This window comes from Pseudomonas sp. YNh (genome assembly GCF_037993085.1).
GTDB lineage: Bacteria > Pseudomonadota > Gammaproteobacteria > Pseudomonadales > Pseudomonadaceae > Aquipseudomonas > Aquipseudomonas putida.
Map to the genome: position 1 here is coordinate 1 of NZ_JBBMRJ010000019.1, position 109,148 is coordinate 109,148.

Sequence of the window (109,148 nt, forward strand, 5' to 3'; positions counted from 1 at the left end):
GAATGACCAGCCCGAACAGCGGGCTTGCCGCGTCGAGCATCAGGTTTGCGAAGCCGCCACGCAACTGGAACTCCGGGTCGGCGGGGTAACCTTCAAAATCCGGTCCTGCTCGCTGCCCCTGGTCAGCCGGATAGGGTGAATCGCTGCCCTCCGGCACTTCGAGCATCGCGTAGACGCTGCGTTCTGAAGCGTCATGGGCATCGACAGCGCCGTCGGGTTTTACCGGAGGCAGATCGGATGGGCCGGGCATGAAGTGGTCCTTGTCTTCGAGAAAACTGAAGACATGAACACTATCGGGGAATCAATTCTCCAAGGAGTCTGGGGCTTCCCAAATGCTTGTAGGATCCTTCTCTGAATCAAGTTTCCAAACGTTTCCCTGGCAACATCCTGCTAGAGAATAGCGCCCTGAAGGAGCGGGTTTTCCGCTCCTGCAGGGATCGCACAACCCTTCCACAAGCGCCTCGCGCTCAGCCAAAGAGCTTGGCCAGGCAGGCCAGTTTCTTCTTGTATGATCGCCGCGCCTCCAGCGCCTGCTCCAGGCTCACCGCCAGGAACCTTGCCTGCTGGTTGGGCTGCATCTGGCCGATCAGGTCGAGGTCGGCGCTGATCACCGTGCCGATCATGGCGTAGCCGCCACCCGACACCGCATCACGGTGCAGGACGATCGGTTCCAGCCCCGCTGGCACCTGGATCGAACCGATCGGATAGCAGCTATCGACGATGTTCGACGGGTCCGAGCCGGCACCGAACGGTTGCTCCCGCGGCTGGAAGCTCAAGGCGCTGCCGCCTTTGTAGCGATAGCCGATACGGTCCGCTTCGGAGCCGACTGTCCAGGCCTGGGTGAAGAAGCTTTGCGCTGCGGCCTCGGTCAGGCGATGGAAGTACAGCCCGGGCACCACCCGCACCACCACCTCGCCGCCCAGGGCCTGGCGCAGGGCCATGGGCAGGCTCGCACCGGCGCGCGTCTTGCCGCTGGGCACACCGACCGGCAGCACGTCGCCTGCCATCAGCTTGCGCCCCTGGAACCCGCCCAACGCCCCCAGCGCGTAGGTAGAACGGCTGCCGAGCACCTCAGGTACATCAATGCCACCGGCAACGGCCAGGTAGGCACGGGCGCCCGCCGTGGGGAAGCCGAAGCGCAAAACCTGCCCTGCGCGCACGGTAAATGCCGTGTCGGGGCGCTGCTCGCGGCCATCCAGCAAAGCGGGCATCTGTGCACCGCAGACCGCTACCAGCGCATCCTGCTGGAACTCCAGCTCCGGCCCCACCAGCGCACACTCAAGGGCTGCTGCGCCGGCCGGGTTGCCCACCAGGTGGTTGGCCGCGCGCAGGGCGTACTGGTCGAGTGCACCGGACGGCGGAATGCCCAGGTGGTAGTAGCCTTCACGGCCCAGGTCCTGCACCGAGGTGGCCAGGCCGGGTTTGAGTACCTTGATCATGCCAATACCTCCTGCAGCGACTTGGGGTAACCGACCGGGTCGGCAAGGAAGGCATCCAGGGAGAATTCGACCGGGCGAATACGCAAGTCGAAACGGCCCTCTTCCACATCTGCCACTGCCTGGTCGTAGGCCCGGCGATCAATGGGCTTGAACTGCACGATGTCACCCGGGCGGAAAAACACCATGTGCGCCTTCAGGTAGTTCAGTGTTTGCCGAGGGTCGTAGATCGGTGCCGGGGTGACGCCGAACATCTGGTAGCCCCCCGCACCGCGCACCGAGTAGATGCAACCGAAGCAACCGCCATGGCCCAGGGTGAGTTTGGGCGTGTCGGTACGCGGGCGAAGGTATTTAGGCACCTGCAACTGCCGCTCGCGCTCGACCATCTGGAACATGAACGGCAGGCCGGCCACGAAACCGACCATCGACACGAACCAGGGCGCACCACTGTGGGCGGCAATGAAGGCGTCGACATCGGCCAGCCCATTGATGCGCGCCGCGTATTCCAGGTCGGTGCTGGCCGGGTCCTGGTGGCGGTCTCGGAAACGCATCAGGGTTTCATGGGTCCAGGGGTCGTTGTACAGCACCGGGATCTCGATGATCCGCGTCTGCAACGAGCGCTCGGCCACAGCCTCGGCCTCGGCACCTTGCACCGCTTCAAGCAGCGCCTGCGGCGCAATGCGGTCGGGGTCGAAGCGGATCTGGAACGAGGCATTTGCCAGGCACACGTCCAGCACGCCATCCAGAGCCAGCCGTTCAACGGCGCGGGTGACGGCCATGCCCTTGAAAAACGCTTCCAGCGACATGCTGTCGCTGACTTCGGCAAACAGGTGCTCGTCTGCGCCGAAGCTGTAGCGGATCGGGGTTGTAGCAAGCGGTTCGGCCATGACTGTTCCTTTTCTTGGAATCTTTATAGAAAGGCAGGCGAAAAAAATACACGGGCTCCGGCTTGTGCCAGACGGATGCCTCACGGGCTCAGCGTGGCGCGCGCACCACAATACCCGCCGCGTCCAGCGCCCTGCGCGTGGCCTCGACCAGGTCGAGCGCGCCGGGGGTATCACTGTGCAGGCAGATTGAGTCGAATTCGATGGCCAGGTCAGGCCCCTCGACCGTGCGCACCAGGCCCTGCTGGCATGCCCGCAATACGCGCTCGGCAACCGCGTTGGGCTCATGGCCGCGCACATTGCGGGTGAACACGATCGAGCCGCTCAGGTCGTACTCACGGTCGGCGTAGAACTCGCGAACCACTGGCTGGCCAAGTTCCTGGGCAATACGGCAGATCACCGAACCCGGCATGCAGTACAGCAGCAGCTCCGGCTCGATCACCCGCAGGTTTTCCACCAACAGGCGGGCAGCTTCTTCGTCACGCGCCAGGTGCATGTACAGCGCACCGTGCGGCTTGATGTGCTGCAGGCGCACCCCTTGGGCACGGGCAATTTCGCGCAGTGCACCCAGCTGGTAGAGCATGTCGTCGACCAGTTCCTGGGCTGGCGCGTTGATGTGCCGGCGACCGAAGCCGACAAGGTCACGAAAGCCCGGGTGCGCACCCACCGCCACGCCCAGGGCCTTGGCCCGCTCGACGGTGCGGCGCATGGTGCCGGGGTCGCCGGCATGAAAACCCGTGGCGATGTTGGCCGTGCTTATGTAGCCCATCAGCTCATTGTCGACGCCGTCGCCAATGGTCCACGGACCAAATCCCTCACCCATGTCCGAGTTGAAATCCACCACCTGCATGACTGTCTCTCCTGGTGCTTGTGACTGCATGCAAGCCACGTTAGATTCTCCCTACCCCCTTGGGAAGATCTATAAACAGATAGGGTGTCTTCGGAAAATCAGATACCTCAGGAGCCAACCGTGTCACTGACCCTGCGCCAGGTCCGCTACTTCGTTGCCACCGCCGAGATCGGCCAGATTTCCCAGGCAGCCATCCACCTGAACATCTCCCAGTCGGCGGTGACCACGGCAATCAAGGAACTGGAAGCCATGCTTGGCGTGCTGCTGTTCCAGCGCTCGGCCCAAGGCATGAGCTTGACCGAGGCTGGCCGGCACTTCCTGAACCGCGCCTACGTGATTCTGCGCAGTGTTGACGACGCACTGAACAGCCCGCTGCCGAACGTGCGCGCCAGCGGCCTGCTGCGCCTGGCGGCAAGCTACACAGTGATCGGCTACTTCCTGCCACACCACCTGCAGCGCCTGGAACACTGGCACCCGGATGTGACCCTGGAGCTGTACGAACAGGAGCGCAGCGCCATCGAGCAAGGTTTGCTGGAGGGGCGTTTCGACATGGCGGTTGTGCTCACGGCCAACCTCACCCACCCCGACATCGTCTCCGAAACCCTGTTCAACTCCGAGCGCCGGCTATGGCTGCCCGGCCACCACCCGCTGTGCGAGCGTTCGGCTGTAAGCCTGGCCGATGTCGCCTGCGAACCGTTCATCCTGCTGACCGTAGACGAGGCCGAGCAAAGCGCCATGCGTTATTGGGAACTGGGCGGGCAGCGCCCGAGCGTACGGGTGCGGACCAGTTCGGTGGAAGCCGTGCGCAGCATGGTTGCCAATGGCAGTGGTGTGGCGATCTTGTCAGATCTGGTGCATAGACCTTGGTCGCTGGAGGGCAAGCGCATCGAGACGGTGACCATCAGCGACCCGGTCACACCCATGAGTGTAGGGCTGGCCTGGCACCGTGAGCGGGCATTCAGCCCGGCGATGCAGGCCGTGCGTAATTACTTCCATGATGCGTTCCTGGCGCCCCAGCAGTTGTCCGCCCGGCGCTGAGGGTGTACTGGCAGGGCCAGCCTCTTCGCGGGTTTACCCGCGAAGAGGCCATCACAGGTTTCAGCCGAACGATCAGGCCACACTGCCGTCATAACCTGAGCCGGTGCCGACACGCAAAGAGGACGCGAAATGACCCAGCCCGACCCGTCATACGTCAAATGGCTCGAAGACCGCGCCATGCTCAAGGCTTCCCAAGAGCGGGCCAGCCTGTATTCAGGGCAGTCACGCCTGTGGCAACAGCCCTACGCCGAAGCCCAGCCCCGCCGCGCCACTGAAATCGCCTCGGTCTGGTTGACCGTCTACCCCGACGCCATCATCGCCCCGCAAGACTGCTCCGTGCTCGGCGCGCTGGCCCACGAAGCGCTGTGGAAGCGCCTGTCGGAGATCGGCGTTCAAGGCCTGCACACTGGCCCGATCAAGTTGTCCGGCGGCATCCGTGGCCGCGAACTCACCCCCAGCGTGGACGGTAACTTCGACCGCATCAGCTTCGATATCGACCCGCTGTACGGCAGCGAGCAGGAACTGGTGCAGATGAGCCGCATGGCCGCCGCGCACAATGCCGTGACCATCGACGACCTGATCCCCTCGCACACCGGCAAAGGTGCCGACTTCCGCCTGGCCGAGATGGCCCACGGGCCTTACCCGGGGCTGTACCACATGGTCGAAATCCGCGAAGAAGACTGGCCACTACTGCCAGAGGTGCCCAACGGCCGCGATTCGGTCAACCTGCTGCCGGCCCAGTGCGACGAGCTCAAGGCCCGCCATTACATCGTCGGCCAGTTGCAACGGGTGATCTTCTTCGAGCCCGGAGTGAAAGAAACCGACTGGAGCGTCACGCCGCCCATCACCGGTGTCGATGGCAAAACCCGTCGTTGGGTCTACCTGCACTACTTCAAGGACGGCCAACCCTCGCTGAACTGGCTGGACCCGACCTTCGCGGCCCAGCAGATGATCATTGGTGATGCCCTGCACGCCCTGGACTGCCTGGGCGCGCGCGGCCTGCGCCTGGACGCCAACGGTTTTCTGGGCGTGGAAACGCGGGCCAGCGGCACCGCCTGGTCGGAAAGCCACCCCCTGTCGATCGTCGGCAACCAGTTGATCGGCGGCATGATCCGCAAGGCGGGCGGCTTCAGCTTCCAGGAACTGAACCTGACCCTGGACGACATCGCGCAGATGTCCAAGGGCGGGGCCGACCTGTCCTACGACTTCATCACCCGCCCGGCCTATCAGCATGCGCTGCTGACCGGTGACACTGAGTTCCTGCGCCTGATGCTCAAGGAAATGCACGCCTTCGGCATCGACCCGGCCTCGCTGATCCATGCCCTTCAGAACCACGACGAGCTGACCGTGGAACTGGTGCATTTCTGGACCCTGCACGCCCACGACATGTACCTGTACAAGGGCCAGACCTTGCCCGGCAGCATCCTGCGTGAGCATGTCCGCGAAGAGATCTACGAACGCCTCTCGGGCGAGCACGCCCCCTACAACCTGCGCTTCGTGACCAATGGCATCGCCTGCACCACGGCCAGCCTGATCGCCGCAGCACTGGGCATCCGCGACCTTGAGCAAATCGGTGCAGCCGAAATCGAGCTGATCCAGAAAGTGCACCTGCTGCTGGTCATGTACAACGCCATGCAGCCCGGGGTGGTCGCGCTGTCCGGCTGGGACTTGGTCGGCGCCCTGCCCTTGCCCGCCGAGGCGGTCGCGCAACGAATGCTGGATGGCGATACCCGCTGGATTCACCGAGGGGGTTACGATCTGGCCGGGCTCGCCCCACAGGCCGAGGAATCAGTGCGCGGAATGCCGCGGGCCCGCGCATTGTATGGCAGCCTCGACAGCCAGCTGGACCGTGGTGATTCGTTTGCCTGCAAGGTGAAAAAACTGCTGGCAGTGCGACAGGCCTACGGCATCGCCACCAGCCGCCAGGTGCTGGTACCTGAAGTCAGCAGCCCAGGGTTGCTGGTGATGGTGCATGAACTGCCAGCCGGGCGCGGTATCCAGATCAGTGCACTGAATTTTGGCCAGGAAGTAATTGCCGAGCAATTGCAGTTGACCGGGTTCACGCCGGGGCCGGTAGTGGACATGATCAACGAAACGGTCGAAGGGGACCTGACCGAGGACGGGCGACTGCTGGTGAACCTGGACCCGTACGAGGCACTGTGCCTGCGAATCGTCAACAGCAGTGGACATGTGTAAATAACGCCGGGCTAAGGCGGTGCAGCAGCAGAGGGGCAGGTCGGTCTTGCATTTACAACGCTACGGGCATAGCGTTCGGGGGATTTCTTTTCCGTGCCCAGGAGCAACTCCATGTACACCGGCATCGTCCAGGCCGTTCGCCCTCTGCTTGATGTGACCACCTACCCGGGCCACAACCAGTTCACCATCGACCTCACACCGGAGCTGCTCGACGAGCTGAAGATCGGCGCCAGCGTCAGTGTCGAAGGCACCTGCCTGTCGGTCACCGAAATCGCCGGTACCCAAGTCAGGTTCGACGCCATGACCGCCACGCTCGAACGCACCAACCTACGCTTCTTCAAGGCGGGCCAGGGGGTCAACATTGAACGTTCGGCGAAAATGAACGCCGAAGTCGGTGGCCACCTGATGGCCGGCCATATCGCCACCACCGCCGAAATCGTCGAACTGTCGATCAAGGAAACCGGCGCCTTCATCAAGTTCCGCATGCCCCCGGAATGGGGCAAGTACGTGTTCCCACGCGGTTTCATCGGGGTCAATGGTTGCAGCCTGACCGTCGCCGATGTCGACGACAACGTCATCACCATCAACCTGATCCCGGAAACCCTGCGCCAGACCACTTTTGCCAGCTACAAGGCCGGCGATCAGCTCAATATCGAGGTCGATCACCAGACCATGGTGCTGGTAGATGTGGTGGAGCGCACCATCAAAGGCACCCTGGCCCGCGAAAAACTGCTGCGCTGAGGCCTGCCCATGCTGCCTAACGCCCTCCCCGCGCGCACGGCCAGGCGGCTTCGCCTGCAAGTGTTGCGTGGCCGTGTCGGCCTTGGCCTGGTCGCTGGTTTGTCGGTGCTGGCCGGCATGACCGATGCCATCGGCCTGCTGGCGCTGGGGGACTTCGTGTCGTTCATGAGTGGCAATACAACACGCCTGGCAGTGGCCATCAGTGAGGCAGACCTTGCCTTGGTGCTGCGCCTGAGTGGCGCGATACTGGGTTTTGTCGCTGGCAATGCGCTGGGCGTGATGCTGGCGCGTGGTTTGCGCCGCCGGGCCTGGCCCGTGTTGCTGATGGTTGCGGTACTGCTGGCGTTCGCAGCGGCGTGGCCGTTGGCGGCCACCTTCCCGGCATTGTTGGCCGCCACACTGGCCATGGGCATGATCAATGCCGTGGTTGAACAGGTGAACGGCCTGCCCATCGGCCTGACTTACGTCACCGGCGCCCTGTCCCGCTTCGGCCGTGGCCTGGGGCGTTGGCTGATGGGCGAGCGGCGCAACGGCTGGCGGGTGCAGCTAGTGCCCTGGGCCGGCATGCTGCTAGGCGCCGCGTTGGGCGCCTGGCTGCAACAGCGCCTGGGCCTGCAGGCACTGGCTGGCAGCTGCGCGCTGGCCTGTGTGCTGGCCCTGGTGTCGCGGTTCATCCCGCGCGGCTGGCAGCGTGGCTACATGCCGCGCTGATCAATCAATGCGCGGGTGCTGCTGTGCCAGCGTCTCGCGCTTGGCTTCCAGCTCGGCAATCTGCGCATCGATGTCCTCGATCTTCTGCTCGATGTTGTCGTGGTGCTCCTGCAACAGCTCACGCGCTTCTTCGATGTCCGACGCCGCCGGTGCCGCGCCGCGCAGCGGCTTGTTGGCAGTTTCCTTCATGGTCAGCCCGGTCAGCAGGCCAATAGCGGCGATCACCATCAGGTAGTAGGCCGGCATGTACAGGTCGCCCGTGCTCTCCACCAGCCAGGCAGTGAGGGTCGGGGTAAGCCCGGCGATCAACACCGAAATGTTGAAAGCGGCTGCCAAGGCGCTGTAGCGGATGTGCGTAGGGAACATCGCCGGCAGCGTCGAGGCCATCACACCGATGAAGAAGTTCAGCAGCACGGCAATGATCAGCAGCCCGGCAAAAATCACCCCCAGCACGCCGCTGTTGATCAGCATGAACGCTGGAATGGCCAGGGCGAACAGGCCGACACTCCCGAGGATGATGAACGGCCGGCGGCCGAACTTGTCGCTGAGCAGGCCGATCACCGGCTGCACGAACAGCATGCCGACCATGATCGCAATGATGATCAGCACGCCATGGTCTTCGCTGTAATGCAGGTTGTGCGACAGGTAGCTGGGCATGTAGGTGAGCAGCATGTAGTAGGTGACGTTGGTGGCAATCACCACGCCGATGCAGGTCACCAGGCTGCGCCAGTGCTGTGTGGCCACTTCCTTGAACGACACCTTGGGCCCGGAGGCCAGGCCTTCGCGGTCGCCCTGCTCCAGCTTGTCGACATGCTGCTGGAACGCAGGTGTTTCTTCCAGCGCATGGCGCAGGTAAAGGCCGATGATGCCCAACGGCAGGGCCAGGAAGAACGGCAGGCGCCAACCCCATTCAAGGAACTTTTCTTCGCCCAGAATGGTTGAAATCAGCACCACCACGCCCGCGCCCAGGACAAAGCCGGCAATCGAGCCGAAGTCCAGCCAGCTACCGAGAAAACCGCGTTTGCGGTCGGGGGCGTATTCGGCCACAAAGATCGACGCGCCGGTGTACTCGCCGCCCACCGAAAAGCCCTGGGCCATCTTGGCCAGCAACAACAGGATCGGTGCCCAGATGCCGATGCTGGCATAGGACGGAATCAGGCCGATGGCGAAGGTGCTGAGCGACATGATGACGATGGTCGCCGCGAGGATTTTCTGCCGCCCGAACTTGTCGCCCAAGGCGCCGAAGAACAAACCGCCCAATGGCCGGATCAGGAACGGCACCGAGAACGTGGCCAGCGCCGCAATCATCTGCACGCTGGGGTCGGCGTTGGGGAAAAACACCTTCCCCAGGGCATAAGCCACGAAGCCGTAGACGCCAAAGTCGAACCACTCCATGGCATTGCCCAGAGCGGCGGCGGTGATCGCCTTTTTCATCTTGGCGTCGTCGACAATGGTGATGTCCTTCAGGCCGATTGGCTGGACTTTTTTCTTGCGAGGTTTCATACCCGTATCCCTGTCGATGAATGCTCTAAGGGATCAGATACAACGGGACACTAAATAATTCAGCGCTTACTGATTTTTTGTGCGTTTGCGCCGCTTCACCAACAGCGCACAAAGAAAAGCCGCTGCAACTGCAGCGGCTTTTCGTACCCAAGGCCTGGCTTCAGATACCTTCGCGCGCCAGGTCCATGGCGAAGTAGGTCAGGATCAGGTCGGCGCCGGCACGCTTGATTGCGCCGATGCTTTCACGCACCACCCGGCCTTCATCGATGGCGCCTGCGAGGCCGCCGAACTTGATCATCGCGTACTCGCCACTCACCTGGTACGCCGCCAACGGCAGGCGCGAGGCAGCGCGGATGTCGGCGATCACGTCAAGGTAGGCGCCCGCTGGCTTGACCATCAGCACATCCGCCCCCTCCTGCTCGTCCAGCAGCGATTCGCGCACGGCTTCGCGGCGGTTCATCGGGTTCATCTGGTAGCTCTTGCGGTCGCCCTTCAGCGTGGTACCGCCGGCTTCACGGAACGGACCATACAGCGACGAGGCGAACTTGGTGGAGTAGGCCATGATCGCGGTGTCGTGGAAACCGGCCCCATCCAGCGCACTACGGATGGCCTGTACCTGGCCGTCCATTGCCGCCGACGGGGCGATGAAGTCGGCACCGGCAGCGGCGGCAATGACCGCCTGCCTGCCCAGGTTGGCCAGGGTGGCGTCGTTGTCCACGCCATGGTCATGCAGCACGCCGCAGTGGCCGTGGCTGGTGTATTCGCAGAAGCAGGTGTCGGACATCACCACCATTTCCGGCACGGTGTCCTTGCAAATGCGCGACATGCGCGCAACCAGGCCGTTTTCGTTCCAGGTGTCGCTGCCGGTGGCGTCCAGGTTGTGCGACACGCCAAAGGTCATTACCGACTTGATACCGGCACGGGCATAACGCTCGATTTCCTGGGCCAGCAGCTTCTCGGGGATGCGGTTGACCCCAGGCATGCTGGAGATCGGCACGAAGTCATCGATGCCCTCTTCGACGAAGATCGGCAGGATCAGGTCTTCCAGGCGGAATTCGGTTTCCTGGAAGATCGTGCGCAGGGATTCGTTCTGGCGCAGGCGGCGTGGACGAACGGACGGGAATTGGTTGGACATGACAGCTCCAGGGCATTTTGAACGGCGTATACCTTATGCCTGTCGCGCGCCAGTGAAAAGGCTAAATGACGAGATTGTGTCTTGCGTCAATGGCAATGGCCAGGTTTTGCCTGTGCCGGCCCCTTCGCGGGTGAACCCGCTCCCACAGAGACAGCACAGCTTCAGGAAAGGCCCCACAACGATGTGAGGCGTCTGCAACGGCTTATTGCAACCAGGGTGGCGTGGGTTCCTCAGCCTTGACCGCTCCATGCTCAGCCTCGTCACGCGCCGCACGGCGGCGTGCGTCATCCAGACGGGCCGCGTCGATCTCGCGCATCACCCCGGACACGTCAGCTTCATGTTCGTCATCTGCGAACACCCCAGTCAACGGGCTGTCGGGCAGCAAGTCACCGGCCTCGAACAGCGCCCACATCTCCTGCGCATACCGGGTGCTTTTCAGCTCCGGGGCAAAGCGCCCGAAATAATGGGCCATGTTGTCCACGTCGCGCTGCAGCATGCTGAAGGCGTGGTTGTTGGCGGCTGCATCCACGGCCTGCGGCAAGTCGATGATCACAGGGCCGTCCGGGCCGAGCAGCACGTTGAACTCGGACAGGTCGCCATGCACCAGCCCCGCACAAAGCATCAGGACGATCTGGCGAATGACAAAGGCATGGAACGTGCGGGCATCCTCGGCTTCCAGGTGCACGTCGTTCAGGCGTGGGGCGGCGTCGCCATCGGCATCGGTCACCAACTCCATCAACAGCACGCCGTCCTGGAAGTCGTAGGGCTTCGGTACCCTCACACCCGCACTGGCCAGGCGGAATAATGCCGCAACTTCGGCGTTCTGCCAGGCATCTTCGGCTTCTTTACGGCCGAACTTGCTGCCCTTGGCCATGGCCCGGGCCTGTCGGCTATTGCGCACCTTGCGGCCTTCCTGGTATTCGGCGGCCTGGCGGAAACTGCGCTTGTTGGCTTCTTTATAGACCTTGGCGCAGCGCACCTGGTTGCCGCAGCGCACCACGTACACGGCGGCCTCCTTGCCACTCATCAGCGGCCGCAGTACTTCGTCGACCAGGCCGTCTTCGATCAGGGGTTCGATTCTTTTGGGTGTCTTCATCAGGCTGTGTTCGGGGTCCTGGCTGTGATGGTCGACATCCTCTCACAGCCGGGGACGACTTGCTCGTCTGTCTTCAGCCCAGGCTGATCAGGCGCCCTGCCCTAAGCTGTTGATCGGCACCCCGCGCGCCCGCCGGCGCGTGACCAGCAAGCCGGAACACACCACCAAAACAGCCAGCACCATGGTCGACACCACTTCCAGGCGATGATCTGGACGCAGCAGCATCACGACCAGCACGCTGCAGATGAATACGATCACGCCCCAGGTGAGCCACGGGAACAGCCACATGCGGTACCCCAGGGTCTTGCCCTGTGCGGTCAGGCGCTGGCGCAGGCGCAGCTGGGAAATCGCGATAACCAGGTAGACCAGCAAGGCAATGGCCCCCGAGCTGGCCATGAGGAAGCCGAACACCTTGGCCGGCACCAGGTAATTGGCGATCACGGCCAAAAATGCCGCGCCAGTGGATAGCAGTACCGCTACCACCGGCGTGCCACTGCGGCTGGTCACCTGGGCGCAAGCCGGTGCATCACCGCGGCGGCTCAGCGAGTAGACCATGCGCGAAGCGGTATACAGCGACGAGTTAAGGCAGCTGGTCACCGAAGTCAACACCACAAAATCGATGATGGCCTTGGCATTCGCCACGCCCAGGGTATCCAGCACCGTGACATAGGAACCTTCGGTCGCCAGGCGCGGGTCAGTCCAGGGCACCAGCGCGATGACGATGAATATCGACAGGATATAGAACAAGGTGATCCGCCAGATCACCGAATTGGTGGCCTTGGAAATATGCTTGCCCGCATCAGAGGATTCGGCTGCGGCAATGGTCACCACCTCGGCGCCGAGGAACGAGAACATGGTGATCAGCATGGCGCTCAGCACCGCACCGAAACCATTAGGCATGAATCCGCCGGTATCCCACAGGCGCGAAACACCACTGACGCCAGTACCGGGCAGCAAGCCAAATATGGCGCACACACCCAGTGCAATGAACGCGACGATCGCCACCACTTTTACCAGTGCCAGCCAGAATTCGAACTCACCGTAGTTCTTCACGCTGAACAGGTTGGTGGCGGTCAGCAACAGGGTAATCACCAACGACAATACCCAGATCTCCATCTGCGGGACCCAGGAATTGATGATGGTGGCGGCAATATTGGCTTCGATGGGAATGATCAGTACCCAGAACCACCAGTACAGCCAACCGATGGTATAACCCGCCCACTTGCCGATGGCGAGGTCGGCATAGGTGGAAAACGAACCGGTATCCGGCGAAGCAACCGCCATTTCGGCCAGCATGCGCATCACCAGCACCACCAGGCCGCCGGCCAGGATGTAGGCCAGGATGGTGGCCGGCCCTGCTTCAGCAATGGCACGACCAGAGCCGACGAACAGGCCGGCGCCGATCACACCGGCAATTGACAGCATGGTGACATGCCGTGATTTCAATCCATGACTCAAATTGTTCTTGTGGGTTTGCATGGCACTACCTTGTTGTTTTTGTCATGCCCACGCTGGGGCCGCCGGCTGCACGGTCGCCGACGCAGGCGCGAAAAAGCCCGCCCTGCCCTGAATGGTTAGCAGGGCAGTTCGGGTTGAGTAAAAGGAAACCGCAGAACCTGTTACCGCGTTGTCAGCTGGCCGCCCGCCGGCTGGCCGCCAGGTCCGCCTTGGGGACGCTGCCACCCGCCAGGGTGACCTGCTCACACACCTTGTCGACGATGTAGGCGCCGATCGGGATGGCCGAGGTGGCCGCCGGCGACGGTGCGTTGCACACGTTGACGCTGCGCGCGGTGTTGACGAACAGGAAGTCGTCGATCAGCTTGCCGTCGCGCGATACCGCCTGGGCGCGCACACCAGCCGGGTAAGGCGTGAGGTCGGCCTTGGTAATGCTCGGGCAGTACTTCTGCACCTGCTTGAGATAGCCGCCCTTGAACAGCGAGTTTTTCATCTCGATCAGTCCCGGGCGGAAGTTCTTCGCCAGCACCTTGAGAATGCCGGGGGTGGTCAGGGTCTGGAACAGGTCGCCGGGGCTGACGTCGGTCTTGCGATAGCCCTCGCGCTTCATCGCCAGTACGGCGTTGGGGCCAACCGTGACGGTGCCGTCGATCATGCGGGTCAGGTGCACGCCCAAAAACGGCATCGACGGGTCGGGGATCGGGTAGATCAGATGGTTGACGATCTGGTTGTGCTGCTTGGGCAGCAAGTAGTACTCGCCCCGGAACGGGCAGATGACAAACTCGGTGCGCAGGCCCAGCATGCTGACCACGCGGTCGGCCATCAGGCCCGAACAGGTCACCAGGAAACGGCTACGGAACTCGTCGCGCCGTGTGCGCACGATCACTTCGCTGGCCTGCTCCTGCAGGCCGACCACCTCTGCCCCATAGCGGATTTCGCCGCCGGCACGCTGGAATTCAGCGCCCATCGCAGCAGTCACTTTGGCGTAGTTGACGATGCCGCTGGACGGCACGAAGATGCCACCCATCCCCACGATATTGGGCTCGCGCTCGCGCAGTTCGTCGGCCGACAGCCAGTGGCGCTCCAGGCCGTTGGCCGCGGTACGCTCCCACAGCGCCTTCATGCGCTGCATTTCCAGCTCGTTGGTGGCCACCAGCAGCTTGCCGCACTCATCGAAGGGGATGCCGTGCTGGGTGCAGAAGGCCTTTGTGGCCTTGTTGCCTTCCAGGCAGAAGCGCGCCTTGAGGCTGCCGGGGGTGTAGTACACGCCAGCGTGGATCACGCCGCTGTTGTGACCGGTCTGGTGGCGGGCCGGGCCGGACTCCTTCTCCAGCAGAAGAATCTTCGCGTCCGGGTAGACCTTGATCAGGTGCATGGCCGTGGACATGCCCACAATGCCACCGCCAATAATGATGAAATCGTACACAGCCTTACCTCACACGCAGGCATTGCCTGGCTCGCTCACCAAGGCCCGCTCGGGCCCTGGTGGCATCATGTTGTGCAACGACGCATGGGCGGGCGCCCGCCCTGCGCCCTGTCATTATTGCCCGCGCTGGTATAGCGGTTTGGGGAAGGCGACGTAACCACGCTGGCGCATCAGTTCACGGCGCAGGCCCTCGTGCGGGGTGAAGCGGTCGCGACCATGCAGCCAGAACAGGTTGTTGATCAGCAGGAAGCTGCCCACACCCACCGGTACCGACACCTTCTTCCCGCTGCCTTCCAGCGAATCGGACAGGGCGTTCAGCCAGATGCCTTCCTCGTAGTTTTCCGGCTGCACGAACTGGTCAATGTAGCGCATGGTCGGGCGGCCTTCGCCATCGGTGTCGAAAACGGAGTGGAACACATCTTCGGCGACCTTCTTGCTCGGCGGTGCGGTCCAGCGCATTTCGCGGCGGGCCATCGGGTGGCGGAAGAACTCCTCGCACTGCTCCCAGTCATCAAGGTGCAGCAGCAGCGAGTTGCCGCCTTCCATGTTCTTTTCGTCGATCTTCAGCATCAGCACGTAATCGGTGATCTGGTTCACGAAAGTGCCGTCGTTGTGCAGTTCCATCACCCGATGCGGCTGGCGCAGGTAGCTGTCTGAGTTGTCGGAGTTGACCACCACGAAGCGCGCATAGAATTGCCCGCTCATGGCGTCGTAGTTGGAACGGCCGATCAGGTGTGCGCAGGCGGTAGTGAACTTGACCATGTCTTCGGCCTGGCTCACGTCATCCAGGCCCAGCGGGGTAATCAGCATGCCGCCGGTGGCGCGATCGAGGATGGTGTTGAGCAGCACAGGGCGCAGCGTGCCCTGGCACAGCTGGTCAAGGATTTCACCCAGCCGGAAACGCAGGAACGATTTGTACTCCAACGCCTGCACCGGCCACTCGGCAACAGCCTGGACGAACGCTTCGACGGTTTCAGGCGCGAAGGTCAGTTCAAGCAGGCGCGGCGACTGTTTCGAAGGGGCAATGGTGTAACCACGCGGCTCGAGGGGCAGTGGCATCACAAGTTCTTCGATCTGCGTAAAAGCGTTCATGGCAGTGTCCTGGCAGAAAAAGTGGAGAGCGCCGTCCGGTCATGACCTGGATCAGTGCTGGCGAGGTAAAAATATCGCCACTAAGTAAAAATGTCTACATTTTTGTATTTGAGCGACAGTTTAGTTTTTTATCCATTGTTTTTCGTCAGCAGGCGGTTTCGGTATGATCGGCAAAACGTTTTGAGGAACAGGATCTTGGAAGCGCTCGCCCCCCGACAAAACTCAGCTTTCAGCGGGTATGAGAGGCTCAAGAAGGACATCATCCGGGGCGTGTTCAAACCCGGTGAAAAACTGTTGATGAGCGCCCTGAAGGAACGCTACGACCTGGGCGTGGGTCCGCTGCGCGAAGCACTGTCGCAACTGGTGGCCGAGCACCTGGTCAACGCGATCAGCCAGAAAGGCTACCGGGTGGCGCCCATGTCGCTGGACGAGATGAACGACATCTACGATGCCCGCGCCAACCTGGAGGCGATGATCATCGCCCTGGCCATCGAGCGCGGCGACGACGCCTGGGAGGCGTCAGTGCTGGCCCACTCGCATACCCTGGCCAAGGTGGTGGAAGTGAAAACCCGCGAGCAGCGCCTGGATGTGTGGGACGAGCGGCACAAGGCGTTTCATACCGCCATTGCCTCGGGCTGCGGTTCCAAGCACCTGCTTCAGGCGCGCACCTACCTGTTCGACCAGGCCGAGCGCTACCGCCACCTGTGGCTGACGCAGACGGTGTTCTCCGAACAGGCCCTTGAGCTCAAGCGCCAGGAGCATGCGGCGCTGGTCGAGGTGATCCTCGCCCGTGACGCCGAACGCGCCAGCGCCATGATGCGCTCGCACCTGATGACCCCGGTGCCGATCATTGCGCAGATCATGCATGCCGAGGGTATCGGCGCCCGATGAGCCCTCAATCCAGAACTGCACGATACTCTGTGGGAGCAGGCATGCCCGCTCCCACAATGACCGCGCAAGCTTCTGAATTCAGGCAAGACAGCGGATCGCTCCAGAGCAGCCAGATGACTAGATGAATTTTTCTTAAATCGCCGGTTGTCTATTCTTTGGCACAATCAAATCTCTATTAGATGCCCAGGAACCAGCATGCCTCGCGTACTGACCATCGAAGACGACGCCGTCACCGGCCAGGAAATCGTCGCCGAACTTACCAGCCACGGCCTGGAGGTCGAATGGGCCGACAACGGCCGTGAAGGCCTGGCCAAGGCCATTGCCGGTGGCTACGACCTGATCACCCTGGACCGCATGCTGCCCGAGGTCGATGGCCTGACCATCGTCACCACCCTGCGCAGCCTCAAGATCGCCACGCCGATCCTGATGATCAGCGCCCTCTCCGACGTCGACGAACGGGTACGCGGCCTGCGGGCCGGCGGTGACGACTACCTGACCAAGCCGTTTGCCTCCGACGAAATGGCCGCACGGGTCGAGGTATTGCTGCGCCGCAACAGTGTGCCCATGACCCAGACCCGCCTGCAGGTCGCCGACCTGCAACTGGACCTGATCAGCCACGAGGCGCGCCGCGGTGACAATACGCTCAACCTGCTGCCCACCGAATACAAACTGCTGGAGTACCTGATGCGCCACAGCGGCCAGGTGATCACACGGATGATGATTTTCGAAGAAGTCTGGGGCTACCATTTCGACCCCGGCACAAACCTGATCGACGTGCACATCGGTCGCCTGCGCAAGAAAATCGACTCCCCCGGCCAGTCGCCGCTGATCCGTACGGTACGGGGCTCCGGCTATGCCATTGCTGAACCCGTCTAAAGGCTGGAGCTCCTCGACAAGCCGCCTGCTGGCGCTGTACAGCTTTCTGTTCGTGGCCTGGAGCAGCATCCTCATGGGGGTGCTGTACTTCGAGGTGTCCAGCTACCTGAACAAGCTCACCCGCCATTCCATGTTGCAGCGCCAACACCTGTTCGCGCACATGAGCGGCAAGCAGCTGGACGACGCCCTGATCGCCAGCCAGGCCTTCGAGGAGCGCAGCTTTGACGCCTATGGCCTGTTCGACACCCAGCTCAACCCGATTGGCGGCAGTGTGCGCGCCCTGCCCCCGGAGCTCAGGCTGGACGGCAAGATCCATGAGTTGAAACGCTGCCTGGATGCCGACGACCCACACCTGCCCCGCGACAGCTGCGATGCGGTGGCGATCAAAGTGCAAGATGGCCGCTGGCTGGTACTGTTCCGCGATAACGGCTCACTGTTCGTGGTTACCCGGATCATCCTCGATGCCCTGCTCTGGGGTATCTCCTTGACGTTGATCCCAGGCTTTGCCGGCTGGTACCTGCTACGGCGCAGGCCGCTCAAGCGTATCCGCGCAATCCAGGCCCAGGCCGAGCTGATCGTTGCCGGCGACCTGACCCACCGCCTGCCGTTGTCGGCCCGGCGCGATGAGCTGGACATGCTGGCAGCCATCGTCAACGCCATGCTGGACCGCATCGAGCGGCTGATGCATGAGGTCAAGGGGGTGTGCGACAACATTGCCCATGACCTGCGCACCCCGCTCACCCGCCTGCGCGCCCAGCTGTACCGGATTCGCCAGCAGAGCGACGTCGACTCCGCGCAAGCCGAGGCGCTGGACCAGGCCATCGGCGAAACCGACACGCTGATGGCGCGTTTTCGCGGGTTGCTACGCATCAGCGAACTGGAAGACCGCCAGCGCCGGGCCGGCTTCGTCCAGCTTGACCCGCATGAACTGCTGGTCGAACTGCACGACTTCTATTTGCCTTTGGCCGAGGATGGCGGCATCCACCTGGAACTGCACCAGCCCGCGCAGCTGCCGGCACTGCACGGTGACCGCGAACTGCTGTTCGAGGCACTGGCCAACCTGATGGGCAACGGTATCAAGTTCACGCCCGAAGGTGGGCAAGTGCGAATTAGCGCGACACACGACGACACCGGCGTGCACCTGGCTATCGAGGACAGCGGGCCGGGCATTCCCGAAGAAGAGCGTACTGCGGTGCTGAAGCGGTTCTATCGCAGCGATGAAGGCCATCGCCATGCCGGGTTTGGGCTGGGATTGTCGATCGTTGCGGCGATCGTGGACCTGCATGGGTTCAGGCTGGAAATTGGGGAGTGCGAGTTGGGTGGGGCGAAGTTGGTATTGCACTGCCCGCTTGCCGGGCTGGCCAAATAAAAGCAGGGGCCGCTTTGCGGCCCTTCGCGGGCACGCCCGCTCCCACAGGGATAGCGCACACCGGACATGTCGCGCCAACCTGTGGGAGCGGGCGTGCCCGCGAAGGGCTGCAAAGCAGCCCCAGTACGCCGATCAGTCAGCCAAACGCCAGGTAGTCGTGCCCTTGCTGTCTTCCAGCACCACACCCATCGCGGTGAGCTGGTCGCGGATACGGTCCGACTCGGCCCAGTTCTTGTCCGCACGCGCCTGCAGCCGCGCCTGAATCAGGCCTTCCACCTCGGCAGCATCGACCTTGCCTTCGGCACCTGCACGCAGGAAGTCATCGGCCTCCAGCTGCAGCACACCCAGCACCTCACCCAGCTCGCGCAGGCGGCCAGCCAGGCCGGCAGCAGCCTCCGGGTCGCTGTCGCGCAGGCGGTTGATCTCGCGTACCAGGTCGAACAGCACGGCGCAGGCTTCGGGGGTGCCGAAGTCGTCGTTCATCGCCACGCTGAAACGCTCGACAAACGCTTCGCCGCCCTTGGCCGCTACCCGTGGCAAGCCGCGCAGGGCGTGGTAGAAGCGCTCAAGCGCGCCCTTGGCGTCGCGCAGGCTGTCTTCGGAGTAGTTGATCGCGCTGCGATAGTGGCTGGCCACCAGCAGGTAACGCACCACTTCAGGGTGGTACTTCTCGAGCACATCGCGGATGGTGAAGAAGTTGTTCAACGACTTCGACATCTTCTCGCCGTTGATCCGGATCATGCCGCAGTGCATCCAGGCGTTGGCGTACTGCTTGCCTGTGGCCGCCTCGCTCTGGGCAATCTCGTTCTCGTGGTGCGGGAACTCCAGGTCGCTGCCACCGCCGTGAATGTCGAAGCTCTCACCCAGGCAGCAGGTGGACATCACCGAGCACTCGATGTGCCAGCCCGGACGGCCCGGGCCCCATGGCGATTCCCAGCTCGGTTCACCGGGCTTGACGCCCTTCCACAGCACGAAGTCCAGCGGGTCTTGCTTGGCTTCGTCGACCTCGATGCGTGCGCCGATGCGCAGGTCTTCGATCTTCTTGCGCGACAGCTTGCCGTAGCCGACGAACTTGCCGACGCGGTAGTACACGTCGCCATTGCCTGGGGCATAGGCATAACCCTTGTCGATCAGGGTCTGGATCATCGCGTGCATGCCGGCGATATGGTCGGTGGCACGTGGCTCCTGGTCTGGCGGCAGGATGTTCAGGCGGCGCTCGTCTTCGTGCATCGCGTCAATCATGCGGGCGGTCAACGCGTCGAAGCTTTCGCCGTTCTCGTTGGCCCGGTTGATGATCTTGTCATCGATGTCGGTGATGTTGCGCACATACGTCAGCTCGTAGCCGCTCTTGCGCAGCCAGCGGGTGACCAGGTCGAAGGCCACCATGCTGCGGCCATGGCCCAGGTGGCAGTAGTCGTACACGGTCATGCCGCACACGTACATGCGCACCTTGTTGCCATCCAGCGGCTTGAAGGTTTCCTTCGCTTTGCTCAGGGTGTTGTAAATGGTAAGCACGGCGTTTCCTCAGCTGCCCCAGGAGTCACGCAGGGTGACAGTGCGGTTGAACACCGGGCGGCCCGGCTGGCTGTCTTTCAGGTCGGCGCAGAAGTAGCCTTCGCGCTCGAACTGGAAGCGGTCCTCGGGTTGCGCCTGGGCCAGCGACGGCTCGGCACGGCAACCGCTGAGCACTTGCAGCGAGTCCGGGTTGATGTTGTCCAGGAAGCTGCCGCCGTCCTCGGTCTTTTCCGGGTTCGGCGAGCGGAACAGGCGGTCGTACAGGCGCACTTCGCACTCGACGCTGCCCTCGACCGGCACCCAGTGGATCACGCCCTTGACCTTGCGGCCTTCAGGGTTCTTGCCCAAGGTGTCCGGGTCGTACGAGCAACGCAGCTCGACGATATTGCCATCGGCGTCCTTGATGGCTTCATCGGCGCGAATCACGTAGCTGCCACGCAGGCGCACTTCACCGGCCGGTTCCAGGCGCTTGTAGCCCTTCGGCGGCTCTTCCATGAAGTCATCGCGGTCGATGTACAGCTCGCGCGCGAACGGCAGCACACGCACGCCCATGTCTTCTTTCGGGTGGCGTGGCAGCTCAAGCTGTTCCACCTGGCCTTCCGGGTAGTTGGTGATGACCACTTTCAGTGGGCGCAGCACGCACATGGCGCGCGGTGCGGTGCGGTCCAGGTCGTCACGGATGCTGAACTCGAGCATCGACATGTCAACCACGCCGTCGGAACGGTTGGTGCCGATCATTTCGCAGAAGTTGCGAATCGAAGCCGGGGTGTAGCCGCGGCGACGGAAGCCGGACAGGGTCGACATGCGCGGGTCGTCCCAGGCGTCGACGTGCTTTTCGTCAACCAGCTGCTTGAGCTTGCGCTTGGACGTGATGGTGTAGTTCAGGTTCAGGCGGCTGAACTCGTACTGGCGCGGGTGCGCCGGCACCGGCAGGTTGTCGAGGAACCACTCGTACAACGGGCGATGCCCTTCGAACTCCAGGGTGCAGATCGAGTGGGTGATGCCCTCGATAGCGTCCGACTGGCCGTGGGTAAAGTCGTAGTTGGGGTAGATGCACCATTTGTCACCGGTCTGGTGATGGTGGGCATGACGAATGCGGTACAGGATCGGGTCGCGCAGGTTCATGTTCGGCGAGGCCATGTCGATCTTGGCCCGCAGCACGCACTCACCGTCCTTGAACTCGCCGGCCTTCATGCGGGCGAACAGCTCGAGGTTTTCTTCCACGCTACGCTCGCGGAACGGGCTGTTCTTGCCCGGCTCCTTGAGGTTGCCGCGGTATTCTTTCGCTTGATCAGGGGTCAGGTCGCAGACATAGGCCTTGCCACGCTTGATCAGCTCGACCGCCCAGTCGTGCAACTGGTCGAAGTAGCTGGACGCATAACGCACGTCGCCGGCCCAGTCGAAGCCCAGCCATTTGACGTCGCTTTGAATGGCGTCGATGTATTCCTGGTCTTCCTTGGCCGGGTTGGTGTCATCGAAACGCAGGTGGCAGACGCCCCCGAATTCCTTGGCCAGACCGAAGTTGACGCAGATCGACTTGGCGTGGCCGATGTGCAGGTAGCCGTTAGGCTCCGGCGGGAAGCGAGTGACGATGCTGCTGTGCTTGCCCGAGTCCAGGTCGGCCTGGATGATCGGCCGCAGGAAGTTCGCAGGGACAGCGGGGGCGCCTTTGGCAGCGGCGTTGGGCGCGTTGTCGGCAGTGGGCTTGCTCATAGGATCCTTGAATGCACGTGTCCGGCCTGGGTAGGCCGATTGAATCAAAGGGCCTATCATAGCCGAAGCAGTCAAGCTGCTGACAGTCGGGCCCGGACAAACTGGCGTGATTTATCACGGCTTTTTGCCCAAGCCTGGCAAAATGGCCAGTGCGCGCCATGTGTCGTGATCGCCTGAACATGCGTCAGGTGATAATCGGCGCCCTGCGCACCCTAATTCCCGATTGCCTTGAAAAAGCGAGTTTCAGCATGTCCAAAGTCAAACTGACCACCAACCACGGCGACATCGTCATTGAACTGAACGCTGAAAAAGCCCCGATTACCGTGGCCAACTTCATCGAATACGTCAACGCAGGCCACTACACCAACACCGTGTTCCACCGGGTGATCAAAGGCTTCATGATTCAGGGCGGCGGTTTCGAGCCAGGCATGAACGAAAAGCGTGACAAGCGTGCCAGCATCCAGAACGAAGCCGACAACGGCCTGAAAAACGCCAAGTACACCATCGCCATGGCCCGCACCATGGAGCCGCACTCTGCTTCGGCGCAGTTCTTCATCAACGCCTCCGACAACGACTTCCTCAACCACAGCGGCAAGAACGTACAGGGCTGGGGCTACGCGGTGTTCGGCGAAGTGATCGAAGGCCGTGAAGTGGTTGATGCCATTGAGAAGGTCGCCACCGGTTCCAAGTCCGGCCACCAGGACGTACCAAAAGAAGACGTGATCATCGAGAAAGCCGAGATCATTGGGTGATACTGCTGATCTCCGATCTGCATTTGCAAGAAGAGCGCCCGGACATTTCCCGGGCGTTTCTTGATATGCTCGACGGCCGTGCCCGCCACGCCAAGGCGTTGTACATCCTGGGCGACTTTTTCGAAGCCTGGATCGGCGACGATGCCATGACCGCCTTCCAGCAGTCGATCTGCCAGGCCATGCGCCGGCTGAGCGACAGCGGCACGGCCATCTTCCTGATGCATGGCAACCGTGACTTCCTGATTGGCCAGGCTTTCTGCGACGCTGCGGGCTGCACGTTGTTGAGCGACCCCAGTGTGATCGAGCTGGGCGGTGAACAGGTACTGCTGATGCATGGCGACACCTTGTGCACCCGCGACCTGGGTTACATGAAGATGCGCCGCTTGCTGCGCAACCCGCTGAGCCTGTGGATCTTGCGCCACCTGCCACTGTCAGCCCGCTACAAGCTGGCGCGCAAACTGCGCAGCGAAAGCAGCACGCAAGTGCGGATGAAGTCCACCGAAATTGTCGACGTCACACCGGAGGAAGTGCCCAAGGTGATGGCGGCGCATGGCGTGCGTACGCTGGTGCATGGCCATACCCACCGGCCGGCGATACACAAGCTGGTGGTTGATGGGGAGCCGGCACGGCGCATCGTGCTGGGGGACTGGGACCGCCGCGGTTGGGCCTTGCAGGTTGACGAGCAGGGCTTTCAGTTGGCGCCGTTCGAGTTTTCCTGACCCGGCGGGTCGCCCTCTTCGCGGGTAAACCCGCTCCCACAGACTCCGTATCAACGCTGCAAGCGGAGCGATTCCTGTGAGAGCGGGTTTACCCGCGAATGGGCCGGCGCACGCTGACGCTTCAGGGCTGGCTGACTACCACCCCCTTGTCCCGCTCACTGATCACCACTTCCCGATACACCGGGTCTGCCTTGATCTGAGCCTCGGTAAACGGAATCACCGCCAGTTGCTTGGCCGCAAATGCTTTGGTCTGGTCACTGGCATGCGCCGAAGCCTTCTCACTCGACTGGGAAAAGGCAAGCAGGCCACGGGCTTCTGGCCCCTTGTCGGTAAAGCTGACCAATTGCAGGTAGCTGGTGCCACTCACCACCAGCCGCTTGCCCTGCCCGTGCGGGACACTGTACATCGCGTTGTACACGCCCAGCGCCTGCGGGCCACCCGGTACCGGCGTGCCATCAAGCGCCTGCTGCACCTGCCCCCAACGCGCCTCCCCCGCTACACCGCTGTCGCTCACCTGCTTGAGCGAAGCCAGTGCCGCCTCGTGTACCAGCTTGCGCACGGCCGCCTGCTCCACCGCCAAACCACGCGGCGTGTGCTGCGGGTCGGCCGGGTCAAAGGCTACGCGCCAGCTTTCCGGGTGTTCGGCCAGGGCGTTGAACAGGTTCTGGAAATGCACCAGGCCAATGCCGCTGTCGAGGTCGGCCTTGCCATTCCAGGCCGCCAGGCTACTGCACACGGCCTGTACATCCGCGCTTGCGCCCTTGCACCATTGCAGCAGGTCTGGCAGCACCAGGCTGGCCAGGTAGACCTCGTCGTCGGTCACCATGCGCTGCAGGTCATCCACGCCCAGCCTTGCCGTGCCCTGCAGGCGCTGCAGGGCAAAGCGGCTGCGCATGCCCAGCGGCTGGTCACTGCGGCTGACCAAGGGTGAATAGCCGGTCAGCGGCTGCGCCGGGTTGGCCATCCATGCCGGGTCGTTGGAGTTCTGCACGAAATCCTGGCGTTCAAGGCTCGGCAACAGTCGCGCCGGGAAGATTCCCGGTTGCGCAGCCTGCGCATCGACCTTCCACTGACAGGCGCTGCGCGAACCATCCAGCACCACCATGCGCCCTTGCCCTTGTGGGTTGCTGCAGGCACCCAGCAGTTGCTGGTCGACATACGGCACCACCGACTGGTTCAGGTACAACGCCCCACCGCCCTGGTCCACGGCCAAGGTGTTGACCCAAGGAATACCCTGCAACTGCTCGACCGAGCCTTTCAGCGCCGCAAGGCTGTCGGCACGGTTGATCTGGTACCACTGCTGCAACACTCGGGTGTTGTCCAGGTTGGCGTCACGCAAGCTGTAGGCCGCGTGCGCATCCCAGTCCAGGCGCCCGGGCCATTGCACCACCGGGCCAAATTGCGAGCTGTAGACCTGCCGCTCTACCTGGCTCACGCTGCCATCTTCTGCCTTGACCGCAACGCTGATGGTTTGCCTGGCCAGTGGCAGCGACTTGCCATCAAGCAGGTAACGGGTCGGGTCCTTGGGGTCGAGCTGCAGCCGATACAGGGTGAAGTGGCTGGAGGTGTCGACGGTGTGCGTCCAGGCCAGGTGCCTGTTGAAACCGATATTGACCACCGGCAGGCCCGGCAATGCCGCGCCCATCACATCGAGCTGGCCAGGGATGGTCAGCTGCATCTGGTAGAAGCGCATGCCGCCCATCCACGGGAAGTGCGGGTTGGCCAACAACAGGCCGCGGCCATTGGCCGAACGCTGCGCGCCCACGGCCACCGCATTGCTGCCGCGCTCCGTGGCAAAGCGTTCTTGCCGCGCCAGCGCTTTGGCGAAACCTGCCGACGCCTGCTGGCTGCCCGCCGCAGGTGGGTGCGCGCCTGCCAGTGCCTCGACGAACTGCCCTATACCCCCCTCGGCCAATAGCCTGCGGGTCAGCTTGACCAGGTCCTGGCTGGTGATCGACCGCAGCCACTCACCGCTGCCACATTCGGCGGGCAAGCCTTCGCGGCGGCGCTCGGCGAGCGCCCGGTTGTAGCCGCTGGCATAGCCCGCCAGCAGTGCCTGCACCTGCGTCGGTTGCGCTTGCAGGAACGCGTCGACCGCCGTCGGGCTGTTGAGCCAGGTGAAAAACAGGTCGCTGGTCAGGTTGTCACGCTGCTCCAGGGTCTTGCCCTTGGCACCAAAATGGCGTGAGCGCTCACCGCTCACGGTCAGCACCTCGTTGGCCAGCAGGCACAGGTTGTCCTGGGCATAGGCATAGCCAACGCCGTAGCCCAGGCCGCGCTCATCCTTGGCCACGATATGCGGCACCCCGTAACTGGTTCGACGGATCTGCGCGCTGGCATCAGTAGCGGGCTGCGCCTGCACCGCAACGCTGAAGGCCACCAGTGCAGCGGCCAGGCCTGCGCACGTCATGGGACGGGAAAGTGGAAACACGGGCACTCCTCGGATTCGGGGTCTATCCCGATCAGACGAACGGCCAGGTGAAAATTTTACGTGTTACAAGGCGATGGAACGTCTTGAAGAGGAACAGCCATTTTTTTTACGAGTGGGTTGCAGTTTTTGCGTTCTCATTCGTCCTAGTAAGTGAGGCAACCACATTTCGGGTTCGTCCACGAAAAGGAGCATTCACATGTACAACCCGCAACCCTCGACTCACGCCGGGCGCGTCCCAGGCAAAGCGCCCAACGGACAGGACGTTTTTTCTGAGGAACGCATCGGCAACGAACAGATCCGCGAGCTGCTGCGCACTTTCGGCCTGCGAACCAGCCTGATCCGGCTCAAGGTGATCGATGCCTTGCACGCCGCTGACCGCAATGGCCGCAGCATTGGCGTACGCGGCGTGCACGCACAACTGGAACAGCTGGATATTCCGCTGTCGTTCCTCAGCGTGCGTGAGGTGCTCAAGCGGCTGTGCACCGAAGGTGTCATCGAACTGGGCAACGACAAGTGCTACAGCCTCAACCCCCAGGCGCGCGCCGTACTGGAGCAGACACACACGCGCTGAGCGCATGGCCGGCCACACCTGGCCGGCCCGCACGGATCAGGGCTTGACCTTGCGCCGCAGAATGCCGTTGATCACCACGACCACAACGGCGATGGCGATGGCCGCCATCTGGAAGGTCTGCTCACTGATCGTGCCCTGCTTCTGCAGGTGGGACAGGCCCAGCATCAGGCCCAGTACCACCAGGATGATCAGAAGGGAATATTTGAGGCGCTGCACGTGTGTCATCGAAAGTTCCTTGCAACATCAAAGGCAAATGGCTCGCAACGAGCCGTGGCAATGATACAACGCCCATAGGGCCCGGCGCTGCATTTCCTGCTGGGTAGGGTGGCGACTGCCTGAAAGCATGGGTCTCCAAGCACCCATGCCGGAGGCACCATGTACAAACCCCTGCTGTTCGCGTCCCTGATTCTGACCCCGCTTACCCTTCACGCGCTGGACACCCGCGAGGTAACGGCAGCGCAACTGCTTGAGCTTGGTCGCGACCTGGAGCGCCATGCTGGCGCCAGCCAGTGGCAACAACTGTGGCAGCGGGTGCGTCAGGCTGGCTACCTGCAGGCACCCGGCGCCCCACTGCATTTCAGCGCCCCCATGGCCCAGTTGCCCGATTTGGTCCGGCAGACCTTGGCCCAAGCCGATCAGGTGCAGGCGCTGCACCAGACCCAGGCGTTGTACCGCCGCAGCTTTTCCGGCACGGTTATCGGTCAGCGCGGCGGGCAGCCATTGCATGCCTTGTGCCTGCTGGTCGACTGGCGGGCGCTGCCACAAAGCATGCTCGATGCGCCTCAGGCCTACCTGCGCAGCGCCAGTCTGGTGACCAGCTACCCCTGTAACTGAGGGGTGCCCCGCCCCATCACTCGACGTGCACAGCGCCCTGATGGGAAATCAACCGCCACAGCCACATCTTGAAGACATGTCCTACAACGCAGGATATCGCTGCCTGCAACTGCTGTTCACCGAGGCTACAAATTGCAACCCATATGCCGCCTAGCGACGCGCCGTGGCTGTCACACAGAATTTGCTCACACCGTCGACATAACGCCGCTGGTGATCGGGTCGCACACCCCCATCCCGAAGGAGCGCCATATGGAATTACCAGACTTGAGCCTCATCGATATCAGCCAACTGCCCCACTCGCTGCAGGCCCTGGTCGACTGTATCGGCATCGACAATGCCTACCAGTTGACCTGCGCCTACGGCGGCAGGCCCAAATACATCCCCAAGTACCGCGAGCGTACCAAGCTCGCCGACGTACTGCCGGCCGAAGCGCTGGACGCACTGATCAAGCGCTTTGCCGGGGTAGCCCTGGAGATCCCCAAGGCTGACCACTTCCTACGCCAGCTGCGCAATCAGCAGATCCAGAAAGAAAGCGCCAATGGCCTTTCACGCAGCCTGCTGGCCAACAAGTACGGCCTGAGCCTGCGCCAGATCGGCAACATCCGTCGCCAGGAACCTTGCGCTCGCTGACGACCAGCACCGAGGCCGCCAGAGGTGGCCACCCTTCCCCTCCATAAAAAGAGCAACAAAACATGTCGATAGATAACAGCCTCATCGGATCCGTGATCAACGCCTTGCCCATGGACCGCATGATCGCAGGCCCCCTGCAGGCCATGGTCCAGGCCCAGGTTACCGCCAGCAAGTCGTACGCCGACTTCCTGATGCAGGTATGTGTGCAGGACGGCAAGGCCGTGGCTATCCAGTTCGATTACGACGAGACCATCGTCGACGAACAGGGTGAATACAAGGGCGTGGTCAGCAAGACCATGAAGGTGCCTTTGCTGGCGGCCATCACACACCCGAACATCTCCATCGATGAAGGTAATGTCGAATTCGAGCTGATCATCAATCAGATGTCGGAAGACACCTCCAGCACGGAAATGGGTGCGGACGTGACCGGCTCACTGGGGTGGGGGCCCTTCAAGCTGAACGTAAAGGGCAGCGTCAGCCACAAGTCCGCCCAGACACGCAAGACCGACACCCGCGCCCGCTACGCCTTCAATACGACGATGAAGCGCCAGGAGCCACCTGAAGCAATGATGAGGGTGATCGAGTTCCTCACCGACGCGGCAACCAAGCCAACCGTGGTCAGAACTGCCGAACTGCAGAGCCCGGACGAAATTTCCCAGGCCGACACCTTGAAAGACCCTGCTGCCGATGCAGGCAACAACACCCCTTGAGACGCTCCACGAGCCGCAAACAGCCCCCTGGCCAGCACCGGGGGGGCACCACCTGGCCTGAGGAGTCGAGCCCATGAACAAGCCCCCTGCCCCGATGACCTCCATTGACCTGCGTGAGATCACACGTGGCCTGCAGGAAGCCGCAAGCGCCACCAACAGCCTGATTGCACAGCAGTACATCAACCTGTTCGACCAGTTCTTCGAGTGCGACAGCGACGCCTTGGGCGCCCCCATGAAAGCCAAGATGGTCGAAGTGGCCATGGATGGGCAGCACATCATGCGCGTCCCCCTGTTTGCACTGGTGTCGCCCAAGGGCCTGGCCCTGGAGCGCATGCAGGTGGACCTGTCGGTCCGGGTCAAAGGGACCGAAGCACAACAGGCACTGCTGACCGCGAGCGAGAACAAGGCTGCCAGCTTCAAGGTCACCATCGGTGGCCAAGGCCGTCAGGGCGAAGGCCGTGACCCTGACGAAGTGCAGATCCGCATGCAGTTCCAGGCCAGCGAGCCGCCGGAAGCCCTGAACCGGCTCATCGAGGAGTACACCAGCCTGATCACCCCGGTACGCGCCCCCGGCCCACTGCCCTCGCCCGACACCAACGAATTCATCGAGGCGGCCACTGTCCGTTGACGGCCGCCCCGACACCGCTTCAGAAATCGCGCTTGTAGAAGATGTCCAGTGAGCTGGCCAGCCCACTGGCGGCTTCCAGGTACACCTTCTTGCTCAGCTTGTAACGCAACGCGATGGTGTTGGCAGGCTCGAACACACCCACACCGTAACGCAGGCTCAGCTTCTCGGTGATGTTGCCGCTGGCGACCACGCTGGTGCTGTTGCCCGAGCCTTCGGTGTCCAGCTGGAAGTCATCGATCCCCAAGCTCGATGCCAGGCTGCCGGTGATGCCGGCACTGCCTGCCAGCCCCAGGCCCAACGCTGCCTCGGCAAGCATGTTGTTGTCCTCGCCAGAGTTGCCCAGAGGCCGCCCCAGCACGAGGTACGACAGCGCCTGCTCCTGGCTCATGGCCGGTTCCGAAAACACCTTGGTTGTGGGTTGCTCGGCACTGCCGCTCAGGCGGATACCGGCAATCACATCATCGACCGTGCGGATGGCTTCGATGTCCAGGTACGGCTGGTCGATCGGGCCGGCGAACAGCAAGCGCGCACGGCGGATGGTCAGCCGCTGGCCGTAGGCACGGTAACGACCGTCAGCCAGGCTCAACTCGCCACGGGTGTCGAGGTTGTCGCCGATATGCACGTGGCCAAGCAGGTTGGCGGTCAGGCCAAAGCCACTGAACGACAACTTGTCGCGGCCCACCTCGACATCGATGTCCATGGCCATCGCCATGGGCGGTTTGCCCTCTTCGGTCTGGTGACCGACGATTACCGTGTCATCCGATACCTTCACGGTCGACGGTGGCAGTTCGCGCACGGTGATCTTGCCTTTGGGTACTTGCACCTTGCCGGTAACCGCCAGTTTGTCGTCGATCAGGCGCAAGGTCAGGTCCGGGGCGACCTCCAGCGTTGCATAAGGCTCGACCGTGACCGGCAGTTGCTGGCCTTGCAGGCGCAAGTCCATGCCCAATGCCTGCCCCCACGTGAGGTTGCCGCTCAACTGGCCGCGCCCTGCATCGCCGCTGCGCCAGTTGCCATTGAGTTGCACCTGATCGCCGGCGATCAGCGCCTGCAATGTCAGGTCCTCAAGGCTGGCCGGCAACTCGGCGCCACTCACTTCGCCACCGCTGAGCATCAGGTTGCCGTTGACCTGTGGTGCCAGCAAGGTGCCTGAAAGCCGCCCACTGCCGTTGAGCTGCCCGGCCAGGCGTTCGACCATCGGCACGAACGGACGCGCCACCGACAGGTCCAGCCCGGCCAGGCGGAAATCACCTGACAGAGGCTTGTTCTTGCCCAACGGGTCGAGGCGCGTATTGACGTTCAGCTCGCCCAGGCGCTCTCCACGGAACACCAGGCGGGTATCGATACGCCGTGGCGCCAACGTGCTGTCGACACGCAGGGCCTGATAGGGGAAATCGACCCAACGGCCCTTGTCGCGCACACGCAGCGTGCCGCCACTGGCATCAATGACAATGTTGCCTTTGGGGCCGCTGGCCGGGATGTCCAGATTGATATCCGCATTGAGCAGGCCCTGCCAGGCGAAGTCTTTTGGCAGCCACTGGGCAAGGCTGTCGAGCGGGAACTGCTTGAGGTGGTAGCGCAAGCGCGGCTCGGGCGCCAGGCGTTGGTCGTCACCACACAGGCTGGCCTGGCCAGATCGCCAGCAATGGGCACCGAAGTCCAGCTGGCCGCTGGCCAGACGCTGCAGGCGTGCCGGCGATTGCAGCTGCCAATCCTGGCCACCGGCCTGGATACGCCCACTCGCGAGGCGGCCACGCCAGTCACCCTTGCTCAACTGGCCATCCAGGCCCAGGTCAAGCTTGAGTTGCGGGCCATCCAGCGCCAAGGTCAAGGCTTGCAGGCGAATGTCGCCTTTGCCGTTGGCCTGCAGCGTGCCCAATGCCGTGTCGCCCAGGTGAATGCCAGTGGCCTTTAGCTCGATCACACCGCGCTGGGCGTTGTCCAGGCGGGCATCCAGGTCCAGCTGTTGCAGCCGGTTTTCGGCCTGGGCCAAGCGCTGGCCCTGCAAGGTCAGCGTGCCTTGAGGAGCCTGCAAGGTGCCGGCAACATCCAGCCGGCCCTTGACCTGGCCTTGCAGCCTTGGCCACAGCTGGCCCAGGCGCGGGAGGTCAAGGTCGATTCGCCCGGCCAGGCGCTGCTGCAAGCTGCCACTGCCGTTGATACGGTTGTCCCCCAGCTGGATCGCCAGGGCGCCGAGTGTCCAGTTCTGCCCCGCCCCCTGGGCCTCAGCCTTGAACACTGCCGGCTGGCCGCGCAGGCGGCCCTTGAGATCAAGCTGGGCATCAAGGGTGAGCACCTCGCCCTTCATCTCGCCCTTGCTGCGCAGCGGACCCGCCAAGGTGCCCGGCAGCTCCGCCAGCCAATAGGCCGGGTCGAGCGCCGAAAGCTGCAAGTCGACATCCCAGGCCAAGGTGTCGGCAAAACGCACGGCCACACTGCCGGCGGCCTTGCCTTGCCCGGCGGTCAGCGCCAGTTGCGGCAGTTTCACCTGGGTCAGGTCACCTTCGAACGGGCTGACCAGGCTGAACGCCCCTGCCGGCCCGTCCAGGTCGCCTTTGAAGGTGCCCTGATAATTGCCATCGCGATAATGCACCTGGGTATTGAAACGCTTGAGGGTAACCTCGGGCGGTGTCTCCAGTGGGTACAGGCGCAACCACGGGAAGTCCTGCCAGTCCAGCTGCGCATCGGCGGTCAGGCCTTGCTGCCAGTCGGCCGTGGCCTGCAGTTTCACGCGCTGGGTGTCGCTGGCGGTCAGGTCAAGGGCATCGAGCCTGGCGCCTTTGCTGTCGACCAACCCGGACAGCGCCAACGCGATTGGCGACTGTTCAGCCGGCAGGCTGGCCGTTCCCGACAGTTGATAACCCTTGAGCAGGTCGCCCTTGGCATCAAGCTTGAGCTGATTCAACTGCAAGGTATCGGGCAGCGAGCCCGCCGGCTTGAAGGCCTCTGAACGAATCTGCAGGGTCGCCGGCAGATGCTCGGCCAACGCCTGCAACTGCCCGTTCAGCGTGGCGTCGAGGTAACCGCTGCTGGTGCCCGCAAGCTTCAGGGTCTTTTGCAATTCGCCGGTGGCGGTCAGTGCCAACTGCCAGGGTTTGCCGTCCACGGCTGGCAGTTGCAGCTGCGCCTGGAGTTGCACTGGCCAGTCACCTTCGGGCTGCAGGTCGCCCTGCAGGTTCAATTGCAGGTCATCGCGCTGCAGGTGCAGGCTGTCGATGCGCATCCCGGTGCCGGTCCAGTGCGCCGCCAGTTGCAAGTCACCCAGCAGGTCGCTCCCATCCAGCCGCAGTTGGCCGACCTTGACCTCGCCCAGTTCGATGGCCAGCGGCAAGCGCAGCGCCGGCAGCTGCAGCGGGCCGCTTTCGGCCGGCTCGACACTTGGCGCAAAGGCCATGTCGATGCGTTGTGCCTGCAACCGGTCGATGCACAGGGTGGCGCGCAGCAGGCAGGCAGGCGACCAGGCCAGTAGCGGTGCCTGCAACTCTACCGTGCTGCCACCGTCGGCCCAGCGCAGCATGCTGGCCTGCCAGCTACCCGCCAGGCGCCCCTGGAAATCGGCCACCTCAAGCCCGGGCACCTTGCCCAGCGCCCAGCGGCTGCCCGCCTCGGTACCCAGCAGCAGGCCTAGCACCAGGCCCAGGCTCGCGACTACCCCGAGCAGGCCCAGCAGAATGTATTTGATCACGCGTTTCACAGCTCAGGCCCCATGGAAAAGTGCAGTCGAATGCCCCCTTCGTCATCCAGCGCCTTGGCCAGGTCCAGGCGCAATGGCCCGACCGGCGATACCCAGCGCACACCAAAACCGACACCGGTCTTGAGGCTGGGCAGCTCAAGGTTGTTGAACGAGTTACCCTGGTCGACAAACGTCGCGATCCGCCACTTTTCGGTCAACGAATACTGGTACTCGACACTGCCGGCCACCATGTAACGCCCGCCGATGCGGTCGCCATCGCTGTTTTTCGGCGACAGGGTCTGGTAGTCGTAGCCACGCACGCTCTGGTCGCCACCGGCGAAGAAGCGCAGCGACGGCGGAATGTTGTTCTTGAACCCATTGGTCGCACTGCCGCCGAACTGTACGCGACCGAGCAAGCGGTGGTTCTGGCCAAGCGTGGTCAGGCCCTTGAGCAGGACATTGCCGTGCAACAGGTTGGTGTCGGAAACCAGCCCTTCCTTGGCCGCCTGCACATCGAACTGCAGTCGGTAGCCGTTGTGCGGATCGATGCGGTTGTCACTGCGCAGGAAGGAATAGCTCACGCCAGGCATCAGCAGGTTGCTCAGCCCGGAATCGTCACCCAGGCGATACTCCTCGCGCTGGTACTTGAGCGAAATGACCCGCTGCCAGCCGCTGGGCAGCTTGCTGTGCCACTCGGGGCCGACTGTCAGCAGTTTGCTGAGGGTATCGGTACCGGCAAGCTCCTCGTTCTGGTAGCCGCCGGCGAAGCGCAACTTGTCGGTCAGTGGCGGGTCGAGGGGGATGTCGTACCACAGGCCAACGTTCTGCCGCGGTGCCGACAGCTCGGTTTCCCAACCATAACTGTGGCCCTGCGGGTTGACCCAATGGCGGGTCCAGTTGGCCTTGCCACGCGGACCGACGTCGGTCGAGAAGCCCAGGCCCAAGCCCATGGTGCGTGGTTTGCGGGTTTCCAGGCGGACATCCACCGGGATTTCTTCACCCACCGCGGCGGTGGGCGCAGCATCCACCCGCACGCCTTCGAAATACCCGCTCGATTGCAGGTCATTGTTCAGTTCGGCAATCAGTTCCGAGTCGTAGGGGGTGCCCGGCTTGAACGACACCATGCGCTGCAGCAGGTCATCGTCCAGCGGCGTGTCGCCGCCGAAGGTCACTGCGCCCAAGTGATAGCGCGGACCACTCTGGTAGACCAGTTCGATATCGGCCACACCGGCCTGCGGGTCGACGGCCAGGCGCTGGCTGCTGAAGCGGCCACTGAAAAAACCGTAGCGCGACGCCTGGTTCTGGATCAGCCGCTTGGCATCTTCGTAATGGCCGTGGTTGAGTTGTTCACCTGGGCGCAGTGCCTTGCTGTCGGGCACACGGAAGGCCTTCATTTCGCTGGCGGGGCCTTCGATGCGCACGGTCACGTTGCGCAGGCGGATCGGCTCGCCCGGGTTGATGCTGAGGATCAGTTGCGGGGAATGGTCTGCGTCTTTGGGGGGCTTTACCTCGGTATCAATCTGCGCCTGGTAGTAGCCAAGTGCCTGCGCGGCTTTGCGCGCCTGCTCCTCTGCCCCGCGACTGAAGCGTAACAATGCTTCTTCATCGCGGTCACCAAGGGTGCCTATATAGCCTTCGACATTGGCCTTGAGCGCTTTGTTGGCTGGTTTTACCTTCACCAGCAACTCGCTCTGGCCCCATGCTGCGAAACTGGCGGCCCAGATAACCAGGCCCCAGGTCAATCTTCCTGAATACGTCATGCGGCAAATGCTACCAGAGCCAGGCGCTCAAGGGAGCCGCCTGGCGGGATGTTCAGGCAAAAGTGGAGGTTGAAGAGACTGGATTGGGATGGAAGAAGACCCGTTCCCGGATAGGTCCTACGGCGACCTCACCAATTTCTTCATAGCCCTGGCGCTGGTAAAAGGCCAGGTAATGCTCATTGCCGGTGTCGAGCACCACGCCCTGGGTGCCTGGTTGATCCGCGCACCAGTCGTGCACGGCTTGTAACAATTGCTCCCCGTAATGCTTGCCCTGAAACTGCGGATGTACCCCCAGCAATGGCAACACATGCACCTGATCGGTGGGCAGGCAGGTGGACAGGGCGGCCTGGTAGTCCATGTAACGCCGCGTGCAGCGCAGGCCAGTGCCGAGGATCATGCGCAGGCGCCAGGCCCAGCTGTCGGCAACGCCCAACCGGCGCACCGGCGGCACGATCAGGGCCAGGGCAATCAGGCGGTCGTCCACCAGCAAACCGATGGCAGGTAACTGCAAGTAAAAGTGCTGGCGCACCCATTCGCGCACCATCACCCGCAAGCGTTGCTCATACCCTGGGCGCTGGGCTTCGAAGATATAGGCAAAGGTAGGTTCGTGGCGGTAGGCGTTGTACAGCAGCGAACGCGCCTCGCGGCTGTAGCCGTCATCGAGCAGGCAGACTTGAGCCGGGGCGGCAGTGGTTTCGGGCATTGCGGGCAGACCTCCTGGAATGGGCGTACATTGCCTTGGAGGTGCACCACCGCGCTTCGTTCACCCCCTACAGCACGTTAGCAGCAGGCTCCCGAAGCCGCCATGCTGGTGATGTGGGGCGATGTCGGCTAGCATCCCGCCTTTTACCGGGATCGTCTTTCCATGAAGATCGTCTGTTTCAACATCAACGGCCTGCGAGCCCGCCCGCACCAGCTGGCAGCGCTGATCGAAAAGCACCAGCCGGACGTAATCGGCCTGCAGGAAACCAAGGTCAGCGACGATCAGTTCCCGCTGGCCGAGGTGGAGGCGCTGGGTTACCACGTGCACTACCACGGCCAGAAAGGCCATTACGGCGTGGCGCTGCTGTCGCGCCAGGCCCCGTTGAGCCTGCACAAGGGCTTTGCCACCGATGAAGAAGAAGCCCAGCGCCGCTTCATCTGGGGCACCTTCGCCGATGCCGATGGCAACCCGATCACCATCATGAACGGCTATTTCCCCCAGGGCGAAAGCCGCGACCACCCCACCAAGTTCCCGGCCAAGCAGCGTTTCTACAGCGACCTGCAGGCACTGCTGGAAGGCCAGTTCCGCAACGACCAGCCACTGCTTGTCATGGGCGACATGAACATCTCGCCGCAGGACTGCGACATCGGCATCGGCCCGGACAACGCCAAGCGCTGGTTGAAGGCCGGCAAGTGCAGCTTCCTGCCAGAAGAGCGTGAGTGGATGGAGCGCTTGAAAGGCTGGGGCCTGGTTGACAGCTTCCGCCACCTGCACCCGGACGTCACCGACCGTTTCAGCTGGTTCGACTACCGCAGCCGTGGTTTCGAGGACGATCCCAAGCGCGGCCTGCGCATCGACCTGATCATGGCCTCGCAGCACCTGGTGCCGCGCATCAAGGCAGCGGGCGTGGACTATGAACTGCGTGGCATGGAAAAGCCCTCGGACCATGCGCCGATCTGGTTGGAACTGAGCTGATCGCCGGGTGCCATATCCGCATCACCGCCACCCTGTGGGAGCGGCCTTGTGTCGCGATAGGGCTGCATCGCAGCCCCAGCAATGTAGACGTTGACGCAGAAATCCTGGGGCCGCTGCGCGGCCCTTTCGCGACACAAGGCCGCTCCCACAGTAGGTGTGTGGCGCTTTCGACCTCCGCACTCACAACCCCAACCGCAACGCCTCCCCCACCCCGGCCCCACGGACATCGTCCGCCGCGCTGACCAGGGCAAAGTTGTAAGCCCCATGCGACCAGTACCGCGCCTCCAGCTGGCCATCGACCCGCTGCCCGTCCGGCATGCGCCGATACAGCTCGCCTGGTGAGCGCAAGAACAGGCTGATGCGCTGGCCCTTGCCATCCTCAAACACCAGCAGCGCCGCCGGCCCCTGCTCGTTGCTGAGCAAGCGCGCCCCCACCGGTTTGAAGCCATAGCCCGCCAGGTCCGGCAATTGCCCTACGCGGCTGAAATGCCGCCCCAACCAGTCGCGCAACTGCCCCGCATCACTGGCCTGGATATCCAGCGCCTCGCTGCCGGCAAACAAACGGTGCGCCTGGACGGCATCGGCCATGGGCAGGTCGACTCGTGCCAGGGACGCATCGCGCACCTGCCAGCCGCCCAGCCCTCCCACACCCAATGCCAGCATCACCACCGCCGCTGCGGCCCAACGCCGCTGCCGACGCTGTCGCAATTGCCGACGCACCTGCCCAAGGTCCAATTGCGCTGCCCCGGGCAGTTCGCCAAACCCGGCCAGCGCAGTACGCAACCGGCGGGCATCGGCGCGCCAGCCCTCCACCCGTGCCGCCGCCTGTGGGTTGGCCGCCAGCCAGGCCTGCACCTCGGCCCGGCGCACAGGCGCCAGGCGCTCATCGACGTAAGCGTGCAATTCGTCTTCGCTGGGGATCAGACGCGTCATTTCAGTCTCCGCAAGGCCGGGGGCTGGGGGTTGCCCTCGGTCAGTTCGCGCAAGGCGCTGCGGGCGCGCGACAGGCGCGACATCACAGTGCCGATAGGGATGCCCAGGGCCTGGGCGGCTTCCTTGTAACTCAAGCCTTCGATGCTGATAAGCAGCAACAAGGCGCGCTGTTCGGCCGTCAGCCGGGCAAACGCCTGCAAGTCGGCCTGGGCCAGGACACTGGCCTCAAGGTTGGCCCCTTGCGGCTCCTCCTCGTACTCGGCACGGCCGAACCAGGACAGCCAGCGCGCATGCAGGCGGTCGCGGCGCTTACCATCAAGGAAAAGCCGATAGAGGATGGTAAACAGCCAGGCCCGCAGCGCCTCGGCATCGCGTTGCTGGTGGCGTCGGCTGAGGGCCCGCTCGACCGTGGCCTGCACCAGGTCATCGGCGCTGCCCGGCTCGCGGGTCAGCCACACGGCAAAGCGGCGCAGGCGGGCCAGCAGCTCGCGCCACTGGTGGTCATCCAGATCGTGCATGGAAAAGTCCCGGCCGTTGAAGTTGTCATTGTAAAGGCAGACGCCTGCCAGGAAATTCTATTCCCGCCGATGGAATAAGTTTTTCCCTGCCGCGTCGTACTGGCACCTTCACCAAACCGGACGATGACCATGAACTCACCTTTGCACGGCCCGGCGAAAGCCGTGCGCCTGGCTGCCATCGGCGCCGTGATGCTGGCCGCAGGCGCCGGCTTTGCCTACGCCGCCGGCTGGCTCGGCGAAAGCCGGCTGACGCCACAGCGTATCATCGATACCTTCGAGGCCCAGGCCGGGCATTACCCAGGCTACCGGAAGAACCATGCCAAGGGCCTGTGCGTCAGCGGCTACTTCCAGGCCAGCGGGCAGGCCGCCAACCTTTCTACTGCGCGCGTCTTCAGCCAGGCACGCGTGCCGGTAACCGGCCGTTTCGCCATTGGCGGTGCCAACCCGTTCGCACCGGACACCGGCATACCCGTGCGCAGCCTGGCCATTCAGCTGAGTACCGACGACGGGCAGGTATGGCGCACCGGCATGAACAACCCTCCAGTGCTGGCAATCAGCACACCGCAAGGGTTCTACGAGCAAGTGCTGGCCAACACGCCAGACCCGGCCACCGGCAAACCGAACCCTGCCAGCCTGCAGGCGTTTTTCGCAGCCCACCCGGAGAGCGCGGCGTTTCGCCAATGGGCGGCGGGCTATAAGCCCAGCAACAGCTTCGCCAGCACCCAATACCACAGTATCAACGCCTTTCACCTGATCGACGCAGGCGGCACGCGCCACCCGGTGCGCTGGCAGCTTGAGCCGCAAACCGCGTTTGCCGCGCTGCCCACCCAGATCGATGACAAACAGTTTCTACAACACGACCTGCAGCAACGCTTGGCCCAGGGCCCCTTGCGCTGGACGCTTCGCCTGGTGCTGGCCGAACCCGGCGATGCGGTGGATGACCCTGCCCGGCCCTGGCCCGCCGAGCGGCGCAGCGTAGACGCCGGCACCCTGGTGCTGGAACAGGTCGACGCCCCTGAGCAGGGGGCATGCCGCGACCTCAATTTCGACCCGTTGATCCTGCCCCGAGGCATAGAGGCATCTGCCGACCCGATCCTCGCCGCCCGTTCGGCTGCCTACTCGGAATCGTTCAACCGCCGCAGCCGTGAATCGCTCAGCACCGGAGCCCGCCCATGAAACCCGAAGCCTTCCACCCTTTTGCCCGCCTGCTGCATTGGCTGATGGCCGTGCTGATCCTGGCCATGCTGTTCATTGGTGTGAGCATGGTTGCAGACCTGTCGCTACGCCATCCTGTATTGATCGGGTTGCACAAGGCCACCGGCCTGGCACTGCTGGTGCTGGTAGTGCTGCGTATCGGGGTGCGCCTGGCCGTGCCTCACCCACCCTTGCCGCGAGACCTGCCAACCCTGCAGCGCTGGGCCGCCGGGGCATCGCACTTGCTGCTCTATGGCCTGATGCTGGCCATGCCGCTACTGGGCTGGGCCATGCTGTCGGCTGGTGACTACCCTCGCCCGCTGGGCTTGCCCGCCATCGCCCCGCACAACCTGCAACTGTATGCCGTGTTGCGCCTGGCACACGGCTGGGCCGGCTACCTGCTGTTCGCCACAGTGCTGGTGCATGTGGGTGCAGCCTTGATGCACGCGTGGGTGCGCCGTGACGGCGTGTTGCGTAGCATGTGGCCTGGCCCCCTGCGCCGCAGCGAATGACCTGCAGCAGCCCGGGGCATTCGACAATCAATAATCGTTCTTAATAAGATCGGCTTTCTACTTGCCTTACTGCCCTGGACTGCCCAATGAACGTCGCAAAGGATCCTGCAACCCTGAAACCTGCCAGCACCCTGGACTTGCGTCCGCTGCTGCTGGCCAACATGGCCTGTACCATGTCGATGATGGCCTTCGTCGCCCTGATCGGCCCGATTGCCCGCCAACTCGGCATGGCCACCTGGCAGGCCGGCGCTGCCGTGACGGTGGCCGGCGTAGTCTGGGTGCTGCTGGCCCGGCCCTGGGGCCGTGCGGCAGATCGCCTGGGCCGGCGACGTATCCTGTTGCTGGGGACCGCCGGCTTCACCCTGGCTTACTGGCTGTTATGCCTGTTTGTCGAGGGCGCGCTGCGCTGGCTGCCGGGCGCGACCGCAGCGTTCATCGGACTGATGGTCGCACGCGGCTGCATCGGCGCCTTCTATGCTGCAATCCCGGTAGGCTGCAACGCGCTGATCGCCGACCATGTCGAGCCGCAGCGGCGTGCCCGGGCCATGGCTTCGCTGGGGGCGGCCAACGCGGTCGGCCTGGTAGTAGGGCCGGCACTGGCGGCGCTACTGGCGCGGCACAGCCTGAGCCTGCCTTTCCATATCATGTCGCTGCTGCCGGCCAGTGCCTTTCTCGTGCTGCTGTTCACCCTCAAGCCGCAGGCGCTACCCCACAACCATGCCCCAAGCCCGGTGCGTTTGAACGACCCACGCCTGCGCCGGCCCTTGCTGGTAGCGTTCAGTGCCATGCTCAGTGTTACCGTGTCGCAGATCATTGTCGGCTTCTTTGCCCTGGACCGCCTGCACCTCGGCCCGACAGAAGCTGCCCAGGCCGCCGGTATCGCTTTGACCACGATGGGCGTGGCACTGATGCTGTCACAGGTACTGCTGCGCAAACTGGAATGGCCGCCACTGAAAATGATCCGGGTAGGCGCTACGGTTTCGGCCCTGGGCTTTGCCTGCGGCGCGCTCGCGACCACCGCACCCTGGCTATGGGGCTGCTACTTCGTCGCGGCTGCAGGCATGGGCTTTGTCTTCCCGTCGTTTTCAGCGCTGGCGGCCAACGCCATGCACGCCTCCGAGCAAGGTGCCACAGCCGGTTCCATTGGTGCGGCCCAAGGCATGGGCGCGGTGATCGGTCCAATGGCCGGCACCCTGGTCTATGCCCTCGATCCGCGCCTGCCATTTCTGGCCGTGGCCGCGCTGTTGCTGCTGGTCGGGCTATGGCCGATGCCGCGCGACCAGCGTGCCTGAGAAGCACAGCGCGCAAGCGTGCAGAGTGTGTTTTAATGCGCATCGCTCATTATTTTTTACACCTCTGATTACAAGGCGGCTATGGACACGGGGACGCGACTCAAACTGGTGCGTGAACGCAACAACCTCTCCCAACGGGAACTGGCCCGCCGCAGCGGGCTGACCAATTCGACGATCTCGCAGATCGAGCAGAATCGCGTCAGCCCTTCGGTCAGCTCCCTGAAAAAACTGCTCGAAGGCATTCCCATGAGCCTGGCGGAGTTCTTCAGCTTCGACGAGCCGGTGCGAGAAGAGCGCTTTGTGTTCCGTGGCGGCGAGCAGCCCGATCTGGGCCGTAACGGCCTGCGCATGCTGCTGGTCGGCGCCAGTGTCGAGGGCCGGCAGATGCGCATGCTGCGCGAGCTGTACGCACCGGGTGCGGATTCCGGCGAGCCGATCGTGCATGCCGAAGGCGAAGAATGTGGCCTGGTCACCCGCGGCACCGTGGAGCTGTGGGTCGATGGCCAAGTCAGCGTGCTCAGCTCGGGCGACGGCTACTACATCCCCACTACCCTGCCGCACAGCTTCAAGAACATCGGCCCGGACGAGGCCGAGATCATCAGCGCCAACACACCGGCGAATTTCTGACCTTGACGCGCAGCGGTACGCTGAACACCCGAGCCATCTACCAGAGCCTGCGCAACGCGGCCCTTGGCGTGCATCACCTTGAGGTGAGAGCACGCCGCGATGGCGGTTTGGTCGATATCGACATCCAGGGTTGGCAAATGACGCTGGCCCTCGATGCCGAAGGCCTGGCGCATTGCATCAGTTGCCAATCCCCTGACGGCCAGCATGCCGGGACCGAGGACTGGCAGCGCTACGGCACCAACCCGGTCGACCTGCTCAGCCTGTGGGAACGCACTCAGCTCGAGAAGCTGCTGGCCCGCTGACTTAACGCCTCCTCGACAAAGTCCAGGCGGTCCTGCCCAAAGAACATTGCCTCACCGACAAAGCAGGTCGGCGCGCCAAACACGCCGCGTTCGACTGCCACCTCGGTCGCCTGCTTGAGCGCTGCTTTCACTTCAGGGTCAGCCGCCAGCGCGTGAAACGCCTGCGGGTCGAACCCTGCCTGGCTCAGTGTTTCGTCCAGAACGGCGCTATCGCTCAGGTTGCAACGCTGCACCCACAGCCCATTGAACAGCACCGACAGCAACGCCTCCAACCGCTCTGGCGAGCGCAACTGGGTGCCCATCACCCCACGCATCAAGGCTAAGGTATTGACCGGAAACCCCGGCGGCAGCCCGAACGGTACCCCGTAGCGCGCGGCAAAGCGTGCCAGGTCGGTGAACATGTAGCGCCCCTTGGCCGGGACCATGGCCGGCGAAGCATTGCCGGTAGCCTGGAACACCCCGCCCAGCAGCATGGGCCGGTAATGCAGCGTGGCACCCTGGCGGGCACACAGGCTTGGCAGTTGGGTCCAGGCCAGGTAGCTGGCCGGGCTGCCCAGGTCAAAAAAGAAATCGACAGTCTTGTGCATGGTTACGGTCCTTGCGTGGTGAGAGGGGCTTACCAGCGTTCCATCCAGGGGCGCAGGTCCAGTTCGAACGTCCAGGCGTCCCGGGGCTGGGCGTGCAGGAACCAGTAGCTGTCGGCAATGTGCGCCGGGGCGAGGATGCCGTCCTGGTCCTTGAGGGCATAGCGCTCGGGGAAGCTGTCGCGGATGAAGGCGGTGTCGATGGCCCCGTCCACCACCACATGCGCGACATGGATATTCCGTGGCCCCAACTCTCGCGCCATACTCTGGGCCAGGGCGCGTAAGCCGTGCTTGGCCCCGGCGAAAGCCGCGAAACCTGCCGCACCCCGGGTGCCAGCGGTGGCGCCGGTGAACAGGATGGTGCCGCGCTCACGCTGGACCATGCGCCGGGCAACCGCCTGAGCGGTAAGAAAGCCAGCGAAGCAGGCCATTTCCCAGATCTTGAAGTACTTGCGCGGGGTTTCCTCAAGGATGCTGCAGGGCACATTGGCGCCGATATTGAAAACAAACGCCTCGATCGGGCCGATATCGCGCTCGATAGTATCGACCAGCGCTGCCACCTCCTCCTCCTTGCGCGCATCGGAGCCAAAACCATGGGCCTGGCCGCCAGCGGCGCGGATTTCCTCCAGCAGCGGTTGCAGCTTTTCTGCCTGCCGCCGCGTCACGCAGGCAATGTAGCCCTCCCGGGCAAAGCGCTTGGCAATCTCGCCACCGGTAGCGTCGCCCGCACCGATCACCAGCACTACTTTTTGTTGTTCTGACATGCCCGCCTCCATTGGTGAATGATCGTTTAGTAAACGAACGCTATGTTATGATCCCCGTCATCGTCAAGCCCGCCTGCAGAGGCAAGTGAATGCGTTATTCCAACGAACACAAGCAGCAAACCCGCGAACGTTTGCTGAGCAGCAGCGGTGCGCTGGCCAAGCGTGGGGGCTTTTCCAGCACTGGCGTCGCCGGGCTGATGAAGGCAATTGGCCTGACCGGCGGCGCCTTTTACAACCACTTCCCTTCCAAGGATGACCTGTTTACCGAGGTGGTACGCCAGGAGCTGCACAACAGCCCGCTGGCCCGCCTGGCCACTCAAGGCGCCAGCCGCGAGCGCCTGGGCCGCTGCCTGCAGCAGTACCTGAGCCTGGCCCACCTGCACAATGCCGAAAGCGGCTGCCCGCTGCCGCCGCTGGGTGTGGAAATCGCCCGGGCCGCAGCACCGGTGCGCGAAGAGGCCGAGCACTGGCTGGTCGACCTGCACCAGGCCTGGAGCGCAACGCTGGAGGATGATCAACTGGCCTGGGTGCTGATCAGCCAGTGCGTAGGTGCATTGATGGTCGGCCGCATGCTGGCCACTGAACATGTGCAGTCGCAAGTGCTGGACGCAAGCCGCCAGTTTGTCGAAAAGGCCCTGCATGAAGTGGATTAGCCTGCTCCTGGGCCTGACGCTGGCGCTGCCCGCGCTTGCCGAACAAGCCTGCCCACCCGGGCAGTATCAAGTGTGCCTGATGGGCTGTTTTTGTGCGCCGATAGACCCTGGTCAAGCGGGCCAGATTCTAAAGGATGTGGAGGTCATGGCCTCATCCAGCCTGACGTTCGCCTTGCGCCAGGCCAGGGATGAGGCCACCGCCAGCGGCGTCGAGCCGATCCCGCTGCATATCCGTGCGCAACTCGAACCCTGGTACGACTTTGCCGTGCTCGATGCGGCGCGCTTCCGGGTGGGTGACGAACAGCAAATGAGCGCGGCCAACGCGCTGCTGCAGAACCCCGACGTGAACGCCGTGACGCTGATCGACACGATCATCTTCCGCCGGGCCGGCGATGCCGAGGACAATGTGGCCCTGTGGGCGCACGAGTTCAAGCATGTACAGCAGTATCAGGAGCTGGGTGTGGAGGAATTTGCCCGACGCTATACGCGCAACTATGACGATCTGGAGGGGCCGGCCTACAAGATCGAGGCCGAAGTCGGCAAGGCGCTGCGCGAACGCGCTTCGGGGCAGGCCCGCTGATATCAGTTACTACGCGATCTCTGGAGCGGCCTTGTGTCGCGATGGGCTGCAAAGCAGCCCCCATTTCAGTATCGCTGCGGATATCGCCGGGGCTGCCTTGCAGCCCATCGCGACACAAGGCCACTCCTACAGGGGACCGCGCATGCGCTCAGGACGCCGCCGAAGCCTCTTCAGCGTCCTGCTCACGGCTGGCATAACGCTGCGCCAGCACCGCGCAGACCATCAGCTGGATCTGGTGGAACAGCATCAGCGGCAGGATCATCGCGCCAATACCGCTGCCCACGAACAACACCTGGGCCATGGGCACGCCCGTAGCCAGGCTCTTCTTGGAGCCGGCAAACAAAATGGTGATGCGGTCCTCAAGGTCGAAGCCCAATGCCTTGCCAAGCACGCGGGTGCCAAACAGCACCACCGCCAGCAGGATCCCGCACACGACGAACAACCCGGCCAGGTGCTGCGGCGATACCGTGTGCCACAAGCCCGTGACCACGGCTTCGCTGAAGGCGGTATACACCACCAGCAGGATCGAACCCTGGTCCACCACCTTGAGCCAGCGCGCATTGCGCTTGACCCAGGCGCCGATCCAGCGCCGCGCAATCTGCCCGGCAACGAACGGTACCAGCAGTTGCAGGGTGATCTTCAGCACGGCATCCAGGCCAGAACCGGTGTCGCCACTGGCGCCCAGCAACATCATCACCAGCAAGGGGGTCAGGAAGATGCCCAGCAGGCTGGATGCCGCCGCGCTGCAAATGGCTGCTGGCACGTTACCGCGGGCCAGCGAGGTGAAGGCGATGGCCGACTGCACCGTGGCCGGCAAGGCGCACAGGTAGAGCACGCCCAGGTACAACTCGTTACCCACCAGCGGCACGAACAGCGGCTTGAACGCCAGGCCAAGCAGCGGGAACATCACGAATGTGCAAGAGAACACCAGCAGGTGCAGGCGCCAGTGCCCGGCGCCGGCAATGATCGCCTCACGCGACAGCTTGGCGCCATGCAGGAAGAACAGCAGGCCGATGGCCAGGTTGGTCAGCCAGCCGAAATACACCGCACCGTCGCCCGAGCAAGGCAGCACGGTGGCGATCAGGACCACCCCGAGCAAGGCCAGGGTGAAATTATCGAATAACATGCGCAAATACTTCATCACAGTGTCCGTCTTGTCATTGTGCAAGGGCAGACGATAAGGTCTACGGCTTTTCGCCGCTAACGCCGGAACCCCCATCGGTATCGCTCAACGGACACGTTCCGCAAAAGGACCCGCTCATGCCCCTCTCCCGCCCGGCCGCGCTAGCGGCTGTCATCGCACTGGTTCTGGGCCACACCGGCGCCCAGGCCGACGACCAGTTGCAAGCCAAGGTCGACCAGATCATCCGCCCGTTGATGCAGGAGCAAGGTATCAGCGGGATGGCCGTGGCGATCTACGCCCGCGACCATGCGCACTATTTCAGCTATGGCGTGGCCAGCAAGGCCGACAATGTGCCCGTCAGCCGAGACACGCTGTTCGAGATCGGGTCGCTGAGCAAGACCTACACCGCCACCTTGGCCGCGCTGGCCAGCGCCGAGGGCAAGCTGGACCTTGACGCCCCGGCCAAGCGCTACCATCCGGCACTGGCGGGGGCGCCCATCGGTGATGCGACGGTGCTGGAACTGGGCGCCTACAGTGCCGACTGCCTGCCCTTGCAGTTCCCCGATGCGGTGCAGACACCGCAGCAAGTCGTCGATTTCTTCCGCCACTGGCAACCCCATGCCGAACCCGGCACCCAGCGCTGCTATTCGAACCCCAGCCTTGGCCTGTTCGGTGACCTGGCCGCCCGCGCGCAGCATCAACCGTTTTCTACACTGATGACCGAGGGCCTGCTGGCTAAAATGGGCCTGAAAAACACCTACCTGCACGTCCCGGCCAGTGCTCAGGGGCTTTATGCCCAAGGTTACGACGCCGCCGACAAACCGGTGCGCGTCGGCCCCGGCCCGTACGCCGACGAGGCCTACGGCATCAAGACCAGCGCCAGCGACCTGCTGCAGTACGTGCGGCTGCACATGCAGCCGCAGGGCCTGCCACCGGCACTTGCAAAAGCAACCGCCATTACCGGGCAGGGCTACTTCCAGGTCGGCAGCATGACCCAGGGCCTGGGCTGGGAACGTTATCCCTACCCGGTCACGCTGGGTACCCTGGTAGACGGCAACAGCGCGCGGATGATCCGTGAACCGCATGCGACCACGCGCTTGCAACCGGCCCTGCCGCCGCTGCCAGCGGCCTGGTACAACAAGACCGGTGCAACCAACGGTTTCGGTGCATACGCCGCTTTTGTGCCCAGTGAAAAGCTGGCAGTGGTGTTGCTGGCGAATCGAAATTACCCGAACGAAGAGCGGGTTCGCGCAGCCTTCAAGATACTGTCCGGGCTGTAGTACGAGCAGCGATTGTCGAACAAAACGACAGAAATGTAGTGGGTAAAAAAATTCACTACAAAACCATTGACGCCGCTCATCGCCCTTGTGCATGATGAAGCCGTCTCCCTGATCGGGAGCGGTGGCAAGGGTGTTCCAGACGGCTTGCGCGGTAACGCAGGCCGTCCGTGGAGAGGGAACTGTCCAAAAGGCAGCGTGAGAAAGCCCCTGTTGCGATGCTGCTGTAGCAGCGTTGGTAGTGCGCTACACCGTGTTAGCGCCAACTGTGAAAATCACCTACGAATGGGTAATGGGGGCTTTATGATGAACTTGAACAACAATCCGACTATCGATCAACTGGCGCAGCTGTTCGCCGTACGCAAGGACAGCCTTGACGATCACTTGCTGTGGGTCAGCCAAACCGGTGAGGTGCGGCTCGACCGCCTGCCACCGAACACGATCGAAGATGAATTTGAAGAGCACCTGCCCAGCATGCGTGCCCGCTTCAAGGTCTACCGCCGTGGCCAAGGCTACGTCGGCAAGAAGGCCGCCGCCGACACCGAGTTCGTTGGCCGCGTCCTGCAGACCCTGCAACAAGAATGGCCAGCCGCCCGTGAGCGGCAGGCAGTCAAGGTGATCGAACCGCTCAACTGAGGGTTCTCACCCTTAACCAAGCCCGGCCCGCATAGGCCGGGCTTTTTCATGCCTGGCGCCGCTGGCGGCGGCTTTGCGGCAATGGCAAGGCCCCGGTAGCCATCGCACGGGCACGGTCCACACCCCATACCAGGGCGCGGGTCATGGTCTCCCCTGGCCGCGCAGGGTAGTACTCCTCCAGCAATGCCCGCCCATCCCCGGCATACAACCCCAAAAACAGCTGAGTCGCCCCCAGACGTGACAACCGCACCTGCACATCCAGCGTGGTGCCGTCACTGAGGACTTCGTCGTGGCTGCGGCTGTGCAACTGGGCGTCGGCCCACTGCCAATAAGTCTGTTCCCTGACGCGCATGAGCATTCAATCCTCCGTTGCTGGAATGCCCCGACAGAAAACCACAACCTCACCCAGCCGGCGAGCGCAACCCGGCAATGCCATGAGGCGGATCAATAAAGCGCAATAAAAACCCCGCCATTGGGCGGGGTTATGTACTGGGGCGGGATCACTTCTTCAGCGGAACCCGCGGCATGAAGCGGCCTTTTTTACTGCGCTGCAAATGTGCAGGCTGGAGCTGTTCGGAATCATCCAGCGTCATGTGGGCGAACCCCAGGCGGAAGGCCGCCTGGCCGCAACGCACTTGGCTGTTGATCGGGAACGCATCGTTCAGGTCTTCGAAAAAGGATTCGCTCATGCCCTGTCTCCCTCCAGTGGCAGTCGCGCCGGCAACCAGAAGAGTCGCCCAGAAAACGCGGCCTGTGAAAAAGAGACTAGCTGGTCATTTGCGGACCGCCCGGACAAGAGCCTTGCAGCCGACCAGTGGCAGACTGCTCTACTTCAGGCGCACCGCCGTGCCGGTGGCAAATACCACCACCATGCCACCCTGCACTGACGGCATGCTGATCTCGAAATCCACACCCACTACCGCGTCGGCGCGCAACTGCAGTGCCCGCGCCTTGAGTTCTTCGGTGGCCTGCTCGCGTGCTTCACGCAGGGCGCTTTCCAAGGTTTGCGAGCGGCCGCCAAAAAAGTCGCGAAAACGCGCAAAGAAATCGCGCACGAAATTGATGCCCTGCACCGATTCGGAGCTGACCACGCCCAGGTATTCGGCAATCGGGCGCCCTTCGAGCTGGCTGGTGGTGGAAATGATCATGAAAGCGCTCCGTAGGCCTGGATAAAGAGGCCGATTCTAACAGAGCGCCGAGCAGCCTATTTGCGCGGTTTACGCGCTGACTGCCCGCAACCTTTGCCCGATACGCGCGCCGAATACGTTCACCAGCAACCCCGCCATCACCAGCAAGGCGCCCCAGCCCTGGATGGCGGTCAGGCGTTCGCCCAGCAACAGTGCCGACGAACTCAAGCCAATCACGGGTACCAGCAGCGAGAACGGTGCCACCTTGCCGGCCGGGTGGCGCGACAGCAGCTTGCTCCACAGGCTGTAGCCGAGCATGGTGGCGACAAAGGCCAGGTACACCAGGGCCAGCACCGAGCTCCAGCTGATGTTGGCCAGTGCATGGCCGATCCGCTCCGGCCCTTCCAGCCGCCAGGACAACGCCAGGAACGGCAGTGGCGGTATCAGCCCGCCCCAGATCACCAACGCCACCAGGTCAACCGAGCCAAAACGCCGGGTGATGATGTTGCCCATGCCCCACATGGCACCAGCGCACAAGGTCAGTACCAGTGCCAGCAGGGGCACATGGCCGCCATCTTCGCTGCCAATCAACGCCAGGCCGCTGGCCGCTACCAGCAGCCCCAGCACACTGGCCACGCGCAGCCGTTCACCGAGAAACAGCGCGGCAAAACCCAGGGTAAAGAATGCCTGAGACTGCAGGATCAACGAGGCCAGCCCAGGCGGCATGCCGCTGTACATGGCCTGGAACAGGAAGGCAAACTGACCCAGCGAAATCGTCGCGCCGTAGGCGATCAACCAGCGCCAGGGCAGTTTCGGCCGCTTGACCAGCAAGATTGCCGGAAACGCCACCAACAAGAAGCGCAGCGCCCCCAGCAACATCGGCGGCAAGCCATCGAGGCCTACCTTGATGACCACGAAGTTGACTCCCCAGGCGACGATCACCACCAGGGCGATGAGCAGGTCCTTAAGCGGCATGCAGCGTCCTTCCTCAAGCTTTATATACATATTTCGTTACAGCATAAGACGATTCCCTCAAATGGGACCATTACAGTTGCGCCCAAGGGTTGCGCAACAGTGACTGTTCCTGGCCGCCTGGACGGCGCTCAATCCTGATAACCAGGCGCTACCCGCTCCAGCATCCGCAACAATGCCGCCCACGCAAGCTGTAGCGCATCCGGGTCGGTCAGCTCACCCTGCTTCAACCCCCTCCCCGGCGCGTTGAACTGCCGCTCGGTATGCGCGCACACTTCAGCCGGCGGCAGTATCACTTGCCCGGCACTCTGCGCTGCCAACTGGATCTCACAGGCCTTCTCCAGGTAGTACATGCGGAGGAATGCTTCGGCCACGCTACCCCCGGTGGCCAGCAGGCCATGGTTGCGCAGGATCATCACGGGCTTGTCGCCCAGGTCGGCCACCAACCGCTGCTGCTCGTCCATATCCAGCGCGATACCTTCAAAGGCGTGGTAAGCCACTAGGCCGTAAAACTCCATGGACATCTGGTTGACCGGCAGCAGCCCGCACTCCAGCGCAGCCACCGCGCAACCTGCACGGGTGTGGGTGTGCAGCACGCAGTGGGCGTCCTCGCGGGCGGCATGAATGGCGCTGTGAATGACGAAGCCAGCCGGGTTGACCGGGTGCGGCGAAGGTTCGACCGGCCTCCCCTGCAGGTCGATCTTCACCAGGCTGGAGGCCGTGATTTCGTCGAACAGCAGGCCGTACGGGTTGATCAGGAAGTGATGCTCCGGCCCTGGCAGGCGCAGGGATATGTGGGTGAAGATCAGGTCGCTCATGCGAAAATGCGCGATCAGCCGATAACAGGCGGCGAGTTCCTGGCGCAGGCGCTGCTCGGTAGCGTTCATGGTCGTTATCTCTGTAGATGAAGTGGCCTGAAACTACTTGCTCGCCCAAGCATTGAAGCGCTGTTCCAGCTCTTCGCCATGGTCGACCCAGAATTCCACATTCATCGCCAGCGCCCCTTGCAGGTTCTGCGGCGCCGTGGGTACCCATCTGGCCAAGGCCGGGTCCAGCCTGGCAGCTGCCTGGGTATTGGTCGGCCCATAGGGAATCTGCTGCACATAGCGCACCTGGGTATCAGGCTGGTTGGCATAGGCAATCAATCGCTTGGCCTGGTCGACATGCCGCGAGCCTTTGATGATGGCCCAGTAGTCCATGCCATACAGGCTCCCAGGCCATACCACGGCCAGCGGGCTACCTTGTTGCGCCGCCACGGCGATGCGCCCGCTGTAGGTCGAAGTCATTACCACATCACCTGCAGCCAGCCACTGCGCAGGCTGGGCGCCGGCGTCCCACCACTGGATATAGGGCTTGAGTTCGCTGAGCTTGGCGAACGCACGCTCAACCCCGGCCGGCGTCGACAGCACCTTGTAGACGTCCTCCACCTTCACCCCATCGGCCAGCAGCGCGAACTCCAGGTTGTACACCGCACGCTTGCGCAGGCCCCGCTTGCCCGGGTACTTGTTCACGTCCCAGAAGTCGGCCCACGAGGTCGGTGCCTCAGCCAGCTTGTTGCGGTCGTAGGCGATGGCCACGCTCCACACCAGCGCAGCCGAACCGCAGTCTTGAGCTGCGTCGGGGATCAGCTCGGCGCCATGGCCCAGGCGCTGCCAGTCAAGGTGTTCGTAGACCCCCTCTTCACAGCCGCGCATCAAGTCCGGCCCCTCGATCTGCACCACGTCCCAATCGACGTTGCCGGTGTCGGCCATCACCTGGATCCGCGCCATCTCGCCGTTGTATTCGCTCTGGATCAGCTTGCTGCCATCCTGGGCACTGAAGGGCTTGAAGATGGCCTCATCCTGGGCCTTCTGACCGGCGCCGCCATAGCCCACCACGACCATCTGCGACGCGGCATGCGCGCTGCCCAGGCCAAGGGCAAGCAACGTTGCGCATAGGCCAGGAACACGGGGTATTAACTGCATCTTAGCTTCCTCCTGCCGGTGCCCTAGGGCCCGTTTTCTTGTTGTTGTGAGGTCACACCCTCGCGGTGAGGGTGATCAAAACCTAGTCGCGCACAAGTAAAGAAACAAGTTGATTTTTTACTGGCGCTACACTTTCATAAACAAAACAAGAACAACACCGCACCGGAGCCGCCTGTATGCAGACCGCCTTCCCTCACCTGTTCGAAGCCTTGCAGCTGCGCGGCAAACGCTTGAAGAACCGCATCATGTCCACCGGCCATGACACCTGCCTGCCCACCGACAACCTGGTCAACGACAAGCTGATCGCCTACCAGCGCGACCGCGCAGCCGGTGGCGTCGGCCTGATCGTGCTGCAGGTTGCGGGGGTACATGACAGCGCCCGCTACACCTCGCATGTGCTGATGGCCACCGACGATGCCTGCATCGACGGCTACCGGCAGCTTGCCGAGGCCTGCCATGCACACGGCACCGTGGTTCTGTCGCAACTGTTTCACCCCGGGCGGGAAATCATGGAGTCGGCGGACGGCCTGCTGGCGGTTGCCTACTCCGCGTCTTCGGTGCCCAACGAACGCTTCCGGGTGATGCCACGTGCACTGGACCAGCCGATGATCGACGAAATTGTCCAGGGCTATGCCAGTGCGGCCCGGCGCCTGCACCAGGCCGGGCTGGATGGCGTCGAGGTGGTGGCCAGCCATGGCTACCTGCCCGCGCAGTTCCTCAATCCGCGGGTAAACCTGCGCAGCGACGGGTACAACGGCAGCCTGGAACAGCGCCTGAGGTTCCTGCGTGAAGTGCTGGCCGCCGTGCGCGCCGCCACCGACGAGCAATTCATCATCGGCCTGCGCATAAGCGCCGACGAGCGCGACAGCCAAGGGCTGAGCGAAGATGAGTCGCTGGCCGCTGCGGTTGCCCTGCAGGGCCAGCTCGACTACCTGCACATCGTCGCTGGCACTTCGGCGTCCCTGGGCGGCGCCGTGCACATCGTCCCGCCTATGGCCATCGAGGCGGCTTACCTGGCCCGAGAAGCAGGAACCTTCAAGCAGCAACTGGACATTCCGTTGTTCGTTACCGGGCGCATCAACCAGCCCCAGGAAGCCGAACTGATCCTGGCCCGCGGCCAGGCGGATGTCTGCGGCATGACCCGTGCACTGATCTGCGACCCGCTGATGCCGAGCAAGACCGAACGCGGCCAGGTCGAAGATGTACGCGCCTGCATTGCCTGCAACCAGGCCTGCATCGGCCACTTTCATCGTGGCTTGGCCATCTCCTGCATCCAGCGGCCAGAAACCGGCCGCGAATTGCATTACGGGCAGCTGACGCCCACCACCACGCCCAAACGTATCCTCGTCGCCGGTGGCGGCCCGGCCGGCATGAAGGCCGCCGCCGTGGCCGCCGCCCGTGGGCACCAGGTAACGCTGTACGAAGCCGGCCCGCAGCTCGGTGGCCAGGTGCTGCTGGCCCAATTGCTACCGCGGCGCAGCGAGTTCGGCGGGGCCAGCACCAACCTGCAACGGGAAATGGCCCTGGCCGGCGTGGAAGTCGTTCGCAACACCCGGGTGGACCGTGCCCTGGTCGAGCGCGAGCGCCCCGACCTGGTCATTGCCGCCACTGGCGCTACCCCCTACTGGCCGTCGTTCGAGCGCACGGGTGAACTGCAGGTGGTGGATGCCTGGCAGGTGCTGCGCAATGAAATGAAGCTGGGGCGTTCGGTGCTGGTGATCGACTGGCGCTGCGACTGGATCGGCCCTGGCATCGCCGAACGCCTGGTGCGCGAGGGGCACCAGGTGCAGTTGGCAGTCAACGGTACCCATTGCGGCGAGAACCTGCCGCTGTACGTGCGCGACCAACTAGCCGGCGAGCTGCATCGCCTGGGCATCCCCATCACCCCTTATGCGCGCTTGTATGGCAGCGACGACAACACGGTGTACCTGCAGCACACCGCCAGCGGCGAACCGATGATCTTCGAGGGCATCGACACCCTGGTGCTGTCCATGGGCCATCATCCGGAAGACAGCCTGGCCAGCGAGCTGACCGGCCTGGTAGAAGTGCGGCGCGTTGGCGACTGCCTGGCACCACGTACCGCGGAAGAAGCGATTCACGACGGCTTGACGGTTGCCTGGTCGCTCTGAAGCTGTACATACTGCGGCTTTTGCGATGGACCGACGTGCATGAGCCAACTCCCCCAGCCCCCCGCCAGCGAAGCCGGGGGCGCCGCGCCGCAGTTCCTGGGCACCCGCATCCGCGGCCTGCGCAAGCGCCGCGGCATGACCCTGGCGGAGCTGGCCGCGCACAGTGAACTGACCGCCGGCTACATCAGCCAACTGGAGCGCAACCTTTCCTACCCGTCGATCCCGGCGCTGTTCAACATCGCCCGCAGCCTGGGTGTCACCATCCAGTGGTTCTTCGCCAGCGAAGCCACCACTGCACCAGAGGACCAGGGCTATGTGGTGCGCCGCAACAGCCGCCTGAGCGTGCACTATGAAGATGGCATCGTCGATCAGCTGCTCACCCCCCAGCCCAACCGCCAGCTGGAGATCCTGCACTCGCGCTTCCCCCCAGGCACCTACAGCCAGCAAAGCTACAGCCATGAAGGCGAAGAAGCCGGCTACATCCTGAGTGGCAGCTTCGAGCTTTGGGTGGGCGAACGGTACTTCCAGCTGGGTGAAGGCGACAGTTTCAGCTTCTCCAGCCAGGAGCCCCACCGCTACGGCAACCCCGGCGAGGTGGATGCCGTGGTGATCTGGGTGATCACGCCGCCAACATTCTGAAGCACTCCTGCCGGCGTTCGTAACACCGTTGACCTGCAATACGGTCTACCTTGTCCACCGAACTTGAAAAGGAGCACAACCATGAAGCAGATCCTGATCATTGGCGCGGGCTTTGCCGGCCTGTGGAGCGCACTCAGCGCCATCCGCCAGCTTTACCTCAACGGTAGCAAGGACGTCGAGGTCACCTTGCTCGCCCCCCAGGCCGAACTGCATGTGCGCCCGCGCTTCTACGAGCCCAACGTTCACACCATGGCCGCGCCGCTGCAGGACCTGCTCGATGCCGTTAACGTTCGCTTCGTGCAAGGCACGGCATTCCACATTGATGAAGCGGCCCGCCGGGTCAGCTACCGTACCCGCAGCGGCACCCAGTGCGCCCTGCCCTACGACCGCCTTATCATGGCCTGCGGCAGTGTGCTCAACCGGCCTGACATGGTCGGTATCGAGCACGTTTTCGACGTCGACAAGATCGACAGCGCTGCGCGGCTGGAAACCCATCTCAAGTCGCTGGCCAGCCTGCCCGACACGCCGGCGCGCAATACCGTGGTGGTGGCCGGTGGCGGTTTTACAGGTATCGAGACGGCCACCGAACTGCCGGCACGGCTTCGGGAAATCCTCGGTGAGGACGCAGCCTTGCGTGTGCTAGTCATCGACCGCGGCGCCCGGATGGGTGCTGCGTTGGGAGACGGCATCCGCCCGGCCATCGAACAGGCTTGCGAGGCGCTGGGGGTGGAGTGGGTGTGCGGTGCCACAGTCGCTTCGGTTGACCTGGCCGGTGTGTTGCTGGACAACGGCCAGCGCATCGACGCCAATACCGTGGTGTGGACGGTGGGCTTCAAGGCCAACCCGCTCACCGAACAGATCACCGGCGAGCGTGACCGCCTGGGGCGCCTGCACGTGGATGGCAACCTGAAGGTCAAGGGCAATGATGCGGTATACGCAGCCGGCGATGTGGCCTATGCCGCCTGTGACGAGCTAGGCAATTACGCAGTGATGTCCTGCCAGCATGCGATTCCGCTGGGGCGCCATGCAGGCAACAATGCCGCTGCCGAGCTGATTGACGTGGCACCCATGACCTACAGCCAGCCCAAGTACGTGACGTGCCTGGACCTGGGCGCCTGGGGCGCGGTGTATACCGAGGGGTGGGAGCGTGCGGTGTCGCCACCGGAGGACAAGGCCGAGGCCAAGGTGCTGAAGGCGCAGATCAATACACAGTGGATCTACCCGCCAGCGGCCGATCGGGCAGTGGCACTGGCGGCTGCCGACCCCACCATCCCGGTGGCCTGAAACGGCCTCATCGCCGGCAAGCCAGCCCCCACAAGTACTGGGTGGGAGCTGGCTTGCCTGCGATGAGGCCATGACAGGCCAGCTAATGAGGATCAGGCAGCAGCAAACAGCTCGTTGGCAATCTGCGCCTGGGCAGCATCAATCGCCTGGCTGCGGTGTTCCGGGCCATAAGCCAGGCCATGAGCGCGGACGATTTCCAGGTCGGTCACACCAATAAAGCCCAGGAACACTTTCAGGAAGTCTTCATGCCCGGCGCCAGTCGGCTGGCCAGCGTGCAGGCCACCGGCGGTGGACACCAGCACCACTTTCTTGTTGCCGCACAGGCCTTCCGGGCCCGCTTCGGTGTAGCGGAAGGTCTTGCCGGCAACAGCAACGCGGTCGATCCAGGCCTTGAGCTGGGTCGGCACGGTGAAGTTGTACATCGGCGCACCAATCACCACGGCATCAGCGGCCAGGAACTCTTCCAGGGTTTCCGCGCTCAGCTTGGCTTCGAACGCCTGGGCTGCATCGCGCACATCCTCAGGGGTACCTGCGGCCACCAGGGTGGCGGCAGAGAAGTGGGCGATGGCGTCGGCGGCCAGGTCGCGATACACCACTTCCACGCTCGGATCAGCGGCTTTCCAGGCTTCGACCACTTCACGGCTCAGTTGGCGGGAGGCGGAATTGTCGCCCAGGATGCTCGAATCGATGTGCAACAGTTTCATGGGACTCTCCTGTGATTGAAGACCGCAGCGTTGGGCGATCACGATGTAGAGAATCCTACCGGGATGAGTAATGGCTGATAAGCCGGCAAAAATGCGCTAGTTTGTCCCACATATGGAACAGTGAGACATTCCCATGCAAGACCTCAACGACCTTTTCTACTTTGCCCGAGTGGTCGAAGCCGGCGGTTTCGCTGCAGCCGGGCGCCAGCTGGGCATCCCCAAGTCGCGCCTGTCACGGCGCATTGCCGAACTGGAAGAACGCCTGGGCACCCGCCTGCTGCAACGCACCACACGGCAACTGAAACTCACGGCGGTGGGCGAACGCTACCTGCACCACTGCCAGGCCATGCTACTGGAGGCCGAAGCCGCCGATGAAGCCGTGGCCAGCATGAGCAGCGAGCCGCGCGGGCGCTTGCGGGTGTCTTGCCCGGTGGCGCTGGCGCATGCCTTTCTGCCGGATGTGATCAGCCGCTTTCTTGCCCAGTACCCGCTGGTGCAGCTGGACATGGTGCTGCTCAACCGCCGGGTCGACCTGATTTCCGAGGGCATCGACGTCGCGCTGCGCGTGCGGGACCTGGGTGATGAAGACCCGGCCCTGGTCACCCGCCGCCTGCGCCAGGCGCAGATGCAACTGGTGGCCGCGCCCGGTTTCGCCGACCACATCCGCGAGCCGGGTGAGCTGGCGTCATTGCCGGTACTGGGCGCCGCCGAGGCAGACCGGCTGGTGCACTTCCGCCTGTTCGGCCCCCAGGGCAAACAGCAGGAAATTGCCCTGGAGCCAAGGTTGGCCATCGATGATTTCGTAGTACGTAACGCTGCTGTACGGGCGGGACTGGGGTTCACCGCGCTGCCCAGCATGTTCTGCGAAGAGGAACTGGAACGCGGTGAACTGGTGCGCCTGCTGCCAGACTGGTCACTGCCAGGCGGCTACCTGCAGGCGGTGTACCCGCATCGGCGCGGTGTATTGCCCGCGGTGCGGGTATGGATCGATCACCTGGCGGCCTCATTCGAGGCCTGTGGAGAGCGGTATGTCTGACAGGAAGATGAGCGAAGCCCAGGTGGCAGCGTTTTGCCTGAGCCTGCCGGGTGCACGGGAAGACTACAAATGGGGCGGCATTCGGGTGTTTTCGGTGGCGGGCAACAAGATGTTCACGGTGCTGGACCTGGCAGGTGCGGGGCTGTCTTTCAAAGTGGCCGATGAGCTGTTTCTCGGCTACTGCGACCGCCCAGGGGTGCGGCCTGCGCCGTATCTGGCGCGGGCGCGGTGGATCAGCATGGCGCTGCCCTATCCCATGGGGCGTGATGAGCTGTGTGATTTGCTGCAGCGCTCGCACCAACTGGTGGTGCGGCGGTTGCCCAAGCGGTTGCAGGTGGGTTTGTTGATCTAGTCAGCCTGTACCGGCCTCTTCGCGGGCTTGCCCGCTCCCGCAGAGCCACCACAGTCTTGAAGACTGTACTGTACCTGTGGGAGCAGGCAAGCCCGCGAAGAGGCCAGTACAGGTAAACATCAATTGAAGGGCAGATAACGCCCTTCAAAAAATAGCCAGTCCGCCCAGAACACCTGATGCACCAGCACAATCCCCCAGAAAACCAACTGGTACGAAACCTTGCGGGTCTTGTGCCGAAACAGCTGCTGCGCCAGGAGCGCACCCGGCCAACCACCCAGCAATTCACTGGCATGCAGCACATTCTCTGGCGTGCGCCAGGCCCGCGTACGCGCCTGCTGTTTATCCTGCCAATACAGCAACAGGCTGATCAGGCTCATTGCCGGGTACAGCGCCAATGGCCACCAGGCTTGATCGTTCCAGGCCATGCGCACAGCACCCAGGCCAGGCAACAGGCAAAGCAGGCCCAACAGCAGCAGCTTCAGGCGCACATTGCGTACGCCTTCACGTTGCCCGCGCAACGCCTCAGCCATGAGCTGTGGACCAGTCAACCCAGCCGAACTGCCAGGTCGCCAGAATCAGCAGGCCGAAGACAATGCGATACCAGGCAAATGCCGCGTAGCTGTGGTTGGCGATGAACTTGAGCAGCGCACGCACAGCGATCATGGCGAAAATGAACGAAGTCACGAAGCCAATGGCAAACACCGGCAAGTCACTGGGCTGGAACAGGTCCCGGTACTTGTAGCCTGAGTACACCGCCGCACCGACCATGGTCGGCATCGCCAGGAAGAACGAGAACTCGGTCGCCGCCTTGCGCGACAGGCCGAACAGCAAGCCGCCGATGATGGTCGAGCCAGAGCGCGAAGTGCCCGGGATCATCGCCAGGCACTGGACAAAACCGATCTTCAGCGCATGGCTCCAACGCATGTCGTCCACATGGTCCACCTGCACGCTGTGTTCGCGACGCTCGGCCCAGAGCATGATGACCCCACCCACCACCAGCGCCGTCGCCACGGTGATGGGGTTGAACAGGTACTCGTGAATCAGGTCGGCGAACAGCACCCCCAAAACCACCGCCGGCATGAACGCCAACAGCAGATTGCCGGTAAAACGCCGTGCCTTGGGCTGGCTGGTCAGGCCGAATACCACTTCGAGAATCTTGCCGCGAAACTCCCACACCACTGCCAGGATCGCCGCCAGCTGGATAATGATGTTGAAAGCCATGGCCCGTTCGCCGCCAAAACCTATCAGGTCGGCGACGATAATCTGGTGCCCGGTACTGGAAATCGGCAGAAACTCCGTCAGCCCTTCAACCACGCCCAAGATGATTGCCTGGAAGGCAGTCCAAAAATCCATCATTCCCCCGGATGGAGCGCTGCTTGCTGCAGGCCCCTTGTTCTTGATTTGCTTGAAATTGCCGCACGCGGCCCGGCTGTTTTACAGCGACTGTTGGGCGCAACGCCAGTGGAAAAGTTCACGGCTGCTAAAGGTTTCATCTTGCGCGGCCGAAATCCTAGCAGAGCGCCTTTGCATTCGCTTTACGAGACCTGCTGCAGACTATAACTAAGATATCACTTAGCCATTAGTCGAGTGGGGCCCTGGCGCAAAGCATGCTTGGATGCACCTCAATAAAAAGAACAATGCGGGAGCTCGTGGATGAAGACTCTGAGATCGATGTCGATCAGCCGTCGGCTGTGGCTGATCCTGGTGGTGGCAGTGGCCATGCTGGTGGTGCTGGGCCTGCTGATGCTGCGCCAGATCCACGGTGACCTGTACCAGGCCAAGGCGGAGAAAACCCGCCACGTGGTGCAGACGGCGGCCGGTGTACTGGCCTATTACCAAGGGCTGGAAGCGGCCGGCACACTCAGCCGCGAAGCTGCCCAGCAGCAGGCGCTGCAAGTGGTGCGGGCTCTGCGCTACGACCACGACGACTACTTCTGGATCAACGACCTGGGGCCCAGGATGATCATGCATCCGGCCAACCCCAAGCTCGACGGCCAGGACCTCTCGGCCATTCGCGACCCTGACGGCTTTGCCGTGTTCAACGAGATGGTCGCACTGGCCCGCCTGCAGGACGCCGGGCCGGTCAACTACCGCTGGCCCAAGCCCGGCGCCAGCGAGCCAGTGGCCAAGACTTCCTACATACAGCTGTTCAAGCCCTGGGGCTGGATCATCGGGTCTGGCGTGTACATTGATGATGTGCAGGCCGAATTCGCCCGCCAGCTGCGCGACGCCTCACTGGTGGGCGTGGGCATCGCCCTGCTGATGGCGCTGGTGGTCTTGCTGATTGCCCGTAGCATCGCCCGGCCCTTGCAGGAGGCCGTGCAGGCCATGGGCAACATTGCCAGCGGCGAAAGCGACCTGACCCGGCGCCTGGACACCCACGGTCGTGACGAAATCACCCACCTGGGCGAGCACTTCAACCGCTTCAACGGCAAGCTGCAAGGTGTGGTCGGCCAGCTGCAGGGCGCCGCTCACGCATTGGCCCAATCCGCCGGGCATGTGGGTGACAATGCGGGTGCCGCACAACAGCACAGTGCCCAGCAATCGCTACAGATGGACCAAGTGGCCACCGCCGTGAACGAGGTGACGTACGCCGTGCAGGACGTGGCCAAGACCGCCGAACAGGCCGCCGGGGAAATGCGCACCGCGCAGCAGCAGGTAGCGCATGGTCAGCAAGCCATCCATGGCAGCCTGGCACAGATCGATCGGCTGTCGCTGACCATCGACCAGGCCGTGCAAGTGATCCGCGACCTGGCCGGGCACAGCACGCGCATCGGTGGCGTACTGGACGTTATCCGCTCCATCGCCGAGCAGACCAACCTGCTGGCGCTGAACGCAGCCATCGAGGCGGCACGGGCCGGGGAGCAAGGTCGCGGCTTTGCGGTGGTCGCAGATGAGGTGCGCCTGCTGGCCCAGCGCACAGCGCAGTCAACGGCCGAGATCCATACCATGATCGAGCACCTGCAAAGCCAGTCGGACGCGGCGGTCAAGGCCATCGACACCAGCAGCGAAGCCTCGCGCCAGACCGTCGAGCAAGCCCGCGAGGCCGGCGCCAGCCTGGATGCCATCAACCAGGTGCTGAACAATCTCACGGCCTTGAATGCATCCATTGCCAGTGCCACCTTGCAGCAGGCGCATGTGGTCGAAGAGATCAACCGAAACGTGCTGGATACCGCCGGGCTGTCCCAGCAAACCGCTGACGCGGCGCGCCAATCGAGTGATGCCGGGGTGGCGCTGGGGCAGTTGAGCGAGGAGCTGGAACAGTTGCTGCGGCAGTTCCGGGTCTAGCCTTTGGACATCGACGCGGCCTTTGTAAGAGCGGCCTTGCGCCGCGAAAGGGCCGCAGCGCGACCCCAGCAATCTATGTTTTGATGCCGAAATCCCGGGGCCGCTTTGCGGCCCTTTCCGACCGGTCCGGCGCCCCGGCAAGGCCGCTCCCACAATGTGCGCTACAACTTGGCCCAATGAGCCGCTACAATCTCGCCCCTTCCCCTAAGCCTCCAAGGATCGCCGATGACCGGCCTTGAACTCATCGCCGCCGTCCTCGGCGTTACCGCTGTCTGGCTAACGGTCAAGCAGAACGCCTGGTGCTGGCCGATCGGCCTGGTCATGGTGCTGATCTATGGCTGGCTGTTCTCCGAGGTAAAGCTGTATTCGGGCATGTTGCTGCAACTGGCCTACGCCATCCTGCAACTGTACGGCTGGTGGCAATGGAAGCGCCCCGGTCATGAGGAAGACGCCCGCCAGGTTTCCCGCCTGCAACGCCCGGCACTGCTCAGCGGCCTGGTCGCCGGGCTCCTGCTGAGCGCGGCGCTGGGCGCGGCCATGGCCAACTGGACCGATGCCGCCCTGCCCTGGCTGGACGCCACCCTCACCGGCTTCAGCCTGGTAGCGCAACTGTGGATGGCCCAGAAGCGCCTGCAATGCTGGCCGCTGTGGGTAGTGGTAGACATCGTCTATGTAGGCCAGTACCTGCACCAGCAGCTGTATTTCACCGCCGGCTTCTTCGTCGTGCTTACCCTGATTGCCGTGCGCGGCTGGCTGGAATGGCGCCGTGACCCGGCGTTGGTGCAGCCATGAGCGCAGAACAGGCCATGAAGGTACTGGTACTGTGCGGCCCCGAATCCAGCGGCAAGAGCTGGCTCAGTGGCGTGATTCAGGCGCATTTCGGCGGGGTGGTGGTAGCCGAGTACGTGCGGCACTTTATCGACCAGGAGTGCCGCGATACCTGCTACGCGGATATCCCCACCATCGCCCGGGGCCAACTGGCCTGGGAGGACCGGGCCCGCGAGCAGGCCCCACCGCTGCTCATCCTCGACACCCACCTGCTCAGCAACATGCTCTGGAGCCACGCCTTGTTCGATGACTGTCCGCCCTGGCTGGAACAGGCATTGCTGGCAAGACGTTACGACCTGCACCTGCTGCTCAGCCCGCAAGGTGTGGACTGGGTTGCCGACGGCCAGCGCAGCCAGCCCGATCTCAACGATCGCCAACGCTTTTTCGACGACAGCCTGGCCTGGCTGAAGCGGCATCATCAGGCACACCAGATACTTGAGGGCAATTGGCCGCAGCGCCAATTGCGGGCACTGCAGGCGGTTGCTATGCTGCTTAATATCGATGCGCCATCATGCCCTACCGAGTGTTAAGCCACTGAGACACACCAGTGGGGCAAAGCCCCCGAAAACGCGGGGGTTTCCCCCGCATCGGGGACAGTGTCAAGCCAGTGAAACACCCCTGCAAAAACCCTTCCAGTCAAAGCCACTGCTGGCTTGCCCGGCAATACCCACGGCTACCTGTATCAACCCTGAGACAGAATAAGCCGCAGATTCTCATCCATTTGCCTTAACCCGTTGATCTGGAAACGATTCTCAAAAGCGGCACACCTTCTGCTCTGTTGTTCGCATCGCTGAACAGGGCCAGCGCTCAAAGAAGGAGTCGCCGTCGTGAGGAAAAGTGACAAACGCCTCTATCACCTCGTACTGGTGGGTTGTGTATTGGGGTCACTGAGCCTGGCGGCCCAGGCGGACAACGGGATCATCATCATCAAGCGTGACGTGCAGGTGCGCAACGCGACGATCCCCCCCCTGATCCCTGACCCGAGCCCGACCACGGTCAACGCCAACCCTTCTGCCTACGTGCTCAAACAAACCAACGAGCTGAGCGATGGCGACTTCGCCAGCATCAGCAGCGGCGCCGGCATCAGCAACATGATCACCCAGCAGACCAACAACCTGGGCGGTAACCTCGGCAATCAGAACCAGCTGCCCAACCTGGCGGGTGGCCGGGGCACCGGTTCGGGCAACGGCATCTCGAATATGGTCAACTCAAGTGTTCAGCGCGGGCTTGCTCCGTTGCAGATCCTGACAGGCGGGGGCAAGTGAGATGAAGCACATGTTGCTGATTCTGGCCACCCTTTGCAGTGCGCCAGCCCTCGCCGATTCACTCGTTCCCGTCATCAATAACGCCAACATCGACAGCTCCGGCAGCCGATACCAGGGCAACCTCTCTGTCAACCAGGCGGCTGGCGACAAACAGCAACAGGTCAATGCGCGCGCCATCGCCGTGGGGCCTGAAGCGAACGCCAGCACGCAGATCCGGCAACGGCTGAACACGCCTGCCGACCCCGCGATGGATGCCCGCTCGACCATTCAGGGCAACGCCTTCAGCAACGGCAGTGGCGCACTGGGCGTCAACCAGAGCGCCGGGGCCAACACCCAGCAAGCCAACGCCCTGAGCATCACCCTCAGTGCTCAACCGCAAAGTATCGACGACAGCGTCCTCATGCAACAGAACGTGGCGCTGATCAACAACTCCGGAGCAACTGACATTCCAGCCGGCTATCGCCAGGTCACCACCAGTGACCAGGCATTCACCGGTAGCCGTGGGGTGATTCAGTTGAACCAGAGTGCCGGGGTGGGAAACCGCATGGCCAACACCTTGAGCATCCGGGTCGCGGATTGACCCAATCAGTTAAGAACAACACTTAACCTAATAAAGTACGGAGAATCACCATGAAACCCTCGATGGCAATCAAGCCTCTGGTGTTCGCAATTGCTGCGGTCATGGCTGTTGCTGTACAAGCTGGGCAAAACGATCGGCGTAATGACCACCATAACGGCCACCATAACAATGGTCAGCATACGCCTCCACCCACCAAAATCCCTGTGTATGCAACGGCCAATGCTATAGACACCCAAAGCAGCACCCGTAACACCATCACCAACCAAGGCACCATCAACGAAGCCGAGATGAGCGACTCGGGCCAAGGTTCCAGCGGTAACGTTGGTGTCAACGTGGCGGCCGGTAACGGCAACCAGCAGGACAACGCCGCTGCCATTGCCAATGCTGGCGCCGATTCGAGCCTGGATAACAGCTTCGTGTTCGGTATGGCCGACGCGACTGCAGACGTTCAGCAAACCAGCAGGAACAACCGGGTCGACAACTGGTCGACCCAGTCGTCGGCTGTGATGAGCGGCTCGGCCAGTGGGGCTGAAGGCAATATCGGCATCAACGTGGCCGGTGGCGACCTCAACCAACAGAAAAACACCATGGCAATCGCCAACTCCAATGCACCATTGGGTAATGCCACTGCCACCGCGTCCGCCGATCAGAATGGCCCAGGCCTGACGGTGAACAACTCCGCCGACCGTACCTATCGGGTGGATACGATTACCATCACCACCTCGGCAAGCGGTTCGAGCTCGCGTGATGGCACGTTCAACTCGACCGATGACCGCAACTCGTCGTCGAGCTTCAGCGTGGCCGGCGCGCAAAGCGCCAGCTCCAGCGGCTCCAGTGGCTGGAACTCCAGCGGTTCGAAAACCAGCAACGCCAGCGGGTCCAACAGTTCGAGCGCAAGCGGCTCGAACAGCTGGGGTGCCAGCGGCTCGGCCAGCGGCAGCAACAGCTCGTCGAGCAGTGCCAACCTGAACGCATCGCTGGATGCAGCCGCCAACGCTACGCGTACGCTCACCACCGATGATGGCCGTCGCGAGCGCACCCGCTCCAGCACCTTCGACGGTTCGCTGAGTGCATCGCTGGATGTATCGGTCGACAAGTCGCACGAAAGTGCATACGACTCGTCGTTCGAAAAAGCATTCGACTCCAACTACGACAAGTCGCGTGATTCGTCGTACGACAAGTCCAAAGAGTCTTCGTACACCAAGTCTCACGACTCTTCGTACGAGAATGCTTCGGCGTCTGATTTCTCGAAGTCTGGCGAGAAATCAAAACAATCCTCGAACGACGTTTCGAAGAGCTACAGCGAAAGCAGCGCTTACGACTTGAGCAATACCGTGTCCTTCCAAGTGCTGACCCCGACCGGCTGGGCCAACCCTGTTACCAATACTGCAACCCTTAGCGGTTCGGTAAACGGTGGCAGCGGCAACCTGGGCGTGAACGTGGCAGCCGGTGTGGGCAACCAGCAGAGCAACTCGCTGGCCATCTCCAACACCTCGTTCTAAACGCTGCGCTTGAGGCCCCCTTCGGGGGGCCTTTCTTCAACACACCGTAAGGCGTCCGATCATGCGTATTTTCGCCTTGGCGTTTTTGCTGTGCCTGGCCAGCGTGAGCGAAGCTGCACAAATGCCGCTGTCCGTCCTGCCGGGCGGCGCCGTGGTGTTCAAACCCATCCAGAGCGTGCGCGAACGCAAGTTTGCCGACCTGGTGCAACAGAAAACCGACTTCAGCTGCGGCGCCGCCGCACTGGCCACCATCCTGCGCCAGGCCTACTGGCTGGATGTGGACGAACATCAAATCATCGAAGGCATGCTGGCCCACGCCGACCAGGACCTGGTGCGCACGCAGGGCTTCTCGATGCTCGACATGAAACGCTACGTCGAAAGCTTAGGAATGCGTGCCCGCGGGTATCGCGTAGCGCCCGACACCCTGCACAACGTGCGCATCCCGGTCGTGGTGCTGATGGATGTACGCGGCTACAAGCACTTTGTGGTCATGCAGAAGGTCGATAAAGGCTGGGTGTACGTCGGTGACCCGGTACTGGGCCATAGACGCTACAAAGTCGAAGACTTCCTCAAAGGCTGGAACGGCATCATCTTCGCCGTGATCGGCCAGGGTTACGACAAGAACAACATCCTGCTCGACCCGCCCCTGCCGCTGACCGCCAAGGGCCGGGTGGACACCTTCACCCCCGTGAAGGACAACGAGCTGCTGGACTTCGGCTTCATCAAAAGCGACTTCTTCTAACGACTGTTCTAATGACAAGGAGCATGATGCTCCAGGGAGCATTTCATGAAGACTTCTTTGTGGCTGGCCATGGCCTGCCTGGCTGCCAGCCTGCCAAGCCACGCCGAGGCGTTGAAACCCATTGAACTGAAGGACCAGGAGCTGGCGAACCTGCGTGGCCGCTACGTGATGCCGGGACGCATCGTCAGCTTCGGCATCGTCATGAGCAGCACCTGGCAAAACGCCAAGGGCGACGTGATTGGGGCAACGTCCACGCTGCAGGTTCAGCAGTCGACCATCAAGCCTCAGTTCTATGTATCGATGATTGATGAAAAAGGCACGGGTACGGCGCCGGGCAGTGCGCCTTCTGCCGGGACTGGCGTGGTCACGGGTGGCAATGGCCTTGCCACTACCGAGGGTGTGACCCAGGTGGTACGTGCGGCCGGTGACAACAACGCGGCCTATAACAACGTCGATATCAACGTCACCAAGGCCAATCAGGCCCCCGCCGTGCAACAGCAAGGCCAGGTGCTGGCCGCCGGCCAGACCCTGGTCGGGGAAAACGGCGCAGGCGCGCTCAGTGTGTCTTCCAGCGGTGTAGGTGTGCAGCTCAACATCAATGCCAGCAACAACCAGGGCAGCAGCGTGCAACGCCTGGCCCAGGGGGGGCTGATGCAGAACTCGACATTGCTCGGCAACGGCAACCGGGTCAGCAACATGACATCCTTGAATGTCGTCATGCGTGAGAACGTGCCGACAGCGGCTTCGCTCAACGGCAGCCTTGACCAGCTCAAAGGTCTTCGCACCTTCGGATACTGATCTACGCTCAGTCTCATCAAAAGTAGTTGGAAGGGACGGCAACTCCATGTACCGATCTTTTACGCTCAGAGCTTTTGTGTGTTTGACTACCTTGGCACCCACAGCACTCTACGCAGCCGCCGACCCACAGGTCGAAGCGCTGAAACAGGAACTGATCGAACTCAAACGCCGTTACGAGGCCCAGCAACAGGCTCTGATGGTACTTGAACAGCGCGTGCGCCAGGTCGAGGAGGCCCCCGCAGCAGCGCCGCCCAAACGCCTGGTCAAGTCCCCCGCCGAGGGGGTCAAAGGTGCGCAGACCGTCGCCTCAGGCGCGCCAGGCACCACAGGCAGCTCTTACGGCCAGGCGCTGACCGCCGATTCCGAGCCGGCGCAAAGCGTTTCCAACCTGTACGACGAAGCCAGCGGATTCTTTGGCGGCGGCAAGTTCAGCTTCGAAACCGGTGTCACCTACACCCATTACGATACCCGTGCGCTGACGCTCAATGGCTTCCTGGCACTGGATTCGATCTTCCTCGGCAGTATCAACCTTGACCGGATCAAGGCCGACAACTGGACCCTGGACATGACCGCGCGCTACAACCTGGCGCAGCGCTGGCAGTTCGACATCAACGTGCCCGTGGTGTACCGCGAATCAACGTATTCCTCCGGCGGTGCGGGAGGCGCCGGGGCGACCACCTCCGATGCGACCGTCACCCGCGACCCGGAAATCGGCGACATCAACGTGGGCGTGGCCTATAAGTTTCTCGACGAGGACGAGACCTGGCCTGACGCGGTTGCCACCCTGCGGGTCAAGGCGCCGACCGGCAAGGACCCATACGGCATCAAGCTGCGCGAGGTTGACGGCAACAGCAACCTGGCAGTCCCGGACAGCCTGCCGACCGGCAACGGGGTGTGGTCGATCACACCGGGCATCTCGCTGGTCAAGACCTTCGACCCGGCCGTGCTGTTCGGCAGTCTGTCGTACACCTACAACATGCAGGACTCGTTCAGCGATATCAGCCCACAGGTCAACAGCAAGGTGCCGGGTGACGTGAAGCTTGGCGACTCCTGGCAGATTGGCGGCGGTATTGCCTTTGCCCTGAACGAAAAGATGAGCATGTCGTTCTCGGTGTCTGACCAGTTCGCCCGCAAGAGCAAGATCAAACCCGATGGCGGCGACTGGCAATCGATCTCCAACAGCGATTACAACGCGGCCAACTTCAACGTGGGCTTGACCTTCGCCGCCACCAACAACCTGACCATCGTGCCCAACCTGTCCATTGGTCTGACCGATGATGCGCCAGACTTTTCCTTCAGCCTGAAATTCCCCTACTACTTCTGAAACTTGCCCTCGGCCGGGCCCGCTAGCGCGGGCCCGGCTTTTGGTTACCATCCTTGTAGCAAACCGCTTTCCCTTCCCCGGCCTGTTATCATCCAGCACAGATGCATGACGATTTAATGGCAAAAGGGAAGTTTTTGTGAAGAACCTGTCAGACCACCCACGTACCCGGCTTGCCGCGTTGGCAACCCTGGTACTGGTGATCCCACTGGGTACGCGCGCCATGCTGGGCTGGTCCAACCCGCTCGGTTACCTGTCCGACCTCGCTCTTGGCAGCCTGCTGATAGTGCTGCTGCACCGTCGGCCATGGTGGCTGGCCCTGCCCGTGCTGCTGGCCTGGGCAGCCCTGTGGGTGGCTTCAGCCGAGTTGGTAAGCGCCGTGGGCCGGTTACCCACCAGCGCCGACCTGACCTACCTGGTCGACCCGCAGTTCATGGAGAATTCAACCGGCGGCGGCCTGGCCCATGCCTGGCTGCCCTTGACCCTGGGGGCCGGCCTGCTGGCCTGGCTGGCCACCGCCTGGCGCAGCCGCAGCCAGCGCAGCACCCCGCTGCCACGCACGGCCTGGGCCATTCCGGTAGTGCTGTTTGGTGCCCATTGGGGTAGCCAGCAGCTGGCACCTACCGACGCCGACCAGTGGCGCCAATACAACCTCACCCACCAACTGATGTCGGCCGGGGTCGGCAGCCTGGAGCGCACGGTCGAAGGCTGGATGGGCCATACGCAAACGTTCACACCGCTGGCCAGCAGTGGCCTGACCCAGTCCGACCTGCACGGACAGCGGCTGCTGGCCGGGCCGGGCAGCGCTCGCAACCTGCTGGTCATTACCGTGGAGGGCATCCCCGGTGCCTACCTGCGGCCCAACCGCCAGGCCCTGCACAGCCGCTTTGACGAAGATCTGATGCCCAAGGTCAGTCAATGGGCCGAGCGGGGCATGAATACCCCGGATTATGTGCTGCATACCCACCAGACCATCCGCGGCCTGTACGCGATGCTGTGTGGTGATTACGACAAGCTGGCCAATGGCACGCCAAAGGGCGTAGAGCTGCTGACGCAGAACGAACGCAACCAGGCCTGCCTGCCAGCGCAACTGCGCCAGGCCGGCTTCACCACCCACTACCTGCAAGGTGCCGGCCTGCGCTTCATGGCCAAGGACCGCATCATGCCGCATATCGGCTTCGACTCGGTACATGGCCTGGAGTGGTTCCGCAACAAGAACTACCTGGACTTCCCCTGGGGCAAGGATGACCGCGCCTTCTTCGAAGGTGCCCTGAACTACGTCGGCCAGCTACAGAAACAAGACAAGCCGTGGATGCTGACCCTGCTCACCGTGGGTACCCACCAGCCATACTCCGCGCCAGCCGAATACCTGGAGCGCTATGACACGCCAAAACAGGCAGCGGTCGCCTACCTGGATGACGCGCTCGGGGCCTTCCTCGACAACCTCGAACGCCAGGGCGTACTAAAGGACACTCTGGTGGTGGTGACCTCCGACGAGTCCCATGGTATCGACGGCGTGCGCCTGGCCTCGTCCTGGGGCTTCAACCTCACCCTGGCGCCGGAGCAGGCGCAGCTGCCGCGTATCAAACGCGGCACCTATGGCCATATCGACCTGGCCACCTCGGTGCTCGACTACTTTGCGTTGCCCATTCCCATGGCGCTTGGCGGCCGCTCGCTGTACCGCGACTACGACACCGGCCGCGAGATGATTTCCTACACCAACGGCATGCTGCGTTACCACAATGGCCAAGGCGTGTTCACAGAGTGTGACTTCCAGCAACGCTGCCGACGGTACGCCAGTGAAGGCTTCATTGCCGATCAGGCCCGCTACCTGGGCCCGGGCGACAGCCTGCTCGGCCAGCAGATCGGCGCCCTGGCCGGGGTGCTCGACCAGTCACTGCTGCAAACCCCGCTCAACCTGCGCTACCAGTTCGGCGGCCCTTCGCCGATCAAGTTGCGCAAGCGCATTCACGATGACTGGGCCGACAACCTGATCGGCGCCCAGTACCTGGAAATGCCGGAAGGCTCGCATACCCGCGTGCGGGTCAAGGTTCGCTCGCTGGACCCCAAGCGTGTGGCCTACATCCAGCTCAAGGCCAAGCAACTGGAGCAGGACGTACCGTTGGGCTTGCCTGCTGAAGTGAAGGTCACCGCCGACGAGCCGCTGGAAATGGAGTTCAGCTTTGACAACCCGACCGAGCGCAAAGCGTTTTCCTTCCACTTGCTGGGCTACGGCGGCGGCAAGGTGGAGGTCAGTGACTTCAGCGTGATCACCGCGCTGCCCGGCGAGGAAGACGCAGCGGATGAACTGACCGAGGGGCATATCGCCCATTCGGGCTGAGCGCCTTACCGCTCATCAGCCGGCCACCGGTGCCTGTCGATTCGACCTTGGCGTGCTCGACTAGTGTGTGAATCCCCCAGTGTGGAGACAGCACCATGAGCACAAGCGAAAGCAGGCACCCGGTGGTTTCACGTAGCCAGTGGCTGGCGGCCCGCCAGCAACTGTGGCTGCACGAAAAAGCCTTTACCCACCACCGCGACGCGCTGACAGCAGCCCGCCGCGCCCTGCCCTGGGTCAAGGTCGAGCACGACTATCAGTTTCAGGGGCCGGAGGGCGGGCTGAGCCTGGCCGACCTGTTTGCGGGGCGCAGCCAGTTGTTGCTTTACCACTTCATGTTCGTCGAGGGCTGGAGCGAAGGCTGCCCCGGCTGCTCGTTCCTGGCCGACCATTTTGACGGGGCCAACCTGCACCTGGCTCACCACGACGTGTCGCTGGTGGCGGTATCGCGGGCACCTTACGCCGAGTTCCAGGCGTTCCGCCGGCGCATGGGCTGGCAGTTCCCCTGGTACTCGTCACACGGCAGCGGGTTCAACGAAGACTTTGGCGTCAGTGTCGGCAGCGCGGGTGAGCGGCAGTACAACTATGAGCCGTATGAGGGCAGTGAAAGCGAATTGCCCGGTTTGAGTGCGTTCTACCGCGAAGCGGATGGCAGCGTGTACCACACCTACTCGACCTATGCCCGCGGGCTGGACATTCTGGTCAATACCTACAACTTCCTCGACATTGCGCCACTGGGGCGCAACGAAAGCGGAACCATGGACTGGGTGCGGCACCATGACCGCTATGAAGGGCAGTCAGACCAGCCACACTGCTGCCACAACTGAAGCAAGGAGCACGCACTCCTGTGGGAGCGGGCATGCCCGCGAACACCGGCGAAGCCGGTGCCAGGCAACGTGTCGCCTGATTCGCGGGCGCGCCCGCTACCACAGGGGCCGCGATATGTCAGCCGCGCACACCCAGCATCCCGCGCTCGACGATGAAATCAATCACCGCCTGCAACCCCTCACCCTTCTTCAGGTTGCTGAAGGTCCACGGCCGCTGCGGGCGCATGCGCTGGGTGTCGCGCTCCATCACTTCCAACGAAGCCCCTACATAAGGCGCCAGGTCGGTCTTGTTGATGACCAGGAAGTCCGACTTGGTAATGCCTGGGCCGCCCTTGCGCGGGATCTTCTCGCCTTCGGCCACGTCGATCACGTAGATGGTCAGGTCGGCAAGCTCCGGGCTGAACGTGGCGCTGAGGTTGTCACCGCCGCTTTCGACGAAGATCACCTCCAGGTTGCCGAACTTGCGCGCCAGCGCCTCGACGGCCGCCAGGTTCATCGAGGCGTCTTCGCGGATCGCCGTATGCGGGCAGCCGCCGGTTTCCACGCCCACTATGCGCTCGGGCTCCAGGGCGCCGGCCTCGGTGAGGATGCGCTGGTCTTCCTTGGTGTAGATATCGTTGGTAACCACGGCGATCTGGTAGTGGTCGCGCATGGCCTTGCACAGCGCTTCCAGCAGTGCAGTCTTGCCAGAGCCGACCGGGCCGCCGACACCGACGCGCAGGGGTTGTTGATAGCTTTGCATGAAGGCAGTCCTCAGGAACGGAACAAACGGGTGTATTGGGTTTCGTGACGTGATGACGCAATGGCCAGCAATGGCAGGCCGCCACCGATCTGGTCGTCGCCCAGGGCCAATGCCTGGTCGAGGGCCGCGGGCAAGCCGGTGCTCAGGTCGCGCAGCAAGGTCTGGGCAGCCTGCTGGCCGAAAGGCACCAGCTTGACCCCGGCCATGACCGCGCCCTCCAACCAGGCAAAGGCATAGCCAAGGGCCAGCTGACGCAGCGGAATTGCCCAGTGCACTGCCAACCAGGCCATACCGCCCAGCTGAGTCAGTTCAAGGCTGGCGCGCCAGGCCGGGGCCTGGCCCAGTTGCCAGCCATCAAGTAGCCGCGCAAACGCCGCGCCACGTTGTTGCTCTTCAAGGCGCAGCTCGGTGGTCTCGCGGTTGGCCAGCAGGAAGCGGCTCCAGTGGGCGAACGTCTCGGCATTTTCGGCCTGGCAAGCGTGGTACAGGCGCGCCAGCAGCGGCCAGTCGAGGCAGGCCAGGGTGTCGTCGACCTGCTCGCGCTGCCAGGCAGCGAAACCGTCCACGCCTTTTACCCAACCCGCCTCCACCGCCCACTCCAGGCCCTGCGAGTAGGTGAACCCCCCCACCGGTAGGCCGGGGCTGGCCAGCTGCAGCAGTCGCAGCAACGCCATTTCGCTGTTCATCAACCGGCCAGCACCAGCGCGGCGCTGGCCAGCAAGCCGCCGCCAAAGGCCTTCTGCAGGCCACTGTGACGGCGCAACAGGCAACCGACCGCAAAGCCCGCCGCCAGCAGCAGGCCGCTGACCGCGACAAAGCCGGCGCTGAATTGCCAGAACGCACTTGGCGTGGCTTCTACGCCATGGGCCCAGCCATGGAACAGGGCGAACACCGGCATGGCCATGGCCAGCAGCAACTGACGGCTCGGCAGCAATACCGCCCCGCCAGCCACCAGCAGCGACAGGGCGATCAAGGTTTCCATGCCCAGCACGTCGCCAAACAGGTGGCCACACACTGCCCCGCCAAACATCGCTGCCAGGGTTGCCAGGGGCAGTGTCAGGCTGCGCCCGGTCAATGCCGCGAGTACCCCGGTGCCCAGCAGCATCAGCAGGTGGTCAAGGCCGGTCAGCGGGTGCAGCAGGCCGTCCTGCAGCGGGTTGCTGTCATGGCCAGGGTGGGCGAAGGCTGGCAGGGCCAGCATCAGCAGAAACACGGCGAACGTCTTTTTCATAGGTTGCTCCGAGGCAGTTCAGGAATGGGCAGGCAGGCGCACGAACGGGTGATCGTGGCCGTGGGCATGGCTGTGGCCGTGCGGTGCGCTCTGGTACGCCCCCGCTTCAGGCTCGAATGGTGCCTGTTCCGCTTCTACCGTCAGGCCCAGGCCACGCAGCATGTCGTCCAGCACATGGTCATGCTGGAAGCGCAACAGGCCAGGCTCGATCTGCAGCGGCACGTGGCGGTTACCCAGGTGATAGGCCGCGCGGGCCAGCAGGTGCGGATCGGCGCAGCGCACCGTCGACACAGCCTCGGGCGCCGCCAGTACGCGAATCAGCTGGCTGCCTTCGGCATCGGCAAGCAGTTCACCGCCACGCAACAGGTGGCCGCGCTCGAGCATAAGCCCGGCTTCGCGCCCATCGTCCAGGGTTACCCGCAGGCGGCTCTTGATGCGGCTGTCCACGTCCAGGGTGACGGTGCCGCTTACAGCAAGCGTGCCGGTTTCGGTGATACGGCGGTTCAAGACAATCATGGGTGCTCCTTCAAAACAGGAAGTAACGCTGGGCCAGCGGCAGTTCGCTGGCAGGCTCGCATACCAGCAATTCGCCATCGGCGCGCACCTGGTAGGTCTGCGCATCAACCTCGATCAGCGGTTGCAGGGTGTTGTGGACCATGTCCGGCTTGCGCACCCGGCGGCAGCCGTTGACTACGCCAATCAAGCTGCGCAGGTTCAGCTCTTCGGCCAGGCCACGGTCCATTGCCGCCTGGGGCAGGAAGGTCATGCGCGTGGCATGTCGCGCGGCACCGAGGGCGCCGAACATCGGCCGGTAGTGCACCGGCTGCGGCGTGGGGATGGAGCCGTTGATGTCGCCCATGGGTGCGGTGACGATCATGCCGCCTTTGATCACAAGGGCCGGCTTGACCGCGAAGAACGCCGGCGACCACAGCACCAGGTCGGCCAGCTTGCCTGCCTCTAACGAGCCCACTTCGTGGCCGATGCCGTGGGTCAGCGCCGGGTTGATGGTGTACTTGGCGATGTAGCGCTTGACCCGGAAGTTATCGCTGTAGGCCGTGTCTGGCGCCAAAGGCCCACGGCGCAGCTTCATCTGGTGGGCAACCTGCCAGGTGCGCAGCACCACTTCGCCAACCCGGCCCATCGCCTGGGAATCAGACGAGGTCATGGCAAAGGCGCCCATGTCGTGAAGTATGTCCTCGGCAGCAATGGTTTCGCGGCGGATGCGCGATTCGGCAAAGGCCACGTCCTCGGCGATGCTCGGGTCCAGGTGGTGGCAGACCATGAGCATGTCCAGGTGCTCGTCCACGGTGTTTACCGTGTACGGCAGGGTCGGGTTGGTCGAGGATGGCAGCACGTTGGCCTGCCCCGCAGCGCGGATGATGTCCGGCGCGTGACCACCACCGGCACCTTCGGTGTGGAAGGTATGGATGGTGCGGTCGCCGATGGCCGCCAGGGTGTCTTCGATACAACCGGACTCGTTGAGGGTGTCGGTATGGATCGCTACCTGGATGTCCATTTCCTCGGCCACGCCCAGGCAGCAGTCGATAGCCGCCGGGGTCGAGCCCCAGTCCTCATGCAGCTTCAGGCCCACCGCACCGGCCGCTATCTGCTCACGAAGCGCGTCTGGCCGCGAGGCATTGCCCTTGCCCAGCAGACCGATGTTGATCGGCAGGCTGTCGGCGGCCTGCAGCATGCGCGCCAGGTACCAGGGGCCGGGCGTGCAGGTGGTGGCATTGGTGCCGGTGGCAGGCCCGGTGCCGCCGCCGATAAAGGTAGTGACTCCGCTGTTCAGGGCCTCATCCACCTGCTGCGGGCAGATGAAGTGGATATGCGAGTCGACACCGCCGGCGGTGACGATCTTGCCCTCGGCCGCGATCACTTCGGTGCCGGGGCCCACCGGTACGTTGACGCCAGGCTGCACATCCGGATTGCCGGCCTTGCCGATGACTGCGATTCGCCCGTGCTTGATGCCGATATCGGCCTTGACGATACCCCAGTGGTCGATGATCAGGGCGTTGGTCAGCACCAGGTCCATGGCCTGGGCGGCCAGCATCTGGCCCTGCCCCATGCCGTCGCGGATGACCTTGCCACCGCCAAACTTCACCTCTTCGCCGTAGATGGTGTAGTCCTTCTCCACCTCTACCCACAACGCTGTGTCGGCCAGCCGCACACGGTCGCCCACGGTGGGCCCGAACATGTCGGCATAGGCCTGGCGGGAAATGCGGCTCATACCCTGCCCTCCAGCGGGCCCATCACCTTGCCCTGGAAGCCATAGACTTCACGCTTGCCGGCGTAGGCCACCAGGTGCACGGTGCGTGCCTGGCCCGGCTCGAAACGCACGGCGGTGCCGGCCGGGATATCCAGGCGAAAACCCAGAGTTGGCGCACGGTCGAACACCAGCGCGTCGTTGACTTCGTAGAAGTGGTAGTGCGAGCCGACCTGCACCGGCCTGTCGCCGTGGTTGGCCACACTGACACTGACCGTTTCGCGGCCACTGTTCAGCTCGATATCGCCAGCGGCGACCTGGATTTCACCTGGGATCATGCGGGGCTCCTGGGCTGTTTCAGACGATGGGGTCATGCACGGTCACAAGCTTGGTGCCATCCGGGAAGGTCGCTTCGACCTGCACGTCGTGGAGCATCTCGGCGATACCGGGCATCACCTGCGCGCGGGTCAGCACTTCGCGCCCCTGGCTCATCAGTTCGGCAACGGTGCGGCCGTCGCGGGCGCCTTCCAGTACGGCAGCACTGATCAGCGCCACGGCCTCCGGGTAATTGAGCTTAAGGCCACGGGCCAGGCGCCGTTCCGCCAGCAATGCGGCAGTGAACAGCAGCAGTTTGTCTTTCTCTCTCGGGGTCAGCTCCATGGCGCTCTCTCAGGTAGCCCAGATACGCGGTGGGCAGGCTGGCAGGCCGAGGACGGCCGGGCGCAGCACGTGCCACAGGCGTTGCAGGGTGCGTTGCAGGTGTTGGTTGTCATGGTCAAGCACACGGATAACCAGCAACGACCCCAGCAGGGTCGCGCCGGCCGGGTTGGCCAGTTCGTCGAGCAGTGGACGTACCTGCTCCAGCACCGCCTGGTCGGCCGGTGCCGCACAAAACGTCGCAAGCAGCGGGTGGCCGGCAAGCTTGTCCAGGCGCCCGCCTTCGATACGCAGGCGTTCATGCAAGCCGACTTCGTCAGGTAATTCGATATGCAAACGACTGTCCAGAGCGCCCTGCTCGAAACGCTCGTTCATCACAGGGCGCCCCAGGCACAGGGTTTCCCAGGCCAGCAAGCGCGCCCCGGGTTCGAGGGTGAAACGGCTGTGCAGGCTGGCGCGGGCGCCGGAAAAAAAGATGCTGTCTTGCGGCAGCCATTCCAGGGTGGTGCCGGCGGCCAGCTGAAAACGTTGGGTCAGCCGCGCGGTGGGGCCGATGCTGCGGTAGAACTTGCTGGCACCCGGCATGGTCAGCAGCGCATGGCTGCCGGGTTCCAGATGGATATCCAGGTCAAGGCGGTCGCCGGCGACGATGCCACCCGGCGGGTGCAGTACATAGACATGGCACGGTGCACCTTCCGGGTAGAAAGGCCGCTGCACCAAAAGAGGTCCGAAATGCCTACGCGCACCAAGGCGGGTCACATCGTCGCGCCTGACAAAGCGCAACTGCAGGTGGGCGCTCCAGCCTGCATCGTCTTGTTGTTGTTCGATCTGCTCCGCGAGCGACATCCTGCGGCCCCTGAAATCCGTGGCCTGCTGGCCGTTTAGAGGGTCCGGCGCGGGCAGCAGCTAGCACGCGCGGCCTGACCACTCGATCAAATTCGCAGGCTGGATATAGCAGGTTGCGGGCCAACTCCGCAGGTGAAGGCAAATGAAACTTTCGCTACGGCCGCTCTGGCATCGGGCATACGGGGGGATGGCGCACAAACCGGGGGCGGAGGTTGGCCCTGTTTCGGTGCCGGCATAAGTGCAAAAGGGGCCGCTCTGCAGCCCTTCGCGGGCACGCCCGCTCCCACAGGTTGATCTGCGCCTGGAGGCCCGTGTTATACCTGTGGGAGCGGGCGTGCCCGCGAAGGGCCGCAACGCGGCCCCAAAACATCAAACCTCAGTAATCGAAACGGTCGACCGCACGCCTACGTTCGTTGTCGTCACGCCGGTCATAGATGGCTGTGGTCTGGATGTTGACATGGTGCGCCAGCTTCTGGGCAATCGACAGGTCATGCTCTTCGATCACCCGGGTGATGAACGCCCGGCGGAAGTCGTGCGGCATGATTTTCACCCCCACTTGCGCACCGCGCTGGCGGGCAATGTAGTAAATCGCATGCTTGGTGATACGCGCCCGGGTAATGTGGCTACCGCGGCGGATACGGTTGAACAGGAACAAGTCGTCTTCTGCCCCGGCTGGCAGGTCCTGACGGCGCAAATCCAGCCACGCCTGCAGCTTTTCGAACGCCCATGGCGGGGCGTACTTGATCAGTTGGTGGTTGCCCTTGCCCACCACCTGGAGGCTGCGCGCCTCGAAATCGACTTGGGCCAGATCGATGTCCACCGACTCCGACTTGCGCATGCCGGTGCCGTACAGCAAGGCGATGATCGCCGCGTCGCGTACCCCCTGCGGCCGCGGGTCGGATGCGCACACATCCATCAGTTCGCGAATCAGGCTGCGGCGCAGGTTGCGCCCTGGCGGCAGGCGGCTGCCAGTGGCCGGTTTGACCTCGCGAATGCGCAAAAGCTGCTCATGGTCGATCAGGCCCTGGCGCCAGGCCTCGTTCATCACCCCGCGAATGGCGTTGACGTACAGCGACGAGCTGTTGGGCGCGTAACCGTCGGCACGCAGGGCCGACACCAAGGCGATCACGTGGCCGGGCTCTAGCCGATGCCAGGGCACGTCGACGACATTGCAGTCGACAAAGCCCAGCCGGTCGGCGGCGTCCTGAAGGATGTAGCGCATGGTTTGCTGGCTGGATGGGGCCAGACGGGCCATGTACTGCAGCAGCGGATTTTTCGAGAGATCGGACAAAAGGTGAATCCTGTAGCGAAGCGGTCGCCGGCAGCGAACCGGCAAACGCTCAAGCGAGTCAAAACGACCTGCGAACAAGTCCCAATGACCGGCAAGCGCGCATGCCATCAGGACCCTGAACGGTGCCATCACCTTGATATTCAAGAGTTTTGCAACTGGCACGGTTCGTAATCTTACCCCAATTGAAGCCTACCGAACGAACCGAGGATCGCCCATGGCAAGTGCAACCCATCGTTCCTGCTGTAGCCCAGACAGACGGCATGCCCGGCTGAGGCGTTCATTTGTGGCAGCGCGAGACAGGGATTGCTAGAGGATGGCTGCCGGCCACCATGTCGGAAACATCTGCTGCACGCGGGGTTCGGCAAAGCGTTCGTCTATCAATACCAGCACGCCTCGATCCTGGTCACCACGGATAACCCGGCCCGCCGCCTGGATCACCTTGCGCACTCCAGGGTACAGGTAGGCGTAATCGAAGCCCGTCCCAAACTGCTGCCCCAGCCGCTGTTTGAACTGTTCGTTGACCGGGTTGACCTGCGGCAAACCCAAGGTGGCGACAAACGCGCCGATCAACCGGGTACCTGGTAAATCCACGCCTTCGCCGAACGCACCGCCCAGTACGGCGAAGCCCACGCCTTTGCCATCGGCGACAAAGCGGTCAAGAAACCCTTGGCGGGCCGCCTCGTCCATTCCCGGTTCCTGGGCCCACAGCGGAATCTGCCCATGCCGCTCGGCCAGCAGACCGGCCACTTGCTGCAGGTATTCGAAGCTGCTGAAGAACGCCAGGTAGTTGCCCGGCATGCGCTCGTACTGTTGGGCAATCAGCTCGACGATCGGCGCCAGGGAGGCGTGGCGCTGCTGGTAACGGGTGGACACCTGGCTGGCAATCCTTACCTCCAGCTGCTCTGCGCGAAACGGCGCAGCCACTTCCAGCCACGCGGTATCGGCCGGCATGCCCAGCAAGTCGCTGTAGAAATGCCGCGGGCTCAACGTGGCGGAAAACAGTGTCACGCTGCGCGCCGCCTGCATGCGCGGGGCCAACAGGCGTGCCGGGGTGACATTGCGCAGGCACAGGGTAGCCAGCCGACGCTTGCGCGGGCCCTGACGCTGGCTGATGTCGAACAGAAAGTGCTTATCGAACAGCTCGGCAACCCGGCTGAACTGCAAGGCCTGGAAGAAGAACTGCAACACCTGCGCGTCCATTTGCGCAGGCGTCTGGTTGATCTGCTCCTGAATCAGCCCGATGCATTGCTGAAGAGCGCGCAGCAGGCCGTCTGGCAGCGACTCGCTGGCTTGATAAGGCGCGCGCTGTTCTTTATAGATGGCGTTCCACTGCCGGTTAAGGCGGTCCAGCGCACTGACCAGCCCTGGCGGTTTGCTCTGACGCAGGGCCAGCAGCTGCCCTTGGTCAAGGGTGGCGCTGTACATGCTGCGCCCACGCTCGACAAGATTATGCGCTTCGTCCACCAGTACTGCCACGCGCCACTGGTTGAGCTGAGTGAGGCCGAACAGCAAGGCATGCGCATCGAAGTAGTAGTTGTAGTCAGCGACCAGCACGTCGACCCAGCGCGCCATCTCCTGCCCCAGGTAATACGGGCAAACCTGATGCGCCAAGGCCACTTCGCGCAGGTTGGCACGGTCAAGCAAAGGCAGTGCTGCCGCAGCCTCACGCGCTGCCGGCAAACGGTCGTAGAAGCCTGCGGCCAGTGGGCAGGATTCACCATGACAGGCCTTGTCGGGGTACTCACAGGCCTTGTCGCGGGCGATCAACTCCAGGGTGCGCAAGGCAGGTTGTGGCGTGGCATCGGTGATCTGGCTCATGGCATCGAGGGCCAGCGCCCGGCCCGGGGTCTTGGCAGTGAGAAAGAACAGCTTGTCCAGCTGCTGCGGCACCATGGCTTTGAGCAGCGGGAACAAGGTACCGAGGGTCTTGCCAATGCCGGTGCTGGCCTGGGCCATCAGGCAACGCCCGGTACTTACCGCCTTGTACAAGGTTTCGGCCAGCTGCCGTTGGCCCTGGCGGAACTGTGGATAGGGGAAGCGCAGCGCCTGAAGCCCTTGGTCACGCTCGGCCAGACGCCGTTGCTGGAATTGGGCCCAGCCCAGAAAGCGCTGGCACTGGGTTTCGAAGAAGGCCCGCAATTCAGCAGCCGTGTAGTGCTCACTGAACAGCGTCTGGTCATCGCTGTCCACGTCCAGGTACACCAGCGCCACCTCGATGGCTGGCAATTGCCGTGCCTGGCACATCAACCAGCCATAGACCTTGGCCTGGGCCCAGTGCAACTGGCGGTGATTGGCCGGCTGACGCGCCAGATCGCCACGGTGCGTCTTGATCTCTTCCAGGCGATTGCTGCCAGGGTCATAACCATCGGCGCGGCCTCGCACCTTGAGGGTTTCGAACTGGCCTTCAAGGGTGATTTCCGACTCGTAGCCCGCAGCACGCCGTGCCACCACCCGCTGGTGCCCTTCGATGCCCTCCTGGGCGGTGGGCGACGGCGTGAACCGCAGGTCCAGGTCGCCGACCTTGGCGCTGAACTCGCACAAGGCACGCACCGCCACGCTGTAGCTCAAGGCGTTTCACTCCAGCGCACATGGCACACCGCAACGGGCAGGCCGTGTTGCCTGCAGAACTCCAGCCAGCGCAGCTGGTTGTCCTGCAAACGGTCACCGGGCCCCTTGACCTCGACCATGCGATAACGGCCCTGTTCGGGCCAGAACTGGATCAGGTCGGGCATGCCGGCGCGGTTGCTGCGAATGTCCTGCAACAAGCGCAGGAAGCACTGTTTCAGCTGGGCAGCCGGCAAGCAAGCCAAGGCCTGTTCCAGCAGCTCCTCGCTGAGCATGGACCAGAACACGAACGGCGACTGTAGGCCCTGCTTGCCCTTGTAGCACTCGAGAATCGCCTGACGATGGCTGCCATCGTCGAGCCGCCCCAGGCAAAGATCGAATAGCGCACTGCGCCGCTGCTGGAAGTCACTGTCGTGCAGGTCCTGTGGCGCGGCCTGGAACGGGTTGAAGAATGCGCCAGGCACAGGGGCGAAGATGGCCTCCCAGCACAACAGGCCAAACAGGCTGTTGAACAGCGTGTTCTCCACGTAATGCGCCTGGCCGCCCTCTTGCGCCAGGTGTTGACGCACAGCTTCCTCCACACCCAACGCAGCGTACTCGCGGGGCAGCTCGAGCTCGATCAGCTCCAGCGGTGTGGCACGCTGGCGCCGCTGTGGCGGGCCGCCGAGCTTGCGCGCCAGGCGTGGCAGCATCCGTTCCAGTGCCTGCACTTCCAGCGCGTTAGCCGGTGCCGCCGCGAGCTGTAGTGCCAGCGCATGGGCCTGGGGCCACTGCTCAGTGCGCTCAAGCACCCGCACCTGGCGAATGCGTGCCTGGGCATGGCTGCACTGGCCGTACACTGCCATGGCCTGGTCCCACTCCCCCAGGCGCTCGCATTGCTGGCCCAGGGCGAACTGCAGGCGCGCATGGCGGCGGGCCAGCCACGGGTTGTCACTGTGCAGGCCCTGCAGGGTACCCAGAATCGACACGGGTTCGTCGCCCTGCTCCAGCCGCTCGGCACACTGGTGCAAGGCCATGGCCAGGTCGACTTCGGCACGTTGCTGCAGGGCTCGCGAGCCCGTGCTGAATGGCACCTGCTCGTAACGCAACACACCGAGGTCGGCGAGGACGAACTCTGACCAGTCCTGGTACAGGTTGCCGAAGAACAACAGGCGCATGCGGTCGCACAAAGGTTGCAGGCACCACTGGAGGATGCGCACCTCGCTGTCGGGAAACCATTCGGCCAGTGACCGGCCCATCAGCCCTAGCGGTTGCAGCTGTGCCAACAGCTCATGCTTGGCGGCGCGCGGGCGGCTCAGTTGCAGGGCGAAGCAGCGGGCCAGTTCGTCTTTGCGCAGCAAGGCGAACAGCTGTTCCAGGCTCAGTTGCTCGGGTTCCCGCACCCAGCCGAGCTTCTGCAAAGGGTGCAGCGCCAGCGCCGTATCGCCGATTTCGGCGTAGTCGAGCCGGTCGCTGCGAAACAGCTCGCCTTTGCGCATGACCATGCGCACCATCAAGGCCTGGGTTGGCGCTTGCAGTTGATTGAAGGCACGGATGAAGGCCAGTTCCTGGTCATCGAGCAGGTCCTGGTAGCGCTGTTCGACCCACAGCACTACCTGGCGGAAGTTATGCAGGTAGTAGAACGGGTCGTCGACGGAATGGGCGATCACTGGCGGAGGTCAGGTTGCGGTAACAGGCACTGTTTATACATACAGATAACCATGCCTGACAAGAGCCGTGGGTCGCGTCACGATCGACGATCCGCTTGGGGCGCAAAGCGCCCCCAGGATTTATGCCTGCTCAGTCGCTCCAGTCATCTCCCCTGCTTCGTCCTTGGCACTGCCAATCGGCGCCTGCAGCAACAGGAAGTACGCCACCGCCGAGCACAATGCCACCACCGCGCTGATCATGAACGCTGTGGTGAACGAGCCCGAGTACTGGATGCTGAAGCCAGTAGCGATCGGCGCCACGGAGCCGGCAATGTAGCCGCCGAAGTTCTGGATCGAGCCAAACGAGGCCACGCGCGGGCTGTCCACGATGGTATTGACGATCATCCAGGCAGTGGCACTGGCCATGTTGATGCTGAACAGTGCCAGGCACAGCAGGATGACGCAGCCTGTCAGGCCGGTGACAAACGACAGCGGCAAGGTGAACAGCGCCGCCAGCACCAGGCCGGTAATGACGCTGAACTTGCGGCTACCCAGCACAGTCATGCCACGCTTCACCAGCCGGTCGCAGAAGCGCCCGGCAACGATTGTACCCGCCGCACCAAAGCCGTAGGCCAGCGACACGACCCAGGCGGTCTTGTACAGGTCCAGGCCGTGTTCACGCTCGAAGTAGCCCGGCAACCAAGTCAGGTGCAGCCACAGCATGTAGATCACACCCATGAAACCCAGCACGGCACCCCATGTGCTGCGGTGCTTGAACAGGTCCAGCCAGCCAGCGAAGTACGAAGCCTTCGGCGTTTGCACCGAGGCCACAGGCGCCTTGTGTTCCGCTGGCAGCGGCTTGCCTTCGGCCTCCAGTTCCGCCAGGTAACGTGCCTTGCTCTTGTAGAACGTCAGCCAGCACACCGCCAGCACCATACCGATCACGCCGGTAATGATGAACATGCCACGCCAGCCGAAATTGACCATGAACAATGTCAGCAAGGGCGGCGCCAGGCACGGGCCGAGGCAGGTCGACGACCAGACCACGCCGGTCGGCGTGCCGCGCTCATTGGCATCGAACCACTCCGACAGGGCCTTGGCCGCCGACGGGAACATGGGCGCCTCGCCAATCCCCAGCAGCACCCGCAAGCCCATGAAACCGGCAAAGCTGTTGACCATGCCAAACGCCGCCTGGGCCACCGACCAGCCCAGCAGCGAGGCGCCGAGCGCGACCTTGCTGCCCAGGCGGTCGATGATCATGCCCATTGGCAACTGGGCAAAGGCGTAGGCAATGGAAAACGCCGACAACAGGATGCCCATCTGCGACGGGCTGATCATCATGTCTTTCTGGATGGAGGTGTTGGCGATCGACAGCGCACTACGGTCCAGGTAGTTGACGATGCCGATCAGCAGCAGAAACACAACTGTGATGCGCTGGTACTTCTTCATAGGGTTCATGTGTCGACCTTTATTATTATTGTTGCCGCGCTGTCAGCGCTTTGGCGATCCATCGATGTGCCTGCGCCCCTCCCTTGCGCAGCGTGTCGCTCAAGGCTGGCGTGCGGTAGCTGCAACCTCCAGCAGGCCACGCCGGCCGAGGTTGTCGATCAACGCGCGCAGGCCAAACGCCCACTGCGGCGCCTGGTCGCTGGTGGTCACGCGGTTGCACAGGGTACCCAGTTGCGGGTTGCTGATGGTCACCACATCACCCGGCTTGTGGGTAAAGCCATTGCCCGGCTGGTCACGGTCCTGCTTGGGGGCAAACAGGGTGCCGAGGAAGAGCACCATGCCGTCGGGGTACTGATGGTTTTCGTTGAGGGTTTGCTGCACCAGGTCCTGCGGGTCGCGGCTGATCTGACGCATGGAACTGCGGCCAGCCAGGATGAAACCGTCCTCGCCCTCAACCCGCAGGTCCACTTCGGCGTTGCGCACATCGTCAAGGCCGAAGCTTTCGTCAAACAGCCGCAGCAGCGGGCCCAGTGCGGTGGAGGCATTGTTGTCCTTGGCCTTGGACAGCAGCAAGGCGCTACGCCCTTCGAAGTCGCGCAGGTTGACGTCGTTGCCGAGCATGGCGCCCTTGATGCTGCCATCGCTGGATACTGCCAGCACCACTTCCGGCTCAGGGTTGTTCCAGCTGGACTTGGGGTGGATGCCGATATCGGCACCGTGGCCAACTGCCGACAGCGGCTGGGCCTTGGTAAACACTTCAGCATCCGGGCCAATGCCCACTTCCAGGTATTGCGACCACAGGCTCTGCTCCACCAGCACCTTGCGCAGCGCTTCGGCCTGGGCCGAGCCTGGCACGATCTGCGACAGGTCGGCGCCGATGCGGCTGGCCAGGGTGTCACGGATGGCATCGGCCTTGGCCGGGTCGCCCTTGGCCTGCTCTTCCACCACACGCTCCAGCAGGCTGGTGGCGAAGGTTACGCCAGCGGCCTTCACCGCCTGCAAGTCGACAGGCGCCAGCAGCCATGGCTGACTCGGGTCGCGCTGGGTGGGGTCGCTGTTGTCCAGCAACACCGATAGCGCCACCAGCGGTTCGGCCAGCGGCAAGGCCCGCAGGTAGGCCACCGGGTCGGCCACTTCCAGCAGGGCCGAGACAGTCGCCACGTGGGTGCTGATGTCGTAGACCGCGCCGGCTTTCACCAGCACCACCGCCGGCCCCTGGTCCGCGAGCCACACCCGCCCTACCCAGCTGCCGCTGTCGAACATACTGGCATCCTGGCTCAGCGGCAGCGGTTGATTGGCGTTCGATCGGTCAGTCATCTGTGTACCCTTACTGTGCATCATTGGGAAAGTGCCGGCAGTTGCAATTGGCCGGCCAGGCGATCAAGGTCAGCCAGCAGCTGTGGCGAGAGGCTCACGCCCTGCTGCAGGGCCTGGCGGCGCAGCGCAAGGCCAGCCTGCCCAGGCAAGCGCACCGGGCGAGCGGGGTCGAGCGGGCGGCTGGCGAGTACCAGTCGGCCCAGGAAACTGGTTTCATCGGTGAACGCTTCCAGGCCGCCGAAGAAGCGCGGGTCGATGACCACGGCAGTGGCCGAGGCGCCCCACTGCTCAGGGGCATCCTTGCGCCCATGGCCGGCCAGGCCGGACGTCAGGGCTTCGACCAGCAGCGCCAGGGCAAAGCCTTTGTGGCCAAAGGCCTGGCCGCCGAGGGGCAGGATGCTGCCTTGCGGGCGGGTAAAGAAATCGACCGGGTCGTCGCTCAGCTGCCCGTCATTGCTCACCAGTACCGGGTGCGGCAGGCGGCTGCCGGCATCGCGGCACTGGCCAACCAGCCCGAGGGTAACGGTCGACATGCTCACGTCCAGCAGGATCGGCTCGCCCAGGGTCGGGATACCGGCAGCAATCGGGTTGGGGGTGTAGATGGGGTCGATGCCACCGTGGGCGCAGACCAGCCCCACCGAGGGGTCCGATGAATAGAGCATGGCCACCAGGCCCTGGTCGGTAAAGGGCTTGAGATAGGCGGCCAGGCAGCCAATGTGCGAAGCACGGCGCACCACCGCAATGCCGATGCCCTGCGCGGTCGCACCTTTTGCCGCGCAGTCCAGGGCACGGCTGACGCAGTAGGGCCCCAGCAGGTAATGGCCATCGAACACGCTGGCGATGCCACTGTCCGACACCTGTTCCAGTGCCTGTGCACGGGCCTTGACCTTGCCTTCCTGCATGCCACCGATGTAGCGGCTGACCAGGTTCAGGCCGTGGGTACGGTGCCCGAGCAGTTCACCTTCGAGCAGAACCCGGGTCACCACCTGGGCGACTTCGGTATCGGCACCGGCTTTTTCGAACAGTTGCTCGACAAAGATGGTGAGCGCTTGCACGTTGTGATGTGTGGCTTGAGTCATTGTTGTTATCTCGTAAGCGGGGCGGGAGCGGTCAATCAGGTCACGGCGCCGATCTGCCAAGGCACGAACTCGTTCTGCCCGTATCCGTGCTGTTCGCTTTTGCTGCGTTCCCCGGAAGCAATGCGCAGCATCTGCTCGAAGATGTACGCGCCACGCTCCTCGATGCTGGTGGAGCCATCGGCAATACCGCCGCAATTGACGTCCATGTCCTCTTCCTGGTGTTCGAACACCCGGTTGTTGGTCGCCAGCTTGATCGACGGTGCCGGGGCACAGCCGTAAGCCGAACCACGCCCGGTGGTGAAGGCGATCAGGTTGGCCCCGCCAGCCACCTGGCCAGTGGCCGAGACCGGGTCGTAACCAGGGGTGTCCATGAACACCAGGCCCTGGGCACGCACGGTCTCGGCGTACTGGTACACATCGACCAGGTTGCTGGAGCCCGCCTTGGCCACTGCGCCCAGGGACTTCTCGAGGATGGTGGTCAGGCCCCCGGCTTTATTGCCGGCCGAAGGGTTGTTGTTCAGCTCGGCGTTCATGCGCTGGCAGTAGTCTTCCCACCAGCGGATGCGCGCCACCAGCTTTTCGCCCACCTCACGGCTGACCGCGCGGCGGGTCAGCAGGTGCTCGGCGCCGTAGATTTCCGGGGTTTCGGACAGGATGGCGGTACCACCGGCCGCCACCAGGCGGTCCACGGCGTTGCCCAGTGCCGGGTTGGCGGTGATGCCGGAGTAGCCATCGGAGCCGCCACATTGCAGGCCGACCACGAGATGCCGTGCGCTGACCGGTTGGCGCTGCACGTGGTTGGCCTCGGCCAGCAGGCTCTTGACCTGCTCGATGCCGGCAGCAATGGTTTTTGACGTACCGCCGATGCCCTGGATGGTGAAGGCCCGCAGCTGCGCACTGGCTTGCAGGCCCTGGGTTTCCAGCAGGCTTTCGATCTGGTTGGTTTCGCAGCCCAGGCCAATGATCAGTACGGCAGCAAAGTTGGGGTGCACGGCGTACCCGGCCAGGGTGCGGCGCAGCAAGCCAAGGGCTTCGCCGCTGGGGTCTACTGCGCAGCCGGCACCGTGGGTCAGGGCGACCACGCCGTCGATATTCGGGTAGTCGGCCAGTGCCTCGGGGTGAATGTCACGGCGGAAATGGTCGGCCACAGCCCTGGCGACGGTCGCCGAGCAGTTCACCGAGGTGAGAATGCCGATGTAATTACGGGTGGCAACCCGCCCATCGGCGCGCACGATGCCCTGGAACTGCGCTTCGCTGCCAGGCTGGCTGCGAGTGTCGACACCAAAGGCATAGTCACGGGCGAAATCGCCCATTTGCACGTTGTGCACATGCACGTGATCGCCGGCATTGATGGCCTGCGAGGCAAAACCGATGATTTGCCCGTAACGGCGTAGCGGCTGGCCCTGCTCCACGCGTTCGGTCGCGAGCTTGTGGCCCGAAGGAATCGGCTGGCGCACGGTAATCGCCTCGGCATCCAGGTGCATGCCTTGCGGCAAGGCCTGGCGGGCGATAAGCACGTTGTCCAGCGGGTTGAGGCGGATGACGGCAAGGTCACCGGACTTGGCAATCAGTTGCATGGGACCTCTCAGGGCGGTGCGGCGGGCTTCTTGTTATGGCTGTTGCCACTGTAAGAAGCCTTGCGCAGCATTCCCAATGAGATGATCCGATCAAGCGATAACCAGTGGTTATCGGAAGTTGTAATCGGGCGGTGATCCTTGATCGCCCAATAGACTGCCCAAGTGCTCAAGCCAGCACATATCCTGTGGGAGCGGGTTCACCCGCGAACACCGGCGCAGCCGGTGCCATGCACCGCGTCGACTGCTTCGCGGGTAAACCCGCTCCCACAGGAGACCCCCGTGAACCATCAGGTCTTGTCCAAGGCAGTTGCAGCCGTACCTTCCTTCTGTCGCTGTTTGGCGCCTTCCAGCAAAATCTCGACAAACGCCCGGGCCGAAGCGCTCAGCGGTTCATCCTTGCGGGTGACCACGCCATACTCCAGCGCGGGTACATGCAAGGGGCTGCGCAGCTCCTTGAACTGCCCGCTGGCCAGCTGCGCGGCAACCATCGAACGCGGCAACATGGCAATCATCGGCGCCGATTGCAGCAGCTGCAGGAACATCGGCATGGAGATGGTCTCGACGCTGTCGACGGGCGTGGCAATACCGGCCACACGGAACGCCTGTTCCAGGCGGTTGCGGATCGGCGTGCCCACCGGGTACAGCACCCACGGCCAGTCGCCCAGCGCCGACAGTGGCGGGCTTTCCAGCTGGTTGAGCGGGTGCTCGCTGTTGACCACCAGGCTGAACGGTTCGGGTTCGAGGGGCTGGAAGTCGAACAGCTGGCTGAAGCGCTCTTCGGTGAAGCGGCCAATCATGATGTCGAGCTTGTTCTGCTCCAGCATGGTCAGCAGGTGATCACTGGAATGCTCCACCACTTCGATCGACAGCAGTGGGCTGCGCGCCTTGATCGCGGCAATGGCCTGCGGCAGTACCAGCGCAGTGGCGGCAAAGATGCCGCCGACGCGGATAAAACCGTGCCCGCCGTTGCGCAGGCGGTTGACCTGGTCGACGAATTGCTGCGACTCGGCCAACGCACCCTGGGCATAACGCACCACATATTCACCCAGCTCGGTGGGCGGCATGCTGCGTGGCAGGCGCTCGAACAGGGCAAAGCCGAACTGCTCTTCGAGATCGCGCAGCATCTTGCTCAGGGCCGGCTGGCTGAGGTTCATGCGCGTAGCGGTTGCGTGCATGTTGCGGGTGCGCGCCAGGGTGTCGATCAGCACCAGGTGCTTGTAGCGGATCCAGTTGCAAAAGCTGGAATGAGTCAGGTCCGGCGACATCGGCAGCAGGCCTCAGGCAGGTGAAAAGGCAGGGTTATTGCGCCCGCAGGTAGCGCAGCAAGGTATCCAGGGCAACCGAGTTGGGCCGCGAGCGCAGGGTCAGCACGCCCAGGTTGGCCATGGTCAGCGGCAGCTCTACCGGCAGGATGGCAACCATGCCATAGCGGGCATAATGCTCGGCCACGTCATTGGGTACCACCGCAATCATTTCGGAGGCTTCGAGCATGGCGGTGGTGGCCAGGATCGAGGCGGTTTCAACGATGTCCAGTGACTGCACCATGCCCCCGGCCTGCAACGCACTTTCGACACGGCGGCGCATCGGGCTGCCGATGGGGTGCAGGATCCAGGTCAGGGCCACCAGGTCACTCAATTGCAACCCGACAGCCGCCGCCAGAGGGTGCCCGGCGCGGGCAATCACGCGCATCTGCTCACCGCCTTCAAACAGCTCGATGTTCAGGTCCTGGCTGTCGCTCTGGTCTGGCAGGCGGCCCACGACCATGTCGAAATCGCCGCGCAGCAACGCGGGCAGCAAGGTATCACTGGTGCCCACTTCCAGCGAGATACGCACTTTGGGGTGGTCGCGCTTGTAGGCCAGTACCGCCTTGGTCAGCACGCCCGGCACCGGGCCCATGACGCTGCCCACCCGCACCAGGCCCGAGGCCCCGCGCGCCAGTTCGGCGATTTGCGCCTGGGCATGCTCGAACTCATGCAGCGCGCTTTGTGCATAGCGGATCATCACCTCACCGTAGAGCGTTGCTTGCATGCCGCGCGGCAAGCGCTCGAACAAACGCACGCCAAGGCGTTCCTCAAGCTGCTGCAGCAACAGGCTGGCCGCCGGTTGCGTGGTGTGCATCGCCGCAGCGGCGCGGCGCAGGTTGCCGAACTCGCCCAGCGCATTGAGCAGCGTGATCTGGCGGCTGGAGATTCTCAATGCACCAAGGCTGGCAGGCGCCTGGGTTGGGTCGATTGGCAAGCAAGACATATCGAATCCGGTATCGCTGATTAAGAATTGGCGATTATGCCTGTATCGCTCGACAACCTACAGTCAGGTCTCCCAGCGCTTGAGCAGAACAAGAGTCGACCATGAGCATACGTATTACCCACCTGAGCGTTCGTGACATTCGTTTTCCTACTTCGCTGTCGCTGGATGGCTCCGACGCCATGAACAGCGCCCCGACTATTCGGCAGCCTACGTGGTGCTGCACACCGACGCCGAGGGCCTTGAAGGCCACGGCCTGACGTTCACCATTGGCCGCGGCAACGAGATCTGCGCGGCAGCGGTGCAGTCACTGGCCCCCCTGATCGTCGGCCTCAGCCTCGAAGAGATTACCGCCGACATGGGCGGTTTCTGGCACCGTTTTACCGTCAGCGACAGCCAACTGCGCTGGCTGGGCCCGGAGAAAGGCGTGATCCACCTGGCCACTGCGGCCATCATCAACGCGGTGTGGGACCTGTGGGCCAAGCGCGAAGGCAAGCCGGTGTGGAAACTGCTGGCCGACATGACACCCGAGCAACTGGTGCGCTGCCTGGACTTCAGCTACGTCACAGACGTGCTCACCCCCGAGGAAGCCATTGCCCTGCTCCGCCGCCAGGCCCCAGGCAAGGCCCAGCGTGAGGCGCAGATGCTGCGCGAAGGCTACCCCGGCTATACCACCGCGCCAGGCTGGTTGGGTTACAGCGAAGAGAAGATGCGCAAACTGGCCCGCGAGGCCGTGGAAGATGGCTGGACCCACATCAAGCAGAAGATCGGCGCCGACCTGGAAGAAGACATCCGCCGCGCCAGCATCCTGCGCGACGAAATTGGCTGGGAGCGCACCCTGATGATGGATGCCAACCAGGTGTGGGGCGTGGAGGAGTCGGTTGCCAACATGCGCCGCCTGGCCGCCTTCGAACCGCTGTGGATCGAAGAGCCGACCAGCCCGGACGACATCCTCGGCCACGCCACCATTCGCCAACGCATCGCGCCGATTGGTGTCGCCACCGGTGAACACTGCCACAACCGGGTCATGTTCAAGCAGATGTTCCAGGCCGGTGCGCTGGATTTCTGCCAGCTGGATGCCGCCCGCCTGGGTGGCCTGAACGAGGTGCTAATCGTGCTGCTGATGGCGGCCAAGTACGACGTGCCGGTGTGCCCGCACGGCGGCGGCGTCGGGCTGTGCGAATATGTGCAGAACATCGCCCTGTTCGACTACATCGCCGTGTCTGCCTCGCTGCACAACCGGGTACTGGAGTACGTCGACCACCTGCATGAGCACTTCATCGACCCGGTGGTGATCCGCCGTGGGCGTTACATGCCGCCGCAACGCCCAGGCTACAGCATCGAAATGCATGCCGAGACCCTGGAGCGCTACCAGTACCCCAACGGCGCGGTGTGGCTCGATATCAACCGTTCCTGAACAACAGGCCTGGGTGTGCCCCCAACCAGGGGCACACCACCAGCACTTTTCACGGGGAAAAAAACAATGACAACCCTCACCAGCGCAGCGGCTTCGGCCCCTGCCGCCACCACCGAGCAGCGCCTGAACGGCCTGCTACTGCGCAAATTGATGCCACTGCTCATCGTCGTCTACGTGATGAGCTTTCTTGACCGCACCAACATCGCCCTGGCGAAAGCCAGCATGGGCATCGACCTGGGCCTGTCGGCAGCGGCCTATGGCCTGGGTGCCGGCCTGTTCTTCCTGACCTATGCGCTGGCCGAAGTGCCCAGCAACCTGATCATGCACCGGGTGGGCGCGCGCTTCTGGATCACCCGCATCATGATCACCTGGGGCCTGCTCTCGGCGGGCATGGCCTTCGTCCAGGGAGAAACGTCGTTCTACATCATGCGCCTGCTGCTGGGGGTGGCCGAAGCGGGCCTGTTCCCCGGGGTGATGCTGTACCTCACCTACTGGTTCGACCGCGAACAGCGCGCCCGCGCCACGGGTTACTTCCTGCTGGGCGTGTGCCTGGCCAACATCCTCAGCGGCCCGCTGGGCGGTGCGCTGCTGGAAATGGACGGCGTACTGGGCTGGCATGGCTGGCAGTGGCTGTTCGTGCTCGAAGGCTTGCCTGCCGTGGCCTTGGCCTATGTGGTATGGAAGAAGCTGCCCGATGGCCCGGCTTCGGCGCCTTGGCTGTCGGCCGCCGACGCCCAGGACATCGAACGCCGCCTGGCCGCCGAACGGGCTGCCGCGCCACAGCAGAACAAACTGGGGCAGATGTTCCGCGACCGGCAGATCTGGCTGGCAATCGCGGTGTACTTCGTGCACCAGATCACCATCTACACGGTGATTTTCTTCCTGCCGGGTATCATCGGCACTTACGCTGCGCTATCACCCTTCCAGATAGGCCTGCTGACTGCCGTGCCGTGGATTGCGGCTGCCATCGGTGCTGCCACCTTCCCGCGCCTGGCCACCTCGCCACGCCGTTGCCGCACCCTGCTGTTCTGCGGCTTGCTGACCATGGCGACCGGGTTGCTGCTGGCGTCGCTGGCCAACACGTTCATTGGCCTGATCGGGTTTTCACTGACCGCCCTGATGCTGTTCGTGGTGCAGTCGATCCTGTTTGTGTTCCCGTCCAGCCGGCTGAGTGGCAACGCCCTGGCGGCGGGCCTTGCGTTTGTCACCACTTGCGGCCTGTTGGGTGGCTTCGTCGGGCCGTCGGTGATGGGCCTGATCGAGCAGGCCACCGGCAGCACCCGCAACGGCTTGTGGATCATTGCCGCACTGCTGGTGCTGGCAGCGGTGCTCAGCACCCGCTTGCGCCAGGGGCAAGAGCAGGCATAGTCAGCGTGAAACGCTGGCAGGTCGCCCGCAGCGCGGCTCCAGTGCCTGCGCCAGGCGCTCCACCGCCTGCTGCAGGTCATCTGGCTGGTCACCCAGCCAGACCAGGGCCATGTACTGCTGGTAACGCCCCTGCAGGCTGAACTGCCTGCCCGGCAGTGCATGCAAGGCGGAACCTGCCAGCGCCGCAACGATGCAATCCCACCGCAACGGTTGGCGAAAACGCACCCACAGCATGCGCCCCCCCTGGGGCGTCTGCATCGCCACCTGCTGACCGAACTGCAACGCCAGCGCGCGTACCAGATATTGCGTGCGCCTTTCCAGCTCGGTACGCAGCTCTACCAGGTGTATCTCGATTTGCCTTTTACCCAACATCAGGGCAAGCGCTTGCAGGCGCAGCGGCGCAAGCCGAAAGGCCCGTTCGGCAAATGCCTTGGCCAATGCCGCGTCATGGCTTAGCACATAGGCGTAAGGTGCCTCGGCCCCCACTGCGGTCTCGAATGCCCCCAATACCAACAGCGAGCGAGGGTCGACCCAGTCGCGCAAGCGCGTGCGTGGCGGCCCGCTGTAACAATGTTCACTGTCCAGGTCGTTTTCCAGCAACCATACAGGGTGCTGGCCCAGTAGCTGACCAAGCTGCTGCTGGTAGTGCGGCGACACCAGCCGCCCTTGCGGCATGCCCAGGCAAGACGGCATGACCAGCATGCACACCGGCTCGGCGCCCAGCAACCGGGCCAAGGCCCGCAGGTTCGGGTTGCCGCGGCTATCTGCAGGTACTTCCAGCACCCGCATGCCGGCACGTGCCAAAGCGTGCAGCACCTGCCAGCAACAGGGCGACTGCACCAGCACCGTTCCGCCCTGCAAGGCAAGCCCCGCGAGCACTGTATCCAGCAACGCTTGCACATCAGGGGCCAGTTGAACGTCCTCGGCACGCCAGTACAGGCTGGAGGAACGGGTATAAGACTCAGCCACGGCATTGCGCAAACGGGTATCGCCGAGCGTTTCCCACGGTGCAACACCGCTGGCGCGCTGACGGGCCAAGCGCCGCTCGTGGCCTAGCAGCATACGCTCCAGCAATGGCTGCACCGGCAAAGGTGACTGCGGGTGCATGGGCGCTGCCGCTGCCTTGGAAGCGACCTGAGCGTAATAGCCGGACCTTGGCAGACACTGGACGCGGCCTTCTTCCTCCAGCAGGTTGTAGGCACTCTGCACGGTCGCCAATGAAACCCGCAGCCGCCGGGACATTGCACGCAGCGACGGCAACTTGCAGGGGCCACCGCCTGAGGCCTGCTCGATCAACGCTTCCAGGTAGCGATACACCTTGCGATAGGCGAACTCGCCAGGAACCGCTTGCCCCATCAAGGCAACGCCGCTGGGCCACGGCGGCGCCCCGACGACGGCCTTGGCAACAGCCTGAGGTGCACGTCGCGGCGGGCCAGGTGGCTCTGCAAGCGCCAGGCCGTCAACGGCGTGCGCCCTTCATAGATCGCCCGCAACTGCCCCAGCGGCAGGCCACTGGTATTCACCAGCCAGTCCCTCACCGCATCGGGGCAGGGTTTGCCTTGCAAGGCCCGGTGCAGGTACGGCAACGCTACCAGCATGTCGGCATGCCGACATTGCAGAAAACGCTCCAGCTTCTTCCCCTGCCGGGCGAACGGGCTGAACAGCAGGCACACCAGTTGGGTCTGGTTGATACCGTAGGCTTTACCCAGCGGTAGCGTTTGTACATCGCGAGGCTTACTGTCGGCCGAATGGTCTGCCAGCCGCAACGCCGGGCGAGCAGCCGGCAGCTCAAGGCTGCGTGCACGCAGCTCGCGCAATTGTGCCGGCGCATACGGGTCGACGAATGCCGACAAAGGCCAGGCATCCTCGGTAGTTTCGAGTCCACCGCCCAGCATCGCGTCAAGTTGCTGCCCTTCAAGCAGCTGCGGCAGCAGGTCATCCATGGCAATCACCCGCAACGGTTCCTCCTCCGTGACAGCGCACTGTGTCGGCTTCGCCAGGCTGCCCGGAGAGACTTCGATAACAGCCTGCAACCGGCTCAGCCCGTGGGCCAGCGTCGCCAGGCACTGATGCAACACATGAGGGCCGCGCTCCCCTGCCAGGCGCAGGCTACGCCGGGCCCAGGCCAGGTATCGGCGCCGCTGGCGCACGGGAATGGCGGTGATCAAGACGTCGGCCGGTGTCGGTGCCTGCAATGCACAACACACGGCATCCGCCAGCTCCAGATGCAGGCGGCTACCCAGCAGGGCTTCGGGCCTGGCATCGACCATGTGACCAAACATCAGCATGGCGTTCCTCGCCAGCAGCCCACGTTCGGGCGCAGCCGAAGGCCGACGGCTGAAGGGCACCACGTCGCGCCCTTCGATCATCTGCAACTGAACCCGCGGGTCATCCTGCATGAACAGGGCACTGAAACTCCGCTCGTGGCCTTCGAGCGTATCGCTGGCGGCCACCGGCAGGCTGACCACCAGCACCCTCAACTGAAAGGTTACCGGCGCACGCAGGGCGATGCTCAGTTGCGCCGCACGCAGCATGGCCAGCAGCCGGACACTGCGGCAATCGCCGCCCTGCAGCACCAGCACGCGGAACGTACCGATGCACTCGAGCCCACCTGCCGCCACCAGCAATCGCTGTATCAGCAATTGCAATGATGCCCGCTGCGCCTGCGACATCTGGCTCAACAAGCGCTCGAGCACTTGCTGGTAGATATAGTGCATTGCCTGATCGTGAATAGCCGTCACGAAATCACCTCATCAACTTCATGCAGCCAACGCGTGCTGAATCTTGTGTTCAAGTTTCAATACGTCCTGTGCTTACCCCGAAGAAATTCCCTACAACCAAATTGAAGTAATGACGTAACGCATCACTGTCGCCAGACCATCGAAAAAACATCAATGCCGCGACGGCCCGTCGCTACCACACATAGCCGATCCTCAGGCATAGCCATGCTCATCCCACGCTCCTTGCGCAAACTATCATGGGGCTATTATCGGGGGATGCAGAGCGAATAGAAGATACAGATCGAGGTAAAAAAACCATTCAGCAAGATTGCAGAGACACACTGAACCTCTAGCAGGAAGCGTTCAAGGCTGAATAGTTGGCGGAATATTTCCACGCAATCACAGGCCATTGCCTTATATGTAGTCCACGTCTGACTTCAATGTAGGAATGGTCTTTTTATTGGGACTGAAATAATTCTGCTCGCCCACAAAAAACCCGGGACTCTGCCCGGGTTTGTCGGCATTGCGAACCGCTGTCAGTGTTGCGCCATGTCCAGCACCACTCGCCCACCGCACGGGCATTGGTCCATGTAACGATGTGCCTCCACCACCTGCTCGAACGGGTACACCTTGATGATCTGCGGTGTCAGCAACTGATCAGCAGTGAACTGGTTGATGTCGCGCAAGGCACGCTGCAACGCCACCTGGTCCTGGCTGATGCCGAGTTCCGGTTTGCCGGTGAAGTTACCGATGCAATGCACGTAGAACTGGATATTCTTCTGGAAGGCTGCACAGGCCGGGAAAGGCGTCTGGTTACCGCCCTGCAGGCCATACAGCACCAGGCTGCCACGCGGCGCCAGCACATCGCCCAGCAGCGACATCTGCGGCCCGCCCATGCCGTCGAGGACCATGTCCACGCCGCGGCCATCGGTGTACTTGCCTACCTGCAGTAACAGGTCCTGCTCCTCGGTGACAATCACCTTGTCGGCACCCAGGCCCAGCAGGTACTCACGCTGCTCAGCCTCTTTGGTAGCCGCGAACACTTTCAGCCCCAAGGCCTTGCCCAATTGCACGAAGGCGGGGCCGGCACAATGGCTGGCATCGGTCACCAGCGCGGTCTGCCCGGCCTTGGCACGTGCCAGGTCAACATAGGCAAAATAGGCGATCAGCAAGGGCGTGTAGTGCACGCTGGCCTCGATCGGGGTGAGCACATCCGGGTAGCGGGTAATGGCGGTGCGCGGGAGCACGATGACATCACCGTACACCGGGTGGTCATTGGCACTGGTGGCCGGGAAGCTGGCGACCCGGTCGCCCACCGCAATGTCCTCGACCCCTTCACCGACCGCAGTCACCACCCCGGCCATTTCGTGGCCGATGCCCGCCGGCAGGCGTGCCTGGGACGGCGCCAGGTTCTGGCGCCAAAGCACGTCATACCAACTGACGCCAATCGCCTCGACGCGGATCTGTACCTCGTCGGCGGCGGGTGACGGTTCGGCCTGCTCCTCGCAACGGAGCACATCGGCAGCGCCGAACTTGTGGAAACGGATCATGCGGGACATCGCATACCTCGCCTTTGTGAACCTCTAATTACCACTGACTTTATCCGGGCTTTGGCGGTTAGACCATCAGTGGTCATTAATAGTCGACATGCTTGTCATCGATTGGGCACCTGACTTTCCCTGCAATTGGTCCCCCTAAACCCGTGCAGGGTAACAGCCTTTGGCCGTAAGATTCACCCCTGCCCCACTTTAGGCGAAGCGCACCGATGAATCGAAACGACCTGCGTCGTGTAGACCTCAACCTGCTGATCGTGTTTGAAACACTGATGCATGAGCGCAGTGTGACCCGCGCCGCGGAAAAACTGTTCCTCGGCCAGCCGGCCATCAGCGCGGCCCTGTCGCGCCTGCGCAACCTGTTCGACGACCCGCTGTTCGTGCGCACCGGCCGCAGCATGGAGCCGTCCGCACGGGCCCACGAGATCTTCGCCCTGCTGTCGCCAGCACTGGATTCGATTTCCACTGCGGTCAGCCGCGCCGCCGAGTTCGACCCTGCCACCAGCAATGCGGTGTTCCGCATCGGCCTGTCGGACGACGCCGAGTTCGCCCTGCTGCCCCAGTTGCTCAAGCGTATCCGCGCCGAAGCACCGGGCATTGTGCTGGTGGTGCGGCGGGTCAACTACCTGCTGATGCCAACCCTGCTGGCCTCGGGGGAAATTTCGGTGGGGGTCAGCTACACCAGCGACCTGCCGGCCAACGCCAAGCGCAAGGTGCTGCGCCGCAGCATGCCGAAGCTACTGCGCGCCGACAGCGTGCCCGGCGGTATCACCCTGGACGACTTCTGCGCGCGGCCGCATGCGCTGGTGTCGTTTGCCGGCGACCTGTCCGGCTTCATCGACGAAGCCCTGGAAGAACTCGGCCGCAAGCGCCACGTGGTGCTGGCGGTGCCGCAGTTCAACGGGCTGGGGAGCTTGCTGGCGGGGACGGACATCGTGGCCACTGTGCCGGACTACACCGCCGATGTGCTGACTGCTGCGGGCGGGCTGCGGGCCGAAGACTTGCCGATACCCGTGCGCAGTTTCGAACTGCACATGGCCTGGCGCGGGGCGCAGGACAACGACCCGGCGGAGCGGTGGTTGCGGTCGCGGATACAGATGTTCTTTGGGGACCCCGATAGCCTCTGACCGAGTTCCACTGAGAACCAATAATGCTTCAAAAGCATAGACTTAGAGCAAATCATCGTCCGTTTCCGTCCATCGGAATCCACTCAATTCCAGCTTGACTGGGGGTATCTTTGGGGGACACCAAGCCCAAACTGAAAAAGATACCCCCACATCATGTCCCCCGAAAAACCGCCACCCTTCCGCCAGAAACTCAGCGATGCATTCATTCGGTCGTTGACCACATCAGGCAAGTACGCCGATGGCGACGTGCCGGGTCTCTATCTACAAGTGCGTGCCTCGCTCAAGCCTGGCAAATCTCCCTCCCGGCACTGGCGACTGAAGTACCGTCTTCGCGGCAAGGAAAACGTGTTCGTGATCGGCAGGTATCCGGATGTGGGCTTGAAAGAAGCCCGCGAGCTCGCCCGGGCAGCGCGCAATAGCGTGGCCAATCACATCGACCCACTCAAAGCCAAAAAAGCCAAGATTGAGGCGCAATGGCTAAATGAGTCACGTACGTTCGCCTACGTCGCTGAGGAGTGGATGAAGTTCAAATCCGCCGACCTAGTCAGCAAATCCGTCGCAGGATTTCGCGGCGCACTGCAGAACCACATTTTACCCGCTATCGGCGAGCGGCCCGTCAGCGAAATCAAACTCGAGCACATCACCGCGATCATTACCGAGTTGCGATACAAGCGAATCATGGCGATGGCGAGGCGCGTGCGGACGATCATTCGCTCCATCCTCGGCTTTGCCGAAGGACGTGGCTGGGTCGAGCGAAATGTGGCCCTGAGCAACACTGAGGAACTCAAGATCCGCCACGTGGTGACCAGCAACCCGGCCATTGAGCGGCCTGCTGATCTGGGCAAGTTTCTGCTGCGCCTGGATGATCTGAACCTTGGGAGCGTGGCCTATGCGATGCGCCTACTGGTGCTGTTGCCGGTTCGGCCGGGCGAACTTGTGAAGATGCGCTGGGAGGATGTCGATATGATCGGCGCCGATTGGCGATATGTGGTCAGCAAGACCAAACATCTGGACAAGAGCAAGCATATCGTGCCGCTCCCAGAGCAAGCGCTAGTCCTACTGCGCGAGCTGCACAAAGATCGGTTGGTTGATGATGCCGGTCACGGCTGGGTGTTCGGATCGCCTGTCTATCCAGGCCGGTCAATCGATGCGACGTCCATCCTCAAGTCGCTGCAAAAAGTCTGGCCTGAGTACGCAATCACCGCTCACGGCTTTCGGGCTACCTACCGCACGATCGCTCATGAGCATTTGGGCATCGATCCAATTGTACTGGAGCTGTCGCTATCGCACCGGATGCCAGGTGCGCTGGGAGCAGTTTACGCACGCGCTCAGCTCTTGAGTCAGCGCCGGGAAGCCGCGCAACTGTGGGCGAATTACTTAGATCAGCTTCGGAACAATACAAAGCTAGCGCTTGCAGATTAATCGCCGCCCCCTGAATTGAAGCCCAACGGTAACGGCCCCAGTCGTCTTTCTTCCCGTAACACGCCAAACGAATTTGGCGGAGTATGCGGGATTCGAACTCAACAGCACAGCTCCAAAAGTCAAAATTTTTACTGATAAAAATCAATATCTTATGAAAATCAGTTCGAATGCAGCGTAGTCATTCGAAGTGTATTTCCACTCCCGACCACCGGCATCCAAAACCCGACGCCCGGCCGCTCTAGAACAGCATATTTGGGGTAGCTTGAATGTTGCCGCAGTCTTCTAGCTTCCGCCCAGTTCCGCCTGTTTCCTGGCTACGAGTGGGGGACCAAATGGGGGACCGGATTTAAAGATCGGAGGTCACCACCATGCCCAAGCTCACCGCGAAATTGATTGAAAACCTCAAGGAGTACGGCAAGTACGATGATGGCGATGGCCTGCGCCTTGTCATTCGAAAGTCTGGAAAAGCGTGGGTGCTGCGCTACCAGCTTGCAGGCAAGCGCAAGGAAATCGGCTTGGGCCCTTACCCTCACTATGGATTGAAGGAGGCGCGCTCCCGCGCCGACACCCACAGAGCATTGATTCGTGAGGGCATCGACCCCTTGACACATAAGGCTGATGCACTCCAGCAGGCTGAGGCTGCTAGGATTGCTCGAGAGATGAATCTTGAAAACACTTTTCGCGCTTGTGCGGTGGACTACATCGAAGCCCATAGAGCTGGCTGGAAAAACGCAAAACACGCGCAACAATGGGTCAACACTCTTACTACTTATGCATTTCCCTTTATCGGAGAAAAGCCAGTCGACGAGGTTGAAACAGACGATATCCTGGAGATTCTGAATCCAATATGGACCGCTAAGCCTGAGACAGCGTCCAGGGTCAGGAATCGGTTAGAACTCGTTCTCGATGCCGCCAAAGCACGCCGACTGCGCACGGGTGAAAATGCCGCTCGCTGGCGAGGTCACCTGGACAAGCTTCTGCCCAGAAGAAGGCTGACAGATCGTGGTAACCATCCCGCTCTACCTTGGGAGCAATTGCCAGCCTTCATGGCGGAGCTTGAGCATTCCACTGACCTTAGTTCAACTGCGGTGAAGTTAACCGTTCTGTGTGCTCTGCGCACAAGCGAGGTGATAGGTGGGTACTGGGAAGAAATTGATCTGGACGAAGAGATTTGGACTATTCCGGCTGCGCGAATGAAAGCCGGACGCCAGCACCGGGTACCTTTATCTGAAGCCGTCCTTCACACGCTCAGATGTCTGAAGGCGGAAAGCAAAAGCGAATTGCTTTTCCCGGGTCGAAGCATGAGTCGACCGCTCTCGAACATGGCAATGCTACAAAAAATACGCGGAATGGATGAGAAGTCCTTAGCCAACGACGGACCAGGCTGGCGCAATGAAGCTGGCGAAGTCATCACCATGCATGGTTTCCGATCAAGCTTCAGAGATTGGGCCGCCGAGACTACTAATTTCGCCAACATCGTCCCTGAAATGGCCTTGGCGCATAAAATCAGTAGTGCTACTGAAGCAGCGTATCGACGAGGCGATCTGCTGGAAAAACGAAAACAACTTATGGAGGAATGGGCTTGCTATGCATTGTCAGGTTGCAAAACCACTTGACACAAGCCGACGCGGGCTGAAATGGCCACGACGATTCGCTAGTTCTTAATTGCATACAGGGAGAATGGGCCACACACGACTTTCGCCGTATCGGGACGACCACGATGCATGAGCTTGGTGTGATACTCGAGATCATTGATCATTGTCAAAATCACTTGCGAGTGAGACTTAAAGGCGCGCTGCTATTATCTGGAATATGACTATACCAAGAAGAACAATCAGATTGAACCAAGTGGAAGACCGCCTTAAAACGATTATTCGAGCCCCAGCAACTGCAAACTAGCCATAAACTAAACTCAACAGGTAACGAGACTCGCACCGGACTTGCGAGCTATTGAAATCCAATGATTATCTATCACCCCCCAATAGGAGCGGCCTTACTCTCTTTGCATCGACACTCAAGATTTCTAAAAAATGACGGGACCAACCAACAACGACTTCCAATGTTTATACAGGCCATTGGCTGTGGGTCGGAACAAAAACATATTATTTGCCAGCTCAACCCACTGCCATCGCTTATGACGCGTAGGTCATTCAGACCACACCCCAATGCAAGCCACGCTCATCGCTCATTTTGCGCACCATCGCGCTAAAGAACTGTGTAGCGAAACCACTCTCACGGATCAGCATGGCCGTCAGACCCGCGCACTTGGCGGCAATGCCATGTTCCAGCATATGGTCCTCGCCACCCAATGCTCCAGCAGCGCACTGATTTTCCGCAGCGCGCTGGACAGTCCAAGCTAGGAACAACGCTTTCTCGATGCTGCTTTCACCCACTGCGATTCCATGGTTGCGCAGCACCAGCACGTGCTTATCACCCAGACTGGCAACCATCCGTGATTTCTCATCATCAAACAGTGTAATGCCCTCGAAGATGTGGTAACCCACTCGGCCGTAGAGTTGAGCACCGTAGAAATCGTCGTGAGTAAATCCTCGGACTTTTTGCGCCACGGCGCTCACTGCTGTTGTGTGTGTATGGATCAGGCAGTTAATGTCTTCCCGCGCTTCATGTACGGCGGAGTGCAGGGCAAAACCAGCTGGATTACCCACATACTCTGAGGTTTCAAGCTTGTTGCCGTGCAGGTCCACCTTGAGTAGATTGACGGGAGTGACCTCGGTGTAATTCCTTAGAGATCCGCTTACAGATGGGAATGAATGGCACTAATTCATGTTGGACTGAATTTCTTGAACGCTGGCGATGTCGTAGTGATGGCGCGCTGCTACGTCTTGCTGGAAGAAAGCAAGCAGACCTGGATGTCCCTCCCTTCCTGCAGCCGCATGTCCGAGTACCCGTATGAAAGAGCTGCGTTCCGCTGCGAAGATAATTCGCCCAACTGTTCTCATCGTTGAGGATGAACCCATGATTCGAGAGCTTTTGACCCTGTACCTGGAAGAATGGGGGGCCATGGTGACAGCGGTGGCGACTGCCGATGACGGTAATGAGGCGTTGAGGAAGCAAGATTGGACGCTGCTGATAACGGATGTCCAAACGCCTGGTTTACTCAATGGGGTTGATCTTGCCTGGATGGCAAGCCAGCAAAAACCTCAGACGCGTATCATTGTCATGAGCGGATACTACGACTCTGCAGGGAGAGTGTTGCCGCCAGGTGCGGAGTTCCTTCCTAAGCCGTGGCCAATAACCCAGCTCCAGGAACTGCTCTGCGCTCAGCTTCACGCCGACGGGGCCGGAAGGTCGGCGTCTGCGAAGCTTGTTCCTTCCCAAACGTTCGCGAACAAAGCTTAAGGACGCCACACTCGCCTGCACCAGTTCTTTCGCGCAATCCGTCGGCCTCGGCCAAAACCCACGGAGTAAACACCCCCCGCCGTGACGTCCGAGTTGAACACAGACTTTCCTGTGTGACGACATGAGGTGAAAGATCATGGCTAACAACCAAACCAATCGTGGCCATCAAGGTGGTACTGCTCAGAACAATCCTAGCAATTTTGCCAATGATCGCGAAAAAGCGTCGGAGGCAGGTCGCAAAGGCGGGCAGAGCTCAGGCGGCAATTTTGCCAATGACCGTGAGCGTGCCTCCGAGGCAGGCCGTAAAGGCGGGCAAAGCAGCCACGGCGGCGGGCGCGGTAGCGAAAACCGTTAACTTGAAATGAGCCTGGCCGGGGTGCATAGCACTCTGGCCACTTTTTGAGAAAATGAAAGCAGTCTTAAGAAGACAGCGAAATGGGCAACAAGGGTTTGCCTCTCGCTCGAAGACGACCGCCAACGAACACTAGCGCCAATGACGCTGCCGCTAGCAATAGGCTCAGCCCTAGCATTTGGCTAGTGAGGTTATGAAATCCTGAAGCCGCAGCGCCGATTATGGCCAACATTCCTGAAAGCCCAGCGTAGCCTACCGCAGTCATCAGCCATCCCCAGTTACGCATCCCCTACTCCTCCAATGATGATGCCAGGTCTCGAATCAGCCTGATTACGACCATACGCATCTGGCTAAGTGCCATCGGTGTGTGCAGGCGCGCCTAGAGTTTGAAGCGTACATGGATACAGCTTTTACTATCCTGCCGATCAACCTCCACTGCCGCGCTACCGTAACCGGAATAGCTTTTGACCAATCGCATGCCAAGCCCCGTACCTGTCGGCTTAGGATAATTATCAGGGAAGCCGTCGCCCTCATCCCTGACGGTGAGTAGGGCATGGTCGCCGGCATGCTTGACGCCCACCTCAATGTCGCCCTTGCCATACTTGAGGGCATTCGTGATCAGTTCAGAAATTACCAGTCCCAAGGGCGCCATTCTTTCTGGAGGCAATACGAAGTCATCAGCCTTCAGCACAATTTTGCGGTCGGCTAAGGCTCTGCCCAGATCCCCCAGCAGAGCAGTAAGGTAATCACGAGCACGAAGTTCTTGATCTTCGGCAGCTTGGTACAGCCGCTCGTGAACCGTGGCAATGGTCACTACTCGGCCTGCAGCGGTTTCAAGCTGCAATTTAACCGCTGCATCAGGCGTGAGATTGGCCTGCAGCAACAGCAGCGTATTTACCAAGTGAAGGCTGTTCTTAACGCGATGGTGGATCTCTTCGAGATAGAGGTCGCTTCGGTTTTGCTTGCTATTCTGAGCCTCGATGAGCGACAGCAATTCAGCTTCATACTGATGACGCTCTGTGATATCCCGCGAAACGGCAATAATTCGCTCGACCTCGCCGTCTGTACCTAATATCGGCGCCACCGTCACATCCCACCATTTCGGAACGTCGGGAGATATCGGACAATATGCCTCAAATCTAGCGGGTTCACCGCCACGAACTTTCCCGACTGTTTCCCAGACGAGAGAGCGAGCCTCCTCGGGCCACAAGTCATACCAGCGCAACCCTTTGACCTTGGTAGTTGGACCGCTAGGAAGGTAAGCCCGGCTTCGTTCATGAATTCGATCTCACCGCTTGGCGTCAAGATCTCAACCCAATCAGGGCTAGCGTTCAAAAGGGTTTCCGAATAAGGGTCGGCAAGAGGGGCATCCGTACCCGCAGACATTCGTTCGAGGGCCATGGAAATGACGTTCGAGATACCTTCCAAAAATACCAGATCGCTCTCTACAAAATCGTCTCCGTAACTGCTATCGGCCTCAAGAACACCAAACGGGCTTAGAACACCCCGGATCGGGACATTCATTGCACGCTCAATACCATATTTCTTCAGTAACTCCGGTGTCCGAAAGCGGCTCTCCGTGCCTAAATGATTCGAGAGGACGGGCCTATAGGTACTCAAAGCGTATCCAGCTGGGCTAGCCGCGTCGGCACCCACCGTGGCCCGTCCGATGTCAGAGGCATCCCAACCAACACCATGGGACAAGACAAAACCTTCTTCGTCAGCCACTGGTTGAAGCACCTTTGAAAATCGAGTTTTCATTCCTTCCGCGACGACTTCACATGCATGGGTGAGTAATACATCCAAATCAGTAGCCTTCAAGGACATCACCCCGAACTCGACCACGAGTTCATGCTGACGGTGCAGCCGCGCATGGGTCTTCTTCAAAGCCGTTCGGATTGTTTCGTCCGCTGGTAGCTGCTGCATAGTCTTCCCTTCCGGATTAACGGGAAACGCCCAAACTCCTTTTTGAGCGTGAAGGCGGTTCGCTTACCGCCTCCTACGATAGCCGTAAATCCATAACGGCGCATGACACACCACTCATCGCTTCGGAGCAACGGCTCAACAAGCCAGAGCCCTAACACATAGGAGAAAAGAGCAGACCTTTCATGCCGAAAACCATTCTGATTGTGGAGGACGACGACCTTCTCAGAGACCTCACCGCTGAGAGTCTCTCGTCACTTTACGCCGTTACCATAGAGCCCTGTGCGAATGCTGACGAGGCGTTGGATAGGCTATCCCGTGACAACGCTCCCAGTTTGGTGGTGACCGATATCCATATGCCTGGAAGCATGGACGGCTTGGGCCTGGCGCGCGAGATTTGGCGCAGGTGGCCTACCCTGCCAGTCACTTTGACTTCGGGCGATGCAGTGATTGACACTGGCTTGTTACCTGCTCGAACAGCGTTTCTTCCCAAACCTTGGCAGATATCCGATCTCGCCTTATTAATCAACAAGCTAGTAACACTTCTACCTCAGGTAGAAAACTGATCCAGAGGATGCACCCTATCCCTTCCATGCTTCGTACCTGGCAAGAAGCGGCTGGACGCTCAGGCCATGGAGCAGAATGCTCAACGCCACCACTGACAGCACCAGGTTGATGCTCTGCGCGGCCAAGGTGGGAAGCAACCCATGATTAAGGGCATAGAACAGGTAGTAGAAGCTGCCGATACCTCGGATACCAAACCACCCTAAAAGCCCGCGCTGGCGGATATGTAGCATTCCTCGAGCCGGGAAAAGCAAGATGCTGATGGGACGAATGACAAAAAACAAGGCGCCGGCAACCAGCACTGCCCGCCAGTCCCAATGCTCAATGAGCACTGCCCCGAGCAGGGTCACCAGAAACACTTCCATTGCCCGTTCGATCAGGCTATCGAAAGCCAGCATGTCACCCAACATGATCCCCGCTGCTACCTGCGAGTCGTCGAGCCCTTTCACATCGCCTTTGACGGCCAGCTCTGGCGCCAGGTGCTGGTGACCAACCACAGGCTGTACCAGATGTTCAGCAGCCGGCTCCTCTGGACTATTGGCGGTCTTAACCTCCGCCTGCCGTAAACCGAGACCCGCAGCGAACACCGCAAGGAACCCATAGGCCTGTATCGACTCGGCGCTCACGTATGCCAACGCAATCAGGGCAAGGGCCAGATAGTCATTGGGCGAGACGGTGCTGTCGTCGTTGCGCAGACGCAAGAACAGCGTGAGCTTGCCCAGGCCGCGCCCCATCCAGTAGCCAAGCAGCATGCCTGCGGTTACTGCCCACAGCATGTCCTTGAGCAACCAGTCACTGAACCAGGCCTGGCCATTGTCCTGTTGCAGGAACAGTCCAAGCATGACGAAGGAACCGCCACGCCGTCGTTGAGCCCTGCCTCACCCGACAAGCTGAAACGGAAAAGATCATCGTCCTGGGCATCAACCACCTGCACCAGGGTTGCGAGAACGGGGTCAGTGGGTGCGAGGATCGCCCCGATCAGTAGCGAGATGCCCTCCCAAGTTCAGGCCGTAATGCAGCACCAGTGTTACACCCGCTCGACTTGCTCAGATCCAGCTGAAGAAGACCCAGCCCCGATGTACCCAGGCCGATACCCAGGGCAAGGCACACTACAGACGAGGTCACAGGGATCCAGCGCAGGTAGGAGGATGAGAGTGCGAGCAGCAGCAAGACTGCGCCCAGCATGGCGAACCAGACGATGAAGGTCATCTGCGCAGAAGCCTTGGGAAAGTGTTCAAGTATTTTTTTGACTTTTCGGTACCCCGCGTCGTTCCGCTGCGCTTAGTGGGCTCACCCAGCACCTGAGGGAATGTAAAATAAGATTTCAGCGCGACGCTGCGGTCAAACCCTATAGATCGCAGTGGAGATTACATCATGAAATTTGCCCAGTTCTGCCAATGGCTCGCCAACCACGCCGGTAAACCGAGCACCTTTTTGATCGCCGTGGTGTTGATTGCCATGTGGGCTGCGTCAGGGCCTTGGTTTCACTACAACGATACCTGGCAACTCATCATCAACACGTCGACCACCATCATTACATTCCTGATGGTTTTCCTGATTCAGAACACCCAGAACCGGGACAACGACATCATCCACGTCAAGCTCGACGAGCTTATCCGCGCTACGAAATCTGCGGAGCAATCAGTATTGGATCTCGAAGCGCTCGATAACCGGGAAATCCATAAACTTCGCAAGCAATACCAGGCAATGGGCAGCGAATGTGATCCCCACCATCATGCGCCTGCTGAGCATCAGACGGACGATTGTGCTCGGGATAACCTGCAGCGCTAGAGTCCTTGTTGGTCGAGCGGCGGGAGAGCTGAAGTTACATTTGCAGGGTGAAGCGCCTGGCCAATAGCTTGAGCGAGCTCGTCTATCGACCACGGCTTGAAGAGGTAGGTAACCGGTGGTGTGACCTGAGAAGCATCCAGCTGATAGCCCGAGGTCAGAATGGCGGGTAGCCCAGGCCACCTTTCGTGTGCCATGGAGATGAACTCCATACCTTTGATGCTTCCCGGAACACCGTGGTCGACAACGATCAACGAGCAGTCGCTATTGAGTCCCATCAAGTGAATCAAGGCATCTTCTGAGTTATCGAACGCATCGCAGGTGGCGCCCAACTCGATCAGGATGTCCACCAGAAGGGCTTGTAGCGTTGGATCATCCTCTACGACAACTACTGTCTTCCCTGACAGCGACAACCCCTCAATGTCGAGCTTCATCACCCTCTCTCCAGTCAGTAATCCAATTTTCGAGTGTTTCACTCATCCGGACATGCGTCGATGGGGGCTAAAGGCCACACATGCTCAATGGCCTTCGAACTTCGTCAAATCTCTCAGCATTTGATCCTTGCTGCAATGCCTGAAGTTGGACAACCAGTTCCACTTCTACCTTGTTGCCAAGATCATGCAGTCGTCGGGCAGTGGATTCATCGTAGCGAGCATAGCCGGCCTGGCCGAGGAGTCTAACCAGTGTTGAATGAGAAGCCTGGGCAAGCTTAACCGGCGTATCCAGGCCCTGCTGATCGACAAGAATCCGGTACGCCTCCACTGCTATGGTGGAGCGGATGCGCTTTCCCATGAGAAAACTGGCCAACAACCATTTGTACACGCCACCTACATCCGTCACCTCGATGCCAAGGTCACAGGCAGTAATGGTCTTCAACCTTTGCTGCTGCGCGGGTCAGTAGATCGTGGATAGGTGCGCTCCTCTTCGAGGGTGCCATCCGCTTTGTGGATCTTCACCGACGCCGTCTTACCATCAAAGAAATCTGCAAGGGTACTGACCAACTCCTGCTTTGTCGCAGCTCGTCTGAAGGCGCGTTCAGCACCGGCTTTCTTCAATTCCCAGCCATCCGATGTCGGGCTGAGGTGATAACTATCCATCACTTGGTTCTCCTCTCTATAGGGATTGGCCATCGTCCTGAATGTCTTCTTCAGCCTCAGCTGCATCCGTGGCATCGGCATCATTCAGTGGCGGCGACGTGGGCTTTTCAGGGTCGTTAATGAAGGGCACGTCGCTTGGGCCCTTCTCTTCTGAGCCTTCCGTTTTTAGGCTGCATGGCAACACCTCCAGGCACGTTGATGGTATGTAGGTCTTCAGGCCCCTTTAGGTAGCAGCTGAGAATTTGCCGACATCGATAGGTTGCGGAACGAATTCTGGGCCCTCGCCAGCCAGCCTCCACTTCACCTTGGCAACGCCATAACGCTCAGCCATCGGGCGACTGACCAGCTTGATGTTCTGCTGACTGAATCGCGGGATGATGCCAACACCGGCATCGCAACTGGCCCAGTGCCAAGCGACACCGTTGTCTATTTTTTCCAGACGGATAATGAATGTCCGAGGCTCACTGTGAAGCTCGTACTCAATTACATAGAGCTGCTGTCCCACCATCAGAATCCCTCCCTAGTCATGCGCTATTGAGCAAACCGGTAAAAAATAATTGAATCGCCCCTGGTTTCGTAGACACCTCCAAGCCTCATAATGAGGCCCAAATAGGAGGTGCC

101 protein-coding genes and 6 pseudogenes are annotated in these 109,148 nt (G+C 62.3%); 49 read left to right on the top strand and 58 right to left on the bottom strand.

Annotation, left to right across the window (positions count from 1 at the left end):
• The 4 genes and pseudogenes from WF331_RS19010 to WF331_RS19025 form a co-directional block, all read right to left on the bottom strand.
• Nucleotides 1-250 (bottom strand): annotated as a pseudogene (locus WF331_RS19010) (type IVB secretion system protein IcmH/DotU); the annotation flags it as partial.
• A gap of 217 nt (nt 251-467) precedes the next feature.
• Entirely contained in the window at nt 468-1,439 is a 972-nt protein-coding gene (locus tag WF331_RS19015; RefSeq protein WP_016499964.1) for a 5-oxoprolinase subunit C family protein, read from the bottom strand.
• Nucleotides 1,436-2,323, bottom strand: a complete 888-nt coding sequence (locus tag WF331_RS19020) for a 5-oxoprolinase subunit B family protein (protein ID WP_016499965.1) — start codon at nt 2,321-2,323, stop codon at nt 1,436-1,438. Before WF331_RS19020 ends, WF331_RS19015 begins: the two co-directional genes overlap by 4 nt.
• A gap of 88 nt (nt 2,324-2,411) precedes the next feature.
• Nucleotides 2,412-3,170 (bottom strand): 5-oxoprolinase subunit PxpA, encoded by a 759-nt coding sequence (locus WF331_RS19025; RefSeq protein ID WP_340623203.1) that lies wholly within the window; start codon nt 3,168-3,170, stop codon nt 2,412-2,414.
• Nucleotides 3,171-3,290: 120 nt separating this feature from the next.
• Here WF331_RS19025 and WF331_RS19030 point away from each other — a divergent pair, with 120 nt between their 5' ends.
• From WF331_RS19030 to WF331_RS19045, 4 genes are all read left to right on the top strand, one after another.
• Nucleotides 3,291-4,208, top strand: coding sequence for a LysR family transcriptional regulator (locus WF331_RS19030; RefSeq protein ID WP_016499967.1), 918 nt, complete (start codon nt 3,291-3,293; stop codon nt 4,206-4,208).
• A 129-nt stretch (nt 4,209-4,337) separates the two neighbouring features.
• The gene (gene treS, locus WF331_RS19035) at nt 4,338-6,404 is read left to right on the top strand and encodes a maltose alpha-D-glucosyltransferase (protein ID WP_016499968.1); all 2,067 of its coding nucleotides are present in this window, start codon (nt 4,338-4,340) and stop codon (nt 6,402-6,404) included.
• Nucleotides 6,405-6,515: 111 nt separating this feature from the next.
• Entirely contained in the window at nt 6,516-7,145 is a 630-nt protein-coding gene (locus WF331_RS19040; RefSeq protein ID WP_284360191.1) for a riboflavin synthase subunit alpha, read from the top strand.
• A 9-nt stretch (nt 7,146-7,154) separates the two neighbouring features.
• Nucleotides 7,155-7,856 carry a YoaK family protein gene (locus WF331_RS19045; protein ID WP_284399633.1) on the top strand — a complete coding sequence of 234 codons (702 nt, stop codon included), beginning with the start codon at nt 7,155-7,157 and terminating at the stop codon, nt 7,854-7,856.
• Here WF331_RS19045 and proP read toward each other — a convergent pair whose 3' ends face one another.
• The 6 genes from proP to glaH all read right to left on the bottom strand — a co-directional run bounded on the left by proP (nt 7,857) and on the right by glaH (nt 15,563).
• Nucleotides 7,857-9,359 carry a glycine betaine/L-proline transporter ProP gene (gene proP, locus WF331_RS19050; protein WP_016499971.1) on the bottom strand — a complete coding sequence of 501 codons (1,503 nt, stop codon included), beginning with the start codon at nt 9,357-9,359 and terminating at the stop codon, nt 7,857-7,859.
• Between the two features lie 160 nt (nt 9,360-9,519).
• Nucleotides 9,520-10,494 carry a porphobilinogen synthase gene (gene hemB / locus WF331_RS19055; RefSeq protein WP_016499972.1) on the bottom strand — a complete coding sequence of 325 codons (975 nt, stop codon included), beginning with the start codon at nt 10,492-10,494 and terminating at the stop codon, nt 9,520-9,522.
• Nucleotides 10,495-10,696: 202 nt separating this feature from the next.
• Nucleotides 10,697-11,590, bottom strand: coding sequence for a PA4780 family RIO1-like protein kinase (locus tag WF331_RS19060; RefSeq protein WP_049272934.1), 894 nt, complete (start codon nt 11,588-11,590; stop codon nt 10,697-10,699).
• 87 nt (nt 11,591-11,677) lie between these two features.
• Nucleotides 11,678-13,069, bottom strand: a complete 1,392-nt coding sequence (gabP, locus tag WF331_RS19065) for a GABA permease (RefSeq protein WP_061202655.1) — start codon at nt 13,067-13,069, stop codon at nt 11,678-11,680.
• A 151-nt stretch (nt 13,070-13,220) separates the two neighbouring features.
• Nucleotides 13,221-14,471: an L-2-hydroxyglutarate oxidase gene (gene lhgO / locus WF331_RS19070; protein WP_284399637.1), complete on the bottom strand. Its 1,251-nt coding sequence runs from the start codon at nt 14,469-14,471 to the stop codon at nt 13,221-13,223.
• Nucleotides 14,472-14,585: 114 nt separating this feature from the next.
• A complete protein-coding gene (gene glaH, locus WF331_RS19075; protein WP_016499976.1) occupies nt 14,586-15,563 on the bottom strand; it encodes a glutarate dioxygenase GlaH in 978 nt (325 codons plus the stop codon).
• A 195-nt stretch (nt 15,564-15,758) separates the two neighbouring features.
• On the opposite strand from glaH, the gene csiR reads away from it, so the two are divergent.
• The 3 genes from csiR to WF331_RS19090 all read left to right on the top strand — a co-directional run bounded on the left by csiR (nt 15,759) and on the right by WF331_RS19090 (nt 18,699).
• Entirely contained in the window at nt 15,759-16,454 is a 696-nt protein-coding gene (csiR, locus tag WF331_RS19080; protein WP_049272939.1) for a DNA-binding transcriptional regulator CsiR, read from the top strand.
• Nucleotides 16,455-16,649: 195 nt separating this feature from the next.
• Entirely contained in the window at nt 16,650-17,330 is a 681-nt protein-coding gene (locus WF331_RS19085; RefSeq protein WP_016499978.1) for a response regulator transcription factor, read from the top strand.
• On the top strand, nt 17,308-18,699 hold the full coding sequence (locus WF331_RS19090; RefSeq protein ID WP_340623204.1) for a sensor histidine kinase: 1,392 nt from the start codon (nt 17,308-17,310) through the stop codon (nt 18,697-18,699). The genes WF331_RS19085 and WF331_RS19090 overlap by 23 nt, the downstream gene beginning before the upstream one ends.
• Before the next feature lie 132 nt (nt 18,700-18,831).
• Here WF331_RS19090 and cysS read toward each other — a convergent pair whose 3' ends face one another.
• The gene (gene cysS / locus WF331_RS19095; protein ID WP_016499980.1) at nt 18,832-20,214 is read right to left on the bottom strand and encodes a cysteine--tRNA ligase; all 1,383 of its coding nucleotides are present in this window, start codon (nt 20,212-20,214) and stop codon (nt 18,832-18,834) included.
• 9 nt (nt 20,215-20,223) lie between these two features.
• The gene (locus tag WF331_RS19100) at nt 20,224-21,927 is read right to left on the bottom strand and encodes a glutamine--tRNA ligase/YqeY domain fusion protein (RefSeq protein ID WP_340623205.1); all 1,704 of its coding nucleotides are present in this window, start codon (nt 21,925-21,927) and stop codon (nt 20,224-20,226) included.
• Between the two features lie 248 nt (nt 21,928-22,175).
• On the opposite strand from WF331_RS19100, the gene WF331_RS19105 reads away from it, so the two are divergent.
• Together WF331_RS19105 and WF331_RS19110 are read left to right on the top strand one after the other, a co-directional pair.
• The gene (locus WF331_RS19105) at nt 22,176-22,679 is read left to right on the top strand and encodes a peptidylprolyl isomerase (protein WP_041168048.1); all 504 of its coding nucleotides are present in this window, start codon (nt 22,176-22,178) and stop codon (nt 22,677-22,679) included.
• Nucleotides 22,676-23,398, top strand: coding sequence for a UDP-2,3-diacylglucosamine diphosphatase (locus WF331_RS19110; protein ID WP_340623206.1), 723 nt, complete (start codon nt 22,676-22,678; stop codon nt 23,396-23,398). Before WF331_RS19105 ends, WF331_RS19110 begins: the two co-directional genes overlap by 4 nt.
• A gap of 121 nt (nt 23,399-23,519) precedes the next feature.
• On the opposite strand, the gene pvdQ is transcribed toward WF331_RS19110, so the two are convergent.
• Entirely contained in the window at nt 23,520-25,829 is a 2,310-nt protein-coding gene (pvdQ, locus tag WF331_RS19115) for a bifunctional acylase PvdQ (protein WP_340623207.1), read from the bottom strand.
• A gap of 196 nt (nt 25,830-26,025) precedes the next feature.
• On the opposite strand from pvdQ, the gene WF331_RS19120 reads away from it, so the two are divergent.
• Complete coding sequence (locus WF331_RS19120) at nt 26,026-26,400, top strand: hypothetical protein (protein ID WP_016499985.1); 375 nt, start codon at nt 26,026-26,028, stop codon at nt 26,398-26,400.
• 36 nt (nt 26,401-26,436) lie between these two features.
• On the opposite strand, the gene WF331_RS19125 is transcribed toward WF331_RS19120, so the two are convergent.
• The gene (locus WF331_RS19125; RefSeq protein ID WP_016499986.1) at nt 26,437-26,625 is read right to left on the bottom strand and encodes a hypothetical protein; all 189 of its coding nucleotides are present in this window, start codon (nt 26,623-26,625) and stop codon (nt 26,437-26,439) included.
• A 150-nt stretch (nt 26,626-26,775) separates the two neighbouring features.
• Between WF331_RS19125 and WF331_RS19130 the strand changes: the two genes are divergently transcribed.
• The 4 genes from WF331_RS19130 (at nt 26,776) to WF331_RS19145 (ending at nt 29,202) form a co-directional block, all read left to right on the top strand.
• Nucleotides 26,776-27,234, top strand: coding sequence for a hypothetical protein (locus WF331_RS19130; protein ID WP_016499987.1), 459 nt, complete (start codon nt 26,776-26,778; stop codon nt 27,232-27,234).
• A 249-nt stretch (nt 27,235-27,483) separates the two neighbouring features.
• Nucleotides 27,484-27,864 (top strand): Mor transcription activator family protein, encoded by a 381-nt coding sequence (locus WF331_RS19135; protein WP_016499988.1) that lies wholly within the window; start codon nt 27,484-27,486, stop codon nt 27,862-27,864.
• A 62-nt stretch (nt 27,865-27,926) separates the two neighbouring features.
• The gene (locus tag WF331_RS19140) at nt 27,927-28,574 is read left to right on the top strand and encodes a DUF2589 domain-containing protein (RefSeq protein WP_016499989.1); all 648 of its coding nucleotides are present in this window, start codon (nt 27,927-27,929) and stop codon (nt 28,572-28,574) included.
• Between the two features lie 73 nt (nt 28,575-28,647).
• Entirely contained in the window at nt 28,648-29,202 is a 555-nt protein-coding gene (locus WF331_RS19145) for a DUF2589 domain-containing protein (RefSeq protein ID WP_016499990.1), read from the top strand.
• Between the two features lie 19 nt (nt 29,203-29,221).
• On the opposite strand, the gene WF331_RS19150 is transcribed toward WF331_RS19145, so the two are convergent.
• From WF331_RS19150 to WF331_RS19160, 3 genes are read right to left on the bottom strand one after another with little or no spacing between them, the layout of a single operon-like run.
• Nucleotides 29,222-32,896, bottom strand: coding sequence for a translocation/assembly module TamB domain-containing protein (locus WF331_RS19150; protein ID WP_340623208.1), 3,675 nt, complete (start codon nt 32,894-32,896; stop codon nt 29,222-29,224).
• Entirely contained in the window at nt 32,893-34,635 is a 1,743-nt protein-coding gene (locus WF331_RS19155) for an autotransporter assembly complex protein TamA (protein ID WP_174371377.1), read from the bottom strand. The genes WF331_RS19150 and WF331_RS19155 overlap by 4 nt, the downstream gene beginning before the upstream one ends.
• A 52-nt stretch (nt 34,636-34,687) precedes the next feature.
• Entirely contained in the window at nt 34,688-35,338 is a 651-nt protein-coding gene (locus tag WF331_RS19160; RefSeq protein WP_016499993.1) for a GNAT family N-acetyltransferase, read from the bottom strand.
• A 162-nt stretch (nt 35,339-35,500) separates the two neighbouring features.
• Here WF331_RS19160 and xthA point away from each other — a divergent pair, with 162 nt between their 5' ends.
• The gene (xthA, locus tag WF331_RS19165; RefSeq protein WP_284399656.1) at nt 35,501-36,313 is read left to right on the top strand and encodes an exodeoxyribonuclease III; all 813 of its coding nucleotides are present in this window, start codon (nt 35,501-35,503) and stop codon (nt 36,311-36,313) included.
• A gap of 180 nt (nt 36,314-36,493) precedes the next feature.
• On the opposite strand, the gene WF331_RS19170 is transcribed toward xthA, so the two are convergent.
• Complete coding sequence (locus tag WF331_RS19170) at nt 36,494-37,246, bottom strand: anti-sigma factor family protein (protein WP_016499995.1); 753 nt, start codon at nt 37,244-37,246, stop codon at nt 36,494-36,496.
• Complete coding sequence (locus tag WF331_RS19175) at nt 37,243-37,764, bottom strand: sigma-70 family RNA polymerase sigma factor (protein ID WP_016499996.1); 522 nt, start codon at nt 37,762-37,764, stop codon at nt 37,243-37,245. The genes WF331_RS19170 and WF331_RS19175 overlap by 4 nt, the downstream gene beginning before the upstream one ends.
• Before the next feature lie 123 nt (nt 37,765-37,887).
• On the opposite strand from WF331_RS19175, the gene WF331_RS19180 reads away from it, so the two are divergent.
• The 5 genes from WF331_RS19180 to WF331_RS19200 all read left to right on the top strand — a co-directional run bounded on the left by WF331_RS19180 (nt 37,888) and on the right by WF331_RS19200 (nt 41,691).
• A complete protein-coding gene (locus WF331_RS19180; RefSeq protein WP_016499997.1) occupies nt 37,888-38,940 on the top strand; it encodes a catalase family peroxidase in 1,053 nt (350 codons plus the stop codon).
• Entirely contained in the window at nt 38,937-39,470 is a 534-nt protein-coding gene (locus tag WF331_RS19185) for a cytochrome b (protein WP_016499998.1), read from the top strand. Before WF331_RS19180 ends, WF331_RS19185 begins: the two co-directional genes overlap by 4 nt.
• A gap of 86 nt (nt 39,471-39,556) precedes the next feature.
• The gene (locus tag WF331_RS19190) at nt 39,557-40,762 is read left to right on the top strand and encodes an MFS transporter (RefSeq protein WP_340623209.1); all 1,206 of its coding nucleotides are present in this window, start codon (nt 39,557-39,559) and stop codon (nt 40,760-40,762) included.
• Between the two features lie 81 nt (nt 40,763-40,843).
• On the top strand, nt 40,844-41,389 hold the full coding sequence (locus tag WF331_RS19195; RefSeq protein WP_016500000.1) for a cupin domain-containing protein: 546 nt from the start codon (nt 40,844-40,846) through the stop codon (nt 41,387-41,389).
• Nucleotides 41,390-41,391: 2 nt separating this feature from the next.
• Nucleotides 41,392-41,691, top strand: coding sequence for a DUF7693 family protein (locus WF331_RS19200; RefSeq protein ID WP_340623210.1), 300 nt, complete (start codon nt 41,392-41,394; stop codon nt 41,689-41,691).
• Here the strand turns inward: WF331_RS19200 and WF331_RS19205 are convergent.
• Nucleotides 41,664-42,278 (bottom strand): 2-hydroxychromene-2-carboxylate isomerase, encoded by a 615-nt coding sequence (locus WF331_RS19205; protein ID WP_284360170.1) that lies wholly within the window; start codon nt 42,276-42,278, stop codon nt 41,664-41,666. The genes WF331_RS19200 and WF331_RS19205 overlap by 28 nt on opposite strands.
• A 29-nt stretch (nt 42,279-42,307) precedes the next feature.
• Complete coding sequence (locus WF331_RS19210) at nt 42,308-43,039, bottom strand: SDR family oxidoreductase (protein ID WP_016500003.1); 732 nt, start codon at nt 43,037-43,039, stop codon at nt 42,308-42,310.
• An 89-nt stretch (nt 43,040-43,128) separates the two neighbouring features.
• On the opposite strand from WF331_RS19210, the gene WF331_RS19215 reads away from it, so the two are divergent.
• Both WF331_RS19215 and WF331_RS19220 read left to right on the top strand, forming a co-directional pair.
• Entirely contained in the window at nt 43,129-43,692 is a 564-nt protein-coding gene (locus WF331_RS19215) for a TetR/AcrR family transcriptional regulator (RefSeq protein WP_016500004.1), read from the top strand.
• Nucleotides 43,679-44,272 carry an eCIS core domain-containing protein gene (locus WF331_RS19220; protein WP_340623211.1) on the top strand — a complete coding sequence of 198 codons (594 nt, stop codon included), beginning with the start codon at nt 43,679-43,681 and terminating at the stop codon, nt 44,270-44,272. The genes WF331_RS19215 and WF331_RS19220 overlap by 14 nt, the downstream gene beginning before the upstream one ends.
• 148 nt (nt 44,273-44,420) lie before the next feature.
• Here WF331_RS19220 and WF331_RS19225 read toward each other — a convergent pair whose 3' ends face one another.
• On the bottom strand, nt 44,421-45,413 hold the full coding sequence (locus WF331_RS19225) for a bile acid:sodium symporter family protein (protein WP_016500006.1): 993 nt from the start codon (nt 45,411-45,413) through the stop codon (nt 44,421-44,423).
• A 119-nt stretch (nt 45,414-45,532) separates the two neighbouring features.
• Here WF331_RS19225 and ampC point away from each other — a divergent pair, with 119 nt between their 5' ends.
• On the top strand, nt 45,533-46,675 hold the full coding sequence (ampC, locus tag WF331_RS19230; RefSeq protein WP_016500007.1) for a class C beta-lactamase: 1,143 nt from the start codon (nt 45,533-45,535) through the stop codon (nt 46,673-46,675).
• Between the two features lie 300 nt (nt 46,676-46,975).
• Nucleotides 46,976-47,308, top strand: a complete 333-nt coding sequence (locus tag WF331_RS19235; RefSeq protein WP_016486521.1) for a hypothetical protein — start codon at nt 46,976-46,978, stop codon at nt 47,306-47,308.
• 46 nt (nt 47,309-47,354) lie between these two features.
• Here WF331_RS19235 and WF331_RS19240 read toward each other — a convergent pair whose 3' ends face one another.
• From WF331_RS19240 to WF331_RS19265, 6 genes are all read right to left on the bottom strand, one after another.
• On the bottom strand, nt 47,355-47,666 hold the full coding sequence (locus tag WF331_RS19240; RefSeq protein WP_016500009.1) for a hypothetical protein: 312 nt from the start codon (nt 47,664-47,666) through the stop codon (nt 47,355-47,357).
• A gap of 142 nt (nt 47,667-47,808) precedes the next feature.
• The gene (locus WF331_RS19245) at nt 47,809-47,997 is read right to left on the bottom strand and encodes a hypothetical protein (RefSeq protein ID WP_003253897.1); all 189 of its coding nucleotides are present in this window, start codon (nt 47,995-47,997) and stop codon (nt 47,809-47,811) included.
• A gap of 138 nt (nt 47,998-48,135) precedes the next feature.
• The gene (locus WF331_RS19250; protein ID WP_016500011.1) at nt 48,136-48,456 is read right to left on the bottom strand and encodes a YbjQ family protein; all 321 of its coding nucleotides are present in this window, start codon (nt 48,454-48,456) and stop codon (nt 48,136-48,138) included.
• Between the two features lie 69 nt (nt 48,457-48,525).
• Nucleotides 48,526-49,410: an EamA family transporter gene (locus WF331_RS19255; protein ID WP_284360157.1), complete on the bottom strand. Its 885-nt coding sequence runs from the start codon at nt 49,408-49,410 to the stop codon at nt 48,526-48,528.
• A 128-nt stretch (nt 49,411-49,538) separates the two neighbouring features.
• The gene (locus tag WF331_RS19260) at nt 49,539-50,294 is read right to left on the bottom strand and encodes a class II aldolase/adducin family protein (RefSeq protein ID WP_284360155.1); all 756 of its coding nucleotides are present in this window, start codon (nt 50,292-50,294) and stop codon (nt 49,539-49,541) included.
• Nucleotides 50,295-50,327: 33 nt separating this feature from the next.
• Nucleotides 50,328-51,371, bottom strand: coding sequence for an ABC transporter substrate-binding protein (locus tag WF331_RS19265; protein ID WP_340623212.1), 1,044 nt, complete (start codon nt 51,369-51,371; stop codon nt 50,328-50,330).
• A gap of 176 nt (nt 51,372-51,547) precedes the next feature.
• Here WF331_RS19265 and WF331_RS19270 point away from each other — a divergent pair, with 176 nt between their 5' ends.
• The 3 genes from WF331_RS19270 to WF331_RS19280 all read left to right on the top strand — a co-directional run bounded on the left by WF331_RS19270 (nt 51,548) and on the right by WF331_RS19280 (nt 55,423).
• Nucleotides 51,548-53,500, top strand: coding sequence for an oxidoreductase (locus tag WF331_RS19270; RefSeq protein ID WP_340623213.1), 1,953 nt, complete (start codon nt 51,548-51,550; stop codon nt 53,498-53,500).
• 39 nt (nt 53,501-53,539) lie between these two features.
• A complete protein-coding gene (locus tag WF331_RS19275) occupies nt 53,540-54,139 on the top strand; it encodes a helix-turn-helix domain-containing protein (protein WP_016500016.1) in 600 nt (199 codons plus the stop codon).
• Nucleotides 54,140-54,220: 81 nt separating this feature from the next.
• Nucleotides 54,221-55,423, top strand: coding sequence for an NAD(P)/FAD-dependent oxidoreductase (locus WF331_RS19280; protein WP_340623214.1), 1,203 nt, complete (start codon nt 54,221-54,223; stop codon nt 55,421-55,423).
• A gap of 92 nt (nt 55,424-55,515) precedes the next feature.
• On the opposite strand, the gene WF331_RS19285 is transcribed toward WF331_RS19280, so the two are convergent.
• Nucleotides 55,516-56,127 (bottom strand): FMN-dependent NADH-azoreductase, encoded by a 612-nt coding sequence (locus tag WF331_RS19285; protein ID WP_016500018.1) that lies wholly within the window; start codon nt 56,125-56,127, stop codon nt 55,516-55,518.
• A 133-nt stretch (nt 56,128-56,260) separates the two neighbouring features.
• Between WF331_RS19285 and WF331_RS19290 the strand changes: the two genes are divergently transcribed.
• On the top strand, nt 56,261-57,163 hold the full coding sequence (locus tag WF331_RS19290) for a LysR substrate-binding domain-containing protein (RefSeq protein WP_016500019.1): 903 nt from the start codon (nt 56,261-56,263) through the stop codon (nt 57,161-57,163).
• Nucleotides 57,156-57,515 carry an MmcQ/YjbR family DNA-binding protein gene (locus tag WF331_RS19295; RefSeq protein WP_340623215.1) on the top strand — a complete coding sequence of 120 codons (360 nt, stop codon included), beginning with the start codon at nt 57,156-57,158 and terminating at the stop codon, nt 57,513-57,515. Before WF331_RS19290 ends, WF331_RS19295 begins: the two co-directional genes overlap by 8 nt.
• Nucleotides 57,516-57,634: 119 nt before the next feature.
• On the opposite strand, the gene WF331_RS19300 is transcribed toward WF331_RS19295, so the two are convergent.
• Together WF331_RS19300 and WF331_RS19305 are read right to left on the bottom strand one after the other, a co-directional pair.
• Complete coding sequence (locus tag WF331_RS19300) at nt 57,635-58,045, bottom strand: DUF1294 domain-containing protein (protein ID WP_016500021.1); 411 nt, start codon at nt 58,043-58,045, stop codon at nt 57,635-57,637.
• Nucleotides 58,038-58,868 (bottom strand): undecaprenyl-diphosphate phosphatase, encoded by an 831-nt coding sequence (locus WF331_RS19305; protein WP_174369446.1) that lies wholly within the window; start codon nt 58,866-58,868, stop codon nt 58,038-58,040. Before WF331_RS19305 ends, WF331_RS19300 begins: the two co-directional genes overlap by 8 nt.
• Nucleotides 58,869-59,168: 300 nt before the next feature.
• Between WF331_RS19305 and mcpP the strand changes: the two genes are divergently transcribed.
• The 11 genes from mcpP to WF331_RS19360 all read left to right on the top strand — a co-directional run bounded on the left by mcpP (nt 59,169) and on the right by WF331_RS19360 (nt 71,004).
• Entirely contained in the window at nt 59,169-60,803 is a 1,635-nt protein-coding gene (gene mcpP, locus WF331_RS19310; protein ID WP_016500023.1) for a methyl-accepting chemotaxis protein McpP, read from the top strand.
• A gap of 225 nt (nt 60,804-61,028) precedes the next feature.
• Complete coding sequence (pnuC, locus tag WF331_RS19315; protein ID WP_284399661.1) at nt 61,029-61,595, top strand: nicotinamide riboside transporter PnuC; 567 nt, start codon at nt 61,029-61,031, stop codon at nt 61,593-61,595.
• Complete coding sequence (locus tag WF331_RS19320; protein WP_284360144.1) at nt 61,592-62,161, top strand: AAA family ATPase; 570 nt, start codon at nt 61,592-61,594, stop codon at nt 62,159-62,161. The genes pnuC and WF331_RS19320 overlap by 4 nt, the downstream gene beginning before the upstream one ends.
• 297 nt (nt 62,162-62,458) lie before the next feature.
• The gene (locus WF331_RS19325) at nt 62,459-62,896 is read left to right on the top strand and encodes a hypothetical protein (protein WP_241800601.1); all 438 of its coding nucleotides are present in this window, start codon (nt 62,459-62,461) and stop codon (nt 62,894-62,896) included.
• Nucleotide 62,897: 1 nt separating this feature from the next.
• Nucleotides 62,898-63,476, top strand: a complete 579-nt coding sequence (locus tag WF331_RS19330) for a hypothetical protein (RefSeq protein WP_016500027.1) — start codon at nt 62,898-62,900, stop codon at nt 63,474-63,476.
• A 50-nt stretch (nt 63,477-63,526) separates the two neighbouring features.
• Nucleotides 63,527-64,978, top strand: coding sequence for a hypothetical protein (locus tag WF331_RS19335; protein WP_016500028.1), 1,452 nt, complete (start codon nt 63,527-63,529; stop codon nt 64,976-64,978).
• A gap of 61 nt (nt 64,979-65,039) precedes the next feature.
• Nucleotides 65,040-65,720 (top strand): C39 family peptidase, encoded by a 681-nt coding sequence (locus WF331_RS19340; RefSeq protein ID WP_016500029.1) that lies wholly within the window; start codon nt 65,040-65,042, stop codon nt 65,718-65,720.
• A 45-nt stretch (nt 65,721-65,765) separates the two neighbouring features.
• Nucleotides 65,766-66,518: a hypothetical protein gene (locus WF331_RS19345; protein WP_016500030.1), complete on the top strand. Its 753-nt coding sequence runs from the start codon at nt 65,766-65,768 to the stop codon at nt 66,516-66,518.
• A gap of 46 nt (nt 66,519-66,564) precedes the next feature.
• The gene (locus WF331_RS19350) at nt 66,565-67,842 is read left to right on the top strand and encodes a hypothetical protein (RefSeq protein WP_041167754.1); all 1,278 of its coding nucleotides are present in this window, start codon (nt 66,565-66,567) and stop codon (nt 67,840-67,842) included.
• Between the two features lie 136 nt (nt 67,843-67,978).
• Entirely contained in the window at nt 67,979-70,180 is a 2,202-nt protein-coding gene (locus WF331_RS19355; RefSeq protein WP_284360139.1) for an LTA synthase family protein, read from the top strand.
• A 95-nt stretch (nt 70,181-70,275) separates the two neighbouring features.
• Nucleotides 70,276-71,004 (top strand): DUF899 domain-containing protein, encoded by a 729-nt coding sequence (locus WF331_RS19360; protein WP_284360135.1) that lies wholly within the window; start codon nt 70,276-70,278, stop codon nt 71,002-71,004.
• Between the two features lie 118 nt (nt 71,005-71,122).
• On the opposite strand, the gene ureG is transcribed toward WF331_RS19360, so the two are convergent.
• The 17 genes from ureG to WF331_RS19445 form a co-directional block, all read right to left on the bottom strand.
• Nucleotides 71,123-71,746, bottom strand: a complete 624-nt coding sequence (ureG, locus tag WF331_RS19365) for an urease accessory protein UreG (RefSeq protein WP_010953755.1) — start codon at nt 71,744-71,746, stop codon at nt 71,123-71,125.
• A gap of 11 nt (nt 71,747-71,757) precedes the next feature.
• Nucleotides 71,758-72,432, bottom strand: a complete 675-nt coding sequence (locus tag WF331_RS19370) for an urease accessory protein UreF (protein WP_340623216.1) — start codon at nt 72,430-72,432, stop codon at nt 71,758-71,760.
• Nucleotides 72,432-72,977 (bottom strand): HupE/UreJ family protein, encoded by a 546-nt coding sequence (locus tag WF331_RS19375; RefSeq protein ID WP_016500035.1) that lies wholly within the window; start codon nt 72,975-72,977, stop codon nt 72,432-72,434. The genes WF331_RS19370 and WF331_RS19375 overlap by 1 nt, the downstream gene beginning before the upstream one ends.
• 18 nt (nt 72,978-72,995) lie before the next feature.
• Complete coding sequence (gene ureE, locus WF331_RS19380) at nt 72,996-73,493, bottom strand: urease accessory protein UreE (protein ID WP_016500036.1); 498 nt, start codon at nt 73,491-73,493, stop codon at nt 72,996-72,998.
• 10 nt (nt 73,494-73,503) lie between these two features.
• Complete coding sequence (ureC, locus tag WF331_RS19385) at nt 73,504-75,207, bottom strand: urease subunit alpha (RefSeq protein WP_016500037.1); 1,704 nt, start codon at nt 75,205-75,207, stop codon at nt 73,504-73,506.
• Nucleotides 75,204-75,521, bottom strand: a complete 318-nt coding sequence (locus WF331_RS19390; protein ID WP_016500038.1) for an urease subunit beta — start codon at nt 75,519-75,521, stop codon at nt 75,204-75,206. Before WF331_RS19390 ends, ureC begins: the two co-directional genes overlap by 4 nt.
• Before the next feature lie 19 nt (nt 75,522-75,540).
• Nucleotides 75,541-75,843, bottom strand: coding sequence for an urease subunit gamma (locus tag WF331_RS19395; RefSeq protein WP_340623217.1), 303 nt, complete (start codon nt 75,841-75,843; stop codon nt 75,541-75,543).
• A gap of 9 nt (nt 75,844-75,852) precedes the next feature.
• Nucleotides 75,853-76,686, bottom strand: a complete 834-nt coding sequence (locus tag WF331_RS19400) for an urease accessory protein UreD (RefSeq protein WP_284360120.1) — start codon at nt 76,684-76,686, stop codon at nt 75,853-75,855.
• 376 nt (nt 76,687-77,062) lie between these two features.
• Complete coding sequence (locus tag WF331_RS19405; protein WP_016500040.1) at nt 77,063-77,977, bottom strand: site-specific integrase; 915 nt, start codon at nt 77,975-77,977, stop codon at nt 77,063-77,065.
• A 306-nt stretch (nt 77,978-78,283) separates the two neighbouring features.
• Nucleotides 78,284-80,545, bottom strand: a complete 2,262-nt coding sequence (locus WF331_RS19410) for an ATP-dependent DNA helicase (RefSeq protein WP_284360119.1) — start codon at nt 80,543-80,545, stop codon at nt 78,284-78,286.
• Nucleotides 80,542-82,191 (bottom strand): VRR-NUC domain-containing protein, encoded by a 1,650-nt coding sequence (locus tag WF331_RS19415; RefSeq protein ID WP_016500042.1) that lies wholly within the window; start codon nt 82,189-82,191, stop codon nt 80,542-80,544. The genes WF331_RS19410 and WF331_RS19415 overlap by 4 nt, the downstream gene beginning before the upstream one ends.
• Nucleotides 82,192-82,311: 120 nt before the next feature.
• Nucleotides 82,312-83,619, bottom strand: coding sequence for an MFS transporter (locus tag WF331_RS19420; RefSeq protein WP_049273226.1), 1,308 nt, complete (start codon nt 83,617-83,619; stop codon nt 82,312-82,314).
• Between the two features lie 99 nt (nt 83,620-83,718).
• The gene (locus WF331_RS19425) at nt 83,719-84,936 is read right to left on the bottom strand and encodes a fumarylacetoacetate hydrolase family protein (RefSeq protein WP_340623218.1); all 1,218 of its coding nucleotides are present in this window, start codon (nt 84,934-84,936) and stop codon (nt 83,719-83,721) included.
• 20 nt (nt 84,937-84,956) lie between these two features.
• Complete coding sequence (locus tag WF331_RS19430) at nt 84,957-86,015, bottom strand: Ldh family oxidoreductase (RefSeq protein ID WP_284360117.1); 1,059 nt, start codon at nt 86,013-86,015, stop codon at nt 84,957-84,959.
• A 35-nt stretch (nt 86,016-86,050) separates the two neighbouring features.
• Nucleotides 86,051-87,592 carry a UxaA family hydrolase gene (locus WF331_RS19435; protein WP_340623219.1) on the bottom strand — a complete coding sequence of 514 codons (1,542 nt, stop codon included), beginning with the start codon at nt 87,590-87,592 and terminating at the stop codon, nt 86,051-86,053.
• A gap of 287 nt (nt 87,593-87,879) precedes the next feature.
• Complete coding sequence (locus WF331_RS19440) at nt 87,880-88,857, bottom strand: LysR family transcriptional regulator (protein ID WP_016500047.1); 978 nt, start codon at nt 88,855-88,857, stop codon at nt 87,880-87,882.
• Nucleotides 88,858-88,891: 34 nt separating this feature from the next.
• A complete protein-coding gene (locus tag WF331_RS19445; RefSeq protein ID WP_340623220.1) occupies nt 88,892-89,839 on the bottom strand; it encodes a LysR family transcriptional regulator in 948 nt (315 codons plus the stop codon).
• A gap of 101 nt (nt 89,840-89,940) precedes the next feature.
• Here WF331_RS19445 and WF331_RS19450 point away from each other — a divergent pair.
• Nucleotides 89,941-91,253: pseudogene (locus tag WF331_RS19450) on the top strand (L-fuconate dehydratase).
• Nucleotides 91,254-91,319: 66 nt separating this feature from the next.
• A complete protein-coding gene (locus WF331_RS19455; RefSeq protein WP_016500050.1) occupies nt 91,320-92,621 on the top strand; it encodes an MFS transporter in 1,302 nt (433 codons plus the stop codon).
• Here the strand turns inward: WF331_RS19455 and WF331_RS19460 are convergent, their stop codons facing one another.
• The 3 genes from WF331_RS19460 to WF331_RS19470 form a co-directional block, all read right to left on the bottom strand.
• Nucleotides 92,622-93,977 (bottom strand): aminotransferase class I/II-fold pyridoxal phosphate-dependent enzyme, encoded by a 1,356-nt coding sequence (locus tag WF331_RS19460; protein ID WP_340623221.1) that lies wholly within the window; start codon nt 93,975-93,977, stop codon nt 92,622-92,624. It abuts the gene before it with no gap.
• Complete coding sequence (locus WF331_RS19465) at nt 93,977-95,362, bottom strand: hypothetical protein (RefSeq protein WP_340623222.1); 1,386 nt, start codon at nt 95,360-95,362, stop codon at nt 93,977-93,979. The genes WF331_RS19460 and WF331_RS19465 overlap by 1 nt, the downstream gene beginning before the upstream one ends.
• Before the next feature lie 515 nt (nt 95,363-95,877).
• Complete coding sequence (locus WF331_RS19470; protein ID WP_016500053.1) at nt 95,878-96,900, bottom strand: zinc-dependent alcohol dehydrogenase family protein; 1,023 nt, start codon at nt 96,898-96,900, stop codon at nt 95,878-95,880.
• A gap of 206 nt (nt 96,901-97,106) precedes the next feature.
• Between WF331_RS19470 and WF331_RS19475 the strand changes: the two genes are divergently transcribed.
• The 3 genes from WF331_RS19475 to WF331_RS19485 all read left to right on the top strand — a co-directional run bounded on the left by WF331_RS19475 (nt 97,107) and on the right by WF331_RS19485 (nt 101,059).
• The gene (locus tag WF331_RS19475) at nt 97,107-98,021 is read left to right on the top strand and encodes a LysR family transcriptional regulator (protein ID WP_016500054.1); all 915 of its coding nucleotides are present in this window, start codon (nt 97,107-97,109) and stop codon (nt 98,019-98,021) included.
• 153 nt (nt 98,022-98,174) lie between these two features.
• Nucleotides 98,175-99,443, top strand: a complete 1,269-nt coding sequence (locus tag WF331_RS19480; protein ID WP_054904295.1) for a tyrosine-type recombinase/integrase — start codon at nt 98,175-98,177, stop codon at nt 99,441-99,443.
• A gap of 368 nt (nt 99,444-99,811) precedes the next feature.
• Entirely contained in the window at nt 99,812-101,059 is a 1,248-nt protein-coding gene (locus tag WF331_RS19485; protein WP_323613555.1) for a tyrosine-type recombinase/integrase, read from the top strand.
• Nucleotides 101,060-101,593: 534 nt separating this feature from the next.
• Here the strand turns inward: WF331_RS19485 and WF331_RS19490 are convergent.
• Nucleotides 101,594-102,187, bottom strand: a pseudogene (locus WF331_RS19490) (class II aldolase/adducin family protein); the annotation flags it as partial.
• Nucleotides 102,188-102,353: 166 nt separating this feature from the next.
• Here WF331_RS19490 and WF331_RS19495 point away from each other — a divergent pair.
• Nucleotides 102,354-102,803, top strand: a complete 450-nt coding sequence (locus WF331_RS19495) for a response regulator (protein ID WP_232862528.1) — start codon at nt 102,354-102,356, stop codon at nt 102,801-102,803.
• Between the two features lie 160 nt (nt 102,804-102,963).
• A pseudogene (locus tag WF331_RS19500) lies at nt 102,964-103,158 on the top strand (general stress protein); the annotation flags it as partial.
• 376 nt (nt 103,159-103,534) lie between these two features.
• On the opposite strand, the pseudogene WF331_RS19505 reads toward WF331_RS19500, so the two are convergent.
• Nucleotides 103,535-105,081, bottom strand: a pseudogene (locus tag WF331_RS19505) (sensor histidine kinase).
• Between the two features lie 182 nt (nt 105,082-105,263).
• On the opposite strand from WF331_RS19505, the gene WF331_RS19510 reads away from it, so the two are divergent.
• Nucleotides 105,264-105,644 (top strand): response regulator, encoded by a 381-nt coding sequence (locus WF331_RS19510; RefSeq protein ID WP_102690229.1) that lies wholly within the window; start codon nt 105,264-105,266, stop codon nt 105,642-105,644.
• 15 nt (nt 105,645-105,659) lie between these two features.
• On the opposite strand, the pseudogene WF331_RS19515 reads toward WF331_RS19510, so the two are convergent.
• Nucleotides 105,660-106,851 (bottom strand): annotated as a pseudogene (locus WF331_RS19515) (cation:proton antiporter domain-containing protein).
• A 165-nt stretch (nt 106,852-107,016) separates the two neighbouring features.
• Here WF331_RS19515 and WF331_RS19520 point away from each other — a divergent pair.
• Nucleotides 107,017-107,433 (top strand): low affinity iron permease family protein, encoded by a 417-nt coding sequence (locus tag WF331_RS19520; RefSeq protein WP_102690230.1) that lies wholly within the window; start codon nt 107,017-107,019, stop codon nt 107,431-107,433.
• On the opposite strand, the gene WF331_RS19525 is transcribed toward WF331_RS19520, so the two are convergent.
• The 4 genes from WF331_RS19525 to WF331_RS19540 form a co-directional block, all read right to left on the bottom strand.
• Entirely contained in the window at nt 107,430-107,864 is a 435-nt protein-coding gene (locus WF331_RS19525; protein WP_102690231.1) for a response regulator, read from the bottom strand. The two genes, WF331_RS19520 and WF331_RS19525, sit on opposite strands and share 4 nt — an antisense overlap.
• A gap of 67 nt (nt 107,865-107,931) precedes the next feature.
• A complete protein-coding gene (locus WF331_RS19530) occupies nt 107,932-108,306 on the bottom strand; it encodes a DNA methylase (RefSeq protein ID WP_102690232.1) in 375 nt (124 codons plus the stop codon).
• Nucleotides 108,303-108,527 (bottom strand): DUF2188 domain-containing protein, encoded by a 225-nt coding sequence (locus WF331_RS19535; RefSeq protein WP_102690233.1) that lies wholly within the window; start codon nt 108,525-108,527, stop codon nt 108,303-108,305. The genes WF331_RS19530 and WF331_RS19535 overlap by 4 nt, the downstream gene beginning before the upstream one ends.
• Nucleotides 108,528-108,750: 223 nt before the next feature.
• On the bottom strand, nt 108,751-109,035 hold the full coding sequence (locus WF331_RS19540; RefSeq protein WP_102690234.1) for a DUF6555 family protein: 285 nt from the start codon (nt 109,033-109,035) through the stop codon (nt 108,751-108,753).
• Nucleotides 109,036-109,148: the final 113 nt, after the last annotated feature.

Coding starts and splice junctions, on each gene's coding strand:
- WF331_RS19240 (WP_016500009.1), bottom strand. CDS start 47,666: ATGCTCATGCGCGTCAGGGAACAGACTTATTGGCAGTGGGCCGACGCC.
- WF331_RS19470 (WP_016500053.1), bottom strand. CDS start 96,900: ATGTCCCGCATGATCCGTTTCCACAAGTTCGGCGCTGCCGATGTGCTC.
- WF331_RS19130 (WP_016499987.1), top strand. CDS start 26,776: ATGTACAAACCCCTGCTGTTCGCGTCCCTGATTCTGACCCCGCTTACC.
- treS (WP_016499968.1), top strand. CDS start 4,338: ATGACCCAGCCCGACCCGTCATACGTCAAATGGCTCGAAGACCGCGCC.
- WF331_RS19245 (WP_003253897.1), bottom strand. CDS start 47,997: ATGAGCGAATCCTTTTTCGAAGACCTGAACGATGCGTTCCCGATCAAC.
- WF331_RS19525 (WP_102690231.1), bottom strand. CDS start 107,864: ATGAAGCTCGACATTGAGGGGTTGTCGCTGTCAGGGAAGACAGTAGTT.
- WF331_RS19040 (WP_284360191.1), top strand. CDS start 6,516: ATGTACACCGGCATCGTCCAGGCCGTTCGCCCTCTGCTTGATGTGACC.
- WF331_RS19520 (WP_102690230.1), top strand. CDS start 107,017: ATGAAATTTGCCCAGTTCTGCCAATGGCTCGCCAACCACGCCGGTAAA.
- ureG (WP_010953755.1), bottom strand. CDS start 71,746: ATGCAAAGCTATCAACAACCCCTGCGCGTCGGTGTCGGCGGCCCGGTC.
- WF331_RS19060 (WP_049272934.1), bottom strand. CDS start 11,590: ATGAAGACACCCAAAAGAATCGAACCCCTGATCGAAGACGGCCTGGTC.
- WF331_RS19140 (WP_016499989.1), top strand. CDS start 27,927: ATGTCGATAGATAACAGCCTCATCGGATCCGTGATCAACGCCTTGCCC.
- WF331_RS19045 (WP_284399633.1), top strand. CDS start 7,155: ATGCTGCCTAACGCCCTCCCCGCGCGCACGGCCAGGCGGCTTCGCCTG.
- pnuC (WP_284399661.1), top strand. CDS start 61,029: ATGACCGGCCTTGAACTCATCGCCGCCGTCCTCGGCGTTACCGCTGTC.
- glaH (WP_016499976.1), bottom strand. CDS start 15,563: ATGAACGCTTTTACGCAGATCGAAGAACTTGTGATGCCACTGCCCCTC.
- WF331_RS19370 (WP_340623216.1), bottom strand. CDS start 72,432: ATGAACAGCGAAATGGCGTTGCTGCGACTGCTGCAGCTGGCCAGCCCC.
- WF331_RS19135 (WP_016499988.1), top strand. CDS start 27,484: ATGGAATTACCAGACTTGAGCCTCATCGATATCAGCCAACTGCCCCAC.
- WF331_RS19435 (WP_340623219.1), bottom strand. CDS start 87,592: ATGCAACTGATTGCCAAGTCCGGTGACCTTGCCGTCATCCGCCTCAAC.
- WF331_RS19375 (WP_016500035.1), bottom strand. CDS start 72,977: ATGAAAAAGACGTTCGCCGTGTTTCTGCTGATGCTGGCCCTGCCAGCC.
- mcpP (WP_016500023.1), top strand. CDS start 59,169: ATGAAGACTCTGAGATCGATGTCGATCAGCCGTCGGCTGTGGCTGATC.
- WF331_RS19400 (WP_284360120.1), bottom strand. CDS start 76,686: ATGTCGCTCGCGGAGCAGATCGAACAACAACAAGACGATGCAGGCTGG.
- WF331_RS19475 (WP_016500054.1), top strand. CDS start 97,107: ATGAATCGAAACGACCTGCGTCGTGTAGACCTCAACCTGCTGATCGTG.
- ureC (WP_016500037.1), bottom strand. CDS start 75,207: ATGAGCCGCATTTCCCGCCAGGCCTATGCCGACATGTTCGGGCCCACC.
- WF331_RS19430 (WP_284360117.1), bottom strand. CDS start 86,015: ATGACTCAAGCCACACATCACAACGTGCAAGCGCTCACCATCTTTGTC.
- proP (WP_016499971.1), bottom strand. CDS start 9,359: ATGAAACCTCGCAAGAAAAAAGTCCAGCCAATCGGCCTGAAGGACATC.
- WF331_RS19210 (WP_016500003.1), bottom strand. CDS start 43,039: ATGTCAGAACAACAAAAAGTAGTGCTGGTGATCGGTGCGGGCGACGCT.
- WF331_RS19350 (WP_041167754.1), top strand. CDS start 66,565: ATGTACCGATCTTTTACGCTCAGAGCTTTTGTGTGTTTGACTACCTTG.
- WF331_RS19425 (WP_340623218.1), bottom strand. CDS start 84,936: ATGACTGACCGATCGAACGCCAATCAACCGCTGCCGCTGAGCCAGGAT.
- WF331_RS19160 (WP_016499993.1), bottom strand. CDS start 35,338: ATGCCCGAAACCACTGCCGCCCCGGCTCAAGTCTGCCTGCTCGATGAC.
- WF331_RS19340 (WP_016500029.1), top strand. CDS start 65,040: ATGCGTATTTTCGCCTTGGCGTTTTTGCTGTGCCTGGCCAGCGTGAGC.
- WF331_RS19330 (WP_016500027.1), top strand. CDS start 62,898: ATGAAGCACATGTTGCTGATTCTGGCCACCCTTTGCAGTGCGCCAGCC.
- WF331_RS19260 (WP_284360155.1), bottom strand. CDS start 50,294: ATGAACGCTACCGAGCAGCGCCTGCGCCAGGAACTCGCCGCCTGTTAT.
- WF331_RS19085 (WP_016499978.1), top strand. CDS start 16,650: ATGCCTCGCGTACTGACCATCGAAGACGACGCCGTCACCGGCCAGGAA.
- WF331_RS19535 (WP_102690233.1), bottom strand. CDS start 108,527: ATGGATAGTTATCACCTCAGCCCGACATCGGATGGCTGGGAATTGAAG.
- WF331_RS19320 (WP_284360144.1), top strand. CDS start 61,592: ATGAGCGCAGAACAGGCCATGAAGGTACTGGTACTGTGCGGCCCCGAA.
- ureE (WP_016500036.1), bottom strand. CDS start 73,493: ATGATTGTCTTGAACCGCCGTATCACCGAAACCGGCACGCTTGCTGTA.
- WF331_RS19100 (WP_340623205.1), bottom strand. CDS start 21,927: ATGAGCAAGCCCACTGCCGACAACGCGCCCAACGCCGCTGCCAAAGGC.
- xthA (WP_284399656.1), top strand. CDS start 35,501: ATGAAGATCGTCTGTTTCAACATCAACGGCCTGCGAGCCCGCCCGCAC.
- WF331_RS19120 (WP_016499985.1), top strand. CDS start 26,026: ATGTACAACCCGCAACCCTCGACTCACGCCGGGCGCGTCCCAGGCAAA.
- WF331_RS19440 (WP_016500047.1), bottom strand. CDS start 88,857: ATGTCGCCGGACCTGACTCATTCCAGCTTTTGCAACTGGATCCGCTAC.
- WF331_RS19020 (WP_016499965.1), bottom strand. CDS start 2,323: ATGGCCGAACCGCTTGCTACAACCCCGATCCGCTACAGCTTCGGCGCA.
- WF331_RS19285 (WP_016500018.1), bottom strand. CDS start 56,127: ATGAAACTGTTGCACATCGATTCGAGCATCCTGGGCGACAATTCCGCC.
- WF331_RS19420 (WP_049273226.1), bottom strand. CDS start 83,619: ATGAAGAAGTACCAGCGCATCACAGTTGTGTTTCTGCTGCTGATCGGC.
- WF331_RS19265 (WP_340623212.1), bottom strand. CDS start 51,371: ATGCAGTTAATACCCCGTGTTCCTGGCCTATGCGCAACGTTGCTTGCC.
- WF331_RS19225 (WP_016500006.1), bottom strand. CDS start 45,413: ATGAAGTATTTGCGCATGTTATTCGATAATTTCACCCTGGCCTTGCTC.
- WF331_RS19145 (WP_016499990.1), top strand. CDS start 28,648: ATGAACAAGCCCCCTGCCCCGATGACCTCCATTGACCTGCGTGAGATC.
- WF331_RS19480 (WP_054904295.1), top strand. CDS start 98,175: ATGTCCCCCGAAAAACCGCCACCCTTCCGCCAGAAACTCAGCGATGCA.
- WF331_RS19460 (WP_340623221.1), bottom strand. CDS start 93,977: ATGGGGCAAGCGGTTCCTGGCGAGTTCGCCTATCGCAAGGTGTATCGC.
- WF331_RS19290 (WP_016500019.1), top strand. CDS start 56,261: ATGCAAGACCTCAACGACCTTTTCTACTTTGCCCGAGTGGTCGAAGCC.
- WF331_RS19235 (WP_016486521.1), top strand. CDS start 46,976: ATGATGAACTTGAACAACAATCCGACTATCGATCAACTGGCGCAGCTG.
- gabP (WP_061202655.1), bottom strand. CDS start 13,069: ATGCAAACCCACAAGAACAATTTGAGTCATGGATTGAAATCACGGCAT.
- WF331_RS19215 (WP_016500004.1), top strand. CDS start 43,129: ATGCGTTATTCCAACGAACACAAGCAGCAAACCCGCGAACGTTTGCTG.
- WF331_RS19485 (WP_323613555.1), top strand. CDS start 99,812: ATGCCCAAGCTCACCGCGAAATTGATTGAAAACCTCAAGGAGTACGGC.
- WF331_RS19390 (WP_016500038.1), bottom strand. CDS start 75,521: ATGATCCCAGGTGAAATCCAGGTCGCCGCTGGCGATATCGAGCTGAAC.
- WF331_RS19395 (WP_340623217.1), bottom strand. CDS start 75,843: ATGGAGCTGACCCCGAGAGAGAAAGACAAACTGCTGCTGTTCACTGCC.
- WF331_RS19175 (WP_016499996.1), bottom strand. CDS start 37,764: ATGCACGATCTGGATGACCACCAGTGGCGCGAGCTGCTGGCCCGCCTG.
- WF331_RS19360 (WP_284360135.1), top strand. CDS start 70,276: ATGAGCACAAGCGAAAGCAGGCACCCGGTGGTTTCACGTAGCCAGTGG.
- WF331_RS19305 (WP_174369446.1), bottom strand. CDS start 58,868: ATGGATTTTTGGACTGCCTTCCAGGCAATCATCTTGGGCGTGGTTGAA.
- WF331_RS19155 (WP_174371377.1), bottom strand. CDS start 34,635: ATGACGTATTCAGGAAGATTGACCTGGGGCCTGGTTATCTGGGCCGCC.
- WF331_RS19015 (WP_016499964.1), bottom strand. CDS start 1,439: ATGATCAAGGTACTCAAACCCGGCCTGGCCACCTCGGTGCAGGACCTG.
- hemB (WP_016499972.1), bottom strand. CDS start 10,494: ATGTCCAACCAATTCCCGTCCGTTCGTCCACGCCGCCTGCGCCAGAAC.
- WF331_RS19345 (WP_016500030.1), top strand. CDS start 65,766: ATGAAGACTTCTTTGTGGCTGGCCATGGCCTGCCTGGCTGCCAGCCTG.
- WF331_RS19250 (WP_016500011.1), bottom strand. CDS start 48,456: ATGATCATTTCCACCACCAGCCAGCTCGAAGGGCGCCCGATTGCCGAA.
- WF331_RS19270 (WP_340623213.1), top strand. CDS start 51,548: ATGCAGACCGCCTTCCCTCACCTGTTCGAAGCCTTGCAGCTGCGCGGC.
- WF331_RS19280 (WP_340623214.1), top strand. CDS start 54,221: ATGAAGCAGATCCTGATCATTGGCGCGGGCTTTGCCGGCCTGTGGAGC.
- WF331_RS19185 (WP_016499998.1), top strand. CDS start 38,937: ATGAAACCCGAAGCCTTCCACCCTTTTGCCCGCCTGCTGCATTGGCTG.
- WF331_RS19300 (WP_016500021.1), bottom strand. CDS start 58,045: ATGGCTGAGGCGTTGCGCGGGCAACGTGAAGGCGTACGCAATGTGCGC.
- ampC (WP_016500007.1), top strand. CDS start 45,533: ATGCCCCTCTCCCGCCCGGCCGCGCTAGCGGCTGTCATCGCACTGGTT.
- WF331_RS19190 (WP_340623209.1), top strand. CDS start 39,557: ATGAACGTCGCAAAGGATCCTGCAACCCTGAAACCTGCCAGCACCCTG.
- WF331_RS19025 (WP_340623203.1), bottom strand. CDS start 3,170: ATGCAGGTGGTGGATTTCAACTCGGACATGGGTGAGGGATTTGGTCCG.
- WF331_RS19295 (WP_340623215.1), top strand. CDS start 57,156: ATGTCTGACAGGAAGATGAGCGAAGCCCAGGTGGCAGCGTTTTGCCTG.
- WF331_RS19105 (WP_041168048.1), top strand. CDS start 22,176: ATGTCCAAAGTCAAACTGACCACCAACCACGGCGACATCGTCATTGAA.
- WF331_RS19275 (WP_016500016.1), top strand. CDS start 53,540: ATGAGCCAACTCCCCCAGCCCCCCGCCAGCGAAGCCGGGGGCGCCGCG.
- WF331_RS19255 (WP_284360157.1), bottom strand. CDS start 49,410: ATGCCGCTTAAGGACCTGCTCATCGCCCTGGTGGTGATCGTCGCCTGG.
- WF331_RS19180 (WP_016499997.1), top strand. CDS start 37,888: ATGACCATGAACTCACCTTTGCACGGCCCGGCGAAAGCCGTGCGCCTG.
- WF331_RS19510 (WP_102690229.1), top strand. CDS start 105,264: ATGCCGAAAACCATTCTGATTGTGGAGGACGACGACCTTCTCAGAGAC.
- WF331_RS19090 (WP_340623204.1), top strand. CDS start 17,308: ATGCCATTGCTGAACCCGTCTAAAGGCTGGAGCTCCTCGACAAGCCGC.
- WF331_RS19495 (WP_232862528.1), top strand. CDS start 102,354: ATGAAAGAGCTGCGTTCCGCTGCGAAGATAATTCGCCCAACTGTTCTC.
- WF331_RS19445 (WP_340623220.1), bottom strand. CDS start 89,839: ATGTCTTGCTTGCCAATCGACCCAACCCAGGCGCCTGCCAGCCTTGGT.
- WF331_RS19170 (WP_016499995.1), bottom strand. CDS start 37,246: ATGACGCGTCTGATCCCCAGCGAAGACGAATTGCACGCTTACGTCGAT.
- WF331_RS19455 (WP_016500050.1), top strand. CDS start 91,320: ATGACAACCCTCACCAGCGCAGCGGCTTCGGCCCCTGCCGCCACCACC.
- WF331_RS19195 (WP_016500000.1), top strand. CDS start 40,844: ATGGACACGGGGACGCGACTCAAACTGGTGCGTGAACGCAACAACCTC.
- WF331_RS19540 (WP_102690234.1), bottom strand. CDS start 109,035: ATGGTGGGACAGCAGCTCTATGTAATTGAGTACGAGCTTCACAGTGAG.
- WF331_RS19220 (WP_340623211.1), top strand. CDS start 43,679: ATGAAGTGGATTAGCCTGCTCCTGGGCCTGACGCTGGCGCTGCCCGCG.
- WF331_RS19335 (WP_016500028.1), top strand. CDS start 63,527: ATGAAACCCTCGATGGCAATCAAGCCTCTGGTGTTCGCAATTGCTGCG.
- WF331_RS19125 (WP_016499986.1), bottom strand. CDS start 26,625: ATGACACACGTGCAGCGCCTCAAATATTCCCTTCTGATCATCCTGGTG.
- WF331_RS19205 (WP_284360170.1), bottom strand. CDS start 42,278: ATGCACAAGACTGTCGATTTCTTTTTTGACCTGGGCAGCCCGGCCAGC.